Raw genomic sequence first — 113,909 nt, 5'->3', positions numbered from 1 at the left:
TGTAGACTCCAAGCCCTATTTGCTGAGTACGACCTGCAACAACATGGGCGCCCGCACCCATGTGACCTACCGCAGCTCAGCCCAGGAATGGCTGGATGAAAAGCAGGAGAAACAGAGCGATGCCCTGTCCGCGCCGGTCGCCCACCTGCCGCTGACCCTCAATCTGGTTAAGCACATCGCACTGATCGACGAAATCAGCGGCACCCGCCTGACACAAAGTTACGCTTACCGAGCTGGCCATTACGACAGCGTAGAGCGCGAGTTTCGTGGCTTTGGCCTGTTGTTGCAAACCGATACCGAAGCGACGCCATCACAGCGTGTTCAAGCAGGCTTCAGCGCGCCGCTGCTGAGCAAGACCTGGTTCCACACGGGCATCGAGATAGACCCGCCCTGCGACGGCAGTAGCGTCCATGACCCGCAGGCCGTGCCCCTCAACCCAACGCTGGTGTGCACCGGCCATCCCGACGACAAAGCCACGCGATTACCCTGGGCACCGGACGAGCAGATGGCCCGCGAAATCGCGCGCAGCTTGAGTGGCCGGGTATTACGCAGCGAGCTGTTCAACGCTGACGACCCGCGCGCGCCCTATGCAGTCATTGAACACCGTGCGTGTGTTGGCATACTTCGGCCCAAGGGCCCGCACCAACCGTATGCGGTCGTCCAGCCCGATAATCTGGAAACCATCAGTTACCAATATGAACCACACATCCCCGATGATCCGCTCTGCCAGCACCTGCTCAATCTTGCGTGGGACGAATACGGCAACGTCACACATGCCGTCACCGTGTACTACGCCCGGCGCAAGACCGCCAACGACGAGCCGCCCTTCAGCGACGAACATCAACAGCAATGGTGGCGTGACGCTCATGATGACGCACAGCAAAAGTGGTACCTGACCCAGGAGAAGGCTCAGTACATTCACCACTTGGGCGAGGCGCAAGCCAACCTCCAGGCCTGGCGCCTGAACCTGCCTTACCTGGCGCGCAGCAACGCGCTGGTGCTGGAAAAATCGACCCTGAGTGCAGCCGACATCAACCATGAGAACCTGCGGGTCCGAACTTTGGACAACAGCGAATGGGCCAGGCAAGCGGTACTCACCAGCATGTCCCGTCAGTTCTACATGGACACGCTCAGCAACCAGCCGTTGGCCGAGGGCAAGGCTTCGTTTCAGGCCCTGGTCGCCCACCGTGAAAGCGCAGAACTGGACGCCAACGCTTTGGGGGCTTATGACCGACTGCTCGAAGAACGCGCCAACCCGCCGTTCAACCTCAAACAGCTACTGGAATCACCGCAAGTCGGTTACCACATCATGCAACCTTGCCTTCCCACTGTGCCGAACCGGCCCTTTCAGCACAGCGACAATGCGAAGGATTATTTGTGGTGCATCCATCAGGGGTTCCCCGAGTACGAGGGGCCAAGCGGCTTCCATGCCCTGCGCAGCTACCGTCAAACCCGCAGCCATGGCGTCACCACGTTGACCCGTGACCGTTACAACTGCTTGATCACTGCCGTACAGCTGCCTGATGGCTGTACCACGCGTATCCTCGACATCGACTACCGGACGTTGCTGCCCGGCACCCTCGAAGATGCCAATCGCAACCTTCAACAAGCACGCTATACCGGTTTTGGTGAACCGTTCGTCACCACGGTCCACGGCACTGAAAAGGGCGTACCCAGCGGGTTTCATCCCTTGGACAGCGATACCCTGACAGGCGATCGTGACCCGCGTGTCGCACTCGAAAACAAGCAGAGCGCCTTGGGTAAATTCGCCAGCGCCGGTTTCTGGGACCTGTTCAGTTGGATGGGATGTATAGACCGTGCGGTGTTGCCTTTGCCCGCATGGATGAACTGGGCCACGCAAGAAGGTTTTATCTTGCCCAGCGGACACTTTTATGACCGTGCCCGGCGCCATCTGGGCACCCTGAAAAACCCCGATGCTAATGAACGACTTCTCAAAGAACTGATTGACGCGGCGCCCCGTGAGCCGGTGTACAGGGTCACGCTGATAGCCGACCAGTTTGCGGATCAAGCAGCACCTGTGCAGATACGCGCGAGCATTACCTGCCTGGACGGCTTTGGCCGAACCTTGCAAACCAAGCAGGAAGTCGAGCCCGGCATGGCCTGGTGCGTCGGTGACGACGGCGCACTGTTGCTCAACCCCGATGGCAGCCCGAAGGAAGCGCTGGCAGCCCGGCGCTGGCGGATCAGCCAACCGGTCGAATACAACAACAAGGGGCTGGCGGTGCGTGAGTACCGTCCCTATTTCGCGGATAAATGGCGCTACATCAATGACCGCTCAATGCGCCAACACGCCCTGCATGACCAGCAGTTTTACGATGGCCTTGGTCGCCCGACCCACACGGTGCTGGCCAGAACAATGCTCCAGGGCGACCCGGCCCAGGAACAGCCATTGCGCCGCGAGACCTGGTACTGGCTGTGGAACACAGTAGCGTTCGACGAAAATGACTTGTTTGTTCCACCTGCCGCCGCGCGACGGCATCAAGTGCCTTGAGAGCATGACACCATGAACCTCTGCACACCCACCCTCAACGTGATCGACAACCGCAGCCTCAATGTCAGGCAAGTACACTATTGTCAGTTGCCCAATGCCGCTCAAGCCCAGACGCGCGTGCACCGTCGACACTACGACGCCGCCGGACACCTCTTGAGCGAACACGACCCGCGCCTGAGCGCCGCAACCCCTAATCAGACCCACCTGCACAGCCTGAGCGGCGCGCGCCTGCTCAGCCAGAATGTCGACGCTGGCTGGCGCATTGAACTGCGTGGGCAAGCCGCACAAGTGGTACGCCAATGGGACCAACGCGGCGGTCAATGGCAGACCGACTACGACCCACTGCTTCGCCCCATCGCTCGGCACGAATGGTCTGGCCAGCTACCTCGTCGCACCTTGGAGCACTTGGTCTATGGCGATAATTCGCAAACGTCAGCCCAGCACAATCAGTGCGGTCGACTGATTCAGCATTTTGATACTGCCGGCTCAGTGGCCATGCCCGACTACGGGTTGTTATCGGCGCCCCTGACTCAAGTGCGTTGCTTTGTGCAAGGCCTGGAACCGGTGGACTGGCCGCTCAGCCAACTGGAACCGAACGACCACACCACGCATTGGCAGTACAACGCGCTCAATGAAGTGCTAATGCAAACCGACGCTAAAGGTCATCGCCAGCTATACGCCCTGGATATTGCAGGCCAACTCAAGAGCGCGTCTTTGCAGCTCAGGCATGCAGCCGTGGCGCAGACTGTCATCGACACCTTGCATTACAACGCGGCAGGCCAACCACTGGGGCACAGGGCTGGAAACGGGGTGTCGAGTCATCTGGCGTTCAACCCCAGCGATGGACGGCTGGTGCATATCAAGGCGGTGAAAAGCGCTCAGGTGTTCCAGGACATGAGCTATGAATACGACAGCGTCGGCAACATCGTCTCCTTGAACGACCATGTTCAGCCCACACGATACTTTTCCAATCAGCGTGTCGACGGTTCGCGGCAGTTCACCTACGACAGCCTCAATCAGTTGATCACGGCCACCGGTGCTGAAACTGTCGGCGCCACAACCGGGCCACAATTGCCCGACCTGATCACCCCAATCGATCTCACCCGACGCAGCCGCTACACCCAGCACTACACCTATGACGACGGCGGCAACCTGACCAAGCGGGAGCACATCAGCCCGATTCCCGGCCAGAGCCACACCTGTGTGATGGACATTGCTCCCCAAAGCAATCGCGCAGTGAGCTGGGCACGCAGCGACTCGACAGCCCTTACGATGGATTACGACGTCAATGGCAATCTGCAAGCATTGCAACCCGGCGCACAACCCTTGCAGTGGAACCTGCTGGACCAATTGCAACGCGTGACGATGTTGCACCGAGAAGAAGCCGAAGACGATTTTGAACACTATCTCTACGCCAGTGACGGTCAGCGTATGTACAAATGGCGAAGCACTCGCGCCGCTTCGGTCACCCATATTCACAAGCAGTACTACCTGCCGGGGCTTGAAGTTCGCACTCAAGACGGACGCGAATCGCTGCATGTCATCAATCTGCAGGCGGGCATTGGCCAGGTGTGCTGCCTGCACTGGCCTGAAGGGGCACCCGACGGTATTGAGCAAGACGCCCTGCGTTACAGCCTGAGGGATCATCAGGACTCCAGCCTGATCGAGCTGGACGGTGAAGCTCAATTGATCAGCCAGGAAGCGTATTACCCCTTTGGCGGCACAGCGTGGTGGGCCGCTCGTTCACAAGTGCATGCCAGCTATAAGACACTGCGCTACAGCGGCAAGGAGCGTGACAGCAGTGGCCTCTATTACTATGGCGCGCGTTATTACGCCCCCTGGTTATCACGCTGGATCAATGCAGACCCCAGCGGAACCGCAGATGGTCTGAACCTGTACTGCATGGCTCATAACAACCCGATCAACAAGGTCGACGGCCGGGGGGAAAACGCCGAAATTGCCTACCTGATCGCAGGCACTGCCACCCTGGTCGCGATTGGCGCGGCGGCCCTGCTTAGCAAAAAAGCGTCACCGTCGCTGGGTGCTGAAACGGTGCTGCCACCGCTTGATTTTGAACTGCATCCGACCGAGCGGGAAAACCTGCAGGCGTTCAGTAAACAATCTCCCACTGGCCAGTCCGTAGAGGTCAGAAAGCTGGGGGATGGATCTGTATGGGCCTATAGACCCAAGAACCTCACCCACGCCACAAACCTGTCGAATGCCAGTGACATCAACTTACAAAAGCAAATCAGCAAGCCGGGTTACCCCGCCATCAAACTGCGGGAGGCCCCACCACCACCGGCGAAGAAGGCCGCTGCACCCACCCCCTACACAGCATTTGAAGTCGCTACGACAACCAAAGCCAGTTCAAAAAAAGCCGAACGCATAGCGGCTGTCGAAGAGGTTGTGCAAGCCAGCGTGCAGTCGACTTCCACCGGGCCGGTTGGCGCCGAGGTCGACGAAACTCAATTTAGACTCAGCCGCCACTTTCAAAAATGGTCCCCAGAGCAACAAGCAAAAATAACAGGTGTGCTGGACGAAATCAGAATCTCTAGGTTTGCAGCCAACAATCACAGATACAGCCACGACAGAGAAGTGGATCAAAACATCCCAGCCGAGATGGGCAAGCCAAAGGTCATGCGCGATATCCACACCGTGGACGTCACCTTCTTTGATGGCGCGGCAGGCGGGCGAGGCGATTGGCGATTGGTCATGTACCTGATCGATGGGGTGTACTACCCGCAACGCATGGCTAGCCATAGGGATATCGTCAACCGGGCCAGGAGATAGACATGCCTTGAGTGACCAAACCTGCTGCAGGCCACTGCTCACATGCTATGGTGCGATCCCCGTTTCCATCGTTAGCCATAGCATGATGCTGACTTCCCGCCCGTTGCGCTTGACGCTGTACACTTTGCTGATCATCGCTGGCGCCATTGGCGCAGCCACACTGGCCATCCGCCATGCCGAACGCCAGGCGCTGGTGGATGATGCTGCCCGCGCCAATCAGCAATTGGCCTTGTATGCCAATTCCTTGCACACCCTGATCGAACGCTACCGCGCCCTGCCCGCCGTGCTGGCCCTGGACTCGGAAATGATCCGCGCCCTGAAAAGCCCGCTGGATCCGGCGACCCAGGAGGTGCTCAACCACAAACTGGAGCGCATCAACGGTGCCGCGCAGTCTTCCACCCTGGAACTGATGGACCGTACCGGCCTGGCCGTGGCTGCCAGTAACTGGCGCTTGCCCAGCAGTTATGTCGGCCACAACTATGCGTTTCGTCCCTACTTCAGCCAGACCCGCAGCCAGGGCACCGGGCGTTTTTATGCGGTGGGGGTGACCACCGGGATTCCGGGGTATTTCCTCTCCAGCGCCGTGGTGGATGAGCAGGAACAATTCCTCGGTGCCATGGTGGTCAAGCTGGAATTTCCGGAGCTGGAGCGCGAATGGGCCCAGGGCGACGACCTGCTGCTGGTCAGCGATGCCCGGGGCATCGTGTTTATCGCCAATAAACCCGGATGGCGTTATCGCAACCTGCGCCCGCTGTCGGCCAACGATCTGGCCGAACTCCAAGCCACGCGCCAGTACGACAAGAAGCAACTGCAGCCCCTGGACACCCAGACCTTGCAGCGCTTCGACGAAAACAGTCACCTGGTCCGCGTGGCCGGCCCTGAAGGCAACGCCAACTACATCTGGGAATCCTTGCCGCTCAAAGCCGAAGGCTGGACCCTGCACCTGCTGCGCAAACCCCAGGTGGCCTTTGAAGATCACCGTAACGCCGGCCTCGCCGCGGCCGGCCTGTGGTTGGCGCTGGTGTTCCTGCTGTTGTTCCTGACCCAGCGTTGGCGCCTGGCCCGCTTGCGCCAGCGCAGCCGCGAAGAACTGGAGCGCCTGGTGCAAGAGCGTACCCAGGCCCTGCGCACCGCCCAGGATGGCCTGGTGCAATCGGCCAAGCTGGCGGCGCTGGGGCAGATGTCTGCGGCCCTGGCCCATGAAATCAACCAGCCGCTGACCACCCAGCGCATGCAACTGGCGACCTTGCGCCTGCTGCTTGATCACGGGCGCATCGACGACGCGTACCAGGCGCTGACGCCATTGGACGACATGCTCACCCGCATGGCCGCCCTGACCGGCCATCTGAAAACCTTCGCCCGCAAAAGCCCCAGCGGCCTGCGCGAACGCCTGGACCTGGCGACCGTGGTCGACCAGTCCCTGCACTTGCTCGACGCGCGCCTGCGCGACGAAGCCATCGGCACTGTGCTTGACCTGACCCGCCCGGCCTGGGTACGCGGCGACGCCATTCGCCTGGAACAGGTGCTGATCAACCTGCTGCGCAATGCCCTGGACGCCATGGCCAACAAACCGCGCAAGCGCCTGGAAATCCGCCTGCACGCCGATCAACAACTGTGGCACCTGAGCGTCAGCGACAGCGGCGGCGGCATTGCCGAGGAGCACCTGAACAACGTGTTCGACCCGTTCTTCACCACCAAGCCGGTGGGTGACGGGCTCGGTCTCGGGTTGGCGGTGTCCTACGCTATCGTGCATGAACTGGGGGGGCGCCTGAGTGTTGCCAATCAGGGCGACGGCGCCGTATTCACCCTGACCCTGCCCATCGCACTGGAGGCGCCAGACCTATGCTGAACGCGGTGATCGTGGTTGATGACGAAGCCAGCATCCGCACGGCCGTGGAACAGTGGCTGAACCTCTCCGGGTTCGAGGTGCAGCTGTTCAGCCGCGCCGAGGACTGCCTGGCGCAACTGCCCAGGGATTTCCCCGGGGTGATTCTCAGCGACGTGCGCATGCCAGGCCTCAGCGGCCTGGAGCTGCTGGCCGAGGTGCAACGACGCGATGCCGACTTGCCGGTGATCCTGCTGACGGGCCACGGTGACGTGCCAATGGCCGTCGAGGCGATGCGCGATGGCGCCTACGACTTCCTGGAAAAACCCTTCAGCCCCGATGCCCTGCTCGCCAGCCTGCGCCGGGCCCTGGACAAGCGCGGGCTGATCCTGGAAAACCGTCGCCTGCACCAGCAGGCCGATCATCGGGCCAAGCTGGAGTCGAGCCTGCTGGGGGTGTCCCGCAGCCTGCAGACATTGCGTCGCCAGGTCCTGGATTTGGCAGCCTTGCCGGTCAACGTGCTGATCCGTGGCGAGACCGGCAGCGGCAAGGAACTGGTCGCCCGCTGCCTGCACGACTTCGGGCCCCGGGCGAAGAAGCCGTTTGTCGCGCTCAACTGTGCGGCAATTCCCGAGCAACTGTTTGAAGCCGAACTGTTCGGCCATGAAAGCGGCGCCTTCACTGGCGCCCAGGGCAAGCGTATCGGCAAGCTGGAGTACGCCGACGGCGGCACGTTGTTTCTCGACGAGATCGAAAGCATGCCCCTGGCCCAGCAGGTGAAACTGCTGCGGGTGCTGCAAGAGCAGAAGCTTGAGCGCCTGGGCTCCAACCAGAGCATCAAGATCGACCTGCGCATCATTGCCGCGACCAAGCCCGACTTGCTGGACGAAGCCCGCGCCGGGCGGTTCCGTGAGGACCTGGCCTACCGCCTGACCGTCGCACAATTGCGCCTGCCGCCGCTGCGCGAACGCCGCGAAGATATTCCGCTGCTGTTCGAACACTTTGCCCAGAGCGCCGCCGAGCGCCTGGGCCGCGCGGCCGCCCCCCTCAGCGGGCCGCAGCTGGGGCGACTGCTCAGCCATGACTGGCCCGGCAACGTGCGCGAGTTGGCCAACGCTGCCGAACGCCAGGTACTGGGCCTCGGTGAGCCGGAGCCGGAGGGTATCGAGGCCGGGCAGTCCCTGGCAGCGCAGCAGGAAGCGTTCGAGGCGCACTGCTTGAAAGCCGCGCTGACCCGGCACAAGGGCGATATCAAGGCGGTGCTGGCCGAGCTGCAACTGCCACGGCGTACGTTCAATGAAAAGATGCAGCGCCATGGGCTGACCCGGGAAATGTTTCTGTCGATGGACTGAGGGGGGCTGCTGGAGGCCTCATCGCCGGCAAGCCAGCTCCTACCGAATGTATTCGCAAATCAAAATGTAGGAGCTGGCTTGCCAGCGATAAGCGCAGCCGCAATAAGCGGATTTCCGCTCATCACCCAGAAATCATCAGCGACTTTCCGCTCAAAAAATCCCCCCAACCCTTCTAAACCGGGCCTTCACCTGCTTGGCACAGCTCCTGCTATAGCTTGCGCCAGGCTGCGCTGACGCGCGCTCCACAAAAACAATGACATGAAGGATCCTTCAATGGATAACTCCAACTCCCTGCCTCTGGGGTCGGCCGCCGTGCCGGCAAAAGAACGCACTACCTCCAGCCGGATCAAGTCGATCTTCAGCGGATCGGTCGGCAACATGGTCGAGTGGTACGACTGGTACGTCTACGCCGCCTTCTCGCTGTACTTCGCAAAAACCTTCTTCCCGAAAGGCGACACCACTGCCCAACTGCTCAATACCGCCGCGATCTTCGCCGTAGGCTTCCTGATGCGCCCGATCGGCGGCTGGTTGATGGGGCTGTACGCTGACAAAGTCGGGCGTAAGAAGGCCCTGATGGCCTCGGTCTACCTGATGTGCTTCGGCTCATTGCTGATTGCCCTGAGCCCGGGCTATGAAATCATCGGTATCGGCGCGCCGATCCTGCTGGTATTTGCCCGTTTGCTGCAGGGCCTGTCGGTGGGCGGTGAATACGGCACCTCCGCCACTTACCTCAGCGAGATGGCGACCAAGGAACGTCGCGGTTTCTACTCCAGCTTCCAATACGTGACCCTGATCTCTGGCCAGCTCATCGCATTGGCGGTGCTGATCGTGCTGCAACAGCTCCTCACCACCGAAGAACTGTATGCCTGGGGCTGGCGTATCCCATTCGCCATTGGTGCCCTGTGCGCGGTGGTGGCCCTGTACCTGCGACGCGGCATGGAAGAAACCGAATCGTTCACCAAGAAGGAAAAAGCCAAGGAAAGCGCCATGCGCACCTTGATGCGCCACCCCAAGGAACTGATGACCGTGGTCGGCCTGACCATGGGCGGCACCCTGGCCTTCTACACCTACACCACCTACATGCAGAAGTACCTGGTGAACACCGTCGGCATGAGCATCTCCGACTCCACCACCATTTCTGCGGCCACGCTATTCCTGTTCATGTGCTTGCAACCGATTGTCGGCGGCCTGTCGGACAAGGTCGGTCGCCGACCGATCCTGATTGCCTTCGGCATCCTCGGGACGCTGTTCACCGTGCCGATCCTCACCACCCTGCACACCGTCCAGACCTGGTGGGGTGCGTTCTTCCTGATCATGGCGGCGCTGATCATCGTCAGCGGCTACACCTCGATCAATGCGGTGGTGAAGGCCGAGCTGTTCCCTACCGAAATCCGTGCACTGGGTGTAGGCCTGCCTTACGCACTGACCGTGTCGATCTTCGGCGGCACCGCCGAATACATCGCGCTGTGGTTCAAGAGCATCGGCATGGAAACCGGCTACTACTGGTACGTGACCGCGTGTATTGCCGTGTCGTTGCTGGTCTACATCACCATGAAAGACACCCGCAAGCATTCGCGGATTACCACCGACTGACCAGCAATATGCAGTAAACCCTGTGGGAGCGGGCTTGCCCGCGATAGCGGTGAATCAGTCAACGGATGTATCGACTGACACTCAGTTATCGCGGGCAAGCCCGCTCCCACATTGGGTTTCGCAGTTCACACAATTGCGTGCACTATCGTGTCCTTTCCGGAACCACCAGCAGGAACCCTGTCTATGCCCGACGATATCCATTTCTACGAACCCGCCAACGGCCACGGCCTGCCCCATGACCCGTTCAACGCCATCGTCGGCCCGCGGCCAATTGGCTGGATTTCCTCCCAGGACAACGAAGGCCGCCTGAACCTGGCGCCCTACAGTTTTTTCAACGCGTTCAACTACATTCCGCCGATCATTGGTTTTTCCAGCGTCGGGCGCAAAGACAGCCTGAACAACATCGAGCAGACCGGCGAATTTGTCTGGAACCTGGCCACGCGCCCACTGGCCGAGCAGATGAACCAGAGCTGCGCCGCCGTGTCACCCGAGGTCAACGAGTTTGAACTGGCCGGGCTGACGCCGGTGGCGTCCAAGGTGATTGCCGTGCCCCGAGTGGGCGAAAGCCCGGTGTCGTTCGAGTGCAAGGTGACGCAGATCATTCAGCTGCAGCGGGCTGACAAGGAACTGGTGCCCAGTTGGCTGGTACTTGGCGAAGTGGTCGCGGTGCATATCGCCAAATGGCTGCTCAAGGATGGGGTATACGACACGGCGGCCGCCGAGCCGATTCTGCGAGGTGGTGGGCCGGCGGATTACTTCCAACTGGGCCCGGAAGCGCTGTTCAAGATGTACCGCCCGGGTGCCGGCAAACCCTGATTGGATCGAATGCAATTAAAAATGTGGGAGCGGGCTTGTGTGGGAGCGGGCTTGCCCGCGATAGCGGTGTATCAGTCAACTCATGTATCGACTGACACTCAGTCATCGCGGGCAAGCCCGCTCCCACACAAAACCCGCTCTCACATTTGGAGCAGTGGCGCTCTTTAGTTTGCTGCGATCGCCCAGGCCAACTGACCCTCTTCATCGATATCGATCAAGCGCTCCAATTGCTGGGCCGCTGCATCGTCAGCGTCATCAGCAGTCTTGAACAATTGGCCATCGAGGATCTTGTGAAAGCGCGGGGCGCTCATGCCATCCAGTGCCTTGACGGCGATGGCGGCGCTATAGCCCCCCTGGTCTTCACGCACTAGGGCGGAAACAGCTTCGTGGTGGGCAAACTCTTTACGTGCCATGTTGCAGGTCCTGGCCAATGGAAAGTCGGCCATTCTAAACCCTAACCGGCCAATTGCAGGTACTCGCCGTAGGCATTGGCCGCGGATGCGTCGGTGAAGGTCTGGAAGTCCATGCTGCGCACGACCATGTCGTTCAACAGCTCGGTAAACAGCATCAAGGCCGGCGAGTTGAAGTAGGCACTCATCGCCTGTTCACTGCTCCAGAAACCTGAGACCAACCATACATCGGGGTCAACCTGAGAGTGCTGCAACGAGAACTGCAGGCAACCCTGAGCCTGGCGGCCCGGTTCGATCAAACTGCTCAAGCGCGCACCCAGTTCGGTGCTGCACCCGCTGCGGGCGCGGATAAAGGCCATATGGCTCGCGGGAATGGGGGTGGACATGTTCGACTCTCCCGTTGAGAAGTGATGCTCGGCAAGCACTGTGGGGGCGTGCTGCCACAGGATCAAAGATACGGGCGCCTGCCCCTGGCCGGTTAGTCGATTCCTGCCGGCTTATTGCACAATCCTGCCAGAAGCCTGGAAAGACGGTTTGGCGCCCGCCTTTATTCCACGCATAGGCGCCTTGTTTCAGGGAGATGACAGGCCATGGGCTTGCCTGATTCAAGACGCGCCGCAGGATCAGGCAAGGATTGTGCAGAATCGACCTAACACGACTGGAACAGGCACCGCTAAGCTGTGCCCATCAAAGAAGCATGCAGAGGACGCCCCATGTCGTCGCCCGAACAGCAGTCCATTCCCCTCGATGCCGAGATGGAAAAACAGCGCGCCGAACTGGCCGGTATCGTGCACAGGCATACCTGGGAGGACGGTTCCTACGGCACGGCGATCACTTCGTTGTACCTGAACCGCCACAACACGCCGCGCGACTTCATGCCGGTGCTGGTGGAACCCGCCCTGTGCATCCTCGCCAACGGCAGCAAGGAGGTGCGCCTGGCCGACGAAATCTTTGCCTACGACCCGCTCAACTACCTGGTGTTCTCGGTCGCAATGCCGGTGGCCGGGCGGGTCATCGACGCCACGCCCGAAGACCCCAACCTGTCGGTGCGGATCAATATCGACCCGGCGCAACTGACCGCCTTGATTGCCGAAGCCGGCCCGATGGGCGTGCCTACACGCCCGACATCGCGCGGGATGTATGTCGACCGGATCGACACCCAGTTGCTTGATGCCGTACTGCGCCTGGCACGCCTGCTGGATACGCCCAAAGACATCGCGATGTTGGCGCCGTTGATCAATCGCGAAATTCTCTACCGCCTGCTGCGTGGGCCACAGGGCTATCGCCTGTACGAAATTGCCGTGGCCAATAGCCAAAGCCATCGGGTCAGCCGTGCGATCACCTGGTTGAACGGTAACTACGAACAACCGCTGCGCATCGACGACCTGGCCAAGGAAGTGAATCTGAGCGTGTCGACCCTGCACCATCGCTTCAAGGCCATCACCGCCATGAGCCCGCTGCAGTATCAGAAACAGCTACGCCTGCAGGAAGCACGACGGCTGATGATCGCCGAAGGCCTGGAGGCCTCGGCGGCGGGGTATCGGGTGGGGTATGAAAGCCCGTCGCAGTTCAGCCGGGAATACAGCCGTTTGTTTGGCGCGCCGCCGTTGCGCGACTTGGCCAGGCTACGCCAGAGCATCTGACCCAGCGCTCCTACAGGGTGACGCGGTGTTGTTTAGTCCAGGGTCCGGGGCAGTTGCAAGGTCACCCGTAGGCCACCTTCGCGCAAATTCTGCAGGCTGACTTCGCCGCCATGGCTGTGGGCGATATTGCGTGCAATCCCCAACCCCAAGCCATAGCCCTGCTGCTGTCCGGCCAGGCGAAAGTGCGGTTCGAAGACCTGTTCCAAACGCTGTTCCGGCACACCCGGCCCCTCGTCATCCACATGCAGGATGAACTGCGCACCATCGTCCTCGATACGCAGGTGAGCGTTCTGCCCGTACTTCAAAGCATTGTCGATCAGGTTGCCAATGCAGCGCTTGAGCGCCAGCGGCTTGCCCGGGTAGGCCGTCAGCGCCCGACCGTGCTGCGTCACCCGCCCATTGCCATGGGGCGCCAGGTACGGCTCCACCAGACAGTCGAGCACATGATTGAGGTCCACCGGCTCGATGTTCTCGTGGATATCGGTGTCCTTGACGCACTGCAACGCGCCCTTGACCAGCAGTTCCAGCTCATCCAGGTCACGGCCGAACTTGGCTTGCAGCTTTTCATCTTCCAGCAGCTCCACGCGCAGCCGCAGGCGTGTGATCGGCGTGCGCAGGTCGTGGGAAATCGCGCTGAACAACTGGCTGCGTTCGGTCAGGTAGCGGCTGATTCGCTCGCGCATGGCATTGAACGCACGCCCCACTTCCACCACTTCGCTACCGCCACCTTCGGCCACCGGTTCCACGTCGGCGCCCAGGGACAGGTCCCGCGCCGCCCGCGCCAGGCGCTTGAGCGGCCGGCTCTGCCAATGCACCAGCAAACCGATAAACAGCAGCAGGAAGCCACTGGTCAGCACGATAAACCACACCTGTTGGGAGGGCAGGCCCTGTTCTTCGAGGCTGGTGTAGGGTTCGGGCAGCAACGAGGCGATATACAGCCACTCGCCGGCACCCAACTCGATCTGCGTCACCAGCACCGGCGGGTTGACCGGTTCCAGGGTCAATGCGTAATGCGCCCAGGAACGTGGCAACTCATCGAGCTTGAGCCCGGCATTGAAAATGCGCAGGTCTTCGGCACTGACAAACTCCACCGAAAAATGCACGTCACTGCCCAGGGTCTGGCGCAGTACTTCATCCACGGCACCGAGCACCGCCTGTTTGCGCGGGGTTTGCGGCAGTATCTGCATATCCAGGGGCTTGTCGTTGAGCGTTACGACAAAGCGCGTACCGCCCATGCTGCGCAACTGGTCAAGCACCAGCGGCCGATAAGCCACCGGCAGTGAGCGGAAATAGCTGACGCTGGCAGTCATCGAGTGGGCCAGGCTGCGGGCGCTGGTGACCAGGCCTTCAAGCTGGGTAGCGCGCAATTGCGACACCCAGATCACACTGGATAAAGCCTGGGCAAACAGCACTGCCAACAGGGTCAGCAGCAGCATGCGCCCCAGCAATGAGCGCGGCACCGGAATACGCCGGCGCTCAGTGGGCATTGCTGGCAACCACACTGGCCGCCAGTTGGTAACCGCTGCCACGCACGGTGCGGATCAGCCGGGGAGGTTTCTCGGTATCGCGTAGGCGTTGTCGCAGGCGGCTGACCGCCATATCCACAATCCGATCAAGGGGCATCAGGTCGCGACCGCGGGTGGCGTTGCCAATGGTGTCGCGATCAAGGATTTGCTGCGGATGATCAAGGAACAGTTTGAGCAGGGCAAAGTCGGCGCCGGACAGGATGACTTCCTCACCATCGAGGTGAAACAGCCGATGGCTGATCATATCCAGCCGCCACTCATCGAACACCAGCACATCGCCGCCGGTACGTTCCTGGCCAAACTGGCAGCGGCGCAGCAGGGCCTTGATGCGGGCCTGCAACTCTCGCGGGCTGAAAGGTTTGCCGATGTAATCGTCGGCGCCCAGTTCCAGGCCGATGACCCGGTCGGCTTCGTCGGAACTGGCGGTGAGCATGATGATCGGCACCTGGGCCTGGCGCGGGTGCTGGCGTACCCAGCGGCAGAGGCTGAAGCCGTCTTCGTCGGGCAGCATCACGTCGAGGATCACCAAGTCGCACGGAGCCTCGTCCATGGCCTGGCGAAACCCCGCACCATTGGGCACGCCCCGCACCTGGAAGCCGGCGCGGCTGAGGTAGGTTTGCAGCAACTCGCGGATTTCCTCGTCGTCATCGACGAGGAGAATGGATTTACTGATTACGCTCACGGGGGCCTCCTTGTTGTTATGGGCCAAGCCTTGAAGCATGGGTTGTTCTCAGGGGCCTCATCGCGGGCAAGCCCGCTCCCACCTTTGGAATGCATTGCCCGCGATGAGGCCATCACTGCCTACGCAAATGCCTGTTCGAGCGCCACACCCGCGCCGGTCAACCCCGAATACGGCGCCGTCACCAACCACACCGGGATCCCCTTGAAGTAGTCACTCATGCAGCCTTTGTCAGCAAAGCTCTTGGCAAAGCCACTGTTGATAAAAAACTCGGCAAACCGCGGGATCACCCCACCCACGATATACACACCGCCCCGGGCACCCGTGGTCAGCACGTTATTGCCGGCGACGCGGCCCAGCCAGATGCTGAACTGGTCGAGGACCTCCAGCGCAACCGGATCGCCAGCCAGCCCCGCCGCTGTAATCGCCTCTGGGGTTTCCAATACCGCCGGATGACCGTCCACCGCACAGATCGCCCGGTACAAACGTGGCAATCCGCCGCCGCTCAGGGCCGTTTCGGCGCTGACATGCCCGATCTCGTTGTAGATGTGCTGCCACAACTGGGTTTCCCGGGGGCTGCTCAAGGGCAGGTCGACATGCCCGCCCTCCCCCGGCAACGCTGCCCAACGGCCGGCGCCCAGGTCGAGCAAGGTGCCCACGCCCAAGCCCGTTCCAGGGCCAATCACCACCGCCGGGCGCCATGGTTCCGGGGTGCCGGCGCACACCACGCGGTATTCGTCGGGTTGCAGGCGGGTCATGCCCAGAGCCATGGCCGAGAAGTCATTGACCAGCAGTAGCTCGTCCACTTGCAGGGCCTTGCAGAACGCGGTCTTGCTCAGGCGCCAGTGGTTGTTGGTGAACTTGAACTCATCACCGCTTACCGGCCCGGCGACCGACAGGCACACCGCGCCTATGGAGCCCGGCTCCAAGCCTTCCTCGGCGAGGTAGACCTTGATCGCTTCCTCGGGGCTGGCGTGATCCGCCGTGGCCAACACTCGGATCGAATGCAGTGCCTGGTCCCGCCACAACGCGAACCGGGCGTTGGTACCGCCAATATCACCTACCAGCGCAAGCTTCACTTAAGTGTCTCCAGGGCAGAGGTAAAGGCGCTGGCGCCCTGCTCTGCGGAGCTTGCGGCCAGACGCATAAATGCAAACAGCTCGCGACCGGCCCCCACGTTATTGCCCAACAGGCCCGTGGCAGGCGCGCGCGCTGCAAATTCTTCGGCGTCCACCTTAAGCTCCAGGGTGCCTTTGACGCCATCGACGCGAATGATATCGCCATCCCTGACCCGCGCCAGCGCCCCACCGCGCTGCGCTTCGGGGCTGACGTGAATCGCGGCGGGAATCTTACCCGAGGCGCCGGACATGCGCCCGTCTGTCACCAGTGCCACCTTGAAGCCACGGTCCTGGAGCACGCCGAGGAACGGCGTCATCTTGTGCAATTCCGGCATGCCATTGGAGCGCGGGCCCTGGAAGCGCATCACGGCGACGAAATCCTTCTCCAACTGGCCGGCCTTGAACGCATCGGCCAGGTCCTGCTGGTCCTGGAACACCACGGCCGGCGCTTCGACGATTTGATGTTCGAGGGCCACCGCCGAGACTTTCATTACCCCACGGCCGAGGTTGCCTTGCATCACACGCAAGCCGCCCTCCGGGGAGAAGGCACGGGCGACGGGGCGCAGGATGGTTTCGTCGAGGCTTTCGATCGGGCCTTCGCGCCAGATCAGTTCGCCGTCCACCAGGAAGGGTTCGCGGGTGTAGCGGCTCAGGCCATGGCCGGCGACAGTGTTGACGTCTTCGTGGAGCAGCCCGGCTTCCAGCAGCTCGCGGATCAGGAACGACATGCCGCCCGCCGCCTGGAAGTGGTTGATGTCAGCCTTGCCGTTCGGATAGACGTGGGACAGGGTCGGCACCACTTCCGAGAGGTCGGCCATGTCCTGCCAGGTGAGGATGATCCCCGCCGCCATGGCGATCGCCGGCATATGCAGGGTGTGGTTGGTCGAGCCGCCGGTGGCGTTGAGGGCGACGATGGAGTTGACCAGGGATTTTTCATCGACGATCTCGCCAATCGGCGTGAAGTTGCCATTGGCCTTGGTCAAGCGCGTGACCTGGTGCGCGGCTTCACGGGTCAGCGCATCACGCAGCGGCGTGTACGGGTTGACGAACGAGGCGCCTGGCAGGTGCAGGCCCATGACTTCCATCAGCAACTGGTTGGTGTTGGCGGTGCCGTAGAAGGTGCAGGTGCCGGGGCTGTGGTAGGACTTCATCTCCGACTCCAGCAGCTCTTCACGGCTGGCCTTGCCTTCGGCGTAGCGCTGGCGCACGTCGGCCTTCTGCTTGTTGGAGATCCCCGACGGCATCGGCCCGCCGGGCACAAAGATCATCGGCAGGTGGCCATAACGCAGGGCACCCATCATCAGGCCCGGGACGATCTTGTCGCAGATCCCCAGCATCAGCGCGGCGTCGAACATGTTGTGGGACAGCGCTACCGCCGTGGACATGGCAATCACTTCGCGGCTCAGCAGGCTCAGCTCCATACCGGGCTCGCCCTGGGTCACGCCGTCGCACATGGCCGGGGTGCCACCGGCGAACTGGCCGACCGAGCCAACCTCGCGCAGGGCTTTCTTGATCTGTTCCGGGAAATGTTCGTAGGGCTGGTGCGCCGAGAGCATGTCGTTATATGACGAAACAATTGCCACGTTGGCAGCGTTCATCATTCGCAGGCTGTTTTTGTCTTCGGTGCCGCATCCGGCCACGCCGTGGGCAAAGTTGGCGCATTGCAGCTTGCCGCGCATCGGCCCGTCGCTGGCCGCGCCGCGAATCAGCGCAAGGTACGCCTCACGGGTTGCCCGGCTGCGGGCGATAAGGCGTTCGGTGACCTCAAGTACGCGGGGATGCATGTGTAGAACTCCAGGCTAACGGATGTGGCGACCTGAGTGTCTATGCTGGTCAAAAGCCCGCCGCGAAGAGGTTGGCAGGGAGTTACTTGACCAATCGGACCAGTTGATTCAGGTCACTCGTTGTAGATTGAACAAAATATTGCCACTAAAAAGGCTTGTTTTCTATTTTTATGCGAATAATCTTGTAATTCTTACAACAAATCGACGACAGGCGCTTTCAAATGACTCTTCGAATTGCAATCAATGGTTTTGGCCGCATTGGCCGCAACGTCCTGCGCGCACTTTATACCCAAGGCTACCGCCAGGATTTGCAGATCGTCGCCATCAACGATCTGGGCGACAGTTCGATCAATGCCCATCTGCTCAAATACGACACCGTCCATGGCACTTTCGATGCAGAGGTCGCTCACGATCAGGAAAGCCTGACCGTCAATGGCGACCGGATTGCCGTCAGTGCCATTCGCAACCCCGCCGACCTGCCGTGGGCTGCACACAAGATCGACGTGGTGTTCGAATGCACCGGCCTGTTCACCGATCGTGACAAGGCTGCCGCCCATATTAGCGCCGGTGCGCGCAAGGTGATCATCTCTGCCCCGGCCAAGGGCGCGGATGCGACCGTGGTCTACGGGGTGAACCATGACATTTTGCGTCAATCGCACCAGATCATCTCCAATGCGTCCTGCACCACCAACTGCCTGGCGCCTGTCGCCCAGGTGCTGCACCGCGAGCTGGGCATTGAAAGCGGCCTGATGACCACCATCCACGCCTACACCAATGACCAGAACCTGACCGACGTCTACCACACCGACCCGTACCGCGCCCGTTCGGCCACGCAGAACATGATCCCAAGCAAGACCGGCGCCGCCGAAGCGGTGGGCCTGGTACTCCCGGAACTGGCAGGCAAGCTGACCGGCATGGCGGTGCGGGTGCCGGTGATCAACGTGTCGCTGGTGGACCTGACCGTGCAATTGAAAAAAGAAGCCACGGCCGATGAGGTCAACGCGCTGCTCAAGGAAGCCAGCCAACACTCGAAAATCCTCGGTTACAACACCTTGCCGCTGGTTTCCAGTGACTTCAACCATAACCCGCTGTCGTCGATCTTCGACGCCAACCACACCAAGTCCAGCGGCAAGCTGCTCAAGGTATTGGCCTGGTACGACAACGAATGGGGCTTCTCCAACCGCATGCTGGATAACTGCCTGGCGCTGTGTAACGCCGAATAACCCAATGAACACCTGATCGACCCGATCACTGTAGGAGCGAGCTTGCTCGCGAGAAACGCAAAAGCGCCACGCTCATTCAGGATGCCAGCGTTATCGTTGACGATCTTCGCGAGCAAGCTCGCTCCTACAGGGTTGAGCAGATTGCAGCAAAGTGATACTTGCCATTTGCGTTGATGATAAGCATTATCATTAACTGCCTATCGGTCTGGTACCCCCGTGAGCCTATCTCGCTTCAATCAAGTCTTCCTCAGCCAACGGCTGGTGCTGCTGCGAACCCTGCAGCGGATGGTGAACAACCCCAGCACCGCCGAGGACCTGTTGCAGGAAACCTACCTGCGCGTGACGCGGGCCCTCAGCGAACGACCGATTGATCACCTCGAACCTTTCGTGTTCCAGACCGCGCGCAACCTGGCTCTGGATCATCTGCGCTCGCGCAGGATCCAGTCCCGCACCTTGCAGGAAGATGTCCCGATGGACGTTCTGCAAAGCGTCGCCTCCCCAGTCACCACCCCTGAAGATGCCGCCCACGCCGAGCAATTGCTGGAGCACCTGAGCGTCAGCCTCGGGCAGTTGAGCGCCCGTCAGCAGCAGATCTTTATCCTCAGCCGCCTGCACGGCTGCAGCTATCAAGAGATCGCCGACCAGTTGCAAGTGTCCTTGAGCACCGTGCAAAAGGAACTGAAGTTGATCATGGCCATCTGCATAGGTGTGGCCGAACGACTCGATCACCCTTAAGCTTTGTCGGGACAAGCCGACAGAAATGTCGCAAAAATACGCAAGACACTGAATAAAACGTGGCGAAGACCCGAGGAACACCGTGACGGACCCGAACAAACTGCATCCCCATGAGCTGGCTCATGAGGTGTTGCAACATGCGGCTATGGACCAAGCCCTCGACTGGCTGATCGCGTTGCAGTGCCCGCAGCCTGGGCAGCAAGCCGAGTTCCAGGCCTGGCTGGATGCCGACCCGAGTCACGCCCAAGCCTTCGCCAAGGCCCAGGCCGCCTGGGGCGGTGCGCCCGTGCACAGCGCCGCCGTGGCCCTCAATGCACCACGCAAGCCCAGCGCCTGGCGGCGGATCAGGCCGCACTGGAAGCCCCTGGCCACGGCGGCGGTGTTGCTGCTCGGGCTGTTCAGCTTCAGCAACCTGCCGGTACGCCTGCAAGCCGACCATTTGACCGTGGTCGGCGAGCGCCAGCGCTTGCAACTGGATGACGGCTCCAAGGTACTGCTCAATACCAATTCGGCGTTTTCCAGCACCATCGACGAGCATCAGCGCATTGCCCGCCTGTATCAGGGCGAGGCGTTTTTCGAAGTCGCCGCCAACCGCGGCCTGCCCCTGCAAATCGACGCCGGCCCGGTGCGCGCCAGCGTCAGCGATACGGCATTTGCCGTGCGCTACCTCAACGGTGAGGCGCAGGTCCAGGTGCAACGCGGGGATGTCGACCTGAGTACCACCTTCGGCAATAACCGGGTGCGCCTGAGTGCCGGCGAGAGCATCCGCGTCGGCCCCAAGGGCTTCGGCCAGCCAGCCAAGCTCGATGCCACCAAGGAACTGGCGTGGGTCCAGGGCCGGCTGATCTTTGAAAACTGCCCGATGAGCGAAGTGCTGGCAGAGCTACGGCGCTATTACCCCGGCTGGATCGTCAATACCAATGAGCAACTGGCCAGCGTCGCCGTGACCGGCAATTACCGCCTGGACCAGCCGCTGGACGTGGTGCGCTCCCTGGCCCACATCACCTCCGCCAAGCTCTCGGAATTCCCGGCGCTAGTCATTCTCAACTGAGAATAATTATTTTTACTCGATAGCCCCTGCTGGTACGTCTCGTCTTAGCCAATGCAACTGATTCCTATTTGATTCAGGCTCGCAACTATAAGACTCGTCCCTCGGAGCGCTCTCGATGTCCTCTCGTTTCAACCGCCGGTCCTCTTCGCCCACGCTGTGCCTGCTGACCGCCGCGATCCTGCTGGCCGGCAGCCCGGTGCTCACGGCCAATGCGGCCGAACCCGCTGCGCGCAGCCACGCCAATTACACTTTCAGCATCGAGCAGCAACCCCTGGTATCGGCACTCAACGCCTTTACCGCCGTCACCGGCTGGCAGATCGGCCTGCCCGCCGAACTGGGCCAAGGGGTTTCCTCCCCCGGCGCGCGCGGTTCGCTGACCCCGGAAAAGGCCCTGGACCGGCTGTTGGTGGGGACCAATCTGAACTACCGCAAACTGGGCAATAACAACATCGTCCTGGAAAAGCGCACGGCGGGGAGTGCCATCACCCTGCAACAAATGACCATCAGCGCCACCCGTACAGAACAGGCGGTCGATAGCGTGCCCAGCACCGTCAGCTTGCATGAGCGCGAGGAACTGGACCGCCAGAACGTCAACACCATCCGCGAACTGGTGCGCTACGAGCCCGGTGTCTCGGTGGGCGGTGCCGGCACCCGCTCCGGTAATTCGGGCTACAACATCCGTGGTATCGACGGTGACCGCATCCTCACCCAGGTGGACGGCGTAGAAGTCCCGGACAACTTCTTCAACGGCCCGTACGCCAAGACCCGTCGCAACTATGTCGACCCGGAAATCATCAAGCGCGTGGAAATCATCCGCGGCCCGGCCTCGGCCCTGTACGGCAGCAGCGCCATCGGCGGCGCCGTCAGCTACTTCACCCTCGACCCGGACGACATCATCAAGCCCGGCCAGGACGTTGGCGCACGACTGAAGACCGGCTACAGCTCAGCCGACGAAAGCTGGCTGACCTCCGGCACCGTCGCCGGGCGCGTGCAGGACTTCGATGGTTTGCTGCACCTGAGCCAGCGTAATGGCCATGAGATGGAATCCTACAACGGCAACAACGCCACCGGCCTGGCCCGTACCGGCGCCAACCCGGAAGACGTACGCACCACCAACGTGCTGGCCAAGCTGGGCTGGAACTATGGCGAAGACAACCGCCTGGGCCTGACCTACGAGAAGTACAAGGACGACCGCGACATCAACCAGAAAAGCGCGGTGGGTGGGCTTTTCCTTCAAGGTCAAGGCATGAACTTCTATCGTGACCGTCGCGGTAACGACACCATCACCCGCGAGCGTTTTGGCCTGGAAAACAAGTTTGCACTCGACGCCCCGTTTGCCGATCACATCAAGACCAGCCTCAACTACCAGATCGCCAAGACCGACCAGTCCACCGCCGAGATCTATCAGGTGGGCCGTCGCGTGCTGCGTACCCGCGACACTCTCTACGAAGAAAAACAGTGGGTGTTCGACGCCCAACTGGACAAAGCCTTCGCCATCGGCGACACCGGTCATGTCGTGACCTATGGCACCACGATCAAGCAACAGAAAGTCACCGGTTCGCGCGAAGGCGCGGCGACCTGCCTGGCTGTCGGTGCCGGCTGTACGGCCATCGGTGCCCCAAGCCCATCGCCCAGCGACAGCGTGAAAAAAGCCAGCGACTTCCCTGACCCGACCATCAACAGCTACGCGCTGTTCGCCCAGGATCAGATCAGCTGGAATGACTGGACCTTCCTGCCCAGCCTGCGCTACGACTACATCCAGCTCAAACCCAAGCTGACTGAAGAGTTCCTCAACACCACCGACCCGGACCGCAAGTACCCCCACGACGACGCGAACAAAACCTGGCACCGCTTCTCGCCGAAACTCGGCGTGACCTACGCGTTGACCGAGCAATACACCTGGTTCGGCCAGTACGCCGAAGGTTTCCGCACACCATCGGCCAAAGCGTTGTACGGCCGCTTTGAAAACCTGGGTGAAGGCTATGTCGTCGAGCCCAACTCGAGCCTCAAGCCGGAAACCAGCAAAAGCTACGAAACAGGGATCCGTGGCAATTTCGATGAGGGCAATTTCGACGTCGCGGTGTTCTACAACAAGTACCGCGACTTCATCGACGAAGACAACGCCGCGCTGGGCCCGTCTGGCACCATCTTCCAGCCAGGCAACATCAAGCGCGCCACCATCAAGGGCATGGAAGTCAAAGGCCGCTTGAACCTGGACGCCTTCGGCGCACCGCAAGGCCTGTACACCAAAGGCGCGATTGCGTACGCCCACGGTCGCAATGACGAAACCGGCCAGCCGCTCAACAGCGTCAACCCGCTCAAGGGTGTGTTTGGCCTGGGCTACGACCAGGATAACTACGGTGCGCTGGTCAGTTGGACCCTGGTCAAGCAACAGAATCGAGTGGACAGCACCACCTTCTTTGCACCGGACGGCATCACCGCCAACGGCCCGTTCAAGACCCCGGGCTTTGGCATTGTCGACCTGACGGGTTTCTACAAAGTCACCAACGATCTGACCGTCAACGGCGGCCTGTACAACCTGACCGACAAGAAATACTGGAACTGGGATGACGTGCGCAGCTACGACGGTGTGGGTGAAGCCGGCGTGACCTCGCCGGCCAGCCTGGACCGGCTGACCCAGCCCGGTCGCAACTTCGCGATCAACCTGATCTGGGACATCTGATCCCTGCAACCCCACCCCGCCGGATTTATCGCCAGCGGGGTGAGGTTTTTTTACTGTGACGCGTCTTCTTGTTCGTCTAGTAATAACAGCCTGGCAATAAGGCGCTTTTCCTTCTCAAGGACATCCCATGACCGCTTCCACCACCGCAGAACGTGCAAGCCTGCGCTCCCAGCGCCTGAACCAGATCACCAACGAGCCACATACCAAGCTCGACGCACTGGTCAAGGCCCACGCCCCGTTCGAAACCCAGGCCAACTTCGCCCGTTTTGTCGTCGCCCAGTACCTGTTCCAGTCGGAACTGGTGGCGCTGTACAACGATCCCGAGCTGATCAAGCTGTTCCCGGACCTGGCCGAGCGCTGCCGCGCCGAAGCCGCCAAACTGGACCTGGCCGACCTGGAAACCGAAGTACCCGCCCCTGTGGCCGGTGCCGTGCAGAACCCGAGCAAGGCCCAAGCCCTGGGCTGGCTGTTCGTGTCCGAAGGTTCCAAGCTTGGCGCTGCGTTCCTGATCAAGCGCGCCGTCGGCCTGGGCCTGAGCGAAACCTTCGGTGCCCGCCACCTGGGCGAACCAGCCGGTGGCCGTGCCGAAGGCTGGAAGAGCTTCACCCGTACCCTCGACGGCCTGGAACTGAGCGCCGAAGAAGAAGCGGCAGCGGAAAAAGGTGCGGTGGATGCATTCGTACGCTTCACCGTGTTGCTGGAACAGGCGTACGCTAGCGCCCCAGAACTGGCCTGATCCCCTGCTGGTGTAGGAGCTGGCTTGTGTAGGAGCCAGCTCCCACACAGGCCAGTTCCTACATATTGATCGCACTGCACTTTCAGATTTTTCGCACCCCATACAAATCGTACCTATGACCGGCACAACCCAATCCTCCTCCAAACTCGCCCGAATCCTGTTCGGCCTGCTGGCCTACGTCAGCCTGGGGATCGGCTTGATTGCGATTGTCGTGCCGGGCCTGCCCACCACCGAATTCATCCTGCTGGCTGCCTGGGCCGCCACCAAGAGTTCGCCACGCCTGAGCGCCTGGCTGGAAAACCACCGCCTGTTCGGGCCGATCCTGTTCAACTGGCGCAACGGCAAGATCATTGCGCGCCGGGCCAAGGTCAGCGCCACCGTGAGCATGCTGCTGTGTGCCGGCCTGATGCTGGTGATGCTCGATCACGGCTGGCCGATCTACCTGGCCATCGCCGGGATGAGTCTGGGCAACCTGTGGATCTGGTCACGCCCCGAACGTCTCGCGCAAACCGCGACCTGAGCGCTACCGCTGATCGCCTGCCCCTCATGAATTACCCGCCGGTGCCGATGTTGCGGGCATAGCGCCGAATGGACTTGGCCGTTGCCCTGCTTGCACACCAACAAGTCCAATCGCGAGTAAGCCCATGTTCGACACCCTCTCCATCCGCTTGAAAATCGTGCTGCTGTCTGGCCTCTGCCTGTTGGGGGTGATTGCATTGATCGTCAGCCTGAACATCTACCAGACCAACCAGAACGACCAACTGGTCAGCGCCTCCAGCTCGCGCATGCTCACCACCAGCGTGGAGAACCTGCTCCAGTCCAAGGCCGCCGAGCAAGCCGTGCAGTTACAGAAAGCCTTCGGCGAAAGCCTGTTGGTGGTCACCGCCCTCGCCGACCAGGTCAAGGACTTGCGCAACATGGCCGCCAAGCGCTCGCTGGAAGCTGGGGCCGTGCGCGAGGAGCTCAACCAGCGGATCAAGACCGCCTTCGAGCGCAATACCAAGGTGCTGGGGATCTGGTTGTCGTTTGAACCCAACGGCCTGGATGGCAGGGACAGCGAATTTGTCGACGACAAACTGCGCGCTTCCAACGAAGTCGGGCGTTTTTCCAGCTACTGGAGCCGCGCCGGCGGTGAAGGCCTGAACACGGTGATGGTGGAAGCGGACCTGACCAAGACCACCCTCAACCTCAGCGGTACGCCCTACAACATCTGGTACACCTGCCCACGGGATACCCGCAACGTTTGCCTGCTGGACCCGTACGCCGACGAAGTCGCCGGCAAGGCGATGCTGATGACCACTATCTCGCTGCCGCTGCTGGCAGATGGCAAGGTGATTGGTGTGATCGGCGTCGATATTGCGCTGGACGCCCTGCAAGCGGCGGCCAATACCGCGCAAAAAGAGCTGTTCGACGGCGCCGGCGTCATGGAAGTCCTCTCCAGCAGCGGCCTGATCGCCAGTTACAGCGGTGAGCCGGTCAAGGTCGGCAAAAGCATCGTTGATGTGCTGGGTGGCGAAGGCAAAGAGATCGTGCAACTGCTGGCCAGTGACACGCGCAAGGTGCGCGAGCAAGACGACACGATCCGCGCGGTGTACCCAGTCAAGCCGATTGCCGAGGCCAAGCCCTGGGGCGTGGTGATCAAGCTGCCCAAGGACGTGCTGCTGGCCGATTCGGTCAAGTTGCAAGGCGTGCTCGACGACGCCCAGGCCCGAGGCACACTGCAAGCGCTGCTGGTGGGCGCTGCGGCCGGCCTGCTGGGGCTGTTGCTGATATGGCTGACGGCCACAGGCGTGACTCGCCCGATCAACAGCGTGGCAGCGATGCTCAAGGACATTGCCAGCGGCGACGGCGACCTGACCCAACGCCTGGCCTACACGAAAAAAGATGAACTGGGGGAGCTGGTCAGTTGGTTCAACCGCTTCCTCGACAAACTGCAACCGACCATTGCCCAGATTAAACAGAGCATCACCGAAGCCCGAGGCACTGCCGATCAGTCCTCGGAAATCGCGCGCCAGACCAGTGAAGGCATGCAGGTGCAGTTCCGCGAGATCGACCAGGTGGCAACCGCCTCCAACGAGATGAGCGCCACCGCCCATGATGTGGCCAACAGCGCCTCTAACGCTGCCAGTGCAGCTCGCGGTGCCGATCAGTCAGCCCGCGAGGGCCTGGCGATCATCGAACGCAGCACCCGGGATATCACCACCCTTGCCGAGGAAGTCAGCAAGGCCGTGACCGAAGTTGAAGCCCTGGCGGTCAACAGCGAGCAGATCGGCTCGGTCCTGGAAGTGATCCGCAGCATTGCCGAGCAGACCAACCTGCTGGCCCTCAATGCCGCGATTGAAGCCGCACGCGCCGGGGAAAGCGGGCGGGGTTTTGCGGTGGTCGCAGACGAAGTGCGCAACCTGGCGCGACGCACCCAGGATTCGGTGGAGGAAATCCGCCTGGTGATCGAACGCATCCAGAGCGCGACCCGTGGGGTGGTGACCACCATGCATTCGAGCCAGAGCCAGGCGCAGAGCAATGCCGGGCAGATCCAACAAGCCGTACAGGCCCTGGGCAAGATCAGTGATGCGGTGACGGTGATCAGCGACATGAACCTGCAAATCGCCAGCGCCGCCGAAGAACAAAGCGCCGTAGCCGAAGAGGTCAACCGCAACGTCTCGGCGATCCGTACCGTGACCGAGACCCTGACCGGCCAGGCGACAGAATCAGCGGCGATCAGCAGCCAGTTGAATGCATTGGCCAACCAGCAGATGAAACTGATGGATCAGTTCCGGGTGTAGACCCAAATACCCATGTGGGAGCTGGCTTATGTGGGAGCTGGCTTGCCTGCGATAGCATCACCTCTGTTTCACTGAAGCACCGAGGCATCTGTATCGCAGGCAAGCCAGCTCCCACACAGTGTGAGGTCAGAGACCGGTCCAGGCACTGACAAACGCGGTGAGGTCTTCCTTTGCCGCCGTACGCGGTGGGTTCTGCGCGGTACCCAGATACAGGAAGCCAATCACCTCCTCACCCGCGCCCAGCCCCAACCCCTTGGCCACATGCGCCGAATACGACAACTCCCCAGTGCGCCACACTGCGCCAATCCCCTGGGCATAGGCCGCCAGCAGAATACCGTGGGCCGCACAGGCCGCCGCCAGCAGTTGCTCGGACTTGGGCACCTTGAAGTGTTCTTGCAGACGGGCAATCACCACCACTACCAACGGTGCACGCAACGGGCCGTTCTGTGCCTTGTCGATCACCGCTTGCGGTGCTGCGGGGTCTTGCAGGCGGGCCGCTTCGGCCAGCAGGGTGCCCATCTGCTCGCGGACCGGGCCTTCCACGGTGAGAAAACGCCAAGGCCGCAACTGGCCATGATCCGGCGCACGCATGGCTGCCGCGAACAGCACTTCGCGCTGTTCGGCAGTAGGCGCCGGCTCCAGCAGGCGCGGCACGGAAACACGGTTGAGCAAAGCGTCGAGAGCCTGCATTGGCCACCTCCAGGAAAAATGTGCGGCCATTCTAGCGGGAATGCATCAGATTGGAGCAAACGATAATTGCTCTTATTCAATCCGCCCCGCCCTGTTAGACTTTGCCCCCTGAATTTCATCCACCGTCGCCCGTCTTCCAGGATTATCGATGCCCCGTTTGCTTCTTCGCCTGTCTGCACTCTTGGTGGCCGTGAGCCTGAGTGCCTGCGATGACGCCGCGCCGCCGACGTTTACCCAGGCCGAGCCGGGTGAGGCGCGTTCGGGAGGCAGCACGACGGTAAGGAAGACAGACCAGAATGCCTTTTCGCTGCCTTCAGCGAACCTGGCGCCGACCCGTCGCCTGGACTTCAGCGTCGGCAACAGCTTTTTCCGCAATCCGTGGGTGATCGCCCCGGCCACTACCACCGCCCGCGATGGGCTGGGGCCGCTGTTCAACACCAATGCCTGCCAGAACTGCCACATCAAGGACGGGCGCGGCCATCCGCCCTTGCCCGAGGCCAGCAATGCGGTGTCGATGTTGGTGCGTCTGTCGATCCCGGATTCGCCGCCCTATGCCAAGGTCATCGAGCAACTGGGTATCGTCCCCGAGCCGGTGTACGGCGGGCAGTTGCAGGACATGGCCGTGCCCGGCGTAGTCCCGGAAGGCAAGGTGCGGGTCGACTACACGCCGGTCAACGTCACATTCAAGGACGGCACAGTGGTCGAGTTGCGCAAGCCGAGCCTGCAGATTACCCAGCTCGGCTACGGGGCGATGCACCCCGATACGCGGTTTTCCGCCCGCGTGGCTCCGCCGATGATCGGCCTGGGTTTGCTCGAAGCCATCAGCGACGCAGACATCCTGCAAAACGCCAGCAAACGCCCGGACAAAAACGGCGTGTTCGGCCGCCCGAACTGGGTCTGGGATGATGCCCGACAAAAAACCGTGCTCGGCCGTTTCGGCTGGAAAGCCGGGCAACCGAACCTCAATCAACAAAATGTTCACGCGTTTTCGGGTGACATGGGCCTGACGACCAGCCTGCGCCCCTTCGATGACTGCACCGACGCACAGGTTGCCTGTAAGCAGGCGCCCAACGGCAACGGCGAAAATGGCGAGCAGGAAGTCAGCGATAACATCCTGCGCCTGGTGCTGTTCTATACCCGCAACCTGGCCGTACCGGCGCGCCGTGATGTCAACGAACAACAAGTGCTGGCCGGCAAGAACCTGTTCTTCCAGGCTGGCTGCCAGTCGTGCCATACGCCGAAATTCACCACCGCAGCCAACGCCGCTGAACCTGAGCTGGCCAACCAGGTGATTCGCCCCTACACCGACCTGTTGCTGCACGATATGGGCGAGGGCCTGGCCGATAACCGTACCGAATTCAAGGCCGGTGGCCGCGACTGGCGCACGCCGCCGTTGTGGGGCATCGGCCTGACGCAAAACGTCAGTGGCCACACCCAGTTCCTGCATGACGGCCGCGCCCGCAACCTGCTTGAAGCCGTGCTGTGGCACGGCGGTGAAGCCCAGGCGGCGCAGCAGCATGTGTTGTCATTTAGCGCCGAGCAGCGCGCCGCGTTGCTCGCGTTCCTGAATTCTCTATAAGCTTTGCCCCAATTAATGAAGGGAGCTCGACATGTTCCGTCCCAAGTTGTTGTTCACCAGCCTTGCCGCCCTCGCCCTGGGCGCTTGCTCGCCACAGGATCCGCAAGCGGTTACTTCGGCCGCCATCGCCAAGCAAGTGATCCTGCCGACCTACAGCCGTTGGGTCGAAGCTGACCGGCAATTGGCCGTCAGCGCCCTGGCGTATTGCCAAGGCAAGGAATCCCTGGAGACCGCCCGCGCCGACTTCCTCCACGCGCAAAAAGCCTGGGCCGAGTTGCAACCGCTGCTGATCGGCCCACTGGCCGAGGGCAATCGTGCCTGGCAGGTGCAGTTCTGGCCCGACAAGAAAAACCTCGTCGGCCGCCAGGTCGAGCAACTGGCCACCGCCCAGCCGCAGATCGATGCCGCCGCCCTGGCCAAGTCCAGCGTCGTGGTGCAAGGCCTGTCGGCCTACGAATACATCCTGTATGACGCCAAGACCGACATCGCCAACGACGCCCAGAAAGCCCGCTACTGCCCGCTGCTGATCGCCATCGGCGAGCGTCAGAAACAACTCGCCGAGGAAATCCTCGCCAGTTGGAACAGCACCGACGGCATGCTCGCGCAGATGACCAAGTTCCCCAACCAGCGCTACGCCGATTCCCACGAAGCCATCGCCGAACTGCTGCGCGTGCAGGTCACGGCCCTCGACACCCTGAAGAAAAAGCTCGGCACGCCCATGGGTCGCCTGTCCAAGGGCATCCCCCAGCCGTTCCAGGCCGATGCGTGGCGCAGCCAGTCGTCCCTGCAAGGCTTGCGAGCCAGCCTCGCGGCGGCCCAGACCGTATGGGTCGGGGTCGACAACAAAGGCCTGCGCGGTCTGCTGCCCGCCGACCAGAAGCCGTTGGCCGAGAAGGTCGATGCGGCCTACGCTGCTTCCCTGAAACTGTTCGACAGCAACCAGCGCTCGCTCAACGACCTGCTGGCCGACGACGCCGGGCGCCAGCAACTCAACGATATCTACGACAGCCTCAACGTCGTCCACCGCCTGCACGAAGGCGAATTGGCCAAGGCGCTGGGCATCCAACTGGGCTTCAACGCCAACGACGGTGACTGATGATGCTCAGGCGACAGGCTTTGGCCATCGGTAGCGTGCTGCTCAGTGCAATTACTCTGGGCGGCTGGACGCTGTTCAAGCGCAAGGGCGACAGCCCACTGCTGCTGTCGGCCCGGGATGATGGCGACGGCAAGCACTACGCCGTGGGCTATCGCCTGGATGGCACCCAGGTGTTCGCCACCCAGGTCGGCCAGCGCTGCCACGACATCATCAACCACCCGACCCTGCCCATCGCCCTGTTCGTGGCCCGCCGCCCAGGCACCGAGAGCTACCTGGTGGACCTGCGCGACGGCACGCTCCTGCAAACCGTGACGTCCCAGGCCAACCGGCACTTCTATGGCCATGCGGTGATCCACAAGAGCGGCGACTGGCTGTACGCCACGGAAAACGACACCACTGACCCGGGTCGCGGCCTGTTGGGCGTGTACAAGTTCGAAGGTGAGCGCCTGGTGCACACGGGTGAGATTTCAACCCACGGCATCGGCCCGCACCAGGTGTCGTGGATGCCCGACGGTGAAACCCTGATCGTGGCCAATGGCGGTATTCGCACCGAGGCCGAGAGCCGGGTCGAGATGAACCTCGACGCCATGGAGCCCAGCCTGGTGCTGATGCAGCGCGACGGTACGCTGTTGAGCAAGGAAACCCTCGGTCAGCAGATGAACAGCGTGCGCCATATGGGGATCGCCAGCGATGGCACGATCCTCACCGGGCAACAGTTCATGGGGCCTTCGCATGAGCGTTCCGAGCTGTTGGCGATCAAGCGTCCGGGCCAGCCGTTCGTGGCGTTCCCGGTGGCCGACGAGCAATTGCAGGCCATGGGGCACTACACCGCCAGCGTCGCCGTGCACAGTGAGTTGCGCCTGGTGGCACTGACCGCACCACGGGGCAATCGCCTTTTTATCTGGGACATGGACAGCGGCGAACTGCGCCTGGACGGGCCGTTGCCCGACTGCGCCGGCGTGGGTGCAGTGGCGGATGGGTTTGTCGTGACTTCAGGCCAGGGCCGCTGCCGCTTCTACGATTGCCGGCAGCCACAACTGGTGGCCAAGCCCCTGGAATTGCCGGCAGGGCTCTGGGACAACCATCTGCATCTGATCTGATCGCAGGCGCCGGCTTGCCGGCGCCTGCAGGGGGGCTGACGGCAAAAAATGCCAGTTGGAATCCCCCAGGCACTCGGAGTAATGTGCCAAATCGTTCGTCTTCGTCTGCCTCAGTTTTTTCCAAGGAACCGGAATATGCTGCGTCGTCGCATGCTGATCATGTTGGCCGTTGCCCTGCTAATCGTCCTGCTGTTGGCGGGCTATAAGGCCTTTTCCATCTATCAGCAGATCCAGGTCTTTTCCGCGCCCAAACCACCGATCAGCGTGGCGGTGGCCACGGCGGTCGAACAGCCCTGGCAACAGCGCCTGCCGGCGGTGGGTACACTCAAGGCGTTACAAGGGGTGAACCTCGCCCTGGAGATTGCCGGTACCGTCAAGAACGTGCAGTTCGAGTCCGGGCAAAAGGTCAAGGCCGGGCAACCGCTGGTGCAACTGGACAGCGCAGTGGAAGACGCCCTGCTACAAACCGCCCAGGCCGACCTCGGTTTGGCCCAGCTCGACTACGGGCGCGGCAGCCAACTGGTGGGCAGCCAGGCGATCTCCAAGGGCGAGTTCGACCGACTCTCGGCGCAACTGCAAAAAAACAAGGCCACGGTCAACCAGCTCAAGGCGTCCCTGGCCAAGAAACACATCGTCGCGCCATTCAGCGGCACCATCGGCATTCGCCAGGTGGATGTCGGCGACTATCTGGCCAGCGGCACGGTGATCGCCACCTTGCAGGACCTGAGCAGCCTCTACGTGGACTTCTATGTGCCCGAGCAATCGGTGCCCAAGCTGGCGGTCGGCCAGGAAGTACAGGTGCATGTCTCGGCCTACCCGACACTGACCTTCCCCGGCACCCTCAGCGCCATCAACCCCAAAGTCGAAAGCAGCACCCGTAACGTACTGGTGCGGGCAACCCTGGCCAACCCGGATAACAAACTGCTGCCGGGCATGTTCAGCAGCCTGCAAGTGCTGTTGCCCGATCCGCAGGCACAGGTGGTGATACCGGAAAGTGCGATCACCTACACCCTCTACGGCAACTCGGCCTATGTGGTGGCGCAGAAGAAGAGCGAAGACGGCAGCCTCGAAAAGGATGCCAACGGTCAACCGATATTGATCGCCGAACGGCGCTTTATCGAGACCGGCGAACGACGCGATGGCCTGGTGCTGGTGACCAAGGGCCTGAGCAGCGGCGAGCAAGTGGTCAGCGCCGGCCAACTCAAGCTCGACACCGGCGCGCATATTGCTATCACCGCAGACAAAAACCTGCCGGCCACTCCTGGCCAACCTCCGCGCAACGACGGTTCAAGGAACTGAGCCATGGCGTTTACCGACACGTTTATCCGCCGTCCGGTGCTGGCCATGGTGGTCAGCCTGCTGATCGTGCTGTTGGGTTTCCAGGCCTACAGCAAACTACCGTTGCGCCAATACCCGTCCATGGAAAATGCGCTGATCACGGTGACCACCGCTTACCCGGGGGCCAATGCCGAGACCATCCAGGGCTACATCACACAGCCGTTGCAGCAAAGCCTGGCGAGCGCCGAAGGCATCGACTACATGACCTCGGTCAGTCGCCAGAACTTCTCGGTGATTTCCATCTATGCGCGGATCGGCGCCAACAGCGACCGCCTGTTCACCGAACTGTTGGCCAAGGCCAACGAGGTGAAGAACAAGCTGCCGCAAGACGCTGAAGATCCGGTATTGAGCAAAGAGGCCGCAGATGCGTCGGCCCTGATGTACATCAGCTTCTCCAGCCAACAACTGAGCAACCCGCAGATCACCGACTACCTGTCGCGGGTGATCCAGCCCAAGTTGGCGACCCTGCCTGGCATGGCCGAAGCCGAGATCCTCGGCAATCAGGTATTTGCCATGCGCCTGTGGCTGGACCCGGTCAAGCTCGCGGGGTTCGGCCTGAGCGCCGGCGACGTCACCAATGCCGTGCGCAACTACAACTTTCTCTCTGCCGCCGGTGAAGTGAAAGGCGAGTATGTGGTCACCAGCATCAATGCCAACACCGACCTCAAGACCGCCGAAGCCTTCGCTGCCATCACCGTGAAGACCGATGGCGACAGCCGGGTGCTGCTCGGCGACGTGGCCCGGGTGGAAATGGGCGCGGAAAACTACAACGCCATCAGCTCCTTTGGCGGCACACCCTCGGTGTATATCGGCATCAAGGCCACGCCCAGCGCCAACCCGCTGGATGTGATCAAAGAGGTGCGCAAGATCATGCCGGAGCTGGAATCCCAACTGCCGCCCAACCTCAAGGCAGAAATTGCCTACGACGCCACGCTGTTTATCCAGGCGTCCATCAACGAGGTGGTCAAGACCCTGTTTGAAGCGGTGCTGATCGTGATCGTCGTGGTGTTCCTGTTTCTCGGGGCGCTGCGCTCGGTGGTGATCCCGGTGGTTACCATTCCGCTGTCGATGATTGGCGTGCTGTTTTTCATGCAACTGATGGGCTACTCCATCAACCTGCTGACGCTGCTGGCTATGGTCCTGGCCATCGGCCTGGTGGTGGACGATGCGATTGTGGTGGTGGAGAACATCCACCGCCATATCGAAGACGGCAAGAAACCACTGGACGCCGCGCTGGAAGGCGCGCGGGAGATTGCGGTGCCGGTGGTGTCGATGACCATCACCCTGGCGGCGGTGTATGCGCCCATCGGCTTCCTGGAGGGGCTGACCGGGGCCCTGTTCAAGGAGTTCGCCCTGACCCTGGCCGGGGCGGTGGTGATTTCCGGTATCGTCGCCCTGACCCTGTCGCCGATGATGTGCGCCCTGCTGTTGCGCCACGACGAAAACCCCAGCGGCCTGGCCCATCGCCTGGACCGGATCTTCGAGGGCCTCAAGCGCCGCTACCAGAGCCTGTTGCACGGCACCTTGAACACCCGGCCGGTGGTGATCGTGTTTGCCCTGATCGTGCTGTGCCTGATCCCGGTGTTCCTCAAGTTCACCCAGTCGCAACTGGCCCCGGACGAAGACCAGGGCATTATCTTCATGATGGCCAGCGCACCGCAGCCGACCAACCTGGACTACCTGAACACCTACACCGACGAGTTCATCGCGATCTTCAAGGACTTCCCGGAGTATTACTCCTCGTTCCAGATCAATGGCTTCAATGGCGTGCAATCGGGTATCGGCGGCTTCCTGCTCAAGCCGTGGAACGAGCGCGAGCGCACCCAGATGCAAATCCTGCCGGAGGTGCAAAAGCGCCTGGAGCAGATTCCGGGCTTGCAGGTATTTGGCTTCAACCTGCCATCGCTGCCGGGCACTGGCGAGGGCCTGCCCTTTGGTTTTGTGATCAACACGCCCAATGACTATGAGTCATTGCTGCAAGTGGCCGATCGTGTGAAAAAACGCGCCATGGAGTCGGGCAAGTTCGCCTTCGTGGACATCGACCTGGCGTTCGACAAACCCGAGGTGGTGGTGGATATCGACCGAGCCAAGGCGGCGCAGATGGGCGTCTCGATGCAGGACCTGGGCAGCACCCTGGCGACTTTGCTGGCGGAAGCGGAAATCAACCGGTTCACCATTGATGGCCGCAGCTACAAGGTCATCGCCCAGGTCGAGCGGGCCTACCGGGACAACCCCGAATGGCTGAACAATTACTACGTGAAAAACACCCAGGGCGAACTGCTGCCGCTGTCGACCCTGATCAGCGTCAGCGACCGCGCACGGCCGCGCCAACTGAACCAGTTCCAGCAACTCAACTCGGCGCTGATCTCGGGTTTCCCGATTGTCAGCATGGGCGAAGCTATCGACACCGTGCGCCAGATCGCCCTCGAGGAAACCCCGGCCGGCTACGCCTTCGACTACAGCGGCGCCTCGCGCCAGTTCATCCAGGAAGGCAGCGCACTGTGGGTCACCTTTGGCCTGGCACTGGCGATCATCTTCCTGGTGCTGGCGGCGCAGTTCGAGAGCTTCCGTGACCCGCTGGTGATACTGGTGACAGTGCCGCTATCGATCTGTGGGGCGTTGATCCCGTTGTTCCTTGGTTGGTCGAGCATGAACATCTACACCCAGGTGGGGTTGGTGACGTTGATCGGGCTGATCAGCAAGCACGGGATTCTGATCGTCGAGTTTGCCAACCAGTTGCGCAAGGACAAGGGGCTGACAGCCCGCGAAGCAGTGGAAGAAGCGGCAGCGATTCGCCTGCGCCCGGTATTGATGACCACGGCAGCGATGGTGTTTGGCATGGTGCCGTTGATCTTTGCCACCGGGGCCGGGGCGGTCAGCCGGTTTGATATCGGGATGGTGATTGCCACGGGGATGTCGGTGGGCACCTTGTTTACTTTGTTTGTATTGCCGTGTGTGTATACGTTGCTGGCCAAGCGTGATCCCTTGACGGATTGAGTACCTATTCATTTGTGCGGCAACGGCACTGACTTGTGGGGAGGGGGCTAGTCCCTCCCCACAAGTACGCACAAAACAAAAGGCCTCGCTATGCGAGGCCTTTTATCGGGGGGTCAATCTCTTCAACTCGCAGGCCTCATCCCTTGGGACATCCCGAACATAAACAGCAAAAGCTGATGATCAGGCTGCGTAACCCCCGTGGTTTTGGCGATCCGTGGTAGCGGGCATTGCCCGCCACTGTGCACCGCGCTGAGGACTTCTGTGCGGGGCTGCTCCCAGGCAGCCAGGGCCAGGGAGGCGATGCCCAAGGCCCCCAACAGAAACAAACCTCGTGCTATTTCTAGCTTCATTAGGTTAAACCCTTGATAGCGCTGCCAAACGCCGCTTCGTAAAAGTAGCTGAGTTTTTGCCAGTCAGCGGCATTCCACGACGAATGGCGACGCAATTGCTGCATGTCATGGGCTGCGGCCCGTCGGGCGGTCAAACGCTGGCGGCACTTTTCCAGGTCCAGCAGCGCCACTTCGACCGTCGCGCCCTCTCCCGCACCGCTGACCCGCACAAAGATATGCTTGCTGTACAAGCAGCCATGCTGCCATCGCCCTTTGTGCATGCGCGCCAGGGTTTGCGCCAGTTCATCAAGCAGCCGCTCATGCACCAGTTCCCCGCATTGCTTGCGGCCACCGGCGGCGTACCAGTTGTCGATTTCCTCGAAACCATCCAATGACGCCGTCACCAACAAGGCCTTCCATTGATGTTCAGGGTCACGTCGGGCGCCACAGAACACCAGCTCCGGAACGCCGACATCGAGCAAACGCAGGCCCCTGAGCGCATCACGCTCACGCAGCACCGTAGGCCGCCCGAAGGGGTGCAGCCAGCTGCGATAGGTATGGCCGGTCTGACGCTTGCTGTAGAGCAGCCGCCCATTGGTCCCGATTACCCGCTGCACGCCGCTTTCGCCACCTCGACGACGATTGGGTGCCTCGACCCACTCGCCCTGCTGCCGCCAGAAATATTCGAACCGCTCTTCGGGAGCTACGTGACTGCCTGCTACGTACTCAACCACCATCCTGCTACCTCTTGCGCAATACATACACTCGCCACATGGCATACAGCGGTATGAAGTCCAAATACTCCTGGACGCGGAAACCAGCTTGCTCAAACTCAGCCTCAACAGTAGCAGCCGGTAACACAAATCGATTTCGGTAACTCTCCTGCTCACTTTTGTTGCGGCGCTGCACTTCCAGGCGCTTGCGTTTCCAGGCCTTGAAGTTGCCATCCACCCACAATGAAATGATCACGCTGTCGCGGGTAACTCGTTGAAATTCCTTCAATATCGCCATTCGGTGGGCCGGCTCGCCGATGTGGTGCAACAGGCGCATGCAAAAAATGCTGTCCACGGCGCTGTCTGGCAAATCGATATCAAAGGCAGATGTCTGCAAGGGTCGTACCTGCTTGACCACATCCGCCGGTTGCGCCCCCATGGCGATGTTCAGCATGGACTCGGAATTGTCCGCACCGATAACGATCCGGTTGGGCTTTTCTGTCAGCAACGGCCAGAAACGCCCGGCGCCGCACGGCAAGTCCAATACCAGGCCAGGCTCACCGGCCATCGCCAGCGCACCACGGGCCAATTGTTCGTCGCGTTTGTGGGACAGCCGGCGCGCCAACGTGTCCTGGTGTTTGAGCAAATATTGCTGAGCGTGCCGGTCGTCGTACTTTGCGGAAAATTCAAGCTTGATCGGAGTAGCCATCAACGAGTCTCCTGGACTGATGCCTACGACTTTAAGCAGCCGCACGTCATCCACAGGTCAACCCTTTGTGAAAAAAACGTCCCGTCTAACCCTAAAGAATTACAAAGTTTTACAGGGAAAAAAGCATGGCAGGAAGCCATCTTCGTCGAACAGCAGGGAATCTGCCCCAACGCAAGGGATCAGGGTTTGACGTGGCTCAATTCAACATGGAAACGGCAGCCGCTAGGCTCCATGGTGCTGAGGCTGACCACCCAGCCCTGGTTATCGCAGATCCGCTGCACCAGCGACAAACCCAGGCCCAGGCCATCGCCGCGTTTTTCATTGCCGCGCACAAAGGGCTCGAACATCGCTTCGCGCTTGTCCTCGGGGATGCCCACGCCGGTGTCTTCCACCACAAACCCCGTGGGTTCCAGGGTCAGGCGGATAAAGCCCTGCTCCGTGTAATGCAGGGCGTTGCGCAACAGGTTCCCCATCACCGCATGCAAAAAGGTGGCGTTGTAGCGGATATCGAGGGGGTTGCCCGGCTGGTAGAACAGCTCGATGCCCTTGCGCTCGATGGGGTCACGCCAGATCCCCAGCAAGTCCTCGGCGACCTGGGCCAGGGTGACTTGGGGTGACATGGTGGTGTCGTCATGCTGGGCGCGGGCGAGCATCAGGAAGGTCTGCACCAGTTCGCGCATTTCCTCGCAGGCCCGGGCGATGCGCTCGACCTGTTTGCGCCCCCGCGAATCGATGGCCGGGTTTTCCAGCAGCAGTTCGCAGGAGCTGGCCAGCACCATCAGCGGCGTCCGCAGTTCATGGCTGACATCACTGGTAAACAGGCGCTCACGGGTCAGTGCCTGGCGCAGGCGGCCCAGGGTGGCGTCGAAGGCCACTGCCAGCTCGCCCACTTCGTCGGCGGCATAGTCCGGGGCCAACGGCGGGGCCAGGCCCAGCAGTTGGTCACGATGACGCACCTGGCGCGCCAGGCGTACCACTGGGGCCATTACCTTGCGGGCCAGCACCCAGCCGAGGAATACCGCCAGCGCCAGGCTGAGGACAAACCCCACCAGCACCACCGCAAACAGCACACGCTCACGCTCTTCGAAATCGCTCTGGTCTTGCAGTAGGACATAACGCCGGCCGTCGACGATCTCAACCATGGCATGGTAGGACAGCGCTTCGCGAAACACTTCGTGAAAGCCCGCATCCAGATGCCGCAAGTCCTTGGGCAGCTCAAAATCGCCGCGCCCGCCGCTGAAGTAGAACAACTGGTCCGGCTCGGGCCGGTGGCGCCAGTCTTCGACACTGTCCATCAGCAGCAAGCGTTGCAAGTCGCCGCCCAGGCCCGCCGAAATCAGTTTTTCTTCCACCAAGTGCACCGTGGCGACGATGCCCATGGCAAAGGCCCCCGCCACCAGCGCGCTCATCAGCGCAAAGGCGATGATGATCCGCTGGGCAAGGCTTTGCTTAAACTCCATCACGGCCCTCGGCCAAGCGATAACCCACGCCATGCACGGTTTGCAGCAATGGTTTGGCAAATGGCTTGTCGATCACCTGGCGCAGTTGGTGGACATGGCTGCGCAGGCTGTCGCTGTCCGGGCAGTCATCGCCCCACAGGGCTTCTTCCAACACTTCGCGACGCAGGACGTGAGGGCTTTTCTGCATCAGCACGGCGAGCAATTTCAGGCCGACCGGGTTGAGCTTGAGCAAACGCCCTTCGCGGGTCACTTCCAGGGTATCGAGGTCGTAGGACAGATCGCCGACTTGCAGCTCACGCCGCCCACCGCCCTGGGCCCGGCGCAGCACCGCCTCGATGCGTGCGGCCAACTCCGATAGGGCAAACGGCTTGAGCAGATAGTCGTCGGCACCCGACTTGAAACCTTGCAGGCGGTCGTCCAATTGATCGCGGGCGGTGAGCATGATCACCGGCGTATCGCGGCGCGCATCTTCACGCAGGCGTTTGCACAAGGTGTAGCCATCAATGCCGGGCAGCATGATATCGAGCACGATCAGGTCGTAATGCTCGGTGGCGGCCAGATGCAGGCCCGACAAACCGTCCTGCGCACAGTCCACGGTATAACCCTTGAGCCCCAGGTAATCCGCCAGGTTGGCCAGAATATCGCGGTTGTCTTCAACCAATAAAATTCGCATGGGCAGTGTCTCCGTACGCGGTAACGGCCGTGTTGGCTCGCGCAGCTTAAGGCCAAGTGTGCCCCACGACTAGGGCGCCGTAGCGAGTCTATAAGTTTTTTCAACCTATTGATGGGCTTCACGAGTTTTTCACTATCACTTCACCCGCCGCGCACAGAAAGACCATCACACTGATGCAGGGTTACTACACCCAGGCAAAAACCAGGCATTAAAAAACCCCGCCTGCATCGCTGCAGGCGGGGTTTCAGTACAGGGGTAAGGCTGGCTTACATCATGCCGCCCATGCCGCCCATACCACCCATGCCGCCCATGTCTGGCATGCCGCCGCTACCTTCAGCCTTCGGCTTTTCAGCAATGCCAACTTCGGTAGTCAGCAGCAGACCAGCGATCGAAGCTGCAGCTTGCAGAGCCGAACGGGTGACTTTGGTTGGGTCCAGGATACCCATTTCAACCATGTCGCCGTATTCGCTGGTTGCAGCGTTGTAACCGTAGTTACCTTTACCGTTCTTCACTTCGTTGACCACAACACTTGGCTCGTCGCCGCTGTTGGAAGCGATCTGGCGCAGTGGGGATTCAACGGCGCGACGCAGAACAGCGATACCGACGTTCTGGTCAGCGTTATCGCCTTTGAGGTCAACCAAGGCTTCCAGAGCACGGATCAGCGCAACGCCACCGCCAGGTACCACGCCTTCTTCAACGGCTGCACGGGTCGCGTGCAGGGCGTCTTCAACGCGGGCTTTCTTCTCTTTCATTTCAACTTCGGAACCAGCGCCAACCTTGATCACTGCAACGCCGCCGGACAGCTTGGCCAGACGCTCTTGCAGTTTTTCACGGTCGTAGTCCGAGGAGGTTTCAGCAACCTGGGCACGGATCTGGGTGATACGCGCCTGGATGTCCTGCTCAACGCCAGCACCGTCAACGATGATGGTGTTTTCCTTGGAGATGGTCACGCGCTTGGCGCTACCCAGGTTTTCCAGGGTGGCGCTTTCCAGGCTCAGGCCGATCTCTTCGGAGATTACGGTACCGCCAGTCAGGACTGCGATGTCCTGCAGCATGGCCTTGCGACGGTCGCCGAAGCCTGGAGCCTTGACGGCTGCGACTTTAACGATGCCACGCATGTTGTTCACAACCAGAGTCGCCAGGGCTTCGCCTTCAACGTCTTCGGAAACGATCAGCAGTGGGCGGCCGGCTTTGGCAACGGCTTCCAGCACTGGCAGCATTTCGCGGATGTTGGAGATCTTTTTGTCGACCAGCAGGATCAGCGGGCTTTCCAGCTCGGCAACCATGGTTTCTGGCTTGTTGACGAAGTACGGGGACAGGTAGCCACGGTCGAACTGCATGCCTTCTACAACCGACAGTTCGTTTTCCAGGCCAGTGCCTTCTTCAACGGTGATCACGCCTTCTTTACCGACTTTTTCCATGGCTTCGGCAATGATGTCGCCGATGGAGCTGTCGGAGTTGGCGGAGATGGTGCCTACCTGAGCGATAGCCTTGGTGTCAGCGCATGGCTTGGACAGGTTTTTCAGCTCGGCAACAACGGCGATGGTCGCCTTGTCGATACCGCGCTTGAGGTCCATCGGGTTCATGCCGGCAGCGACGGCTTTCAGGCCTTCGTTGACGATCGACTGAGCCAGAACGGTGGCGGTGGTAGTACCGTCGCCTGCGTCATCGTTGGCACGGGAGGCAACGTCTTTGACCAGCTGCGCGCCCATGTTTTCGAAACGGTCTTCCAGTTCGATTTCTTTTGCTACGGAAACGCCGTCCTTGGTGATGGTCGGAGCGCCGAAGCTCTTCTCGATGATCACGTTACGGCCTTTCGGGCCCAGGGTCGCTTTTACTGCGTCAGCCAGGATGTTGACACCGGTGAGCATTTTCTTACGGGCGGAATCGCCGAATTTAACTTCTTTAGCAGCCATGATCGATATTCCTTAAATACTTTGTAGTAACGGGAAAATGAGCGGGGAATCAGTCTTCCAGAACAGCGAGAATCTCGTTCTCAGCCATAACCAGCAGGTCTTCGCCGTCGACTTTCACAGTGTTGCTGCCGGAGTAAGGACCGAATACAACCTTGTCACCGACTTTAACGGCCAGCGCACGCACGTCACCATTTTCCAGAGTCTTGCCTGGGCCTGCAGCGACGATCACACCGTGGTTGGCTTTTTCAGCAGCCGAACCTGGCAGAACGATACCGCCAGCGGTTTTCTTTTCTTCTTCGCTGCGACGGATAACGACGCGGTCGTGCAGAGGACGAAGCTTGCTCATTGTCGATCTCTCCTAATTGTAAGTTTCATCGGCCGGTATCAGTACCGGCTGGTGGTATTCCGGCGGGGCCGGTCGCGGTTCGCCAGGCGAAACGCGGAAGTCTGTCTGGTGTCGCCACCAGAAACCTTGCGGTGACCGTTACATAAGGGCGTATATGCTTATTACAAGGGCCACAGGTGAAAATTTTTGTGTCAGCAGGGCACCCGAAGGCACCCTACCTGGCATGGCGTTACTTGGAGTCGCGGTGCTCGAACTCACCTTCGATCACATCACCTTCACGCCCCAGCGGCTGGCGAGGTGCCGGGCCGCCACGTGGCTGCAGGTCGTCGGCAAAGGCGCGCTGGCGCACCGCCGCTTCTTCGGCACGCTGGCGCAACTTGCCTGCCAGCAACCGTCGAGTGAATGGCAGCAGCAGAATCAAGCCCAGCACATCGCTGACAAAACCCGGCACGATCAGCAGGCCACCGGCCAAGGCCATCATCAGGCCTTCAAGCATGGTTTGGGCCGGCAGTTCGCCGCGATTCAGGCTTTCACGGGCACGCAGTGCGGTGGCCAGGCCGGCGATGCGCAGCACGAACACGCCGAGCATCGAGCCGAGAATGATCAGCAGCAGCGCCGGGAAAAACCCGATAGCCCCGCTGACCTTGACGAATACGAACAGCTCCAGCACCGGAAACAGCAGAAAGAGCAATAAAAAAGGGCGCATCAAATGGTTCCTCAACGCAAGAATGCCTTGCTACTAGACCTTAGATGACGTCGCCCTTTCGTGAATTCAAGCTTGGGTGGTGGATTTTTTCGGCCATTGCTCGGCGTGAGCCAGGAAAACCAAGGCTTCGCGCACTTGTGTCGGCGTATTGCAAGTCGCCGCAAACGGCAACCAGTGCAAGCCCTGGCCGATGCGCAGGTGCATGCCTTCACTATCGATACCCGCCAGCTGCGCGGGCTCGGAGGTCGGCAGGCCGGCCAACTCGACATAGTGGGCAATGGCTTTGGTGTGATCGCTGTTCATGTGCTCGATCATGCTCAACTCGGCCTTGCCGGCAAACGGGTTGGCCAGGGTCAGTTGGTCGACCCAATGGATCGCGCCGAAACCGCCGATATAGCGATGACGCACCGGCTTGAGCACCCAGAAATCAAAGTCATGGGCTTTATGGTAGTTAGCCGAGTCGGGGAAATACCGGTAGTAACGCTCGGCGGCGGCGGCGATGGCCACCTCGTCCTCGAGTTTTTCGGCTTCAGCCAGGTAAGTCAGGCGGCCCACGGCCTGCACATCATCAGCCTCACGCTCGCCTACCAGCAACGAGCATTTCGGATCTTTTTGCAGGTTATGGGTGTGCTGGGCGATACGGCTGATCAGGATCAACGGCCGGCCCTCTGCGTCCAGGCAATAAGGCACTACCGAACCAAAGGGAAAACCGGGCATGGCCTTGGAGTGCGTGGCGAGCGCCCCACGGTATTCCTTGAGCAGTAGTTCTCGGGCATTCTTGGCAACGTGGACGCTCAACTTATGACTCCTTCGATAAGATCCGTCACAAAACGGACTTGGACAACCGCTTAAATCTGCTCACAGGACATGCGAATGCATCTCAACGACAAAGTAATCATTATCACCGGCGGTTGCCAGGGTTTGGGCCGCTCCATGGCCGAGTATTTTGCAAGCAAAGGTGCCCACCTGGCGCTGGTGGACCTCAATCAGGAAAAGCTCGATGCCGCAGTGGCTGCATGCCAGTCCCATGGCGTCACCGCACGCAGCTATCTATGCAACGTGGCGGATGAAGAACAGGTGACCCATACCGTGGCACGGATCGCCGATGACTTTGGCGCGATCCATGGTTTGATCAACAACGCTGGGATCCTGCGCGATGGCTTGCTGCTCAAGGTCAAGGACGGCGAGATGACCAAGATGAGCCTGGCCCAGTGGCAGGCGGTGATCGACGTCAATCTGACCGGCGTGTTCCTCTGCACCCGTGAAGTGGCGGCGAAGATGGTGGAGCTGAAAAACCAGGGCGCCATTATCAACATCTCGTCCATCTCCCGCGCGGGGAATGTGGGCCAGACCAACTATTCGGCGGCCAAGGCCGGCGTGGCCGCAGCGACGGTGACCTGGGCCAGGGAGCTGGCGCGTTATGGCATACGTGTGGCGGGGATTGCGCCGGGCTTTATCGAGACCGAAATGACCCTGGGCATGAAGCCCGAAGCATTGGAGAAGATGACGTCGGGGATTCCGCTCAAGCGCATGGGCCGGCCGCAAGAGATCGCCCACTCGGCGGCCTATATCTTCGAGAACGACTACTACACCGGGCGCATCCTGGAGCTGGATGGCGGGTTGCGCCTGTAACACCACTGAAAAACAAATCAGGGGGGGCGCTACGCGCCCCAACGCGGGCGATGCGGCGTTCCGACAAGCCCGCTCGCCACAAAAGCACTGGCAGGCTTACCAGGTCACGCCAAACCCTGCGGTGTAGCGGGTCTTGCTCAAGTCGCTGTCCGAACCGCCGCTGATGATGTCGCGCTCGGCCTTGAGGTTGAGCGAGGCCCATTCGGTAACTTTGTAGCGCAGGCCCATTTCGGCATCGAGCGCGTAGTCGGCGGGGCCGGCCAGGGGCTTGCCCACTTCACCGTTGGTGAAGAACTCCACGGTCTTGCCGATCAGATAGCGGTTGTAGTCCCACTTCATCGCCAGGGAATAGAAGTTGTCCTTGCCGCCATCCTGGTACTCGTAGTCAGTACGGTTGAGCAATGACCCCAGGGAGAACGCCCCCAGTTCATCATCCCAGAACTGATAACCCGGACCGGTACCGACGGTGCGCTGGCGACGCAGGTCTTCGACCTTGTCGTGCTTGTAGGTCAGGCGCCCCTGCCAGAACCACTGGTCGGTGATAAAGCGGTCCAGCGCGTACTCGGCGCTCCAGTTATCGGTGGTGACCACATCGTTCTGGAATTCGCGGTTGTATTCGCCTTCTGCTATATGGCGCCACTTGCCGTGACGGGCAGTGGTCTTGAAGTCGATGTCATAGTCGTCGGTGTCTTTTTCCGCACGCTTGTAGTCCAGCGCCACGTCGACATTGCCCTTCCACACCAGGTCCTCGATCACAGGCTTGGGCTTGATGATCTGCTGGATACTGGCCAACTCCACCGTCTTCGGTGTTTCGCCGTTGGCCAGGACCACCTTGCCGTCCTCGGCCGGATGCAGGGACTTGGCCTTCTCGCCGATATAGGCATCCTGCTTGACCAGCAACTCCTGGTCGCTTTCCAGGGTTTTCACCTGTTTCCAGTCCACCGGGATCGCGCCCGCGTATTCGGTCTGGATCAGCAGCTTGCCGCCGTCGAAAACCTTGATCTTGCCGGTCAGGCGATCACCGTTTTTCAACCAGACCGTATCGGCCAGCACAGGGGTAGAAGCAGTAAAGACAGCGAGGCACAGCAGGGTTCTGGACAACATAAGCGGTTACGGGGCTCAAGTTTGGCGAAAAAGGAGGCATTATCGGCGTAGCTGAAGTCTTAGCAAGGACTGACTCAAGGTTTTGTATTGAGTTCAATTCTCAACGGCATCTTTACAGACGTTTCTTACATATCCACGACTATTTTCAACTGAGCCGCCAGAACAGTGAACGAGCCCGCCGACACCCCGCAAAACCCGGCCGAAATGCGCCGTACCGCGCTGTACCTGACCTTGGCCCAAGTGCCCGAAGGCTGCGTGGTCAGCTACGGCGAACTGGCGCACCTGGCCGGCCTGGGGCGGGCCGCACGCTTCGTGGGCCGTACGTTGAGCCAACTTCCCGAGGGTTCGAAGTTGCCCTGGCACCGGGTGGTCGCCGCCGGCGGTCGGATAAGTCTGCCGGTGGGCAGCGTCTCGGGCGATGAACAACGTGCGCGTTTACGCAGTGAAGGTGTCAGTATCCTGAACAATCGCGTTGATATTCAGCGTCATGGCTGGCGCCCGGTAGAGCACAGCGGTTAGAGTGCGCGCTTTGTTTCCGTAAATCTGAGGCAGACTCCAGCCCATGCCCCGTAAAACCTGGCGCGCCGCGCTCGCTGCCTATGCCAGCCCCTCGACATTAGTGCTGTTACTGCTCGGCTTTGCCGCCGGCCTGCCTTACATGTTGGTGTTCTCGACGCTCTCGGTCTGGTTGCGCGAAGCCGGTGTGGCACGCGAGACCATCGGCTATGCGAGCCTGATCGGCCTGGCGTATGCGTTCAAGTGGGTCTGGTCACCGCTGCTGGACCAATGGCGCCTGCCGCTGTTGGGTAAGCTGGGACGTCGTCGTTCCTGGCTGGTGCTGTCCCAATCCCTGGTGATTCTCGGCTTGATCGGCATGGGCTTCTGCGACCCGCAGAAACACCTGTCCTGGCTGATCGCCATTGCCGTTATCGTCGCATTTGCCTCCGCAACCCAAGACATCGCGGTGGACGCCTATCGCCTGGAAATCGCCGACGACAGCCGCCAGGCCGCCCTGGCCGCCAGCTATATGTCCGGCTATCGCATCGCCGCCCTGCTGGCCACGGCGGGCGCGCTGTTCTTTGCCGAAGGCTTTGGCTCCACGGGGTTCAACTACAAGCATTCGGCGTGGACCGGCACCTACGTGCTGTTCGGCGTGCTGATGATCCCGGCCCTGCTCACCAGCTTTTTCATGCGTGAACCCGATGTGCCCCTGCGCACCCAGTTGCAGGCCGGGCGCTATACGTTTGCCCACCAACTGATGTCGGTATTTGTGCTGATCATCTTGTTGGTGTCGGTACCGGCGATGTTCACCCAGTTGTACAACACCGACTTCGCCAGCGTGCTGTTCGAAGGCGTGAGCCTGCTCGACCTGTTGCTGGAAGACCGCGCCTTCCTGCGCGCCATCCTCTATATCACCCTCACCGCCCTGTGCCTCTCGGCCATGGGCCGCCGGGGTCTGGCGCCTGTGCTGACGCCGGTCAACGACTTTATCCTGCGCTACCGCTGGCAGGCCTTGCTGCTGTTGGGGCTGATCGCTACCTACCGGATGTCGGACACGGTGATGGGCGTGATGGCCAACGTGTTCTATATCGACCAGGGGTTCACCAAGGACCAGATCGCCAGCGTCAGCAAGATCTTCGGCCTGATCATGACCCTGGTCGGCGCCGGCATGGGCGGCCTGTTGATCGTGCGGTTCGGCATCCTGCCGATCCTGTTTATCGGCGGCATCACCTCGGCCGGCACCAACCTGCTGTTCCTGATGCTCGCCGACATGGGCGCCGACCTGCAGATGCTGATCTTCACCATCTCCCTGGACAACTTCAGCTCAGGCCTGGCGACCTCGGCATTCGTCGCCTATCTGTCGAGCCTGACCAACCTGAAGTTCTCCGCCACCCAGTACGCCCTGCTCAGCTCGATCATGTTGCTGTTGCCACGGCTGATCGGCGGCTACTCGGGGGTCATGGTGGAAAAGTTCGGCTATCACAACTTCTTCCTGATCACCGCACTGCTCGGCGTGCCAACGCTGCTGCTGATTGCCTTGCACTGGTACCAGGAAAGCCGGCGGATCCGCTTGAATCCCCCCGAAGAAGGCTGACACCTGCAGGGCCGGGCTTGTGTGGGAGCGGGCTTGCCCGCGATAGCATCACTGCGGTTTGCCTGACACACCGAGGCGCCTGCATCGCGGGCAAGCCCGCTCCCACATTGAAGCCGGCGCCCCACAGAAATCCCGTCACCACCTGATGCCTGTACTCTGGCGGCGACCGCCCGTACAATCCCAGGTCACTTCAAGTCCAAGCAACCGACAACGGCCTACCATGCGCACCAGTCAATATTTGCTCGCCACACAGAAAGAAACGCCTTCCGACGCGGTCGTGATCAGCCACCAGCTGATGCTGCGCGCCGGCATGATCCGCAAACTGGCCTCCGGCCTGTACACCTGGCTGCCCATGGGCTTGAAGGTGATGCGCAAGGTCGAAGCGATCGTTCGCGAAGAAATGAACGCCGCCGGCTCTCTGGAAGTATTGATGCCGAGCACTCAGCCGGCTGAACTGTGGCAGGAATCCGGGCGCTGGGAAGAGTACGGTCCGGAATTGCTGCGCTTCAAGGATCGTCATGGCCGCGACTTCTGCGCAGGCCCGACCCATGAAGAAGTGATCACCGACCTGATGCGCAACGAGTTGAGCAGCTACAAACAGCTGCCCCTCAACCTGTATCAGATCCAGACCAAGTTCCGTGACGAAATCCGCCCACGCTTCGGCTTGATGCGTGGCCGCGAATTCATCATGAAGGACGCCTATTCGTTCCACGCCGACCAGCCTTCGCTGCAAGTCACCTATGACCGCATGCACCAGGCCTATTGCAACGTGTTCACCCGCCTGGGCCTGAAGTTCCGCCCAGTGGAGGCAGATAACGGCTCCATCGGCGGCGCGGGCTCCCACGAGTTCCACGTACTGGCAGAATCGGGCGAAGACGACATCGTCTTCAGCGACGGCTCCGACTACGCAGCCAACATCGAGAAAGCCGAAGCCGTGCCACGGGAAACTTCCCGTCCGGCGCCGGCTGAAGAGCTGCGCCTGGTCGATACCCCAGACACCAAGACCATCGCGGCCCTGGTCGAGAAATTCAATCTGCCGATTGAAAAGACCATCAAGACCCTGATCGTGCATGCCGAAGAAGAAGGCAAGCTGATCGCCCTGGTTATCCGTGGCGACCACGAACTCAACGAAATCAAGGCGGCCCAGCAACCTGGCGTGGCCAGCCCGCTGGTCATGGCCTCGGACGCCGAACTGCGTGACGCCATTGGCGCCGGCGCTGGTTCCCTGGGCCCGCTGAACCTGCCACTGCCGATCATCATCGACCGTTCGGTCGAGCTGATGAGCGACTTCGGCATCGGTGCCAATATCGACGACAAGCACTACTTTGGCGTCAACTGGGAACGTGACCTGCCGGTGCCTACCGTGGCCGACCTGCGCAACGTGGTTGCCGGTGATCCAAGCCCGGATGGCAAGGGCACCCTGGAAATCAAGCGCGGTATCGAAGTGGGGCACATCTTCCAGCTGGGCAACAAGTACAGCAAGGCGATGAAGTGCGAAGTACTGGGCGAAAACGGCAAGCCGGTAACCCTGGAAATGGGTTGCTACGGCATTGGTGTTTCCCGCGTGGTGGCGGCTGCCATCGAGCAGAGCCACGACGACAAAGGCATCATCTGGAGCGACACTTTGGCGCCGTTCCAGATCGCCCTGGTACCCCTGCGCTACGAAACCGAGCAAGTTCGCGAAGCCACCGACAAGCTGTATGCCGAACTGACGGCCGCTGGCTTCGAAGTACTGCTGGACGATCGCGACAAGAAGACCAGCCCGGGCATCAAGTTTGCCGACATGGAACTGATTGGCATCCCTCACCGGATCGTGGTCAGTGACCGCGGCCTGGCCGATGGCAATCTGGAATACAAGAGCCGGACCGAAGCCCAAGCCCAACCGTTGCCGGTGGCTGACGTGCTGCCCTTCCTTCAGGCGCGTATTCGTCGCTGAAAACCAGATCAAGAGAAGTCATGTTCAAGCGAAACACCAAAGCCCTGGGGGGCGCCGCCTTGTGCGGCGCCCTGCTGGTCAGCGGCTGTGCCAATCAGATGTCGCAGCGTAGCGAGCACGAGGAACGGATCGAGCGCAAATTGCTCGACCACAGCCTGCAGATTGATGTGGGCGAACCCAAAGTACTCGAGTTGCCGCAACGCCGCGTGCGCATTCATGAGCAGCGGACTTTCGAAGTCACTGAATTTGAAGTCACGCGTCACTATGATCGCTACACGCCCTACCAGCCCTGGCGCGAACTCTACGAGATCCCGCTGGGTGCCGTGGCAGTCGTGGCGGGCGCCGGGGCCAATGTGGCGAACATCTTTGCCCTGGGCAACCTGCCAGACAGCATGACCCATGACTGGATCAGCTACGGCGTGGCCGGGCTCAACCCGTTCATGAACGTGCAGTCCCATGGCCGGGCGCAACAGAACCTGGCGGGCATCGATGAAGTCCAGCGTGACCGACGCCTGGAATACACCAGCCTGCCGTGGAGCGAGCGACCGGTGCAGGTAAAAGCCGGCAAGCAGACCCACGAGATGACCACCGACCGCAACGGCGTCCTGCGCCTGAACCTGTTGGACAGCCCGTTTGCCGAGCAGGACCTGAGCAAGGTCCGCACCTTGCGGATCAGCATTGAAGATGCTCAGGACGATGTGCATTCGGACTCATCCCTGGCCATCAGCACCACCCTGCGTGGCAAGCTGCTGGAAGCACACGCCTTGATCTACGACGACCTGGAGGATGACGAAGTCAACCAATGGGTCCATCGGGTCAAGCGCTTGTCGGAACTGGGCCTGGAAGAAGAAGCCAGCGAACTGGAACAGAGCCTGATTGAACTGACACGCAATGATCCTGAATTGCAGCAGGAATTTCTCAAGGCCCTGACCAAGGACGGCGGCCGACTGGTGGCCGACCCCGGCACCCGCTGACCCCCTGTAGGAGCCGGCTTGCCGGCTCCTACAGGGACAGCTCTAGCTGTTCATTTCCTACGCTCAAATCGAGCAGCCGCACACCAATCCCCAGCAAGCGCACCGGTTTTGCGCCGCGATTGAACGCCTGGGTCAGTAACTGCCGATAGCTCTCCAGATCCCGCCCCGCCCCCGCCTGCTCCAGGGTGGTTTGGGTAAAGTCATGGAACTTCACTTTGACAAAGGGTTTGCCCGGCCGATAACTGCTGTCGATACGCTGTATGCGCCCGGCCAGGGTTTCCATCAGTTCCGGTAGCTTTTCCAGGCAACTGGGCAGGTCCGGCAGGTCGACATCGTAAGTGTTCTCCACGCTGATCGATTGCCGGCGACTGTCGTTATGCACCGCGCGATCATCAATCCCACGCGCCAAACTCCATAACCGCTCACCAAAGCTGCCGAATTCGCGCACCAGCGCCAGCTTGTTCCACTCGCGCAATTGCAGGCAATCCTCGATCCCCAGGCGTGCCAGCTTGTCGGCGGTGACCTTGCCGACGCCATGCAACTTGCTCACCGGCAGCTGCGATACGAAGTCTTCCACCTGGTCCGGGGTGATCACAAACAGCCCATTGGGCTTTTTCCAGTCGCTGGCGATCTTGGCCAGAAACTTGTTGGGGGCCACTCCCGCAGAAACCGTGATGTGCAACTGATTGGAAACGCGCCGACGGATATCCTGGGCGATGCGCGTGGCGCTGCCGCCAAAGTGCGCGCAATCGGAAACATCCAGGTAAGCCTCGTCCAGGGACAACGGCTCGATCATGTCGGTGTAGTCACGGAAAATCGTGTGGATTTCCTTGGACGCTTCTTTATAGGCATCCATGCGCGGCTTGACGATGGTCAGGTCAGGGCAGAGCTTCAACGCATGGCGCGACGACATCGCCGAACGCACGCCGTAGGCCCGGGCCTCGTAGTTGCAGGTAGCGATCACCCCGCGCCGATCAGCCGAGCCCCCTACCGCCAGCGGCTTTTGCGCCAGGCTCGGGTTATCCCGCATTTCGATGGCAGCGTAGAAACAATCACAGTCGACATGGATGATTTTGCGCTGCGTCATATAAAGGGAGGCGTGATCGGGACATAAAGTAGACGGATCGCCAGTATCGCATTCACACCTGTATATAGCACCAGTACTTTGAATCATCTGACAAAGCAGTCGGAAAAAACCTTGATGAATTCATTTTCTCAATCGAAAGGCTCCCCTCAATAGAGCTGGAAGCCACGGCCAGACTGGCCCCAAACCCTTCCAGCGGCCCTCTTGGAGAGCTAAGCGATTGAAGCACAAGCGCTTTTCTTTAAATCAGCGGTTGACACACCGTCATTCCTCTGTAGAATGCCGACACACAGACGCGGGATGGAGCAGTCTGGTAGCTCGTCGGGCTCATAACCCGAAGGTCGTCGGTTCAAATCCGGCTCCCGCAACCAAACATCAAAAAAGGCTACTCGAAAGAGTGGCCTTTTTTGTGCGCGTCTATTTCCTCCCCCCTGTAGGAGCGAGCTTGCTCGCGAAGGTCGTCAACGATAACGCGCACATCCAGCATCAACCCGCCGCCCTCGATCTTTTCGCGAGCAAGCTCCCCCTACAGTGAAAACTCGTTTTCAATCGAGCACTTAGGCTGATTGGCAGTTATTTTGCCCTTTATGTCATTAACGGTTGACACCTCGTCGCTGCGCTGTAGAATGCCGCCCACAGACGCGGGATGGAGCAGTCTGGTAGCTCGTCGGGCTCATAACCCGAAGGTCGTCGGTTCAAATCCGGCTCCCGCAACCAAACATCAAAAAAGGCTACTCGAAAGAGTGGCCTTTTTTGTATCCGTAGAAAAAGTTCTTTTGAAACAATGGCATGGCATCTTTCATGAAACCGCGCGCGGGTTTCGGAGTCCTTCCATTTGCAGGCTATGCTCAAGTCTCGAGCACATCCTTGCGCGACTAATGGACGCTGTCGCCGGCCCCGGTGATCCGCGTTACTATTTGTAATTATTTTGTCCATAGGGATTGGTAACTTGGCTGGATACCCCCATCCTGTCGCGCACAATCCAAGAGGTGATTGATGCGCGCCAATTCGTCTGAACCACAAGACAACATCACAGCTACACAACCGATCGCGCCCACCCGCCTGCGCTGGCTGGATCTGTTGAGCAAGTATCGGCAACCCATTGGGTTGGCGGTCACGTTGCTGCTATTTGCAATCGCTTTGATCGCCTGCCGCCACTTGTTGCTAGAGCTGGATCTGTACGCCCTCCACGATTCGATCCTGGAAGTACCGAAGCCGTCCCTGTTGGGCGCCCTCGCCGCTGCGATCGCCGGGTTCATCATTCTATTGGGCTACGAATTTTCCGGGGCGCGCTATGCCGGAGTAAAACTTCCTGCCAGAACCCTGGCCTACGGCGGCTTTACTGCTTTCGCCATCGGCAATGCGATTGGCCTGTCGATGCTGTCTGGCGGCTCAGTGCGCTACCGTTTATATGCACGGCATGGCATTGGGGCTTCGGAAGTGGCCCATATGACGGTATTTGCCAGCCTGGCCCTGGGCTGCGCCCTGCCGCCGCTCGCCGCACTGGCGACCTTGAGCAACCTGCCCGCCGCGTCCAGTGCCTTGCATTTGCCTGCAGCACTGCTCGGCGCAATCGCAGGCGCGGTACTGCTGCTCTCTGCCGTGCTGTGTATCGGGATCTATCGCCGCCGCTTGCCAGAACAACCCTACCCCGACAACCTGCTGGTCAAGGCCGGCCGCCGCACCTTGCGCCTGCCTGGGCGCCGCCTGACCTTCCTGCAATTGATCATCACCGCCCTGGATGTCGCTGCCGCCGCGACCGTTCTCTATCTGTTGCTACCAGAAGCCCCGCCGTTCGGCCCGTTCCTGCTGGTGTACCTGCTGGCGCTGGCGGCGGGTGTCCTCAGCCATGTACCGGGCGGCGTCGGCGTGTTCGAAGCGATTTTGCTGGCCGCGTTTGCCGACAAGCTCGGCGCCGCGCCGCTGGCCGCCGCCCTGCTGTTGTATCGCATGATCTACGTTGTGCTGCCGTTACTGATCGCGTGCATCTTCCTGCTGATCAACGAGGCCCAACGGCTGTTCCAGACCCAGCAGAGCCTGCGGGTCGCCTCAGGCCTCGCGGCCCCGGTACTGGCCGTGCTGGTTTTTTTGTCCGGGGTGGTGCTGCTGTTCTCCGGCGCCACCCCGGAAATCGACTCACGCCTGGAAAACATCGGCTTCCTGATTCCCCACCGCCTGATTGACGCCTCGCACTTTGGTGCCAGCCTGATCGGCGTGCTGTGCCTGCTACTGGCCCAAGGCCTGCGTCGACGCCTGTCGGCAGCCTGGATGCTGACCATGGTGCTGTTGCTGGTGGGCGCCCTGCTCTCGCTGCTTAAAGGCTTCGACTGGGAAGAAGCCAGCCTGATGACCACCACCGCAGTGCTGCTGGCGATCTTCCGGCGCTCGTTCTACCGTGCCAGTCGCCTGACCGAGCTGCCCTTTTCGCCGCTGTACCTGGTGGCCAGCGTCTGCGTGCTGGGTGCTTCGATCTGGCTGCTGCTGTTTGCTTACCAGGATGTGCCTTATAGCCATCAACTGTGGTGGCAGTTCACCCTCGACGCCAACGCCCCGCGCGGCCTGCGCTCGCTGCTGGGCGCCGCCATCTTGCTGGTGATTGTGTCCCTGACCTGGCTGTTGCGCACCGCCCGCCCTGTGATCCACCTGCCAACCGCCGATGAGCTGGAGCGCGCCACCAAGATCCTGATGGCCTCGTCGCAACCCGACGGCGGCCTGGCACTGACCGGCGACAAGGCCCTGCTATTTCACCCCAACGACGAAGCGTTCCTGATGTACGCCCGGCGCGGCCGCAGCCTGGTGGCGCTGTACGACCCGATCGGCCCGACCCAGCCCCGGGCCGAGATGATCTGGCAGTTCCGCGACCTCTGCGACATTCACCACGCCCGCCCGGTGTTCTACCAGGTGCGCGCGGAGAACCTGCCCTTCTATATGGACATTGGCCTGACTGCGATCAAGCTGGGCGAAGAGGCCCGGGTCGATCTCAAGCGCTTTGACCTGGAAGCCAAGGGCAAGGAGATGAAGGATTTGCGCTACACCTGGAACCGCGGGACCCGGGACGGCCTGTCCCTGGAAGTCTTCGAGGCGGGCCAGGCGCCGATGGACGCACTGAAAGTCATCTCCGATGCCTGGTTGACCGGTAAGAACGTGCGCGAAAAAGGCTTCTCCCTGGGCCGTTTCAGCGACGAATACCTCAAGCACTTTCGCATTGCGGTGATTCGCTTCGAAGGCCAGCCGGTGGCGTTCGCCAACCTGCTGGAGACCTACAGCCATGACCTGGCCAGCCTCGACCTGATGCGCGCGCATCCCGAGGCGCCAAAGCTGACCATGGAGTTCATGATGATCGGCTTGATCCTGCACTATAAGAGCCACAACTATGCACGCTTCAGCCTCGGCATGGTGCCGTTGTCAGGCCTGCAGCCGCGCCGTGGCGCACCGCTGACCCAGCGCCTGGGCTCGATGGTGTTCCGCCGTGGCGAGCAACTGTATAACTTCCAAGGTTTGCGCCGCTTCAAAGACAAGTTCCAGCCTGACTGGGAACCTCGTTACATGGCCGTGCCCGCAGGACTTGATCCGCTGGTGGCACTGGCCGATACCGCCGCCCTGATCGCGGGCGGCTTGACTGGATTGGTGAAACGCTGATGATTCGACGCTCCTGGCGGTATGTATTGGCAAGCCTGGTGGTGCTGGCCCTGATCCTCGGTGGCGGCTACTGGTACTGGAATCGCCCCGCCCCTCAACCGACCCTGGAACAACTGCCCCAGGCCGACGGCTCGACCATGACCCGTGTGACCCCTGGCACCAGCGCCAAGGCCCGTGTAGCGGTAGCCGTGATGGCCGACGCCAGCCTGACCGACAGCCAGCTGATTGCCCTGAGCCAGGGCGGCAGCGCGCAGATCGTGCAAGTGATCCTGCCCAAGGACGACTGCAAGCTGCAAGAACAAGCCCTGCAAGCGGCCCTCGGCCAGCTCAAGGGCCCGGCCACCCTGGTCAGCGGCATCGGCCCTGGCGCCGCGCTGGCCTGGCGCTGGCTGGCAACGCAGAACGACGACAAGGCCAACGCCATCTCCGTAGGCTTCGCCCTGGTCCAGGAAAGTTGCAAGGACCCACTGCCCAAGACTGCCGCCCACGGCAACTGGCTGGTGGCCTGGAACGATAACCCTGACGACGAAAGCGCCAGCTTCGTACGCGACACGCCGCGTGCCACCACCAGCATCAGCGACTACGACATCAACTACCCGCAGGTATTGAACAACGAGCTGCGCAAGCAACTGGTGGGTTCGGACAATGGCGGCCTGGCGATCCCGGTGGTTGAAGTGCCGGCCGGCCAGGCCAAGGACACCGTGACCCTGTTCCTTTCCGGCGACGGCGGCTGGCGCGACCTGGACCGCGACGTGGCCGGCGAGATGGCGAAGATCGGTTACCCGGTGGTCGGCATCGACACCCTGCGCTACTACTGGCAGCACAAAAGCCCGGAGCAGAGCGCCAAGGACCTGACCGAGCTGATGCAACACTACCGGCAAAAATGGGGCACCAAGCGTTTTGTGCTGACCGGCTATTCGTTCGGCGCCGATGTGCTGCCAGCCATCTACAACCGCCTGCCGGAAGCCGAGCAGCAACGGGTAGACGCTATTATCCTGCTGGCCTTCGCCCGCACCGGTAGCTTTGAGATCGAAGTGGAAGGCTGGCTGGGCAATGCCGGCAAAGAGGCAGCCACCGGCCCGGAAATGGCCAAGCTGCCAGCAGCCAAGGTGGTGTGCATCTACGGCGAAGAAGAAGTCGACGAGAGTGGCTGCACCGACAAGACCGCCGTGGGTGAAGCCATGAAGCTACCGGGCGGCCATCACTTCGACGAGAACTACCCGGCACTGGCCAAGCGCCTGGTGGATATCATCGAGAAGCGCCAGGCCAAGGCCGAGTAATCCTGTAGGAGCCAGTTTCCTCAGGCACTAAAAAGCCCCCGCTGCCGCACGGCAACGGGGGCTTTTTGTTGGGTTACATTTCTACCTGGGTGCCCAGCTCAATCACCCGGTTCACCGGCAGCTTGAAGAAGCGCAGGTTGCCGTTGGCGTTCTTCAGCATGAAGGCGAACAACCCTTCCCGCCAGCGCGCCATGCCCTCAAGCTTGGAGGCGATGACCGTCTCGCGGCTGAGGAAGTACGTGGTGCGCATGGGGCTGAAGTCCAGGTCATCCAAGTGGCACAGCTTCAGGGCCTCGGGCACGTCCGGCTCATCGGTAAAGCCGAAGTGCAGGATCACCCGGAAGAAGCCGTCACCGTAGGAGTCCACCTCGAAGCGGCGCTGGGCCGGGACGCGCGGGATGTCTTCATAGACCACCGTCAACAGCACCACTTGCTCGTGCAGCACCTGGTTGTGCAGCAGGTTATGCAGCAGGGCGTGGGGCACCGCGTCCGGGCGGGCGGTGAGGAACACCGCCGTGCCCTGTACGCGATGGGGCGGTTGCACGCGGATGCTGCTGATAAAGATCGGCAGCGGCAGCCCGCCCTCGTCCAGGCGCTCCACCAGCAATTGCTTACCGCGCTTCCAGGTGGTCATCAACACAAACAGCACGATCCCCGCCAGCACCGGGAACGCGCCGCCCTGGACGACTTTCGGCACGTTGGCCGCGAAGAACAGGCCATCCACCAGCAAAAAGCCCAGCAAAACAGGCACTGCCAATACCGGCGGCCACTTCCACAGCAGCAGCATCACGGCGGATACCAGGATGGTGGTCATCAGCATGGTCCCGGTCACGGCCACCCCGTAAGCCGAGGCCAGGGCGCCCGAGGACTCGAAGCCCAGCACCAGCAGGATTACACCGACCATCAGCGACCAGTTCACCGCGCCAATATAGATCTGGCCCTGTTCGGCGCTGGAGGTGTGCTGGATATGCATGCGCGGGATGTAACCCAACTGGATCGCCTGGCGCGTCAACGAGAACGCACCGGAAATCACCGCCTGGGAAGCAATCACCGTCGCCAGGGTGGACAACCCCACCAGCGGCAGCAATGCCCAGCTTGGCGCCAGCAGGTAGAACGGGTTGCGCGCGGCTTCGGGGTCGCCCAGCAACATCGCGCCCTGGCCAAAATAGTTGAGCACCAGCGCCGGCAGCACCAGGATGAACCAGGCGCGGGCAATGGGTTTGCGGCCGAAGTGGCCCATGTCGGCATACAGCGCCTCGGCACCGGTCAAGGCCAGCACCACCGCGCCAAGGATCGCCACGCCGATACCCGGATGCACCATGAAGAAACGCACGCCCCACATCGGGTTCATCGCGTTGAGCACTTCGGGGTGCTGGACAATGCCATAGATGCCCAGGCCGCCCAGCACCAGGAACCAGGTGACCATCACCGGCCCGAACAGCTTGCCGATGCGGTCTGTCCCGTGTTTCTGGATCAGGAACAACCCCACCAGCACCACCAGCGCCACGGGCACGACCCAGTGCTCCAGGCCATCGAACGCCAGTTCCAGGCCCTCGATGGCCGACAATACCGAAATCGCCGGGGTGATCATGCTGTCGCCATAGAACAGCGCCGCGCCGCACAGGCCGCACACCACCAGGAAACTGCGCAACCGCGGGTGATTGCCGGCCGCCCGTCGGGCCAGTGCGGTAAGGGCCATGATGCCGCCCTCACCCTGGTTGTCGGCGCGCAGTACGAACAACATGTACTTGATCGACACCACCCAGATCAGCGACCAGAAGATCAGGGCCAGGATCCCCAGCACCCCATCATGATTGACCTGGACCCCATAACCACCGGAAAACACCTCTTTAAGGGTGTAGAGCGGGCTGGTACCGATATCGCCGTAGACCACCCCGACAGCTGCCACCAACATGCCAATTGGCTTTGCGCTGGAATGCCCGGCACCTGCCGCCTGACTATTTGCCTGACCCATCAACCACTCCTGCCCTTTTGACCTGAGGTCTTTTATAAACAGCACAGCTGTACAGCTAAGCCTAAGCTGTCCACAGCACGCGCTGTTTTACTTCTAGTAACAGATGATTTGTTGACCATCGGCTTTACACAAGTGCAACGGCGCGAAGCATAGCGCAGCACTCGTCGTATTTCCCTGCATAAAGCTGGTCAAGCGCGTTTCCCGCCGCTAGAATTGCGCACTTTTTGATCAGAGGCACATCAAGTGCCCGTCCGCTGCCCTGTCGTGCCCGACTGGCGGCGTCATTCAATACCGAGGTTAGACATGTCCACCACCATCGCAAAAGCCAACCCCAAGGTTGGCTTTGTTTCCCTGGGTTGCCCGAAGGCGCTCGTCGACTCCGAGCGCATCCTCACCCAACTGCGCATGGAAGGTTACGATGTCGTGTCCACCTACCAGGACGCCGATGTGGTGGTGGTCAACACCTGTGGCTTCATTGACTCGGCCAAGGCAGAGTCTTTGGAAGTGATCGGCGAAGCCATCAAGGAAAACGGCAAGGTGATCGTCACCGGCTGCATGGGTGTGGAAGAAGGCAACATCCGCAACGTGCACCCAAGCGTGCTGGCCGTGACCGGCCCGCAGCAGTACGAGCAGGTGGTCAACGCTGTGCATGAGGTGGTGCCGCCGCGCCAGGATCACAACCCGTTGATCGACCTGGTGCCGCCGCAAGGCATCAAGCTGACGCCACGTCATTACGCTTACCTGAAGATTTCCGAAGGCTGCAACCACAGCTGCAGCTTCTGCATCATCCCGTCGATGCGCGGCAAGCTGGTCAGCCGCCCGGTGGGTGATGTGCTGGACGAAGCCCAGCGCCTGGTCAAGTCTGGCGTCAAAGAGCTGCTGGTGATCTCCCAGGACACCAGCGCCTACGGCGTCGACGTGAAGTACCGCACCGGCTTCTGGAATGGCGCGCCGGTGAAAACCCGCATGACCGAACTCTGCGAAGCCTTGAGCAGCCTGGGTGTGTGGGTACGCCTGCACTACGTGTACCCGTACCCACACGTCGACGAATTGATCCCGCTGATGGCCGCCGGCAAGATCCTACCGTACCTGGACATCCCGTTCCAACACGCCAGCCCGAAAGTGCTCAAGGCCATGAAACGCCCGGCGTTTGAAGACAAGACCCTGGCGCGGATCAAGAACTGGCGCCAGATCTGCCCTGAGCTGATCATCCGTTCGACCTTTATCGTCGGCTTCCCCGGCGAAACCGAAGAAGACTTCCAGTACCTGCTGGATTGGCTGACCGAAGCCCAGCTCGATCGCGTCGGCTGCTTCCAGTACTCGCCAGTGGAAGGTGCGCCAGCCAACCTGCTGGACCTGGCCGTGGTGCCGGATGACGTCAAGCAGGACCGTTGGGAGCGTTTCATGGCCCATCAGCAGGCCATCAGCTCGGCACGCCTGCAACTGCGTATCGGCAAGGAAATCGAAGTACTGATCGACGAAGTGGACGAGCAAGGCGCGGTAGGCCGTTGCTTTTTCGACGCTCCGGAAATCGACGGTAACGTATTCATCGACGATGCCAGCGGTCTCAAGCCAGGCGACAAGGTGTGGTGCACAGTCACCGACGCCGACGAGTACGACCTCTGGGCGCAAAAACGCGACTAAGCTGTAAAAAATTGAAAAAGCCCTGCTTCTGGACAAGATGCGGGGCTTTTTTAGGTCTATCGTTTGCCCCATCACCGCCAACAAGCAGCAAGGAGCAGCGGGCATGGGCCAGCACTCGGTTATTCACACGCCTAAACCCAGCGACTATCAGGAGCTGACCCGGATCTGGGAGGCATCGGTGTGGGCCACCCATGACTTCCTGCCGCAAAGCTACATCGAGCGCCTGCGACACCTGGTGCTGACGCGTTACCTCGATGCGGTGATGCTGATCTGTACCAAGGACGCGCGCCAACGGATCACCGGGTTTGCCGGCGTCGCCGCAGGCAAGGTCGAGATGCTGTTCATCGACCCGCAGTACCGGGGCCAGGGCCTGGGGCGGCAATTGCTGCACTATGCCGTTGCGTCGATGAATGCCGATGAACTGGACGTCAACGAACAGAACCCACAGGCCCTGGGCTTCTATATCAAGCAAGGTTTTGAAGTAATCGGGCGCACCGAGCATGACGGCATGGGCCAGCCCTATCCCTTGCTGCACATGCGTTTGCGCCAGGCCCAGCAAACACGTAGCGGCTGACACAACCCAAATCAAATGTAGGAGCTGGCTTGCCTGCGATGCGGTCAACTCGGTGCATCAGGTATGCCGAGGTGATGCCATCGCAGGCAAGCCAGCTCCCACAAAAAGCGCGAGCACTGAAATGGGGCCGGGATTAACCGGCGCCAGGCAGGTACAATAGCGACCCCCTTTTGTTACGGCCCTTGTCATGACTGACCCCATACGCCTCTCCAAACGCCTTATCGAACTGGTCGGTTGCTCCCGTCGGGAGGCCGAGCTGTTCATCGAAGGCGGCTGGGTCTCGGTGGATGGCGAAGTGATCGACGAGCCGCAGTTCAAGGTCACGACACAAAAAGTCGAACTTGATCCCGAGGCCAAGGCCACGGCTCCGGAGCCGGTGACTATCCTGTTTCATGCCCCGGCCGGCGTGGACGTCGACAGCGCGATGCAATCTCTGAGCGCCGAGACGCTGTCGGAAGAACACCGCTTCAGCAAGCGCCCGCTCAAAGGCCACTTCCTGCGTCTGACCGCCAGCGCCGATCTGCAAGCCAAGGCCAGCGGCCTGCTGGTGTTTACCCAGGACTGGAAGATCCTGCGCAAGCTGACGGCCGACGCCGCCAAGATCGAACAGGAGTATGTGGTCGAGGTCGCAGGCGACGTGGCAGAGCACGGCCTGAACCGCCTCGCCCACGGCCTGATGTACAAAGGCAAGGAATTGCCGGCGGTCAAAGCCAGCTGGCAGAACGAAAACCGCCTGCGCTTTGCCCTGAAAAATCCGCAGCCCGGCATCATCGCCCTGTTCTGCGAAGCCATTGGCCTGAAGGTTGTGGCCATTCGCCGCATCCGCATTGGCGGGGTGTCCATCGGCAAGGTGCCGGTCGGCCAGTGGCGCTACATGTCCGGCAAAGAAAAGTTCTAAGCCACCCTATCTATCGACATCGCCCGCCCGGGCGGTGTCTACAGTCGAATACCAGGATTGCCCACCATGATTCACAATGACGTACTGCGCAGCGTGCGCTACATGCTCGACATCAGCGACAACAAGATGGTCGAGATCATCAAGATCGGCGGCATGGAAGTGTCCAAGGAAGACCTGCTGACCTACCTCAAGAAAGACGAGGAAGAAGGCTTCGTGTTCTGCCCCGACGAGGTCATGGCGCATTTCCTCGATGGCCTGGTGATCTTCAAGCGCGGCAAGGACGAAAGCCGTCCACCACAGCCGATCGAAACCCCGGTGACCAACAACATCATCCTCAAGAAGCTGCGCGTGGCCTTCGAACTCAAGGAAGACGACATGCACGCCATCCTCAAGGCTGCCGAGTTCCCGGTGTCCAAGCCAGAGCTGAGCGCGCTGTTCCGCAAGTTCGGCCACACCAACTATCGTCCGTGTGGCGACCAGTTGCTGCGTAACTTCCTCAAGGGCCTGACCCTGCGGGTTCGCGCGTAAGCCATGAGTTACAACGTCTCGCCCGTGGGCTTCGTGCGCTCCTGCTTCAAGGAGAAGTTCGCCATCCCGCGCCAGCCACAACTGGCGCCCGCCGCACGGGGCGTGTTGGAGTTGGTGGCGCCGTTCGACCAGGGTGAGGCGGTGCAAGGCCTGGAGCAGGTCAGCCATGTGTGGCTGCTGTTCCTGTTTCATCAGGCCCTGGAAGACAAGCCGCGCTTGAAAGTGCGCCCACCGCGCCTGGGCGGCAACACATCCATGGGTGTATTTGCCACCCGCGCAACCCATCGCCCCAATGGGATCGGCCAGTCGGTGGTGAAACTGGACAAGGTGGAGCCGGGCCGGCTGTGGGTTTCCGGGATCGATCTGCTCGATGGCACGCCGGTATTGGATATCAAGCCGTATGTGCCGTATGCCGACATCATCGACACGGCCACCAACAGCATTGCCAGTGCCGCACCGGCGCTGATCCCCGTGCAATGGCTGAAGACCGCCCTGCAACAGGCTCACACCCACGCTCAGCGCCTTGGCGAGCCGTTGGTGGAGCTGATTGAACAATGCCTGGCGCAGGATCCACGCCCGGCCTATCAGACGCCCGGGCCAGAGCGCGAATACGGCGTGCGGTTCTGGGATGTGGATGTGCGTTGGCACTATCCCGAGGCGGGGATGATTTGTGTGCTTGAAGTGGTTGCCGCGCAGTAAATCGCAGCAATGAAAAAGCCCGCACTGCCTTCACAGGCAATGCGGGCTTTTCTTTGCAAACGCCTTCACCTGTAGGAGCGAGCTTGCTCGCGAAGAACCCAAGGGCAGCGCGTCAACTCGACCGCGTTAACGTTGACGACTTTCGCGAGCAAGCTCGCTCCTAAAGGTGTGCCGGGGTCACTTCTCGACGAAGGCGCGTTCGATCAGGTAGTCACCCGGCTCACGCATCCGTGGCGAAACCTTCAGGCCGAAGCTGTTCAGCACTTCGCTGGTCTCATCCAACATGCTTGGGCTGCCGCACAGCATGGCGCGGTCGTCTTCAGGGTTGATCGGCGGCAGGCCGATATCGCTGAACAGCTTGCCGCTGCGCATCAGGTCGGTCAGGCGGCCTTCGTTTTCGAAGGGTTCGCGGGTCACGGTTGGGTAGTAGATCAACTTTTCACGCAGCGCCTCGCCGAAGAATTCGTTCTGCGGCAGGTGTTCGGTGATGAATTCGCGATAGGCGACTTCGTTGACGTAACGCACACCGTGGCACAGGATCACTTTTTCAAAGCGCTCGTAGGTTTCCGGGTCCTGGATCACGCTCATGAAGGGGGCGAGACCAGTACCGGTGCTGAGCAGGTACAGGTGCTTGCCCGGCTTCAAATCGTCCAGCACCAGGGTGCCAGTCGGTTTTTTGCTGATGATGATCTCGTCGCCTTCCTTCAAATGCTGCAATTGGGAAGTCAGCGGGCCATCCGGAACCTTGATGCTGAAGAACTCCAGATGCTCTTCCCAGTTCGGGCTGGCGATGGAGTAAGCGCGCATGAGCGGGCGGCCGTTAGGCTGTTGCAGGCCGATCATCACGAACTGACCGTTCTCGAAGCGCAAGCCCGGGTCGCGGGTGCACTTGAAGCTGAACAGAGTGTCGTTCCAGTGATGAACACTGAGGACACGCTCGTGGTTCATGTTGCTCATGTACGGGGAACTCCTGGAAATGGGTCTGCGCCAAAATGATAGGTGCGCAATTGCACAGTATTCTAATGGCGGCGACAATATCTGTTAACTGGATTATTAAGATAAGGGTTATCGGTTATATCGATATGCGATTTACTCTCCGTCAACTGCAAGTCTTCGTCGCCGTCGCCCAGCAGGAAAGTGTGTCACGCGCTGCTGGCCTTCTGGCCTTATCTCAATCCGCCGCCAGCACCTCGATCACCGAGCTGGAGCGCCAATCCAGCTGTCAATTATTCGACCGCGCCGGTAAACGCCTGAGCCTCAACGCCCTCGGCCATCAACTGCTACCCCAGGCGGTGGCGCTGCTGGACCAGGCCAAGGAGATCGAAGACCTGCTCAACGGCAAGTCTGGCTTCGGTTCCCTGGCGGTCGGCGCCACCCTGACCATCGGCAATTACCTGGCCACCCTGCTGATCGGCAGTTTCATGCAGCAGCATCCCGAGAGCCAGGTGAAGCTGCATGTACAGAACACTGCGCATATCGTGCATCAGGTTGCGCATTACGAAATTGATCTGGGTCTAATCGAAGGCGACTGCAGCCACCCGGACATCGAGGTGCAAACCTGGGTCGAGGATGAGCTGGTGGTGTTCTGCGCGCCGCAGCATCCCCTGGCCCAGCGCGGTCAGGCGACCATGGAGCAACTGACCCATGAAGCCTGGATCCTGCGGGAACAGGGCTCCGGCACACGCCTGACCTTTGATCAAGCCATGCGCCATCATCGCAGCGCGCTGAACATCCGCCTGGAGCTGGAGCACACCGAGGCGATCAAGCGGGCCGTGGAGTCAGGATTGGGGATTGGCTGCATTTCACGCCTGGCGTTACGGGATGCGTTCCGCCGTGGCAGCCTGGTGCCAGTGGAGACGCCGGACCTGGACCTGGCCCGGCAGTTCTACTTTATCTGGCATAAACAGAAGTACCAGACCTCGGCCATGCGCGAGTTCCTCGAACTGTGCCGCGCCTTCACCGCTGGGGTGCAGCGCAGCGACGAGATCGTACTGCCGAATATCGCCTAGATCAGGATTACGGCCCACACCACGGTGATCATGGTCAGCGCCACGAATTGCGCGGCGCTGCCCATGTCCTTGGCGTTTTTCGACAGGGGGTGGCGATCCAGGGAAATCCGGTCGATTGCCGCTTCCACGGCCGAGTTGAGCAACTCGACAATCAACGCCAGCAGGCACACGGCGATCAGCAGTGCGCGCTCTACGCGGCTGACCGTGAGGAAGAAGCTCAACGGAATCAGGATGACATTGAGCAAGACCAACTGGCGAAAGGCCGCCTCGCCGGTGAAAGCCGCACGCAGGCCATCGAGGGAGTAACCCCCGGCGTTGAAGATACGTTTGATACCGGTTTGACCCTTGAAAGGCGACATAGGTAGGCAACTGAGCAAAAAAGATGGGAGGAAGCTAGAGCACGCCTGGTCAAAAAAGCGTGAATCGGGCCACCCTACGAGTGGGAAATTGACTCAAGTTGTTGCAACAGCAGCGCCGCCTGGGTCCGGGTGCGCACACCCAGCTTGCGGAAAATCGCGGTAACGTGCGCCTTGATGGTCGCTTCGGACACGCTCAATTCATAGGCGATCTGCTTGTTCAGCAAGCCTTCGCAGACCATGGTCAACACACGGAACTGTTGCGGCGTAAGGCTGGCGAGCCCTTCCTGGGCAGCCTTGGCTTCGGCGGACACGTTGATTTCTTCGAAGGCCTGGGGCGGCCACGAGACGTCACCGTCCAACACCGTACGCACCGCTGTTTGAATCTGCTCCATGGAACTGGATTTGGGGATAAAACCACTGGCCCCGAACTCCCGGGAACGCACTACGATATCGGCCTCTTCCTGGGCCGACACCATCACCACCGGAATCTGCGGATATTGCCCGCGTAACAGCACCAAGCCGGAAAACCCGTAGGCGCCGGGCATATTCAGGTCCAGCAGCACCAGATCCCAATCGGTCTTGTCAGTCAGGCGGGCTTCCAGTTCCGCGATGCTGCCCACTTCCACCAGGCGTACATCCGGGCCCAGGCCCAGTGTGACCGCCTGGTGCAGCGCGCTGCGGAAAAGTGGGTGGTCATCGGCAATCAGGATTTCGTATGTGGCCATTTATTAAATGATCCTGTTTTTTATGGGAGCACCGATGGGTTCGGTGCTCACCAACGTACGAGGTGCCAGCCAGCGGCTGTCACGAACAGTTACGCTTGATGGCATTTTAGCCGGCTCAGGCGTTGCAGTGCCATCATGCAAAGGTCATCTGGCCCCAATGCCTACAGATAAGGGGCAAGACGCGTGTGGACGCTGTCCGTCGGGTCCAGGGCCAACTGGAACTTGGCCGCCAGGTAATGGGTACTGAACACATCCAGGTAGGCATCCAGCACTTCACTGGCCTGCTGGTCCTGGGCCAGTTCCAGGCACAAGGCAGCCACTTCGGCCGTGCAGAAATGGTCATCGCGCTTGGAACGGCGCAATTTGTAGCGCGATAGCTGCTCCGGCTCCAGGCTTAGTACCGGCAGGTGTTCCAGATACGGGCTTTTGCGAAACATCTTGCGCGCTTCGCTCCAGGTACCGTCCAGCAGGATAAACAGCGGGCGCTTGCCATCCGCCACCTTGACCTGGTTGACCACCCGCTGCGGCGCCACAAACTCGCCGGGAAAGACGATGTAGGGCTGCCATTGCGGGTCGGCCAGCAGCGCCAGCAGTTCAGGTTCGACGGCCGTGCGCGCCCAGGGGAAGGCGCTGGTGTCGTCGATGACATCAGCGATCAGCCAACCGGTATTGCTGGGTTTCATCGGTTCCACGTCGTGCATCAACAGGCACATGGCCGACTTGGCCGCGACCTTGGGGCGCCAGGCGCACAGGCAGTATTCGGGGATGACCCGGCACCTGGGGCAACGTTCGGCACGCGAGCCACGGGCAACAAAGGGGCTCACGGCACGGGCCAGGCGCTGGGTACGCAGACGGAACACTGCGTGGCTCATAGCGGGTGCCGTTGTGAAGCGATGAAAATCAACACGGACAAAACTCGGGGCAGGCAAAAGTGCCGGCAGTTTACCAGAGCCGCCCAGCCAATACGCCTGGCCGTCGCGGCTGCCGGTCACCTATAATCCCGCGCCACTGAACGCACAGCGCAGTGACGGGTCTATGGACCAGTAACCGAATCAGGAGAGTTTCATGCTGCGTCTTATGTTGCGTCTTGCCGCCCCCACCGTCGCCCTGGCGCTGGTATTGCCCTTGGGCGCCCAGGCAGCCTCCCTGGTGGAGCTGCAAATGAACAAGAAACTGCAAAGCGTCGCGGCAGAAAGCAACAAAGACCTGCCCAGGGAAATTGATGAACAAACCCTGGAAGTGGCCTACACCGTTGAAGGCATGCATCTGATTGACCACCTGAGCGTGCTGCCAGAACGGGCCGAACAAATGCGCGCCAACCCCAAAGCTGTGTATTTCCAGCTGGGGCAAAGCGTTTGCCTGAACAAAGGCTATCGCGAGTTGATGGCCAAGGGCGCCGTGATGCGCTACGAAATCACCGAGAACAAGACCAATCGCCCGGTGGCGTCGGTCAAGTTCGTTGAAGCTGATTGCCCGGCCCCAGCCAAGAAGAAAAAGTAAGTACCTTCCCCAAGAGCCATGTGGCGAGGGGGCCTGTCCTCTCACCACAACTCCTCCTGCAAAACCTTCGTCAATCCCCATTAAGTTATTGCCAGACAAGACTTTAGGGGCTCATGATCGAGTGATCCGGTAACATTTCCAGGGTAAAAAAGGTTGCCCTCGCGTGACTTGCAGTGCCAAGGTTTTTAATCACAAGGAACATACAGAGCCTGTTTCGTCGCCGTCAGCAGCCTGCAATAAGACGCCTGGGCTCTGTAACGAAGGAGAAGCTGAATGCCTGATCAACCGAATGACCTCCTGACCCGTCATTTTCCAGAGAACGGGGCCGACCTCACGCAGCAGGTCGAAGCGCAACTCAACCTGATTGCCCCCAGCAGCCCGAATATTCCGCTTTATCGCGACATGATCCTCACCGTGCTACGCATGGCCCAGGACGACCGTGACCGTTGGAACGCAAAGATCACCTTGAAAGCCATTAATGAACTGGACCATGCATTTCGCGTGCTCGAACAGTTCAAGGGCCGCCGCAAGGTCACTGTCTTCGGTTCGGCCCGTACCCCGGTTGAAAGCCCGCTCTATGCCCTGGCCCGGGAAGTGGGCGCAGCCCTGGCCCGCTCAGACCTGATGGTCATTACCGGTGGTGGTGGCGGCATCATGGCCGCGGCCCACGAAGGCGCTGGCCTGGCCCACAGCCTGGGGTTCAATATCACCCTGCCCTTTGAACAGCATGCCAACCCGACCATTGATGGCACGGAGAACCTGCTGTCGTTCCATTTCTTCTTTACCCGCAAACTGTTTTTCGTCAAGGAAGCCGACGGCTTGGTGCTGTGCCCGGGGGGCTTCGGCACCCTGGATGAAGCGCTGGAAGTACTGACGCTGATCCAGACGGGCAAGAGCCCACTGGTTCCCGTGGTGCTGCTAGACGAGCCAGGCGGTGGATTCTGGAAAGGCGCCCTGGATTTTATTCGCAGCCAGTTGGAGGCCAACCGCTACATCCTGCCTACGGATCTAAAGCTGGTGCGCCTGGTACACAGCGCGGAAGAGGCAGTGAATGAAATCAACCAGTTCTACGCCAACTTCCACTCCACCCGCTGGCTCAAGCGCCAGTTTGTGGTACGCATGAACCACCCGCTCAGCGAGCGCGCATTGGCGCATATGCAGACCGAATTCGCTGACCTGCGGTTGAGTGATGACTTCCAGCAACTGGCCTATGGGGGTGAAGAACACGATGAAGCACGCTTCAGCCACCTGACGCGGCTGGTGTTCAATTTCACCGGCCGCAACCAGGGGCGGTTGCGGGAGTTGGTGGATTACATCAACTTGCCGGAAAACTGGGCGCAGGCCCAGGGTAAAACACAGCAACGGCTGACGCCGGAGCCAGCGTGATGCCGTAAAACGCAAAAAAGGCCCGCTATTTTCATAGCGGGCCTTTTTGTATAAACGCAAAATCTTTGTAGGAGTTGGCTTGCCAGCGATAGCGGTCTATCTGTCATTGTACTGATACCTGGCCCACCGCTATCGCCGGCAAGCCGGCTGCTACAAAGGGCTCACGCTTCAGTCGTCCAGATCACGACCGCTCAACAAGCGGCTGATCATCTCCATCGAAAATCCGCGATAGCTCAAAAAACGCCCTTGCTTGGCACGCTCACGGGCATCAATCGGCAGATGGCCGGCAAACTTGCGGCGCCAGGTGTCTTCCAGTTGTGCTTGCCAACTGATGCCACACTCACGCAGCGCCAGATCGATATCGGCGCGTTGCAAGCCTCGCTGGCTCAGCTCTTCGCGAATCCGCGCAGGCCCGTAGCCCGAGCGTGCCCGGTAGGAAACAAAACTTTCGAGATAACGGGCTTCCGAAAGCAGCCCCTCTTCCGTCAAGCGGTCGAGGGCTGTTTCGATCATTTCGGGAGGGGCGCCACGCTGACGCAGTTTACGCGTCAGCTCGACACGACCATGCTCGCGACGTGCGAGCAGGTCCATTGCCGTACGCCGTACCGCAACCAGCGTATCGAGTACAACGGTCATCGTTGGGCTCAGATATCAGCGTCGGCTTCTGCCATGTCGTCAACAGGTTCGCGGTTGGCGGCGGCCTTGACGTCTGGCGCTGGGGTCAGCAGCTTGTCGCGGATCTGCTTCTCAAGGGTCGCCGCAATATCGGGGTTGTCCTGCAGGAACTTGGCCGAGTTGGCCTTGCCCTGACCGATCTTGCTGCCGTTGTAGGCATACCAGGCACCGGACTTCTCGACAAAACCGTGCAGCACGCCCAGGTCGATCATCTCGCCGTTCAGGTAAATACCCTTACCGTAGAGAATCTGGAACTCAGCCTGACGGAATGGCGGAGCCACCTTGTTCTTCACAACCTTGACGCGGGTTTCGCTACCGACAACCTCGTCACCTTCCTTCACCGCGCCGGTACGACGGATGTCCAGGCGGACCGAAGCGTAGAACTTCAGCGCGTTACCACCGGTAGTGGTTTCCGGGCTGCCGAACATCACGCCGATTTTCATCCGGATCTGGTTGATGAAGATCACCAGGCAGTTGGCGTTCTTGATGTTACCGGTGATTTTACGCAGGGCCTGGGACATCAGACGGGCTTGCAGGCCGACGTGCATGTCGCCCATTTCGCCTTCGATCTCGGCCTTCGGCACCAGGGCCGCCACGGAGTCGACCACGATCACGTCGATGGCGTTGGAGCGCACCAGCATGTCGGTGATTTCCAGCGCTTGCTCGCCGGTGTCCGGCTGCGAAACCAGCAGGTCGTCAACATTGACGCCCAGCTTGCCAGCGTATTCAGGATCCAGGGCGTGCTCGGCATCGACGAACGCACAGGTGGCGCCCATTTTTTGTGCCTGGGCAATCACCGACAGGGTCAGGGTGGTTTTACCAGAAGACTCCGGACCGTAGATTTCAACGATACGGCCTTTTGGCAAGCCGCCAATGCCGAGCGCGATGTCCAGACCCAGAGAGCCAGTGGAAATAGCCGGGATCGCCTGACGGTCGTGATCGCCCATACGCATTACGGCACCCTTGCCGAATTGACGTTCGATCTGACCCAGGGCCGCAGCCAAGGCTTTCTTCTTGTTGTCGTCCATTAAAGTCCTCACGTAATCAATAAGGCCTGACGGCCAACACCTGTATAAGTAGACAGTATTGTTCCATAAAGATCGGGGATCGCCTACCCCTGATTTTCTATTTCTGCTGCAGCTCGTCGCAACAGCCCCTCTAATGCGGCCTTTACCGTTTGTCGGCGGACCTCGTCGCGGTTGCCAGGGAAGTGCTGGCACTCGGCCGTAACCTCGTCACCCACACCCCAGGCCAGCCAGACGGTGCCTACCGGTTTGTCCGGCGAGCCGCCATCGGGGCCCGCCACACCGCTGACCGCCACGGCAAACCGCGCCAGGCTTTTTTCCTGGGCGCCACGGGCCATGGCCTCGACCACTTCACGGCTCACCGCGCCGACCTTGGGGAACAACCCTTGCGGCACATTCAACTGGCGGGTCTTCTGCCGATTGGAGTAGGTCACGTAGCCGGCCTCGAACCAGGCCGAACTTCCGGGGATCCGCGTGATGGCTTCAGCGATACCGCCACCGGTACAGGATTCAGCAGTGGTGACGTGGGCATTGAGCACCTGCAAACGCCGGCCAAGTTCGGCGGCGAGTTGGGTTATTTCCTTCACGGTCGTCTCCAGGAAAGTGCGGGGGTTTGCCTACCCTACAGGAGCCCATCGGCCACGCAAGCTGCAGACAGCGTCAACAGATTACCGGGCGATAGCCTGCACATAGGCCTGGCAGGCCCGCAGCGCGATCAATCCGTTATCACCGGCATCGGTGATGCCGATAATTCGTTGAGCATGCGCCGGGTCAAGTCGGCCTCGCGGGGTTCCATGAACCACGCCGCGGGTGGCGGCGGTGGCTCGCATAGCGGGGCCGTTGGCGGGGTCGCTGGCGTCGAGAAGGACTGACAGGCGCACATCAGCAGTGGCCAACCGATCACGCAGATAAACCTGGTTACGCTGTGCATCGCTCAACTCCCGTGTGTGCTGTTGGTCGCTGGCGCGCAGTTGTTGCTCCAGAGCCTGGCGCTTGTGTTGTTCGGCCTGGTGCTGAACCAGTGCCGCCTGGCTTTGCTGGCTGAGCACCTGTGAATGCCGCGCGGCCTGGCGTTCAAAGGCCAGGCCATGGCGCCAGGCCTGGACCTGCCAACTGGCCGCCGCCGGGATGAGCATCAGCAGAGCAATAACCAGCATGCGCCCGCTCAGTTGCATAGCACCGCCCTCGCCTTCGCCCACAGTTGCTGGCGATGCTCCAACCCATTGAGCCCGCCATTGATCCGGCGGGTGATGGTGGTGAATTGGTCCTGGTCAGCCAGTTCATTCAAGCCATGGCTGTGCCAGAACCAAGCGGCGGATTCGGCCGCCCATTGCGGTTGCTCCAGCAACTCAGGAAAGTGCAGCAGGCGCTCATCGCCAAACAGCGCCCGGCTACAGGCCAGGTAATTGCTTCGCCCGGTAATCTGGATCAGCCCACGGCCGCGGTACTTCTGGCCGTCACCGTCGGCTTCGGGGCTATTACCCAAGCGTGCGGCCAAGGTGCCAGTGTCGTATTTGCTCAGGTAGCGCTCGCCACCCAGTTCACGCACGTAGCGCAACTCACCGGACTCATGGCTGACCTGGGCGATAAAGGCTGCCATGCGTTGGGGGGCAGTGATGTCGCGGTGAAGCATGGCGGCGTTCAGCGCCGAAATAAAAACGCCCGCTTGGGCGCGGGCATTGGGCAGGATCTGTTGCAATTGCGTCAGTGTCATCATCCTTGATCTCCACGGCCTAAGAGGCCAATCCACGGGCCATGATCGAACTGCGATAGCCCGTCGCCGTGTCACCTGCATGGGTCACCTTGTCAATCGACCAGCGCCCCTGCATATACCCCGGCCAGGTCTCATCCAGCAGCAACAGCCCTTCGGCGGACAGCAACGGGTTGCCAGGGCAATCGATGGCGATGGTCAGCCCTTCGCGACCCACCCGGCGCAACTCGCCCTCGGCCACGGAGCGCGCCTCGGTTTCGCTCTGGCAACGTTGGCGCAAGGTCTTGAACGGCGCGATCCCCACCTCGACCACACGCTGGCGAGAAGCCGCGGCATCCCACCAATTGACACGGCAGCCCTGGTATTTGGCCCGGGCACTTTCATCCACCCGCGCGCTGATAAATGCCTGCTCGCCAGGACGGTTGTCATGGGTCACCGACAGCCGCACATCCGGCAACTGCTGGCCCGACAGCGACTTGACCTGACCGCTTTCGGCCAGCACATACAACTCGTTGATCGGTTTGGTCACTGCGTTGTAGCGCCTGGCCAGCCGGGTGATGAAGCCCATGTCAGTCTCATTCGACTGATCGATATGGTCGATCACAACCCCGTCCAATGCAGGCGCCACCCGGGGTGAAAACCCGTGCCGCGTGGCCAGTTGGCGAAACAACGCGCCCAGGGTCGTGGGACCATGGCTGGCGGAGCGGCGCTGACGGTAACCGCTTGGGTCCATCACGCTGAACGGCGCCGCCGTGGCCACGATCGCCAAGCGCATGGGAAACAGGTAGGGAGTGCGCTGGGTGATCACAAACTCGCCTTTTTCCACCAGCCCCGACTCGCGGTACCCCACGCGCAAGCCGATCTTGGCGCCCAGGCTCGGCAGGCCCTCCAGGCCCTCGATATTGATGGTCAGCTCCAGGCGGTCGGATTCGATGCCCGCCGCGTCGGTGTGTTTCCACTGCATCAGCCGTGGGTTGATCAACGCCGCGTTGGCGCCGTAGATCTCCACGACCGGGGTAAATACCATAGCCATGCCGCCTCCTTAATCCCAGGCTGAAACGGGTATTGCGACACCCGGTTGCGCATCCATCTCGGGCACAATCACCCATACGCCCGCCGGCAACACCGGACCCTGCTCGGCCAGGCCGGGGTTCAAGCGCCAGAGGGTTTCTTCGGCTGCGTCATCGCAACGCCCCAGCTCGCGGTAAAGCAGCAGGTTGACCGAATCACCGGCAATACTTCGCACTCTACGCATTGACGAACTCCTCCAGCACCAGCGACCAGGTGACCACCATGGCCGTGCCGTCATCGATCACATTGGACTGGTTTTCCGTGAGCGCGGTTATGCGCCACAGCCCCCAGTTGCGGCCGATACCATCGACCAGCGGCAGCGGCGCCCGGGCATCCTGCAAGGCACGCAATTGATCGAGGCGCTGCATGCCAACGGCCGCCATGGCGGTACCGGCGAAGGTCAGTTTTTCCAGCTTCTGGCCGTTCTGTCGCGACTGGGGCTTGCTGGCAATAATCTCCAGGTCGCCCCAGCCGCCATCACTGCTGCGCTGGAGCGTGGAATAGGCGAACCCTCGGGACAGCCCGAAAATAAAGTCGCCCAGCACCATCTGCTGTCGCATTAATCACCTCCATCGGTCAGTGCCGCATTGCGCCGAACCGCCAAAGAGTCGGTGAGCATCGGCACGCATTGGTTTTGCAGGGATTGCAGAACCCGGTCGACCACCTGCTGAGCGTCTGCGGGGTTGACGCCGGTGATCTGGATGCTCGGTGCCAGGGTGACCTGGACGTTGTCCGAGCGGGCGCTGTTGAGGTTTTTGCTCAAGGCCTCGGGTGATGGCAGGCGGTCACTGGGGCCGAACAATTTTTCACCGAGCCAACTACCGCCCTCGCCGCCCAAAAGGCCACCGATAACGCCGCCCACCGCAGTGCCCACGCCAGGGAAGACCAGGGTGCCAAGGGCCGCTCCGGCAGAAGCGCCGGCCCATGCGGCACCGGCGGTACCGAGGCCGCTGCCAACGGCTCGCATGTTGCCGCTGCGCACGCCCCGGACGACGTTGATGGCGGCATCGGCGGAGCGCAATGGCGTCAACCTGCGCACGCCGATGGACCCCAGCCGGCTCAGGGTTGGGACCAGGCGGGAGGCTGGGGCCTTGCGCAGGCCGAGGGCTGATGCACTCTTTAATAGCAACGCCTTGCCTGCGCTCAACCCACGGGTAGAAACCCTTCGCCGGCTGACGCTTACCGCAGTCACCCGCGCCAGGAACCCCGTTTTCAGGCCGTCAAACATCTTGCCTGCGCGCTCGCCCAGGCTCCTCATAATTGCCATGGGCCCAGTGGCGCTCCTGCCGGTCCCTGAGGTTTTTCTCGGCATCGGTGGGCTGGTGCGGCCAGTGCCGTTTTGCCTCACCGTTTTTCGTGACCCTTTGGGCCCGTAACGAGCCCGCCCGGTCAAGGGTTCACTGGCGCCTGGGCAGCAGCAGTCCTTGCTATCGTCCCGGAACAATTTCCCGACGTAGGGCAACTTGCCCAGCGTTGCATCGACTACCTTGCCCGATACCCGGCTCTTGACCGTATCAAGCAAGCTTTCACCCACCCATTTGGAACTCTTGCTCAACCAGGACTCAGTCGCCGAGGCCTTGTCTTCGTGCGCAGCTTGCGGCGCACTGGTCATGGCTTCAGCGACCGTGCTGCCCAGCGGTCCACCCGTGATAAACAGGGTGCCATTGAGGGTTTCCAGGCTCTCGCGCAGGCGCACCTGTTCCTCGGTCAACGCGTGGATATGCAGGCTGGCGTTGGCCAGGGCCAGGCTCAGCTCAGACGGCGGCTCGGTTGCGCCGCCCACACTGGAGGCGCCAACCAGAGTTTCGTCCTGTGCCTCAAGCAAGCCCGGCAGTTGCAAGGCTCCACTTTCGGCCAGCCCGGGAAAGGTCATCCAGCGTTTGTCTTCGTCGGCGAGCTTGAGCGTATATCGAGGGTCTTGCATCTCGCTCTACTCCTATTTGACGCCAAGGCGATTAATCGCGATGTCGTAGCGGCGCAATGCTTTGGCGGCATTCCATTCGAGAATTTCCGCTTCGTTTACCGAATAAACCAGCGGGACGACGTCGAGGATTACTTCGATGTCGCGCTGCGAAAGAAGTCCGCCGGTTTGTTTAAAAAATCGTCGATGCGCTCCTGCAGTTGTGTCCAGTCGGGCACGGCCAGGCCGTCCAGGTCGGGGATCATCAGGCCGGTGCAGTGCGAGGTAATGAACTCGGCGCGCTCTTTGTTGGTGGCGAGTTTTTTCATCACCTTGGTGGCACGCAGGGCGGGCATTTCCAGGGTGACGCTGGTCAACACGCGGCCGGCCACTTCCAGCGGCAGCAGCAGTTGCACCTGCTCGCCAGGCTCGGTGGAGTCGCCCAGAAAGAACGAGGTCGGGCGCGTCGACATGTCGTGTACGTGCTGGGCAATGCTCACGTAGTCCGGGCGCTTGAGTTGGTCGAGTTCCTTTTCCGAGAGGCCGGTGGCCAGTTTGGCCAGTTCGAAGAACTGGTCGTCCTCGTCCTCGCCGGCGCGGGCCAGCGCTTGTTTTTGCGCGGCGTAGAACAAGGGTTTGAGTTGGATCTGCTCGATGCTCGCACCGCTGTCGGCGGTGATCGGCGCCAGCAGGATATGCAGGGGTGGCTTCCAGGCCATGGGCGAAATTCCTTGAGTAAAAATGTTGGACCCGTCGTGAGCACGGTCAATGTAGGAGCTGGCTTGCCTGCGATACAGGCAGCGCGGTCTTTCAGTTGAACAGAGGTGACGCAATCGCAGGCAAGCCAGCTCCTACACTGACCGTGACTATTTCAGATGGGTGAAAAGGCTTACGGCATCAGCACCGCGCGCCGGGCATCACCGAGGATGTCGACGCCGTTGAGCACGAACTTCTGGGTGCGCACGTCGATGTCGATCACCGGCACGCCGTTGTCCAGGCGATGGTAGGTGCGGCAGGACAGATCCAGGGTGATGGTGGCCTTGTCGCCCATCTTCAGCTTGGCCTCCTCCAGGGATTTGAGCTTGCCGCCGACGGTGTGGTAGGTGAAATAGGTCTTGCCGTCCTGGTCCTGGCCCGCTTCACGCACGTTGAGCAGGATGTCATCACCCAAGCGCACACCCAGGGCCAGCATGATTTCGGGACCGGCGCCTTGCAGCACCAATTTGGCGTTCAGCACCTTGGCGCTCTTGGCCATTTCTTCGGCGATAAAGCGCCCGCCGGACATGAGCTCCATTTCGAATTCGATCTTCGGCGGGGTGAACTCTTCGACGGTCGCCGACAGCGGCAGGCCCTGGAGGGTGGCCGCAATGGCCTGTCTGACTCGGTTGGTAAACATTAGAGAACGTCCTCCAGGAATTGCTCGATGATTTCATCGCGGGCATTGAGTTGATAAACCATGTGTTCGTTCGGCGCGTAGCGGCCGTAGTCGATCACGATGAACCAGGTGCCGTTCTTGTACTTCTCGACACTGTTGAGTTCCGGGTGCAGGTACACGCTGCCGCCCGGGATGGTCTCGTCGGCCACCAGGGTTTGCAGCCAGTCGTTGATACGCTTGACCTCCTGGTCCATGAACGATTTGGTCAGGTTGTGCGCCATGGCTTTCTGCCCGGCCTTGACCAGCTTGCGACTGATGGCGTCTTCCAGGCCGACATAGCTGATGAACTTGCCGGTGATGGAGCGGTTACCCAGCAGCGAGAAGCCGCCGAGGATGGTGCGCGCGTAATAGCTCACGCCGTAGCGGTTGAGCAGGTCGCCCTCGGTGGAGGTGTCGAGGATGTTGTACTCGACCACCCGCGACACGTCTTCGGCGAAGGTCACCTGGTTGCCTGGGCTCTCCCACTGCTTGACCTTGGCCAAGGCGGCGATGGCCAGGGACGACGGCGCGAGGAACACGTTTTTCTTCGCCGCCTTGGAGTACACCGACGGCATGTTGTGTACCAGCAGGCAGCGGTCGAAACCCAGGTCGGCGCCACCCAGCTCGCCGCTGTAGGTCACTTGGTCGGCGACGCTGGCGTCTTTGCCGTCCAGCACCACGCGGGCCTTGATGCGCTTGCCGAAAGCGGCAAACTCACCGGCCACGGCCTTGGTCCCGGTAAAGCCTGGCGCGCCAATGATCGTCAGGTCTTCCGGGACGCTGCCAAGCGCCGCGAGGCCCAGTTTGCGACCGGTCACCGGCTCATTGCCGCCGATCACGTTATTGAGCGTATCGGCGGGCGTGCTGCCCTCTTCGACGATCACCACATAGACCGGCACCTTGACCACTTTGAGGATCTGATACACCGCATGAAACAGCGTGCCCGACTCGGCGCCGGTAGGGTCCAGCAGTGCCTGGGCGGTGAAGCTGTTGATGCGAAACGGGGCGTTTTTCGGGATCGACAGGTGCGCATTGGGCGCGGTACCGACCAGGCCGATCACGTTGTCACCCAGGCCACCCATGGCCTCGGGGGATTCGCTGGCATTGACGGTGATGCCGTTATGCTCGAAGTTCAAAACCTCAGCCATGATTATTCAGCCTTCTTGGTGACGGCCTTCTTGGCCGGTGGGGTGTCTTGGGCGGCAGCCAGCACGCTGGTCAGTTCCAGGCGGCCGGCAGTGCGCAGAGCGGATGCTTCGACGTCCAGCAGGTCCAATTCCTGGCCGACGGTGGACCAGTGGCCACCTCCGGTGGGGAATGGGATGAGGACGGTGTAGGTTTGGCGGTTGGCCATGGGGGGAATTCTCCGGGTGCAAAAAGCGCAAAGCCCCTGCGGGAGGGGCTTTGGGCGGGCGAAAAAAACCGCTTTCGCGGTGGGATGTATTACTTCAGGAAGGCTGGTTTTTCGGGCCAGATCACGGCGTCCGGATCGGCGCCCTGGTCGGGGATATCGCGCAGGGCCTTGCGGTAGGCGACGAACACCGGGCGGTCCTTTTCCATCATGGGGTAATCGGGCATCGCGGCATAGTCGCTGGCAGCGAGATCGGCATCGCGAGAGGCACGGATTTCCGTCCATTTAATCAAAGGATGCAGTTCAGCAAGTGCAAATACAGGTTTCATTAACGCTCTCCTTAATCCAAAGCCAACATGCATGACCAGTCAGCGGGATGAGTGACTACACCCGAGCAGGCCCCAGCAAGCATCACCTCAACTACCCCATTTGCTGTGAAGCACATTGGATGGATAACCCAGTAATGGCCAAACATACGAGTTGGTTGCATGACCACTGAACACCAACGCCATTTACCTTTCTCAGCCCCTGTACTCCATGCGCCACTGATCTCCCCGTCAATTAGCCGAACAAAAGCACCTATTGTCACAGTCGAGTTCATAAGCAACGGGCGACCACCGCTTAACTTTCCGTCATCGACAGACTTTGGATAAGCGAGCCAGGCACTTACAGTATTATCCGTCCATTTCATTTGCCAGACGTGAATACCATTTCTCCAATGTTCAGTGGCCCTAATATCAAAATCAGGATATTTCTCCCGAACATCAGCTTGAACTTGCCGCATAAAATCAACATCAGCCGAAGGTCGCCCAACTTTTTGAGAGGCACTGATAACCGTCCGCAATTTCGTTGTCGTTACCTGTTGATGAATATCCCATCCTTCAATCAATTTGCCTGTGATGTCGGGGGCCATGCTGAAGTTTTGCGTGAGCGCCAGCCGAGGCAGACGCTGATCCAAACTTGCAAGCCGTTCAAGGTAGTTTCGCTGGGCAGCTTCCAAGGCTTTATCAATCTCGCCGATCTTGCCCGTCACAACACCCGTCAGATTATTTGCCGCGCTGACAACCGCGGCCAATTGCTGTTCAGTACTCAATGTTTAAACTCCTTTTAGTGCATTGATCTTGTCTCAAGACTTCGCTTCAAGCGCCATCAATCGAAATAAAACGCCAACCCCTCGCGCCATGTTGTCGACGCTGGCCGCCGAGAGCGAAGCCAATTCATCCACCATCAGGATGTTGAGGTTTTCCGACCCCACGATCACGGTGACGCTATCCACCGGCAACGGCGAAATATCCAACGTAAACTTCTGCAACACCCGCGCAGCCGCTGCCTTATACGTCAGTAACTTCCCCGCCACCGAGTACACGGCCAACAGCGTGCCACTGGCGAGATAAAACCCAAACTCGCCAATCTCATACTCGCCATCGCCATCAAACAGCGCGGCCATGCGCAGTTGGCGCTGGCCCAGGTCTTCGTAATCCACAATCGCCACGCGCTGGCGCTCGTTGCGCAGGGCGGTTTCGTTGCCGGTGGGGTTGTAGCGGCCGGTGCCGGCGGCGATGTGGGTGATTTCGCCTTTCAAGCCTTGGTTCTTTGCCTGCAGCACTTCATCCAAACCCTTGGAGGTGAAGCGCACCAGGCGCGTAGTGTCATCGGTCATGGCTGCGCCCTGAGGTCGTAGTCGTTAATGGTGTAGTGCTGGGCGATGCCCGCACTGTTAAGCCTTGAACTCAATACAAGTTCCGGCAGCGCGCCGCACAACGACAACTCGCCGTCGTTCAGCGCCCGGTGGGCGGCGCCGGTGATCGGCAGCCCACCGAACACTTCATGCACCAGGGTGATGGTGGCCAGGTCGCGCTCGCTCTTGGCCGCGTTGATGCGGCGGATCAGGCGGTTGTGGTCGCCACTGGACCAACTGCGGCCGATGATCGCTTGCACGTCGAAGGTGTAGGGCTGGGCCAGCGGACGCTGTTGGTACCAGGCCAGGATGTTGGGGGTAAACCCCAGGGATTCGACCGCGTGGCTCAACGCCTTGGGTGTGCCGGCCTGGCGCTGGATCTGCCAGGACAGGGCGACCGTGAGGCGCTTTTCGGTTTCGTCGGCTGCGGCGTTCCATTCACTCACGCCACGGTCGGCGGCCAGGTAAGGCAGGAACGCCTGCGGCGTTTGCAGCGGATTCATCAGCGTCGGGAACGGCGGCTCGACCCGTTCGAGCAGCTTGCCGAAGCCCAGGTCCAACGCCTTCTCCAGCGGTGAACTGTTGGCCGGCAATAAACTGGATGTGTGCTCACTCATAGCGTCAGCACCTGCACCTCGACACCCGTGCAATACGGAGCCTGGAAGGCTGTGGTGACGATCGGTGCCAACGGTTCGAGAATCTCCAGTTGCGCAGCCCCGGCGGTGTGAATGGTGTAGTCGATCCAACTCGGGTCCACGCGCCCTTCAAGGCGGTGGCAGGATTCGGCATAACGTTGCAGTAACTGCTGGGCCGCCACTTGCGTCAGCCCCGAGTCCGGGCCAGCGTTGATCCGGGCGACCACGCGGATCTTGTAGGGCACGATCTGCGCGCCCTGCACCGTCACCCAATCGGTTTCCGGGCGCACATCGGGCCGGGCGAAATGGCGGCGCACACCTTCAAGCAAGTCTGTCGATGGCGTGCCATTACCCGAGCGGGAAAGCACTGTGACCATTACCTCGCCAGGTGCCGTGCGCCGGGCGTTGCCATCCTTGACCTGGGCGGCATAACCATCCGGGTCGAAGGTATAACTGACCGTCACCACGCCTGCAGCGGCACTCTGTACTTTCACCACCGGCCGCTCGCCAAGGGTGAAGACCTCACGGCGATACTGCATGCGCGAACCCGCAGCCGGCGCGTGGGGCGCCAGGTAGTAGCGCAGCCGCGCATCGTCATCGCTTTCCAGGGTTGGCGGCACCGGCGGGAACGCCGCCGGGTCGCCCGGGTCGAGCACCTGGCGTTCCAGGCCCATATCGGCCAGGCGCGCATCCAGGTTGCTGCCGGTGGCCCACCACGCCAGCATCTGCTGGATGCGGGCGTTGTACTTGCGCTCATGGGTTTGCAGGCGCACGCAAAAGGCTTCCAGGGCCAGGGTCAACAACTCGCTTTCGTTGTCCAGGCTGACCTTGAGCTTGGCCGCGCTTTGCGGGGCGCGGGCGGCCACATAGTCGACGACAAACGCCTTGAACTGCGCCAGCAACGGTTCGAATTCATCCACGGCGATGAGGTCGGGCGGCGCCAGTTGGTTCTGCCCAGGGATCAACATGCTCATGTCACCACCTCGAAGGATTGCTTGCGGTTTTTCCAGGTGCCGGCAAACCGCAACAGCAGGCCTGCGCCCTGGCGATTGGCGACGATGACTTGCGGCACAAAATCGCCGATGCCGTTCTGCGGGTTGTAAAAGGCCTGGGCGGCATGGCTTTGGGCGAGGATCAGCAGATCGTCGCCCAGGTTCTGCCCCAGCAGCTGCGGGATCAGCGAACCGTAAAGCGGGCGTTTCTGCCGTGTGCCCAAAGGCGTGGTCAGGGCCCGGGTGGCGCGCTGGACGAATTGCGGCCAGTCGTCCACCACGGCCCCGGTGTTTCTCTCAATTCCGATCATGGCAAATCCTTATGCCGTGCTGATAACTCGGCCCTGGTGATCCACCACCGGGCCACTCAAGTGCACGCCGGATGCATCCAGCAGCATGCCGACGTCTCCGACCTGCAGACTGATGGTTGCGGCGGTCATGACTAAACGGGCGGCGCCCAAACTCATTTCCACTTGCTCGCGAGAGCCGCTGAATGCCGCTGGTCCATTGTTCCAAGCCAATACATGTGCTGCGGCGTCGTAGGCGCTTTGCGTGCCGTCCTCATAACGCCGGCTCGTCAGGCTGGCCACACTGGACAGCGGCGGAAAGCGGTCACTGTTCAGGCCAAACAACGCCACCGACTGGCCCCCGCCCTCGCCGCCGCCGTAGTTGAGCAGCAGGCATTGCTCACCCACCGTGGGGATTCGCGTTTCCGTCTGCGCCCCGGCGCTGGGGTTGAAAAAGCGAATCGCCGGGGTCAGCAATTCACCATGGCTGACCTTGCAGGTATTGCTGGTCGCGTCGACCTCCTGGCACACGCCGATCCGGCAAAAGCTCTCGGCCCGCCGATAGAGGTCTTCAAGCTGGGTTTCCATCTGCGCCAGCCGCTCGACAATGGGCGCCAGTTGCAGGCGTAACAGTGCATCGAACATGGGCTACTCCTGCAATGGCCGGTATTGATCGGGGTCGTCGATATTCGACACCTCCCAGGTACAGGCAAACAGCGGCTTGCCGATGGGGTCGTCGAGCAGCGGCGGGCCGAGGTACAGGGTTTGGTTGAAGGACACGGTCCAACTGTCGTAATGGGTCTCGCCCCCCGCCACGGTCGCCGGCAGCGCGACGATATTCATGGGCACATCGCATTGGGCCGCCGGCAATTGCCAACGGTTATCCAGCACCAGGTCCATCAACTGGCTCGCCAGGTCACAGGCCTCAAAGGCCTGCGCGCCCTGGGCGACCATGATATTGAGTGAAATCGACAGCACATGGGCCTTGCGCCCTTCAAGGGAGCGTACGCCCGGGCCATTACGCTCGAGCGTGATCGCCACACCGGTTTCATCCGCCGCCAGAACGCCCGGCGGGCTGCCTACCTGTAGCTTGGGGAACGCCGCACGCAGCGCCTGGCCGATGGCAATCGGCAGCTGTGAAGGTTTTTCAATGAGGGTCATGGCGTGGCTTCCTTGCAACAATCATTTTGAATCCGGGGGCTGGTTGATCCCGATGCGCTTGGCGGCCCAGCGCTCATAAAGGCCGATGGCGACATCGGCACCGGCCATGGCGGTCAAGCATCCCAGAGCACCGGCCGTCCAGATCGACATGCCAGCGGCGTACAGCAACATCAACGCTGAAACCCCGCACACCATGCATGCCCCGGAACGCAGGGCCAGGCGGCGGACCAGCGACCAACCGCGGGCGCCCTCCTTGTCGGCGCGCCACATCTCCCCGGATACGCCGCCGATCAGGGCCAGAATAATCACCAGCCAGATAGGCATTTCTGCCAACGCTTGCTGCTCGTTTGTCATGTCACGCCTCCTGGAATGCGTAAAACCGGCAGATGGCCGGTACGTTGATAAATAGATGGATGGGTTTGTCGGTAGGCATTCCAAAAAGCCCGGTGGCCCGGGCTTTTCAGTAATACGGTCCGTGCGATCTTTCGGCGCTACTGGCGCGGTACGGATCTTTCCTCGATGTTTGTCCGACCACGATCCCTGTCTGCCGGATAACTGCTTCTGGTGCTTTACGCTGCACACCCGGGTCAGTTGCCAACCCTCTGAACCGTCAAGGCCGGTTCATCGCTGCCTGTTGTAAAACTGTGAAACTAAAGAGCGTCGGCATCCTTGCCGGTGTTGCCTGGCGTCCTTGCCATCACTCGATGGCGTCCATGCCAGTGTTGCGTGCCTTCCTTGTCTTCCTTGGCAGCATCCTTGCCGCCTCCACCAGGCCTTGTTGGCTGGCTTGAGATGGAGAATATGCATGTATGCATATACAGTCAATGCATAAATGCATTTTATTTTGCAAATGAAATGCACAAACGCATTAACTCCTTAAGCAGCGGCACTTGGAGGTTTTCCACAGGCAAAAAAAAGCCCGCTCTCAGGCGGGCTGTTTCTTACAGATAAGGTTTAGCGGGCGTACATGCCCCACCAGAAAACGTGGCCGAGAATGCTGATCTGCTCCTCCTGGATATCCTGGAAGCTGTAGTCCTCATCCGGATGCTCATCGCGATTGAAACTGCGCAGGCGGATCCCCGAAGGTAGACGATAGAGCTGTTTGACCCGCAATTGGCCGTTGTGGTTGATGGCATACAAATCGCCATCCACGATATCGCCAATCCCGCTCTTGCCGGCGTTCACCCCCACCGTCGCCCCATCGCGCAACACCGGCAGCATGCTGTTGCCGCGCACCGTCACACACTTGGCCTGGTCGAACTGCACACCGTTATGCCGCAGGCTGCGCTTGCCGAACCGCAAGCTGGCCTTCTCGCTTTCCTCGATGACGAATCTTCCTGATCCAGCAGCCAATTCAACCTCGCGCAAAAAGGGGATCGACACCTCGTCATCATTAACGGGCGTGTCGTCGTCCCACAGGCTTATGTCCTTGAGCTCCGAATGCATCGGGTCACGCTCTTCCTGCCACGCCGATCCTGCGCGCCCGCGCAACTGGTCAGTGCTTACCCGAAAATAATCGGCGATACGCGAGATGTGCTTGTCCGACGGATCAACGATCTTGCCGCTGAGAATCCGGGACAGAGTGGATTGAGGCACGCCAGTACGCCGGTGAAGCTCCGTGGGGGAGATCCCGTCGCGATCGAGCAGCTCTCTTAAGACGATTGAAACGTTGCGTTTTTGCATAAACGGGATAGTGACGGGAGTTTTGGGGGTTGGCAAATGCTAATTTGCATATTTTGTGCATGAAGCATGCGGTTGTACCTAGATGTTTGTGAACTGCGAAGCACTGACCTCGCATGTTAACCTTGCCGCCATCGCAAAAAATGCAGAGCTTGTTTGATGGAAAACGGTGCAGATCCAAGTGATCAACTGATGACGCCGAACGAGAGAAAAACCTCAGACGACGCCTTGAGCTTTGCTCGTTCAAACAAGAAATCCATCGCCAAACGCCTGACCGATAAGAGTATTTATCTACCAGAGGAAGCTCCGGTCTCCGTCTATATGGCGGGCTCACCTGGTGCCGGAAAAACCGAGGCTTCAATTGCCTTGGTAAATCTGTTTGCCGACAGCAAGATCCTGCGAATTGATCCTGATGAACTGCGTGGCGAATTCGCCGCCTATACAGGAGGAAACTCATGGTTATTTCAACGCGGCGTTTCGATTCTAGTTGAAAAAATCGTGGATCTTGCGATGGAGCAACGGCAGTCATTTCTGCTCGACGGCACATTCTCAAATATTGAGGTAGCCAGAAGAAACGTAGAACGCTCCTTGAGAAAGGAAGATTCGTCCAGATATTGTATGTCTACCAAGATCCAATGCTTGCGTGGGGCTTCGTCAAAGCCGGCGAGGCAGCTGAAGGAAGAAAAATTCGCAAAGAGCACTTCATCGAGCAGTACTTCGCTGCACGTGACGTGGTCAACGCACTTAAGCTAGAGTACGGAAGCGATATTCATGTGGATTTGCTGCTCAAGCATATCGACAACTCGGGACGGCTCTACAAAGCCGGCGTCGAAAAAATTGACTACCATATTCCCGAACGACACTCGCGGGCTGATCTGAAAGCCAGGCTCGAACTACCACCATCGGGGGCGCAATGATTATTTCGATCAAGCTGGGCTTGTCCAAAGGAGCGAAAAACCCCTTTGCTGACTTTATTCGTAACGCAAAATCGGATCAAAAAAAGCGCGTCTACAGCCAGGTGCTAATCGAAGCCACCAAGCAACAGAATCTTGTCATGATGCAGGCAGAAGCAAAGCGGACCTGACGTCTATCCCGCCTATGGACAAAAGCCCGACCTAATGTCGGGCTTTTTATTGGCCACCCTTTAAGTAAATGCGTCACCTCGTTTTACGTTTTACCTAGCCGCTTGCAACCTGCGAACGGCCGAGCTCGCATGTTAACCTTGCCGCCATCGCAAAAAATGCTGGGCCAAGCGCCCCCTTTGCCCCATCACTTTCAACGAATTTGCCTACTATCCAATGAGTAAAAACACGTCCGATCTGTCCTCCCACACGCCGATGATGCAGCAGTACTGGCGCCTGAAAAACCAGCACCCTGATCAGTTGATGTTCTATCGCATGGGCGACTTCTACGAGATCTTCTATGAAGATGCGAAGAAGGCCGCCAAGTTGCTGGACATCACCCTGACCGCGCGCGGGCAGTCGGCTGGGCAGGCGATTCCGATGTGTGGGATTCCCTATCACTCGTTGGAAGGTTACTTGGCCAAGCTGGTCAAGCTCGGTGAGTCGGTGGTGATCTGCGAGCAGATCGGCGACCCGGCCACCAGCAAGGGGCCGGTGGAGCGTCAGGTGGTGCGCATCATTACACCGGGGACGGTGAGTGATGAGGCCCTGCTGGATGAGCGGCGTGACAACCTGATCGCGGCGGTGCTGGGGGATGAGCGGCTGTTCGGCCTGGCGGTGCTGGATATCACCAGTGGCAATTTCACGGTCCTGGAAATCAAGGGCTGGGAAAACCTGCTGGCGGAACTGGAGCGGATCAATCCGGTGGAATTGATGATCCCGGATGACTGGCCCAAGGATTTGCCGGCAGAAAAACGCCGTGGGGCCAAGCGTCGTGCGCCGTGGGATTTTGAGCGCGATTCGGCGCTGAAAAGTCTGTGCCAGCAATTTTCCGTACAGGACCTAAAGGGTTTTGGTTGCGAGACCCTGACCCTGGCCATCGGCGCCGCCGGTTGCCTGCTCAATTACGCCAAGGAAACCCAGCGCACCGCCCTGCCCCATTTGCGCAGCCTGCGCCATGAGCGCCTGGACGACACGGTAGTGCTCGATGGGGCCAGCCGACGCAATCTGGAGTTGGACACCAACCTGGCCGGTGGGCGCGACAACACCCTGCAGTCGGTGGTGGACCGTTGCCAGACCGCCATGGGCAGCCGCTTGCTGACCCGTTGGCTGAACCGCCCGCTGCGCGACCTGACCGTGCTGCAGGCACGCCAGTCCTCTATTACCTGCCTGCTGGACGGCTACCGCTTTGAAAAGCTGCAACCGCAGCTCAAGGAAATCGGCGATATCGAGCGGATTCTCGCGCGCATCGGCCTGCGCAATGCCCGCCCGCGCGACCTGGCGCGCTTGCGTGACGCGCTGGGCGTCTTGCCTGAATTGCAACAGGCGATGACCGAGCTGGAAGCTCCGCACCTGCAGCAACTTGCCGTCACGGCCAGCACCTACCCGGAACTGGCTGCGCTGCTGGAAAAAGCCATTATCGACAACCCACCGGCGATCATCCGCGACGGCGGCGTGCTCAAGACCGGCTACGACAGCGAGCTGGACGAGCTGCAAGCCTTGAGCGAGAACGCCGGGCAGTTCCTGATCGACCTGGAAACCCGCGAAAAGGCGCGTACCGGCCTGGCTAACCTGAAAGTCGGCTATAACCGCGTGCACGGCTACTTTATTGAGTTGCCGAGCAAGCAGGCCGAACAGGCGCCTATCGATTACCAGCGCCGCCAGACACTCAAGGGTGCCGAACGCTTCATTACCCCCGAGCTGAAGGAGTTCGAAGACAAGGCGCTGTCGGCCAAGAGCCGCGCCCTGGCCCGGGAGAAGATGCTCTATGAGGCCTTGCTCGAAGACCTGATCGGCAAGCTGGCCCCCTTGCAGGACACCGCCGCAGCCCTGGCCGAGCTGGATGTGTTGAGCAACCTTGCCGAACGCGCCTTGAACCTTGACCTGAACTGCCCGCGGTTTGTCAGCGAGCCGTGCATGCGCATTGTCCAGGGTCGCCACCCGGTAGTGGAACAAGTGCTGACCACCCCGTTCGTGGCCAACGACCTGTCTCTGGATGACGATACGCGCATGCTGGTGATCACCGGTCCGAACATGGGCGGTAAATCCACCTACATGCGCCAGACAGCATTGATCGTGTTGCTGGCCCATATCGGTAGCTTCGTGCCGGCGGCCAGTTGCGAGTTGTCCCTGGTGGACCGCATCTTTACCCGGATCGGCTCCAGCGATGACCTGGCCGGTGGCCGATCGACCTTTATGGTGGAAATGAGCGAGACCGCCAATATCCTGCACAACGCCAGCGACCGTAGCCTGGTGCTGATGGACGAAGTGGGACGCGGCACCAGTACCTTCGACGGCCTGTCCCTGGCCTGGGCTGCCGCCGAGCGCCTGGCGCATCTGCGGGCCTATACGCTGTTTGCCACCCACTACTTCGAACTGACCGTGCTGCCGGAAAGCGAGCCACTGGTGGCCAACGTGCATCTCAATGCCACCGAGCACAACGAACGCATCGTGTTCCTGCACCATGTGCTGCCAGGGCCGGCCAGCCAGAGCTACGGCCTGGCCGTGGCCCAGTTGGCCGGTGTACCGAACGACGTGATTTTGCGCGCCCGCGAGCACCTCAGCCGCCTGGAAACCACGGCCCTGCCCCATGAGAATGTGGTCGTCAGCCCAGCCAAGGCCGCCAGCAAACCGGCGGCACCGCACCAGAGCGATATGTTCGCCAGCCTGCCCCATCCGGTGCTGGATGAGTTAGCAAAGCTTGACCTGGATGACTTGACACCGCGTAAAGCGCTCGAAATGTTATATGCACTGAAGACTCGGATATAACGCAGACGCTTGCAAGCTGGTAGACTCTCGCGCGGTTTGGGATGCTGCGGGCTTTTAGCCTGGCCTGCAGACTATCGCTCCCGAACCTCGCGAGCCCTGCCACAAGGGGTTTCGCTGCCGCCGCCTGAGGAGAGAATTAGAAATGACCTTCGTCGTCACCGACAACTGCATCAAGTGCAAGTACACCGACTGCGTAGAAGTGTGTCCGGTGGACTGCTTTTACGAAGGCCCGAACTTCTTGGTAATCCACCCGGACGAGTGCATTGACTGCGCCCTGTGTGAGCCAGAATGCCCGGCCGTTGCGATTTTCTCCGAGGATGAAGTCCCGGAAGAGATGCAGGAATTTATTCAGTTGAACGTTGAGCTGGCGGAAATCTGGCCAAACATCACTGAGAAGAAAGACTCGCTGCCAGACGCAGCCGAGTGGGATGGCGTAAAAGGCAAGATCAAAGACCTCGAACGCTAACAGCGTCGCGCCCCTCCAAAAGGCCCCTTGCGGGCCTTTTTGCGTTTCTGCGTGCCGGCCTTTCACTTTTCTGCGGGCAAAAAAAAGGGGCGGTTTGACCCGCCCACATTTTTTCCCTAGTCCCTGTGTTCCTTTTCATCGTCCTGATGAATCGCATCCTGCGAGGTTCCTTGAGTCATCGTTCCTTGATGACCGTGTCAATCCGTGGACACAGGGCTGATATTAGAGACTTCCCGAACAAGTTCAACGGGATCCATTCTCAAGCACAACACGCAACCGCCGTCCTCATCAGAAAAATAAATGTTATTTTTCAATGAGATATAAATGTATCCGGGTAATTTGAGACGTCCCGGCACGGTTAAAAAACCAAACACTTACGAAAAAGTAAGCGAATGCTTACACGGGCCATTAGGGAAATGCGTACCTAGCCTCCCAAAAGGTTTACGCCAGACATTAAAAAGCCCCGACAAGGTCGAGGCTTTTTTACCCTGAGGTCGATCAGTCGTCGCTGACAGTGATGGTCGGCATTGCCTGGGAACCGGCTTCCTGCAAGACGATCCGCGCGCCCACGTGACGGGCAAGCTCCTGGTAGACCATGGCGATCTGCCCGTCGGGCTCGGCGACCACCGTCGGTTTGCCACCATCGGCCTGCTCACGAATGCCCATCGACAGCGGCAACGACGCCAGCAGCTCAACGCCATATTGGGTGGCGAGTTTCTCGCCGCCGCCTTCGCCGAACAGATGCTCGGCATGACCGCAGTTGGAGCAGATGTGCACCGCCATGTTTTCCACTACACCCAGCACCGGGATGTTGACCTTGCGGAACATTTCCACGCCTTTACGCGCGTCGAGCAGCGCCAGGTCCTGGGGCGTGGTCACGATCACTGAACCGGCCACCGGCACCTTTTGCGCCAGGGTCAGTTGGATATCACCGGTGCCTGGCGGCATGTCGATCACCAGGTAGTCGAGGTTGCCCCAATCGGTCTGCATCACCAACTGCATCAAGGCCCCGGAGACCATCGGCCCACGCCAGACCATGGGCGTGTTGTCATCGGTGAGGAACGCCATCGACATCACTTCCACGCCATGGGCCTGGATCGGCACGAACCACTTCTGGTCCTTGATCTTCGGCCGCGAACCTTCGGCAATGCCGAACATCACGCCTTGGCTGGGGCCATAGATATCGGCGTCGAGAATCCCCACCCTGGCCCCTTCACGGGCCAGGGCCAGGGCCAGGTTGGCCGCGGTGGTCGACTTGCCCACGCCGCCCTTGCCGGATGCCACGGCCACCACGTTCTTGACGTTGGCCAGGCCAGGGATCTGGGCCTGGGCCTTGTGCGCGGCGATCACGCACTGGATGTCGACCTTGGCCGAACGCACACCGTCCAGGCCTTCAATGGCCATTTGCAGCATCTGTGCCCAGCCACTCTTGAACAAACCTGCGGCGTAGCCCAGTTCAAGCTGGACCGTGACCTGATCGCCCTGCACATCAATGGCCCGGACACAGCCGGCGCTGACCGGGTCCTGGTTCAGATAGGGATCGGTGTACTGGCGAAGAACGGCTTCCACCGCTGCGCGATTGACGGCGCTCATGGGCTACTCCCGGAAAAGACAGACTAAAACAGGCGGCTATCCTAACCGTTCCCGCGCTTGAGGGGCATGCTTTCGCGACATTGGAAAACCCTGAAACAGCCTCACGGGGTGAAATAAATTTCCCGGCGCTTTATAGTGGCCGACCTCCGTTTCATCAAGTAGCCGAGCCCCATGTCCGAGCCACGCAAGATCCTCGTCACCAGCGCCCTGCCCTATGCCAATGGTTCCATCCATCTTGGCCATATGCTTGAGTACATCCAGACCGATATGTGGGTGCGCTTCCAGAAGCATCGCGGCAATCAATGCATTTATGTCTGCGCGGACGACGCCCACGGTTCGGCCATCATGTTGCGCGCCGAAAAGGAAGGCATCACCCCGGAACAACTGATCGCCAACGTCCAGGCTGAACATAGCGCCGACTTTGCCGAGTTCCTGGTGGATTTCGACAACTTCCACTCGACCCACGCCGAAGAAAACCGCGAGCTGTCGAGCCAGATCTACCTGAAGCTGCGTGATGCCGGGCACATTGCCACGCGCTCGATCACCCAGTATTTCGACCCGGAAAAGAAAATGTTCCTGGCCGACCGCTTCATCAAGGGCACCTGCCCCAAGTGCGGCACTGAAGATCAGTACGGCGACAACTGCGAAAAATGCGGTGCCACCTACGCACCGACCGACCTGAAGGATCCGAAGTCGGCGATCTCGGGCGCCACCCCGGTGCTCAAGGATTCCCAGCACTTCTTCTTCAAGCTCCCGGACTTCCAGGAAATGCTGCAGACCTGGACCCGCAGCGGCACCCTGCAGGACGCGGTGGCGAACAAGATCGCCGAATGGCTGGATGCCGGCCTGCAACAGTGGGACATCTCCCGCGATGCGCCGTACTTCGGCTTCGAGATCCCCGATGAGCCGGGCAAATACTTTTATGTATGGCTGGATGCGCCGATCGGCTACATGGCCAGCTTCAAGAACCTCTGCGACCGCACGCCTGAGCTGGACTTCGACGCGTTCTGGGGCAAGGACTCCACCGCCGAGCTGTACCATTTCATCGGCAAGGATATCGTCAACTTCCACGCCCTGTTCTGGCCAGCAATGCTCGAAGGTTCGGGCTACCGCAAGCCAACCGGCATCGCCGTACACGGTTACCTGACGGTCAATGGCCAGAAGATGTCCAAGTCCCGTGGCACCTTTATCAAGGCGCGCACCTATCTGGACCACCTGTCGCCGGAATACCTGCGCTACTACTACGCCTCCAAGCTGGGCCGTGGCGTCGACGACCTGGACCTGAACCTGGAAGACTTCGTGCAGAAGGTCAATTCGGACCTGGTGGGCAAGGTGGTCAACATCGCCAGCCGTTGCGCCGGTTTTATCCACAAGGGCAATGCTGCCGTGATGGTGCCGGTCAACGCCGCGCCGGAGCTGACCGACGCCTTCCTGGCCGCCGCGCCAAGCATCGCCGATGCCTATGAAGCCCGCGACTTTGCCCGTGCCATGCGCGAGATCATGGGCCTGGCCGACCGTGCCAACGCCTGGATCGCCGACAAGGCGCCGTGGTCATTGAACAAGCAGGAAGGCAAGCAGGATGAAGTCCAGGCCATCTGCGCCACCGGCATCAACCTGTTCCGCCAGTTGGTGATCTTCCTCAAGCCCGTGCTGCCGTTGCTGGCCGCTGACGCCGAGGCGTTCCTCAACGTTGCACCGTTGACCTGGAATGACCACACCAGCCTGCTCAACAACCATCAGCTCAACGAATTCAAGCCGCTGATGACCCGTATCGACCCGGTCAAGGTACAGGCCATGACGGACGCCTCCAAGGAAGACCTGACTGCCAGCCAGACTGATACCGGCCAGGCAGCCCCAACGGGCAATGGCGAGCTGGCCAAGGATCCGCTGTCGCCGGAAATCGACTTCGACGCGTTTGCCGCGGTGGACCTGCGGGTTGCACTGATCATCAAGGCCGAAGCCGTGGAAGGCGCCGACAAGCTGTTGCGCCTGACTCTGGATATCGGTGATGAGCAGCGCAATGTGTTCTCCGGGATCAAGAGTGCCTATCCGGATCCGTCCAAGCTCGATGGTCGGCTGACCATGATGATTGCCAACCTCAAGCCACGGAAAATGAAATTCGGTATTTCCGAAGGCATGGTGATGGCGGCAGGTCCCGGCGGCGAGGAAATCTACCTGCTCAGCCCGGACAGCGGCGCCAAGCCTGGCCAGCGCATCAAGTAACCCGAAGTGCCCTGTCGCGGTATTGGCCGCGACAGGGCGGTTTGCGCTAGTACCCTCTTCCTGCTTGCCGGATAATCAGGCCCTGTTTGCTTAACCGGCTCGACCATGACCGAACTGCTTGTCGCCCTTCTCAGCGCCGCCCTGATCAGCCATTACCTGCTGCGTCTGACGCTGCCCGGTGATCCACAGCTGGAGCGGCGGCGGGTGCATGCCCTGGGGTTGGCGACCACGTTGTTGGTCGCATTCAGCGGCCTATCGGCCTGCCTTCTGGATAAATTTGTATTACAACCCTTGGCGCTGGGCGCGTTATGGCTGTTTGCTTATGTACCCGTGGTGATTCTATTGAGTCAGCCGTTGCTGAATGCGCTTGCCCGCCGCGTGCCCGCACTGCCCTTCGATGGGTTATGGGTGCCGCTGCTGGCTAGCACCGGCGTGCTCAGCGTGGCCCTCCTGGGCCCGGGCAACGCAGGCGAGCTGATCTATAGCCTGGGCATCGGCCCCGCGTTCTGGCTGGTCCTCAGCCTGTTCAACGACCTGCGCCAGCGAATAGACGAAAACGATATCCCCAGGCCCTTCAAAGGCCTGCCCGTGGACCTGCTGAGTGCCGGGCTGCTGGCGGTGGCGTTCCTGGGCTTAAACGCAATGATCAAACCATGAGCCTGATTGAACGTATCGATGCCCTGCTGCCCCAGACCCAATGCGGCAAATGCGGGCACCCGGGTTGCAGACCCTACGCCGAGGGTATCGCCCAGGGCGAAGCCATCAACAAGTGCCCCCCGGGCGGCACCGAGACCATTGCCGAGCTGGCCCAGTTGCTGAGCTTGCCCCCCTTGGATCTGGACAGCGCCCGTGGCGAAGCCCCCGCGCAGGTTGCCTTCATCCGCGAGGCCGAGTGCATCGGCTGCACCAAGTGCATCCAGGCCTGCCCGGTGGATGCGATTGTCGGCGCGGCCAAGCTGATGCACACCGTTATCGTGGATGAATGCACCGGCTGTGACCTGTGTGTCGCGCCTTGCCCGGTGGATTGCATCGACATGCTGCCACTGCCCCAGGCCACGGTACTGCCGATTGTCGCGGGCTATGCCACTACGGCCGAGGAGCGCCAGGCGCGGGCGACCAAGCGTGATCGCGCCCGGCGTCGCTTCGAGCAGCGCAATGCACGGCTGCAACGCGAGGACGCGCACAAGCTGGCCGAACGCCTGGCCCGCAACCAACGCCCGGCCCCCAGCGAAGCGATCAATAGCAATCCGCTACAGGCCGCCATCGAACGCGTGCGTGCGCAAAAAGCCGCAGACATCGACGCAGCGCTTAAAAAAGCCAAGATCAACCTGGCCATGAGCCGGGCCCAACTGCACAAATCCTTGAAAGCCTTTGGCCATCCGCCGACCTTTGAGCAGCAGTCGCAATTGATCATCCTGCAGCAGCAATTTGAGTACGCCGAGCAGGCATTGATCGCGCTTCAAGCAAACGCCCCAGCGGTGGCGCCTCCCAAGGCCAGCAAAGATCCTGGGCTCAAGCAGGCAAAAATCCAGCTGGCCATGCGCCGCGCCGCGCTGAAAAAAGCCCAGGACACCCTTGCCGATGCCGAGCAACTGGCCACGCTGGCTGCAGCCCTGACCGCCGCCGAACAGGCCTTGCATGCCGCCGAAGAAACCTCCGAGCAGCCCCGGCCTGACCTGCAACGTGTCGAGAAGCGGCCCATCGACAGCCAGCTTCGCCAGTTGAAGACGGCGCTGGCCTATGCCCGCGCCGACCTGAGCAAACTCGAGCGCCAACCTGCCAGCAGTACAACCGAGTTGACGAACGCCAGGCAGCGCCTGGATGACGCCCAGCGCTTGGTGGATGAACATGTCGGCGCCTGACGTTATCGAGCGCCAGCAACAGGCCATGCAGCGCCTGTTAATGGCGGCAACGCCTGGCTTGCTGGTGCTGTTCTGGCTATATGGCTGGGGCGTGTCGATCAATCTGTTGCTGGCCGGCACCTGCGCATGGGCAGTCGAAGCCGGGGTGCGCCGGTTGCGCGGTCAGGGTCCCAACGACCTGAGCGGCCTGGTCAGCGCGACGCTGCTGGCCCTCGCGCTGCCCCCTTATTGCCCGTGGTGGTTATGCCTGGGCGCCGTCAGCAGTGGATTGCTGTTGGGCAAACACCTGTATGGCGGCAAACAGAACCCCTTCAACCCGGCCATGCTCGGTTATGCGCTGATGCTGCTGGCTTTCCCCCAACCGATGACCCATTGGCCGGCGTCCCATGGCTTCGACCTGCTGGCCGGCCTGCAACAGGTGTTCGGCCTGCACGGCGAGACCGCCGATGCCTGGGCCCGAGCCACGGCGCTGGACGCTTTGCGCATCAACAACAGCCTGACCATCGATGAGCTGTTTGCCCGCCACCCGGCCTTCGGCCAAATCGCCGGTAAAGGCAGCGAGTGGGTGAACCTGGCGTTTCTCGCGGGCGGCCTCTTTTTGCTGCAGCAACGGGTCTTCAGTTGGCATGCGCCGGTGGGCATGCTTGCCAGCCTGTTTGTTATCAGCTTGCTGTGCTGGAACGGCTCCGGGTCCGACTCCCACGGCTCGCCGCTGTTTCATCTGTTGACCGGGGCCACCATGCTCGGGGCCTTCTTTATCATCACCGAGCCCGTGTCGGGTGCGAAAAGTGCGCGGGCGCGCCTGCTGTTTGGCGTGGGCGTGGGAGTGCTGACCTATCTGATCCGCACCTGGGGCAGTTACCCGGATGGCCTGGCGTTTGCGGTGCTGATGATGAACCTGGCGGTGCCGGCACTTGAGCGCTGGACGCGGCCGCAGGCGGTGAAGGCATGAAGCGCACGTCTCAAGCCCTGATCGTGCTGCTGATCACCATCGGCGTGGCGGGCCTGACGATAGGCCTGCAACAGCTGACCGCCAAGCCGATTGCCGCGCAGCTGCGTGAAATGCACAGTCGGGCGCTGTTGGATGTGCTGCCCGTCAGCAGCTATGACAATCAACCGCTGGAGCAGCCTTTAGGCATCACCTCGGGAATGCTGGACAACAGTCAACTGCTGGGTGGTTACCGCGCGACCTTGGCCGGCACCCCCAGTGCGGTGGTGCTGCGCTCGCAGGTCGATGGATACGGTGGGCGCATCGATTTGCTGATTGCCATCGACCACAACGCCAAGCTGCTCGGGGTAAAGACCCTGGAGCACAGAGAAACGCCGAGCCTGGGCGGGCACATTGGCGAGCCTGGTAATGCGTGGCTGGCCTCATTCAAGGGCCTGTCGCGGGAAAACCCACAGGTTTGGGCGCTGAAGAAAGACAGCGGCCAGTTTGACCAGATGGCCGGTGCGACTATTACCTCCCGCGCGGTGATCAACGCAATCCATGATGCCTTGCGTTACTTTGACGAGCATCGTCAGGCGCTGCTGGAGACCACCAGCCATGACTAAGCCATTCGCCCTCGGCAGCCTGTTGCTGCTGCCTGCGCTGCTGGGTGTCAGCGCTACGCTGGCGAGCGCTGTGGCCTTCTGGGCTCTGTGGGTAACGATCTTGACGTTGCATGGCTGCAGCTGCGGCTGGGTACGCAACCACCTCAGTGGCAACTGGCGGCTGGCTGCCAATGTGTTGCTGGCCACCACCTGGGTCAGTTGCGCGCATTTAGTGGCGCAAGCCCTGGCCTTAGGCCCGTCTACCCCCGTGGGGGCATACCTGGCGCTGATCGGTATGCAATGCGTACTGCTTGAGCATGAGGGTTTGTTCGCCACCGACCGGCGCAGGGCGCGGCTCCAACTGTTCGCCGTAGCCGCCGGGTTGCTGCTCGCTCTCGCCCTATTGCGTTTTTTACTCGGCAACAGCATCGCCATCCTTGCCCCTACAGGGTTTATCCTGCTCGGGTTACTGCTTGCCGGGTGGCAAGCCTGGACCCAACGCCGCACACCTCTTTGAAGGAACAGCTCGCCCCATGAATGCCGCAAAACGCCTGGAGATCTTTCGCCGGTTTCACGAGGACAACCCGGAGCCCAAGACCGAACTGGCCTACTCGTCGCCGTTCGAGTTGCTGATTGCCGTGATCCTGTCTGCGCAATCGACGGACGTGGGCGTTAACAAGGCCACGGCCAAGCTGTTCCCGGTCGCCAACACCCCGGCCGCGATCCACGCCCTGGGGGTTGAAGGGTTGTCGCAGTACATCAAGACCATTGGCCTTTACAACAGCAAGGCGAAAAACGTCATTGAAACCTGCCGGTTGCTGGTCGAGTTGCATGGTGGAGAAGTGCCAGAAACCCGAGAAGCACTCGAGGCACTGCCCGGCGTAGGCCGCAAGACCGCCAATGTGGTGCTCAATACTGCATTTCGCCAATTGACCATGGCGGTGGACACCCACATTTTCCGCGTCAGCAACCGCACCGGAATCGCTCCGGGCAAGAATGTGGTGGAAGTGGAGAAGCAACTGATGAAGTTTGTACCCAAACCTTACCTGCTCGACTCACACCATTGGTTGATCCTGCACGGTCGTTATGTGTGCCAGGCCCGCAAGCCGCGCTGTGGCAGCTGTCGCATCGAAGATTTGTGTGAATACAAGGAAAAGACGTCGGACGATTGAGCAATCATTGCTTTTATTGATCAGTCGATTGAAAAAATCTTTTTTACCCGGTGCAAGATTGTCGATATAAGGAGCCCCAACGGCAGTCTTAGCCTGGAGTTAACCTTATGAGCACTGGCAAAGAACAACTGGATGTAGAAGATGACTTTGTGGCCACCGACGCCGACGAGGCAGCCGAGGCACCTGTAGAAGTTGCCAAGACCAATTTGAGCAAACGCCGCACCATCGACAACCTTCTGGAAGAGCGACGCTTGCAAAAACAGTTGGCCGAATACGATTTCGATCTCTAGCCAAGCGATCACACAGAAGCCTCCGCCATGGAGGCTTTTCCTGCCTGTTGCTCCCTGCTTCTTAAACCAGGCCGTTACGCTGAGCGAGCTCGATCAGGTCCACCAGGGACCGGGCGTTGAGCTTGAGCAGCAAGCGAGTCTTGTACGTGCTCACCGTCTTGTTGCTGAGGAACATCCCATCAGCGATCTCCTTGTTGGTCTTTCCCTGGGCCAATTGCTGCAACACCATCATCTCCCGGCCTGAGAGCCGCTCGACCATATCGGCTTCACTGGTGTTGCCCTGTGTGGAGCGCACCGAGTTGAGTGCCTGGTTGGGGAAGTAGCTGTAGCCAGACAGCACCGCCTTGATCGCGCTCAGCAACTCGGTGAGGTCCTGCTGCTTGCACACGTAGCCCGCTGCGCCGGCCTGCATGCAGCGCATGGAAAAGTGGCCGGGCGCCTGTGACGTCAGCACCAGTACCTTGAACGGTTGCACCTGTTTTGTGGAAGACAGGCGACAAATAACTTCCAGGCCGTCAAGTTTGGGGATTCCAATATCCAGGATGACAATATCCGGCATATGCTCCCGTGCTAGTTGCAACGCGTCGACTCCGTTATCGGTCTCTGCAACGACCTCATAACCATGACGTTCCATTAGCATGCGTACAGCAAGACGAATGACGGGATGATCATCCACGATCAGCACTTTATTCATGGGCAAGTCCAATTTCGCTGTTCGAATTATTCAGAACCAGCACAATAGCCTAGTCGTTTCGTCCTTGGCATAGCACTCCCCCCCAAGTAACGACAAGCAGAGACCCAACCCACAAAGTTATGAGAATAGGACTACAAAAAAACGCCTATATGGATGTGTCGGTTTTTGTTCAGCCTTTCAGAACTTTCCGCGGCCAAACATATCTTGAGCAAAAAAAGCCCCCGGCGCCCCGGAAAAGTAAACGGGACGCACGCCAATCACAGCAAATACCTATTGCACGGCCCGCTTGTGCGGGCGCCGCAGCCGCCTAAGGCATTTCAAAAAAGTTCCCTTGTGCAATAGCTACTGACAATACCTGGAATTATCTGACAGATATTTCCACAAACTAAATAAAACACCCCGTCCGCCCTACTAAACAACCGAATGGATTTAAACACAATTAACACCACGCACCGGGCGGACCAACTTTCAGATACAAAATCCAAGCGCAAAAATACTAAGAAACACCGCAAGCCTCACTCTCGAGTGACAACATTAAACATCAATAAACACTCACCCTAATTCGAGGCAAAAAAAAATGGCCCCTCTTACCGAGGGACCATTTTTATGAGGCTTCAGATACTTCAGAACAACTTGCGGCCTTTGTTCGCCGCAATGCGCATGCGCAGTGCATTGAGCTTGATGAAACCCGCAGCGTCAGCCTGATTGTAAGCACCGCCATCTTCTTCAAACGTGGCGATATTGGCATCGAACAGCGACTCATCGGACTTGCGACCGGTAACGATCACATTGCCCTTGTACAGTTTCAGGCGCACAACACCGTTCACATGGACCTGGGAAGCGTCGATCATCTGTTGCAGCATCAGGCGCTCAGGGCTCCACCAGTAACCGGTGTAGATCAGGCTGGCGTACTTGGGCATCAGCTCATCTTTGAGGTGTGCCACTTCGCGGTCCAGGGTGATGGACTCGATGGCGCGGTGAGCGCGCAGCATGATGGTGCCACCTGGGGTTTCGTAGCAGCCACGGGACTTCATGCCCACATAACGGTTCTCTACGATATCCAGACGACCAATACCGTGCTCGCCACCGATACGGTTCAGGGTCGCCAGTACGGTGGCCGGGGTCATTTCGACGCCGTCCAGCGCGACGATATCGCCGTTGCGATAGGTCAGTTCAAGGTACTGCGGCTTATCGGGAGCGTTCTCCGGGGAGACGGTCCACTTCCACATGTCTTCTTCGTGCTCGGTCCAGGTGTCTTCCAGCACGCCGCCTTCATAAGAGATATGCAGCAGGTTGGCGTCCATCGAGTACGGGGACTTCTTCTTACCGTGGCGCTCGATCGGGATGGCGTGCTTTTCAGCGTAATCCATCAGTTTTTCGCGGGACAGCAGGTCCCACTCACGCCAAGGGGCAATCACTTTTACGCCGGGTTTCAAGGCATAGGCGCCCAGTTCGAAACGCACCTGGTCGTTGCCCTTGCCGGTGGCGCCATGGGAAATGGCGTCAGCGCCAGTTTCGTTGGCGATTTCGATCAGGCGCTTGGCGATCAGCGGACGTGCGATGGAAGTACCCAGCAGGTACTCGCCTTCGTAGACGGTGTTGGCGCGAAACATCGGGAAAACGAAATCGCGGACGAATTCTTCGCGCAGGTCGTCAATGTAGATCTCTTTGACGCCCATGGCTTGCGCCTTGGCTCGTGCAGGTTCGACCTCTTCGCCCTGACCCAGGTCAGCGGTAAAGGTCACCACTTCACAGTTATAAGTATCCTGCAGCCACTTGAGGATCACCGAAGTGTCCAGGCCGCCGGAATACGCGAGAACGACCTTGTTTACGTCGGCCATGCCATCACTCCACGGGGTTTTACGGAAAGGCGTCGATTCTACCGATCAAAACCGTGAAATTACAGGGGCGCGACAGCAAATGAAGATAAAGCGACAGATTATGTCGGGCGAGCGACGAATGGCCGCACCTCAAAACGCCTTAGCCGTGGGCATCAGATGCCCAGCGTCATCGCTGACGGCCAACGCTGGCAGCCAGCTCCCACAGAGGAATATCAGGAGGTCGCTGCCGCATTCGCCGGGGCCGTGGCCTGGGGGGCCGGTTTTTCGGGGGCCGGTACGCGATCGAGGTGGATATTGACCCGCCGGTTCTTCGCCCGGTTGGCCGGATTGGTATTGGGTACCAACGGATAACGTTCACCATGGAAGCGCAGGACAATCTGCGACTCGGGGATGCCGTTGGCCTTGAAGAAGTCCATCACCGCCAAGCCCCGGCGCCGGGACAGGTCGCGATTGGTCAGGCGGTTGCCGCTGTTGTCCGAGTGGCCGTCCAGTTCGATATGGTTGACCGTAGGGTCGGCCTTGATGAATTCGAGCATCACCATCAGCTTGGCCTTGGCTGCCGGGTCCAGATCGATACCCCCGCCCGGAAAACCTACTTCCGCCTGCTTGACCTGCTCGAAGTTCATCGGCAGCAACTTCGCGGTACACAACTGGTAGTCGCTATAGGCCTTATTGAATCGCACCGGCAGCAGGCGGATTTCCGAATAACCGCCGTCCCGGGAATAGTGGCGCACGGTGGGGCTGCGGCCATCCAGCAAGCCGTTGAACAGGCGTCCGGCCTGGGCCTGGGAGCTGTTGAACAGCACATCGCCGCTGCCCGCACGCACGGCACCGAGGTTGATATCACCGCGCCCCGGCTGCCACGGCGCGGCCGCCGCCAATAGCGTCGCAGAACCAACGCCCAGCGCGCCGTTATAGGCTTTCAGACGAAATGTCGCCTGCTCGCCGGCCCTGCGCACGAACTCCCCCGAACCAAAATCGGCGATCGGCTGGCTCAAGCGGCACTCGAACTTGTCGCCTTCCACCTTCCACTCGATATTCTCCAGGCGCGTCTGGAATGTCAGGGCCATCGCGGGCAGGCTGGCGAACACGCTGAGCAGGGCTAGATATTGCTGGCGCACGGGCGGCTCCACTGGTTTCTACAACACATCAAGGCGTCATACATCGTTAAGGCATACCCAGGGATATCGGTCGCACCCTGCAAAACTTGATAGCGAGTGCCTGCAAGAGTCTTTTCCGGTAGCATTCCCACCAGATTGACCCGCCTGGAATCCCCAATGTCCGACCGCCTGACCCTGCTGCGTCCCGACGACTGGCATATTCATCTTCGCGATGGTGCTGCGTTGCCCCAAACCGTGGCCGATGTTGCGCGCACGTTTGGCCGCGCCATCATCATGCCTAACCTGGTACCTCCGGTGCGTAATGCCGCTGAAGCCGACGCCTATCGCCAGCGCATCCTCGCTGCACGACCGGCCGGTAGCCGCTTCGAACCGTTGATGGTGCTTTACCTTACCGACCGCACCCAGCCCGCCGAAATCCGCGAGGCCAAGGCCAGCGGTTTCGTGCACGCCGCCAAGCTGTACCCGGCCGGCGCAACGACCAACTCCGACTCCGGCGTAACCAGTATCGACAAGATCCTGCCCGCCATCGAAGCCATGGCCGAAGTGGGCATGCCGCTGCTGATCCACGGTGAAGTCACCCGTGGCGATGTGGATGTCTTCGATCGCGAGAAGATCTTCATCGACGAGCACATGCGCCGCGTGGTCGAGCTGTTCCCGACCCTCAAGGTCGTGTTCGAGCACATCACCACCGCAGACGCCGTGCAGTTCGTCACCGAGGCTTCGGCCAACGTCGGCGCAACCATCACCGCGCACCACCTGCTGTACAACCGCAACCACATGCTGGTGGGCGGGATTCGGCCGCACTTCTATTGCCTGCCGATCCTCAAGCGCAACACCCATCAGGTGGCATTGCTCGATGCGGCTACCAGCGGCAGCGCGAAGTTCTTCCTCGGCACCGACTCGGCACCCCACGCCCAGCACGCCAAGGAAGCCGCCTGCGGTTGCGCCGGTTGCTACACCGCCTACGCGGCGATCGAGCTGTACGCCGAGGCCTTCGAATCGCGCAATGCCCTGGACAAACTCGAGGCCTTCGCCAGCCTCAATGGCCCGCGTTTCTATGGCCTGCCGGCGAATACCGACCGTATTACCCTGGTCCGTGAAGACTGGACCGCCCCCACCAGCCTGCCATTTGGCGAGCTGACCGTTATCCCGCTGCGCGCCGGTGAAACACTGCGCTGGCGCCTGCTGGAGGAACACCCGTGAGTGAAGACCATTACGACGACGAACAGGAACACGGTGGCGGCGGTTCGCGTCACCCGATGGCCGAGCGTTTTCGCGGCTATCTGCCGGTCGTTATCGACGTAGAAACCGGCGGTTTCAATTGCGCCACCGATGCACTGCTGGAAATTGCGGCAACCACCATCGGCATGGACGAACAGGGCTTTGTGTATCCAGAACACACCCATTTCTTCCGCGTCGAGCCGTTTGAAGGCGCCAATATCGAAGCAGCAGCCCTGGAGTTCACCGGGATCAAGCTCGACCATCCGTTGCGCATGGCCGTCAGCGAAGAGGCGGCATTGACCGACATCTTCCGTGGCGTGCGCAAGGCCTTGAAGGCCAACGGCTGCAAACGCGCGATCCTGGTCGGCCACAACAGCAGTTTCGACCTGGGCTTCCTCAACGCCGCCGTGGCGCGCCTGGACATGAAACGCAACCCGTTTCACCCGTTCTCCAGCTTTGACACCGCCACCCTGGCTGGCCTGGCTTATGGCCAGACCGTATTGGCCAAGGCATGCCAGGCAGCCGGCATCGACTTCGACGGACGTGAAGCCCACTCGGCTCGCTACGACACCGAGAAGACCGCCGACCTGTTCTGCGGCATCGTCAACCGCTGGAAACAGATGGGCGGCTGGGAAGACTTCAGCGACTGATTGCGTCGCCAAATCCCACTCATAAAAAAACCGGCCTTCTCAGGCCGGTTTTTTTTACCGCAACCCTGGCTTACAGCTTGCCAGCGTTCTCGGTCAGGTAAGCGGCAACGCCTTCTGGCGAAGCGTTCATGCCCTTGTCGCCTTTTTTCCAGTTGGCTGGGCAGACTTCGCCGTGCTCTTCGTGGAATTGCAGAGCGTCGACCAGGCGGATCAGCTCTTCCATGTTACGGCCCAGCGGCAGGTCGTTGATGATCTGCGAGCGCACAACGCCCTTGTCGTCGATCAGGAACGCGCCGCGGAAAGCCACGCCGCCTTCGGACTCAACGTCGTAGGCCTTGGCGATGTCGTGCTTCATGTCGGCAGCCATGGTGTATTTGACTTTGCCGATACCGCCATCATTGATGGCGGTGTTGCGCCAGGCGTTGTGGGTGAAATGGGAGTCGATGGAAACGGCAACCACTTCAACGTTACGCGCCTTGAAATCGTCCATGCGGTGATCCAGGGCGATCAGCTCGGACGGGCAGACGAAGGTGAAGTCCAGCGGGTAGAAGAACACCAGGCCGTATTTGCCTTTGATGGCTTCAGACAGCTTGAAGCTGTCAACGATTTCGCCATTGCCGAGGACGGCTGGTACGTCGAAATCCGGGGCTTGTTTGCCGACGAGTACGCTCATTGGTTATCTCCTGATGGTAATTGAAGTAAATGGACCGCCCTTGAGTCTGCCGCAAATTGACGACAGGCCTGTGACGCGATCACGCTTCGTAAAGACCGACCATCATACCTGAAAAAAGCCGTTCGTCAGTGAGGGCCCCACGGGGGGCAACGGTTTGAGAAAGCACTTTGACAATCATTCTCGTTAACATTAAGATCCATCGCACTTAAGCCTTAAACCGCGATGGTTCTCCCTTATGTATGTCTGCCTCTGCACTGGCGTCACCGACGGACAAATCCGCGAAGCGATCTATGAAGGTTGCTGCAGCTACAAGGAAGTGCGTGAAACCACCGGCGTTGCCAGTCAATGCGGCAAATGTGCCTGCCTTGCCAAGCAAGTGGTACGGGAAACCCTGACAAAACTGCAGGTAGCCCAGGCCGCGATCCCCTACTCGGCAGAATTTACACACGCCTGAAACAGCCTATTTTAAAGAACCGGACTTAGTGTCCGGTTTTTTTATGCCTGTAATTCAAATAGTTAGGCCCAAGACGCGGAACACAAACATTCTTATTCCGATTAATTTTCATTTATTATTCAATAACTTAGGTTTGACACTAGTAATCGTGCAGCTCAAACTCCGCCCTATATACAGCGAACACAGGGCAGGACCCCAATCATGAAAGGCGACATCTCAGTCATCCAGCAACTCAACAAAATCCTTGCCAATGAACTGGTCGCGATCAATCAGTACTTCCTGCATGCACGCATGTATGACGACTGGGGCCTGGAAAAACTCGGCAAGCGTGAGTACAAGGAATCGATCAAGGCCATGAAGGACGCAGACGCGCTGATCAAGCGCATCCTGTTCCTCGAAGGCCTGCCGAACGTACAGGACCTGGGCAAGCTGAACATCGGCGAGCACACCCTGGAAATGCTCAACAGCGACCTGGGTTTCGAGCGCAAGAGCCATGCCGACCTCAAGGCCGCCATCGCCCACTGCGAGACCAAGGGCGACTTCGGCAGCCGTGAGCTGCTGGAAGATATCCTGGAAGACCAGGAAGAACATATCGACTGGCTGGAAACCCAAGTTGGCCTGATCGACAAAGTGACCCTGGAGAACTACCTGCAATCGCAGATGGGTGAGTAATCTCTAATTATTGTAGGAGCGAGCTTGCTCGCGAAAAGCGTGAAGGCGCCGCGTTCATTCAGAATGCTCGCGCTATCGTTAACGTCCTTCGCGAGCAAGCTCGCTCCTACAGGTACAAAAAAGCCCCGCTCTCGAATGAGAAGCGGGGCTTTTTATTGTGCGCCAATTACGCTTCGGTCTTGGCAGCCGCTTTTTCAGCAGCCTCCTTGATCAGCGCCTGCAACGAACCATCAGCCGCCATTTCGGTGATGATATCGCTACCGCCGACCAGCTCACCGGCCACCCACAGTTGTGGGAACGTTGGCCAATTGGCGTACTTCGGCAGGTTGGCGCGGATTTCCGGGTTTTGCAGGATATCCACGTAAGCGAACTTTTCACCACACTGCATGACAGCCTGGGAAGCCTTCGCGGAGAAGCCACACTGCGGGGCATTCGGGGCGCCCTTCATGTAAAGCAGAATGGTGTTGTTGGCAATCTGCTCTTTAATCGTTTCGATGATATCCATGGAACACCTCGGCTGGAACTTTGCGACTCACAGGTCGGCACGGTGGCGCATTGTAACGCAAAATCCCAGCGTGGTGCTCGGGCTCCCCGACAGACTCACTGCGTCACGCCGCCGCGACCTGCACCGGCACGCCATTCAATGCCGCATTGCCCGACAACTCATCCAACTGCCGTTCATCCGTCAGGTCATTGGCACTCGCCCCAGGCTGGGCACTGGCGATGTTCATATGTACACCCGGGCGGTCATGGCCCCAACCGTGGGGCAGGCTGACCACGCCGGGCATCATTTCCAGGCTGGCCAACACCTGTACTTCGATCATGCCGATCCGCGAACTGACCCGCACCCGCTGCCCGTCACTCAGTTGGCGACGGGCAAGGTCATCGGGGTGCATCAGCAATTGATGGCGGGGTTTGCCCTTCACCAGCCGGTGATAATTATGCATCCACGAATTATTGCTGCGTACATGCCGGCGGCCGATCAACAGTAACTCGTCGACCTTGGGCAGCGGCAACGCCGCAAACCGCGCCAGGTCCGCCAGGATCACCGGCGGCGCCGCCTGGACCCGGCCATTGGCAGTTTTCAAGCGCCCCGCCAGATTGGCCTTCAGGGGCCCCAGGTCCAGACCATGGGGATGATCGGCCAGCATGGCCACCGACAGCTTGTGCGGGGAGGCGTCACCATAGGCGCCCGCCCGCAAGCCAAAATCAATCATCTGCGCCGGCGCCATCGTGGGCTTGAGCGGGCTGCCGGTACGGGCCGCAAACGCCTGGGCCAAGCCGACGAAAATCTCCCAATCGTGCAACGCCCCCTCGGGCTTGGGCAGAATCGCCCGGTTGAAGCGGGTGACGTTACGCACCGCAAACATATTGAACGTGGTGTCGTAATGATCGTTTTCCAGGGCCGAAGTCGATGGCAGGATCAGGTCGGCATAACGGGTGGTTTCATTGATATACAGGTCGACGCTGACCATAAACTCCAGACCATCCAGCGCCTGCTCCAGTTGCCGACCGTTCGGCGTGGACAACACCGGATTGCCAGCCACTGTGACCAGCGCGCGGATCTGCCCTTCGCCCGCGGTAAGCATTTCTTCAGCCAGGGCCGACACGGGCAACTCGCCGCTGTATTCGGGACGCCCGGACACCCGACTCTGCCACCGATTGAAGTGCCCGCCGGATGTGGCCGCCACCAGGTCCACCGCAGGCTCGGTGCACAAGGCGCCACCTACCCGATCCAGATTGCCCGTGACCAGGTTGATCAACTGCACCAGCCAGTGGCACAAGGTGCCAAATGCCTGGGTCGATACCCCCATACGCCCGTAGCAGACGGCCTTGTCTGCGGCCGCAAAATCCCGCGCCAACTGGCGAATCTGCTCGGCCGGCACCGCGCATTGAGCGCTCATGGCTTCGGCGGTAAAGCCCGCGATGGCGCGGCGCACCTCGTCCAGTCCGTCCACCGGCAAGTGGCTGTCACGGGTCAGGTGTTCGGCGAACAATGTGTTGAGCAGCCCGAACAGCAACGCCGCGTCCCCACCGGGGCGCACAAACAGATGCTGGTCGGCCATGGCCGCCGTCTCACTGCGCCGGGGATCGACCACCACCACTTTGCCGCCCCGCGCCTGAATCGCCTTCAGGCGCTTTTCCACGTCCGGCACAGTCATGATGCTGCCATTGGAAGCCAGTGGGTTGCCGCCCAGGATCAGCATGAAGTCGGTCTGGTCGATATCCGGGATGGGCAGCAACAGCCCGTGCCCATACATCAAGTGGCTTGTGAGGTGATGGGGCAGTTGGTCCACCGAGGTCGCGGAAAAGCGATTGCGCGTCTTCAACTGCCCGAGGAAATAGTTGCTGTGGGTCATCAAGCCATAGTTGTGCACGCTGGGATTGCCCTGGTACACCGCCACCGCATTCTGCCCATGCCGCGCCTGGATGCCCGCCAGCCGCTCGGCCACCAGGGCGAAAGCCTCGTCCCAGGGGATCGGCTGCCATTGGCTGCCCACCCGCAGCATCGGCTGGTGCAGGCGATCGGGATCGTTCTGGATATCTTGCAGGGCCACGGCCTTGGGGCAGATATGGCCACGACTGAAGGTGTCCTGGGCGTCACCCTTGATCGAGGTGATGGCAATACTGCCTGCGTCCGAGGTGGTGGTTTCCAGGGTCAGGCCGCAGATCGCTTCGCACAGGTGGCAGGCACGGTGATGGAGAGTCTTGGTCATGGCCAGTCTCTTTATTAGGGCTTTGGCCCGACTATGGGCCGCACCCTCCAGCGACGCCAGCAACGTTCGCCCTGTGAATCAACGGGCATCAGGCCAGGCCATGGGTAAGCATGAGTAAATGTTTCAAAAACCTCCCGCACCGCCCGGGAAACCGTCGCGACCTGGCCCGAGGCCGCCATCACACATTGCAAAAGGTCGCGGCGCCAGTGTACAAATGACCCGCTGCTGTCCGTAAACAGGCCTCAAAAGTGCAATTCCCGCCCCTTTGACCCCCTCTAAAAAACCGTAGCCTATTGGTAAGACGCGACATTTAGTGTCAATATCGCGCCTCCCCCTATTTCGTCGCCCAGTGCGGCTTTCGCCGCAGGTCTCGCCCGTTGTCACAATAAACAAGGCTTTGAGTATCTGCGGTCTGTTGCAAAAAGGTAGTTAATGATGAGCGCAAGGCACTTTCTCTCCCTGATGGATTGCACGCCCGAAGAGCTGGTCAGCGTGATCCGTCGAGGCATTGAGCTTAAAGACCTGCGTAATCGCGGCGTACTGTTCGAGCCTTTGAAAAACCGCGTACTCGGGATGATTTTCGAGAAATCGTCCACCCGTACCCGCCTGTCCTTCGAAGCCGGCATGATCCAGCTCGGCGGCCAAGCCATTTTCCTGTCGCCCCGGGACACCCAACTGGGCCGGGGCGAGCCGATCAGCGATTGCGCCATTGTCATGTCGCGCATGCTCGATGCGGTGATGATCCGTACCTTCGCCCATAGCACCCTCACCGAATTTGCCGCCAACTCGCGGGTGCCGGTGATCAACGGGCTGTCCGATGACCTGCATCCGTGCCAGTTGCTGGCCGATATGCAGACGTTCCTCGAACATCGTGGCTCGATCCAGGGCAAGACCGTGGCCTGGGTCGGCGATGGCAACAATATGTGCAACAGCTATATAGAAGCGGCGATCCAGTTCGACTTCCATCTGCGCATTGCCTGCCCTGAAGGCTACGAGCCCAGCGCCGAATTCCTGGCCAAGGCCGACGCCCGCGTTCAAATCGTGCGCGACCCGAAAGACGCGGTGGTCGGCGCGCACCTGGTGAGCACCGACGTCTGGACCTCCATGGGCCAGGAAGACGAGACCGCCAAGCGCCTGGCCTTGTTCGCACCTTATCAAGTCACCCGTGAATTGCTCGACCTTGCCGCGCCGGATGTGTTGTTCATGCACTGCCTGCCGGCCCATCGCGGCGAAGAAATCAGCCTCGACCTGTTAGACGACCAGCGCTCCGTCGCCTGGGACCAGGCAGAAAACCGCCTGCACGCCCAGAAGGCCCTGCTGGAGTTCCTGGTGCCACCGGCGTATCACCACGCATGAGCCAGCCACTTCTGCTGAACCTGCGCAATCTGGCATGCGGCTATCAGGACCAACGGGTGGTGCAGAACCTCAATCTGCACCTCAATGCCGGGGATATCGGTTGCCTGCTGGGCTCTTCCGGCTGCGGCAAGACCACCACCCTGCGCGCGATTGCCGGGTTTGAGCCGGTGCACGAAGGCGAAATAAACCTGGCCGGCCAAGTGATCTCCAGCGCCGGTTTTACCCTGGCACCGGAGAAACGCCGCATTGGCATGGTGTTCCAGGACTACGCACTGTTTCCACACCTCTGCGTGGCCGACAACATCGGCTTCGGCATTCGCAAACACCCGCAAAAAGACCGCGTGGTGGCTGAATTGCTGGAGTTGGTCAACCTGAAGAACCTGGGCAAGCGCTTCCCCCACGAACTTTCCGGCGGCCAGCAACAGCGTGTGGCCCTGGCCCGTGCGCTGGCACCCGAGCCGCAGTTGCTGCTGCTGGACGAGCCCTTCTCCAACCTTGATGGTGAGCTGCGGCGCAAGCTCAGCCATGAAGTACGGGACATCCTCAAGGCCCGTGGTACCAGTGCGATCCTGGTCACCCATGACCAGGAAGAAGCCTTTGCCGTGAGCGACCACGTGGGTGTGTTCAAGGAAGGCCGGCTGGAACAATGGGATACGCCCTACAACCTCTATCACGAACCGCTGACGCCTTATGTCGCAAGTTTTATTGGCCAGGGTTACTTCATCCGCGGGCAATTGAGTTCACCGGAATCGGTCAGCACCGAACTGGGCGAATTGCGCGGCAATCGTGCCTATACCTGGCCAACTGGCAGTGCGGTGGATGTGTTACTGCGCCCGGATGACGTCGTTTATGCACCCGACAGCACGCTGAAAGCGCAGATCGTCGGCAAGACGTTCCTCGGTGCCTCGACCCTCTACCGCTTGCAGTTGCCGACCGGGGCCCAGTTGGAATCGATTTTCCCCAGCCATGCCGACCATCAGGTGGGTGCGCAGGTGGGAGTCCGCGTGGCGGCCGAGCATCTGGTGCTGTTCCAGGCCTCGGGGAGCACGGCGGCGCAGATTGCGCAGGTGGAGTCAGGTGTGCGGCGCTACAGCACTACCAGTTGAAGAAACCCGATCCAAAATGTGACAGCGCGCTTGTGTGGGCGCCGGGCTTGCTCGCGATGCGGGCGCCTGGGTCTGTCAGTTGCATCAAGGTGATGCTATCGCAGGCAAGCCAGCGCCCACCGAGGCTGGCTCGCACATTCGATCCCGCTGTTCTTGACGTTACGCCCGGCCAATCGGCGCAAATGTCGCCTGGGTGTGCTCTGCCAACACCGCCGCCGCCAACTCCACCTCAAGTCCTCTCCTGCCTGCGCTGACAAATATTGTCGCAAAAGGCTGCGCGCTCACATCGATGAACGTGCGCAAGCGCTTCTTCTGCCCCAACGGGCTGATCCCCCCCAACAAATAACCGGTAGAGCGCTGCGCCGCTGCCGGGTCGGCCATCTCGACTTTCTTCACGCCCGCAGCATGCGCCAGGGCCTTCAAATCCAGACTTCCGACGACCGGCACCACCGCCACCAATAACTCAGCTTTTTCGCTGCTGGCGAGCAAGGTCTTGAACACCCGCGCAGGATCCAGGCTCAATTTTTCCGCGGCCTCCAGGCCATAAGAGGCGGCCTTGGGGTCATGTTCGTAACTGTGGATGCGATGTTCGGCGCGAACTTTTTTCAACAAGTCCAATGCGGGTGTCATTGGGGGCTCCAGGCTTGTGGGAAACGTGGAAAAGCAGACCGCCGATTCTAGGACAAACCCAGGCAAAACGCTCTAGTGCAGGGCACCGTGCGACCAATCCGCGCAGCGCCTGGGCACGCTTGCCGCCCGTTGCGCCAACGTAGTAGCGCGATCATTCATCACACTAATAGTTTGAAAATGACCGACCGTTCACTTTCGACCTTTGACAGCGGTGTTTCTTGTCTATATTTTTTCGTTTCCGAATACTGTAGGAATACACCCACAGTATCCGAGCAGTAAGCCGTGGCCGGGATGGGGATTTTGGTGACGGTGAAAATCGCGCGAGGCCCGTTGAGGCACAGCGCCAGACAAGAAAAAAAACGAGGTTTTCAATGACAACTGCTCTTCAACAGCCTTCACTTTCAAGCCAATGCATGGCCGAGTTCCTCGGCACCGCGCTGCTGATCTTTTTCGGCACCGGCTGCGTCGCTGCGCTCAAGGTCGCGGGTGCCAGCTTCGGCTTGTGGGAGATCAGCATCATCTGGGGGATCGGCGTGAGCATGGCGATCTACCTGAGTGCCGGCATTTCCGGGGCTCATCTCAATCCAGCCGTCAGCATCGCGCTGTGCATCTTTGCCGATTTCGACAAGCGCAAACTGCCCTTCTATATCATCGCCCAGGTTGCCGGCGCCTTCTGTTCGGCTGCATTGGTCTACACGCTCTACAGCAACCTGTTTTTCGATTACGAACAAACTCACCACATGGTTCGTGGCTCGGCGGCCAGCCTGGAACTGGCTTCGGTCTTCTCCACCTACCCTCACGCCCTGCTCAATACCGCCCAGGCGTTCCTGGTGGAGATGGTTATCACCGCCATCCTGATGGGCGTGATCATGGCCCTGACCGACGACAATAACGGCTTGCCCCGCGGCCCCCTGGCGCCACTGCTGATCGGCTTGCTGATCGCGGTGATCGGCAGTGCCATGGGCCCGCTGACCGGGTTTGCGATGAACCCGGCCCGGGATTTCGGCCCCAAGCTGATGACGTTTTTCGCCGGTTGGGGTGAAATGGCCTTCACCGGCGGGCGCGATATTCCTTATTTCCTGATTCCGATCCTTGCACCGATTGTCGGTGCCTGCCTCGGCGCTGCGGCCTATCGCGGGTTGATTGCCCGCCATCTGCCCAACGCTGCACCTGCTACAACTGATGCAGCCGACACCGCCGCGAGCGGCAACACCCGAACTTCCTGAAAGCGGTAGCCTGAGCCCTTCTGCCCTTTGCGGCCCAGGCTACTTACCCACTCCCTTTTTCCGTCCAAGGCAATCGACATGACCGACACACAGAATAAGAACTACATCATTGCCCTCGATCAGGGCACCACCAGTTCCCGGGCGATCATCTTTGATCGTGACGCCAACGTGGTGTGCACCGCCCAACGTGAATTCGTCCAGCATTACCCGCAAGCCGGTTGGGTCGAACATGACCCGATGGAAATCTTCGCCACCCAAAGCGCCGTGATGGTCGAGGCCCTGGCACAGGCCGGCCTGCACCACGATCAGGTGGCCGCCATCGGCATCACCAACCAGCGTGAAACCACGGTGGTCTGGGACAAGATCACCGGCCGCCCGATCTACAACGCCATCGTCTGGCAATGCCGCCGCAGCACCGAGATCTGTCAGCAACTCAAGCGTGACGGCCATGAGCAATACATCAGCGACACCACCGGCCTGGTCACCGACCCGTACTTCTCTGGCACCAAGCTCAAGTGGATCCTCGATAACGTCGAAGGCAGCCGCGAACGCGCGCGCAATGGCGAACTGCTGTTCGGCACCATCGACAGCTGGCTGATCTGGAAGTTTACCGGCGGCAAGACCCACGTCACCGACTACACCAACGCCTCGCGCACCATGCTCTTCAATATCCACACCCTGGAGTGGGACGCGAAGATGCTCGAGGTGCTGGACATCCCGCGCGAGATGCTGCCGGAGGTTAAATCCTCTTCGGAAATCTACGGCCGCACCAAAAGCGGGATTGCCATTGGCGGGATTGCCGGCGACCAGCAAGCGGCGCTGTTCGGCCAGATGTGCGTCGAGCCCGGCCAGGCGAAAAACACCTACGGCACCGGCTGCTTCCTGCTGATGAACACCGGCGACAAGGCGGTCAAATCCAAGCACGGCATGCTCACCACCATCGCTTGCGGCCCACGTGGCGAAGTGGCCTACGCCCTCGAAGGCGCAGTGTTCAACGGCGGCTCCACCGTGCAATGGCTGCGCGACGAGCTGAAGATCATCAACGATGCCCACGACACCGAGTACTTCGCCAACAAGGTCAAGGACAGCAACGGCGTGTACCTGGTGCCAGCGTTCACCGGCCTCGGCGCGCCGTACTGGGACCCCTATGCCCGTGGCGCGCTGTTCGGCCTGACCCGTGGCGTACGTGTCGATCACATCATTCGTGCGGCCCTGGAGTCGATTGCCTACCAGACCCGCGATGTGCTCGACGCCATGCAGCAGGACTCTGGTGAACGCCTCAAATCCCTGCGAGTGGACGGCGGCGCCGTGGCCAACAACTTCTTGATGCAGTTCCAGGCCGACATCCTCGGCACCCAGGTCGAGCGCCCGCAAATGCGCGAGACCACCGCATTGGGCGCGGCCTACCTGGCCGGCCTGGCCTGTGGCTTTTGGGGCAGCCTGGATGAGCTGCGTGGCAAGGCGGTGATCGAGCGCGAATTCGAACCGCAACTGGACGAGCCGGCCAAAGAAAAACTCTACGCCGGCTGGAAAAAAGCCGTCAGCCGCACCCGCGACTGGGAACCCCACGAAGGCGCTGAATAAGCCACGCGCCGGACCCACTTAGGGTTGTAACTGGCAGGGAGCAGATTCCTGCGTCATCATGGGCCACTTTTTTGTACGGCAGCCCAAAGGACGCCCCATGAATCTGCCTCCCCGTCAGCAGCAAATCCTCGAACTGGTCCGCGAACGCGGCTATGTCAGCATCGAGGAAATGGCGCAGCTGTTCGTTGTTACCCCGCAAACCATCCGCCGCGACATCAATCAACTGGCCGAAGCCAACCTGCTGCGCCGCTACCATGGCGGCGCCGCCTATGACTCCAGCGTCGAAAACACCGAGTACGCCATGCGTGCCGACCAGATGCGCGATGAAAAACAGCGTATCGGCGAAGCCATTGCCGCACAGATCCCTGATCACGCCTCGCTATTCATCAACATCGGCACCACC

At 60.4% G+C, this 113,909-nt stretch carries 108 protein-coding genes, 2 tRNA genes and 2 pseudogenes (2 of these 112 only partly in view); 58 read left to right on the top strand and 54 right to left on the bottom strand.

The window, feature by feature from the left end; translation table 11 throughout:
- From HKK57_RS16110 to HKK57_RS16085, 6 genes are all read left to right on the top strand, one after another.
- A protein-coding gene (locus HKK57_RS16110) for a SpvB/TcaC N-terminal domain-containing protein (protein WP_169390412.1) crosses the window boundary here: on the top strand, positions 1–2,512 show its 3' portion. Its footprint begins 2,093 nt before the window's first position; 2,512 of the gene's 4,605 nt are visible here — the last part of the coding sequence; the start codon falls outside the window, past its left edge; its stop codon occupies positions 2,510–2,512.
- A 39-nt stretch (positions 2,513–2,551) separates the two neighbouring features.
- Positions 2,552–5,302, top strand: a complete 2,751-nt coding sequence (locus tag HKK57_RS16105; protein WP_169390411.1) for an RHS repeat-associated core domain-containing protein — start codon at positions 2,552–2,554, stop codon at positions 5,300–5,302.
- A gap of 82 nt (positions 5,303–5,384) precedes the next feature.
- Positions 5,385–7,151, top strand: coding sequence for an ATP-binding protein (locus tag HKK57_RS16100; protein WP_169390410.1), 1,767 nt, complete (start codon positions 5,385–5,387; stop codon positions 7,149–7,151).
- Positions 7,145–8,479: a sigma-54-dependent transcriptional regulator gene (locus HKK57_RS16095; protein WP_029295434.1), complete on the top strand. Its 1,335-nt coding sequence runs from the start codon at positions 7,145–7,147 to the stop codon at positions 8,477–8,479. Before HKK57_RS16100 ends, HKK57_RS16095 begins: the two co-directional genes overlap by 7 nt.
- A 273-nt stretch (positions 8,480–8,752) precedes the next feature.
- The gene (locus tag HKK57_RS16090; RefSeq protein ID WP_029295432.1) at positions 8,753–10,072 is read left to right on the top strand and encodes an MFS transporter; all 1,320 of its coding nucleotides are present in this window, start codon (positions 8,753–8,755) and stop codon (positions 10,070–10,072) included.
- A 183-nt stretch (positions 10,073–10,255) separates the two neighbouring features.
- Entirely contained in the window at positions 10,256–10,888 is a 633-nt protein-coding gene (locus HKK57_RS16085) for a flavin reductase family protein (protein WP_029295430.1), read from the top strand.
- 164 nt (positions 10,889–11,052) lie between these two features.
- On the opposite strand, the gene HKK57_RS16080 is transcribed toward HKK57_RS16085, so the two are convergent.
- Both HKK57_RS16080 and HKK57_RS16075 read right to left on the bottom strand, forming a co-directional pair.
- Positions 11,053–11,334: a hypothetical protein gene (locus tag HKK57_RS16080; RefSeq protein ID WP_104910802.1), complete on the bottom strand. Its 282-nt coding sequence runs from the start codon at positions 11,332–11,334 to the stop codon at positions 11,053–11,055.
- An 8-nt stretch (positions 11,335–11,342) separates the two neighbouring features.
- Complete coding sequence (locus HKK57_RS16075; protein WP_029295426.1) at positions 11,343–11,684, bottom strand: antibiotic biosynthesis monooxygenase family protein; 342 nt, start codon at positions 11,682–11,684, stop codon at positions 11,343–11,345.
- Positions 11,685–12,011: 327 nt separating this feature from the next.
- Here HKK57_RS16075 and HKK57_RS16070 point away from each other — a divergent pair, with 327 nt between their 5' ends.
- Positions 12,012–12,941: an AraC family transcriptional regulator gene (locus HKK57_RS16070; protein ID WP_029295424.1), complete on the top strand. Its 930-nt coding sequence runs from the start codon at positions 12,012–12,014 to the stop codon at positions 12,939–12,941.
- Between the two features lie 32 nt (positions 12,942–12,973).
- On the opposite strand, the gene HKK57_RS16065 is transcribed toward HKK57_RS16070, so the two are convergent.
- The 4 genes from HKK57_RS16065 to edd form a co-directional block, all read right to left on the bottom strand.
- Positions 12,974–14,401 (bottom strand): ATP-binding protein, encoded by a 1,428-nt coding sequence (locus HKK57_RS16065; protein WP_166647890.1) that lies wholly within the window; start codon positions 14,399–14,401, stop codon positions 12,974–12,976.
- Between the two features lie 16 nt (positions 14,402–14,417).
- A complete protein-coding gene (locus tag HKK57_RS16060; protein WP_186350717.1) occupies positions 14,418–15,188 on the bottom strand; it encodes a response regulator in 771 nt (256 codons plus the stop codon).
- Between the two features lie 80 nt (positions 15,189–15,268).
- On the bottom strand, positions 15,269–16,225 hold the full coding sequence (locus HKK57_RS16055) for a glucokinase (RefSeq protein ID WP_029295418.1): 957 nt from the start codon (positions 16,223–16,225) through the stop codon (positions 15,269–15,271).
- On the bottom strand, positions 16,222–18,048 hold the full coding sequence (edd, locus tag HKK57_RS16050) for a phosphogluconate dehydratase (protein ID WP_029295417.1): 1,827 nt from the start codon (positions 18,046–18,048) through the stop codon (positions 16,222–16,224). Before edd ends, HKK57_RS16055 begins: the two co-directional genes overlap by 4 nt.
- A 221-nt stretch (positions 18,049–18,269) precedes the next feature.
- Here edd and gap point away from each other — a divergent pair, with 221 nt between their 5' ends.
- The 8 genes and pseudogenes from gap (at position 18,270) to HKK57_RS27345 (ending at position 27,259) form a co-directional block, all read left to right on the top strand.
- Complete coding sequence (gap, locus tag HKK57_RS16045; protein WP_029295415.1) at positions 18,270–19,271, top strand: type I glyceraldehyde-3-phosphate dehydrogenase; 1,002 nt, start codon at positions 18,270–18,272, stop codon at positions 19,269–19,271.
- 216 nt (positions 19,272–19,487) lie between these two features.
- Positions 19,488–20,006 carry an RNA polymerase sigma factor gene (locus tag HKK57_RS16040; RefSeq protein ID WP_029295413.1) on the top strand — a complete coding sequence of 173 codons (519 nt, stop codon included), beginning with the start codon at positions 19,488–19,490 and terminating at the stop codon, positions 20,004–20,006.
- Positions 20,007–20,088: 82 nt separating this feature from the next.
- A complete protein-coding gene (locus HKK57_RS16035) occupies positions 20,089–21,057 on the top strand; it encodes a FecR family protein (protein WP_029295411.1) in 969 nt (322 codons plus the stop codon).
- A 115-nt stretch (positions 21,058–21,172) separates the two neighbouring features.
- Positions 21,173–23,740 (top strand): TonB-dependent receptor, encoded by a 2,568-nt coding sequence (locus HKK57_RS16030; protein ID WP_169390409.1) that lies wholly within the window; start codon positions 21,173–21,175, stop codon positions 23,738–23,740.
- A 127-nt stretch (positions 23,741–23,867) separates the two neighbouring features.
- Positions 23,868–24,476 carry a biliverdin-producing heme oxygenase gene (locus HKK57_RS16025; RefSeq protein ID WP_104910805.1) on the top strand — a complete coding sequence of 203 codons (609 nt, stop codon included), beginning with the start codon at positions 23,868–23,870 and terminating at the stop codon, positions 24,474–24,476.
- A 115-nt stretch (positions 24,477–24,591) separates the two neighbouring features.
- Complete coding sequence (locus HKK57_RS16020) at positions 24,592–24,996, top strand: YbaN family protein (protein WP_070994457.1); 405 nt, start codon at positions 24,592–24,594, stop codon at positions 24,994–24,996.
- 124 nt (positions 24,997–25,120) lie between these two features.
- Positions 25,121–26,401, top strand: a pseudogene (locus HKK57_RS27350) (PDC sensor domain-containing protein); the annotation flags it as partial.
- Between the two features lie 102 nt (positions 26,402–26,503).
- Positions 26,504–27,259, top strand: a complete 756-nt coding sequence (locus tag HKK57_RS27345) for a methyl-accepting chemotaxis protein (RefSeq protein WP_371128906.1) — start codon at positions 26,504–26,506, stop codon at positions 27,257–27,259.
- A gap of 126 nt (positions 27,260–27,385) precedes the next feature.
- On the opposite strand, the gene HKK57_RS16010 is transcribed toward HKK57_RS27345, so the two are convergent.
- A complete protein-coding gene (locus HKK57_RS16010) occupies positions 27,386–27,949 on the bottom strand; it encodes a nitroreductase family protein (RefSeq protein WP_169390408.1) in 564 nt (187 codons plus the stop codon).
- Between the two features lie 148 nt (positions 27,950–28,097).
- Between HKK57_RS16010 and HKK57_RS16005 the strand changes: the two genes are divergently transcribed.
- From HKK57_RS16005 to HKK57_RS15985, 5 genes are all read left to right on the top strand, one after another.
- Entirely contained in the window at positions 28,098–29,528 is a 1,431-nt protein-coding gene (locus tag HKK57_RS16005; RefSeq protein WP_070994459.1) for a di-heme oxidoreductase family protein, read from the top strand.
- 31 nt (positions 29,529–29,559) lie between these two features.
- Positions 29,560–30,624: an imelysin family protein gene (locus HKK57_RS16000; protein WP_029295394.1), complete on the top strand. Its 1,065-nt coding sequence runs from the start codon at positions 29,560–29,562 to the stop codon at positions 30,622–30,624.
- A gap of 2 nt (positions 30,625–30,626) precedes the next feature.
- Entirely contained in the window at positions 30,627–31,724 is a 1,098-nt protein-coding gene (locus HKK57_RS15995; protein ID WP_169391200.1) for a DUF1513 domain-containing protein, read from the top strand.
- 135 nt (positions 31,725–31,859) lie between these two features.
- Complete coding sequence (locus HKK57_RS15990) at positions 31,860–33,023, top strand: efflux RND transporter periplasmic adaptor subunit (RefSeq protein ID WP_070994461.1); 1,164 nt, start codon at positions 31,860–31,862, stop codon at positions 33,021–33,023.
- A 3-nt stretch (positions 33,024–33,026) separates the two neighbouring features.
- Entirely contained in the window at positions 33,027–36,059 is a 3,033-nt protein-coding gene (locus HKK57_RS15985; protein WP_169390407.1) for a multidrug efflux RND transporter permease subunit, read from the top strand.
- 122 nt (positions 36,060–36,181) lie between these two features.
- Here HKK57_RS15985 and HKK57_RS26990 read toward each other — a convergent pair whose 3' ends face one another.
- From HKK57_RS26990 to HKK57_RS15940, 9 genes are all read right to left on the bottom strand, one after another.
- Positions 36,182–36,409, bottom strand: a complete 228-nt coding sequence (locus HKK57_RS26990) for a hypothetical protein (RefSeq protein ID WP_029295386.1) — start codon at positions 36,407–36,409, stop codon at positions 36,182–36,184.
- Positions 36,409–37,125, bottom strand: a complete 717-nt coding sequence (locus HKK57_RS15975) for a lipopolysaccharide kinase InaA family protein (protein ID WP_070994462.1) — start codon at positions 37,123–37,125, stop codon at positions 36,409–36,411. Before HKK57_RS15975 ends, HKK57_RS26990 begins: the two co-directional genes overlap by 1 nt.
- Before the next feature lie 4 nt (positions 37,126–37,129).
- Positions 37,130–37,810, bottom strand: coding sequence for a class I SAM-dependent methyltransferase (locus tag HKK57_RS15970; RefSeq protein ID WP_029295381.1), 681 nt, complete (start codon positions 37,808–37,810; stop codon positions 37,130–37,132).
- 179 nt (positions 37,811–37,989) lie between these two features.
- On the bottom strand, positions 37,990–39,270 hold the full coding sequence (locus tag HKK57_RS15965; RefSeq protein WP_169390406.1) for a sensor histidine kinase: 1,281 nt from the start codon (positions 39,268–39,270) through the stop codon (positions 37,990–37,992).
- On the bottom strand, positions 39,260–39,943 hold the full coding sequence (gene colR, locus HKK57_RS15960; RefSeq protein WP_029295378.1) for a two-component system response regulator ColR: 684 nt from the start codon (positions 39,941–39,943) through the stop codon (positions 39,260–39,262). The genes HKK57_RS15965 and colR overlap by 11 nt, the downstream gene beginning before the upstream one ends.
- Positions 39,944–40,209: 266 nt before the next feature.
- Positions 40,210–41,859, bottom strand: coding sequence for a chaperonin GroEL (gene groL / locus HKK57_RS15955; RefSeq protein WP_070994464.1), 1,650 nt, complete (start codon positions 41,857–41,859; stop codon positions 40,210–40,212).
- 49 nt (positions 41,860–41,908) lie between these two features.
- Positions 41,909–42,205, bottom strand: a complete 297-nt coding sequence (locus HKK57_RS15950) for a co-chaperone GroES (RefSeq protein WP_003175874.1) — start codon at positions 42,203–42,205, stop codon at positions 41,909–41,911.
- A 229-nt stretch (positions 42,206–42,434) separates the two neighbouring features.
- The gene (locus HKK57_RS15945) at positions 42,435–42,911 is read right to left on the bottom strand and encodes an FxsA family protein (protein WP_029295363.1); all 477 of its coding nucleotides are present in this window, start codon (positions 42,909–42,911) and stop codon (positions 42,435–42,437) included.
- 66 nt (positions 42,912–42,977) lie between these two features.
- Positions 42,978–43,709 carry a HugZ family pyridoxamine 5'-phosphate oxidase gene (locus HKK57_RS15940; RefSeq protein WP_169390405.1) on the bottom strand — a complete coding sequence of 244 codons (732 nt, stop codon included), beginning with the start codon at positions 43,707–43,709 and terminating at the stop codon, positions 42,978–42,980.
- 75 nt (positions 43,710–43,784) lie between these two features.
- Here HKK57_RS15940 and HKK57_RS15935 point away from each other — a divergent pair, with 75 nt between their 5' ends.
- Positions 43,785–44,543 carry an SDR family oxidoreductase gene (locus tag HKK57_RS15935; RefSeq protein ID WP_029295359.1) on the top strand — a complete coding sequence of 253 codons (759 nt, stop codon included), beginning with the start codon at positions 43,785–43,787 and terminating at the stop codon, positions 44,541–44,543.
- Positions 44,544–44,639: 96 nt separating this feature from the next.
- Here HKK57_RS15935 and HKK57_RS15930 read toward each other — a convergent pair whose 3' ends face one another.
- A complete protein-coding gene (locus HKK57_RS15930) occupies positions 44,640–45,647 on the bottom strand; it encodes a DUF481 domain-containing protein (RefSeq protein WP_029295357.1) in 1,008 nt (335 codons plus the stop codon).
- Positions 45,648–45,812: 165 nt separating this feature from the next.
- Between HKK57_RS15930 and HKK57_RS15925 the strand changes: the two genes are divergently transcribed.
- The 4 genes from HKK57_RS15925 to HKK57_RS15910 all read left to right on the top strand — a co-directional run bounded on the left by HKK57_RS15925 (position 45,813) and on the right by HKK57_RS15910 (position 50,652).
- Entirely contained in the window at positions 45,813–46,166 is a 354-nt protein-coding gene (locus HKK57_RS15925; RefSeq protein ID WP_029295355.1) for an MGMT family protein, read from the top strand.
- Between the two features lie 43 nt (positions 46,167–46,209).
- A complete protein-coding gene (locus HKK57_RS15920) occupies positions 46,210–47,742 on the top strand; it encodes an AmpG family muropeptide MFS transporter (protein ID WP_029295353.1) in 1,533 nt (510 codons plus the stop codon).
- A 220-nt stretch (positions 47,743–47,962) separates the two neighbouring features.
- Positions 47,963–49,678: a proline--tRNA ligase gene (locus HKK57_RS15915; protein WP_169390404.1), complete on the top strand. Its 1,716-nt coding sequence runs from the start codon at positions 47,963–47,965 to the stop codon at positions 49,676–49,678.
- Between the two features lie 20 nt (positions 49,679–49,698).
- Positions 49,699–50,652, top strand: a complete 954-nt coding sequence (locus HKK57_RS15910) for a hypothetical protein (RefSeq protein ID WP_029295348.1) — start codon at positions 49,699–49,701, stop codon at positions 50,650–50,652.
- 28 nt (positions 50,653–50,680) lie between these two features.
- On the opposite strand, the gene dinB is transcribed toward HKK57_RS15910, so the two are convergent.
- Positions 50,681–51,739, bottom strand: coding sequence for a DNA polymerase IV (gene dinB, locus HKK57_RS15905; protein WP_070994467.1), 1,059 nt, complete (start codon positions 51,737–51,739; stop codon positions 50,681–50,683).
- A 291-nt stretch (positions 51,740–52,030) separates the two neighbouring features.
- Here dinB and HKK57_RS15900 point away from each other — a divergent pair.
- The 4 genes from HKK57_RS15900 (at position 52,031) to HKK57_RS15885 (ending at position 56,655) form a co-directional block, all read left to right on the top strand.
- Positions 52,031–52,107 (top strand) — tRNA-Met (locus tag HKK57_RS15900).
- 269 nt (positions 52,108–52,376) lie between these two features.
- Positions 52,377–52,453 (top strand) — tRNA-Met (locus HKK57_RS15895).
- 279 nt (positions 52,454–52,732) lie between these two features.
- Entirely contained in the window at positions 52,733–55,375 is a 2,643-nt protein-coding gene (gene mprF, locus HKK57_RS15890) for a bifunctional lysylphosphatidylglycerol flippase/synthetase MprF (protein ID WP_169390403.1), read from the top strand.
- Positions 55,375–56,655, top strand: coding sequence for a virulence factor family protein (locus tag HKK57_RS15885; protein ID WP_169390402.1), 1,281 nt, complete (start codon positions 55,375–55,377; stop codon positions 56,653–56,655). Before mprF ends, HKK57_RS15885 begins: the two co-directional genes overlap by 1 nt.
- Positions 56,656–56,728: 73 nt before the next feature.
- Here the strand turns inward: HKK57_RS15885 and HKK57_RS15880 are convergent, their stop codons facing one another.
- Entirely contained in the window at positions 56,729–58,630 is a 1,902-nt protein-coding gene (locus tag HKK57_RS15880) for a potassium transporter Kup (protein ID WP_029295342.1), read from the bottom strand.
- A gap of 303 nt (positions 58,631–58,933) precedes the next feature.
- On the opposite strand from HKK57_RS15880, the gene rimO reads away from it, so the two are divergent.
- The 5 genes from rimO (at position 58,934) to tsaA (ending at position 62,973) form a co-directional block, all read left to right on the top strand.
- The gene (rimO, locus tag HKK57_RS15875; RefSeq protein WP_029295337.1) at positions 58,934–60,274 is read left to right on the top strand and encodes a 30S ribosomal protein S12 methylthiotransferase RimO; all 1,341 of its coding nucleotides are present in this window, start codon (positions 58,934–58,936) and stop codon (positions 60,272–60,274) included.
- A 103-nt stretch (positions 60,275–60,377) separates the two neighbouring features.
- Positions 60,378–60,848, top strand: coding sequence for a GNAT family N-acetyltransferase (locus tag HKK57_RS15870; RefSeq protein WP_169390401.1), 471 nt, complete (start codon positions 60,378–60,380; stop codon positions 60,846–60,848).
- Between the two features lie 187 nt (positions 60,849–61,035).
- Entirely contained in the window at positions 61,036–61,746 is a 711-nt protein-coding gene (locus HKK57_RS15865) for an rRNA pseudouridine synthase (RefSeq protein WP_029295333.1), read from the top strand.
- A 66-nt stretch (positions 61,747–61,812) separates the two neighbouring features.
- Positions 61,813–62,274 carry a DUF1456 family protein gene (locus HKK57_RS15860; RefSeq protein ID WP_029295331.1) on the top strand — a complete coding sequence of 154 codons (462 nt, stop codon included), beginning with the start codon at positions 61,813–61,815 and terminating at the stop codon, positions 62,272–62,274.
- A gap of 3 nt (positions 62,275–62,277) precedes the next feature.
- Positions 62,278–62,973, top strand: coding sequence for a tRNA (N6-threonylcarbamoyladenosine(37)-N6)-methyltransferase TrmO (gene tsaA, locus HKK57_RS15855; protein ID WP_092237912.1), 696 nt, complete (start codon positions 62,278–62,280; stop codon positions 62,971–62,973).
- A 177-nt stretch (positions 62,974–63,150) separates the two neighbouring features.
- Here the strand turns inward: tsaA and fpr are convergent, their stop codons facing one another.
- Positions 63,151–63,930: a ferredoxin-NADP reductase gene (gene fpr, locus HKK57_RS15850; protein WP_003172178.1), complete on the bottom strand. Its 780-nt coding sequence runs from the start codon at positions 63,928–63,930 to the stop codon at positions 63,151–63,153.
- 125 nt (positions 63,931–64,055) lie between these two features.
- On the opposite strand from fpr, the gene HKK57_RS15845 reads away from it, so the two are divergent.
- The gene (locus HKK57_RS15845; protein WP_029295328.1) at positions 64,056–64,982 is read left to right on the top strand and encodes a LysR family transcriptional regulator; all 927 of its coding nucleotides are present in this window, start codon (positions 64,056–64,058) and stop codon (positions 64,980–64,982) included.
- On the opposite strand, the gene HKK57_RS15840 is transcribed toward HKK57_RS15845, so the two are convergent.
- The 3 genes from HKK57_RS15840 to HKK57_RS15830 form a co-directional block, all read right to left on the bottom strand.
- Positions 64,979–65,341 (bottom strand): diacylglycerol kinase, encoded by a 363-nt coding sequence (locus HKK57_RS15840; protein ID WP_029295326.1) that lies wholly within the window; start codon positions 65,339–65,341, stop codon positions 64,979–64,981. The two genes, HKK57_RS15845 and HKK57_RS15840, sit on opposite strands and share 4 nt — an antisense overlap.
- Before the next feature lie 74 nt (positions 65,342–65,415).
- Complete coding sequence (erdR, locus tag HKK57_RS15835) at positions 65,416–66,066, bottom strand: response regulator transcription factor ErdR (RefSeq protein ID WP_029295324.1); 651 nt, start codon at positions 66,064–66,066, stop codon at positions 65,416–65,418.
- 161 nt (positions 66,067–66,227) lie between these two features.
- Positions 66,228–66,938 (bottom strand): tRNA-uridine aminocarboxypropyltransferase, encoded by a 711-nt coding sequence (locus tag HKK57_RS15830; protein ID WP_070994808.1) that lies wholly within the window; start codon positions 66,936–66,938, stop codon positions 66,228–66,230.
- 193 nt (positions 66,939–67,131) lie between these two features.
- Between HKK57_RS15830 and HKK57_RS15825 the strand changes: the two genes are divergently transcribed.
- Entirely contained in the window at positions 67,132–67,566 is a 435-nt protein-coding gene (locus HKK57_RS15825; RefSeq protein ID WP_070994807.1) for a PA3611 family quorum-sensing-regulated virulence factor, read from the top strand.
- 273 nt (positions 67,567–67,839) lie between these two features.
- Entirely contained in the window at positions 67,840–68,952 is a 1,113-nt protein-coding gene (locus tag HKK57_RS15820; protein WP_029295318.1) for a TIGR00730 family Rossman fold protein, read from the top strand.
- A gap of 168 nt (positions 68,953–69,120) precedes the next feature.
- Here HKK57_RS15820 and recX read toward each other — a convergent pair whose 3' ends face one another.
- The 23 genes from recX to HKK57_RS15705 all read right to left on the bottom strand — a co-directional run bounded on the left by recX (position 69,121) and on the right by HKK57_RS15705 (position 84,535).
- Positions 69,121–69,588, bottom strand: coding sequence for a recombination regulator RecX (recX, locus tag HKK57_RS15815; RefSeq protein ID WP_092237924.1), 468 nt, complete (start codon positions 69,586–69,588; stop codon positions 69,121–69,123).
- 8 nt (positions 69,589–69,596) lie between these two features.
- A complete protein-coding gene (recA, locus tag HKK57_RS15810; protein WP_029295312.1) occupies positions 69,597–70,655 on the bottom strand; it encodes a recombinase RecA in 1,059 nt (352 codons plus the stop codon).
- A gap of 83 nt (positions 70,656–70,738) precedes the next feature.
- Entirely contained in the window at positions 70,739–71,239 is a 501-nt protein-coding gene (locus tag HKK57_RS15805; protein ID WP_029295310.1) for a CinA family protein, read from the bottom strand.
- A gap of 81 nt (positions 71,240–71,320) precedes the next feature.
- Positions 71,321–71,809, bottom strand: coding sequence for a lysis system i-spanin subunit Rz (locus HKK57_RS15800; RefSeq protein WP_237150385.1), 489 nt, complete (start codon positions 71,807–71,809; stop codon positions 71,321–71,323).
- Between the two features lie 8 nt (positions 71,810–71,817).
- Positions 71,818–72,366 (bottom strand): glycoside hydrolase family 19 protein, encoded by a 549-nt coding sequence (locus tag HKK57_RS15795; protein WP_169391199.1) that lies wholly within the window; start codon positions 72,364–72,366, stop codon positions 71,818–71,820.
- A gap of 19 nt (positions 72,367–72,385) precedes the next feature.
- Complete coding sequence (locus HKK57_RS15790) at positions 72,386–73,396, bottom strand: contractile injection system protein, VgrG/Pvc8 family (protein WP_169390399.1); 1,011 nt, start codon at positions 73,394–73,396, stop codon at positions 72,386–72,388.
- Positions 73,397–73,405: 9 nt separating this feature from the next.
- A complete protein-coding gene (locus HKK57_RS15785) occupies positions 73,406–73,618 on the bottom strand; it encodes a tail protein X (protein WP_169390398.1) in 213 nt (70 codons plus the stop codon).
- Entirely contained in the window at positions 73,611–73,994 is a 384-nt protein-coding gene (locus tag HKK57_RS15780; protein WP_029295297.1) for a phage tail protein, read from the bottom strand. Before HKK57_RS15780 ends, HKK57_RS15785 begins: the two co-directional genes overlap by 8 nt.
- Complete coding sequence (locus HKK57_RS26985; protein ID WP_237150386.1) at positions 73,994–75,358, bottom strand: tail tape measure protein; 1,365 nt, start codon at positions 75,356–75,358, stop codon at positions 73,994–73,996. The genes HKK57_RS15780 and HKK57_RS26985 overlap by 1 nt, the downstream gene beginning before the upstream one ends.
- A gap of 128 nt (positions 75,359–75,486) precedes the next feature.
- Entirely contained in the window at positions 75,487–76,053 is a 567-nt protein-coding gene (locus HKK57_RS15770) for a phage tail assembly protein (RefSeq protein WP_029295295.1), read from the bottom strand.
- Positions 76,054–76,223: 170 nt separating this feature from the next.
- Entirely contained in the window at positions 76,224–76,730 is a 507-nt protein-coding gene (locus HKK57_RS15765) for a phage major tail tube protein (protein ID WP_029295294.1), read from the bottom strand.
- Positions 76,730–77,896 carry a tail protein gene (locus HKK57_RS15760; RefSeq protein ID WP_029295293.1) on the bottom strand — a complete coding sequence of 389 codons (1,167 nt, stop codon included), beginning with the start codon at positions 77,894–77,896 and terminating at the stop codon, positions 76,730–76,732. The genes HKK57_RS15765 and HKK57_RS15760 overlap by 1 nt, the downstream gene beginning before the upstream one ends.
- Before the next feature lie 2 nt (positions 77,897–77,898).
- Complete coding sequence (locus HKK57_RS15755) at positions 77,899–78,102, bottom strand: hypothetical protein (protein WP_029295291.1); 204 nt, start codon at positions 78,100–78,102, stop codon at positions 77,899–77,901.
- Between the two features lie 89 nt (positions 78,103–78,191).
- Positions 78,192–78,428 (bottom strand): tail fiber assembly protein, encoded by a 237-nt coding sequence (locus HKK57_RS15750; protein ID WP_029295289.1) that lies wholly within the window; start codon positions 78,426–78,428, stop codon positions 78,192–78,194.
- Positions 78,429–78,439: 11 nt separating this feature from the next.
- Positions 78,440–79,192 carry a hypothetical protein gene (locus tag HKK57_RS15745; protein ID WP_029295287.1) on the bottom strand — a complete coding sequence of 251 codons (753 nt, stop codon included), beginning with the start codon at positions 79,190–79,192 and terminating at the stop codon, positions 78,440–78,442.
- Positions 79,193–79,225: 33 nt separating this feature from the next.
- On the bottom strand, positions 79,226–79,759 hold the full coding sequence (locus HKK57_RS15740) for a phage tail-collar fiber domain-containing protein (protein ID WP_029295285.1): 534 nt from the start codon (positions 79,757–79,759) through the stop codon (positions 79,226–79,228).
- Positions 79,756–80,394: a phage tail protein I gene (locus HKK57_RS15735; protein WP_029295284.1), complete on the bottom strand. Its 639-nt coding sequence runs from the start codon at positions 80,392–80,394 to the stop codon at positions 79,756–79,758. The genes HKK57_RS15740 and HKK57_RS15735 overlap by 4 nt, the downstream gene beginning before the upstream one ends.
- Positions 80,391–81,386 (bottom strand): baseplate J/gp47 family protein, encoded by a 996-nt coding sequence (locus HKK57_RS15730; protein WP_029295282.1) that lies wholly within the window; start codon positions 81,384–81,386, stop codon positions 80,391–80,393. Before HKK57_RS15730 ends, HKK57_RS15735 begins: the two co-directional genes overlap by 4 nt.
- A complete protein-coding gene (locus tag HKK57_RS15725; protein WP_029295280.1) occupies positions 81,383–81,715 on the bottom strand; it encodes a phage baseplate protein in 333 nt (110 codons plus the stop codon). Before HKK57_RS15725 ends, HKK57_RS15730 begins: the two co-directional genes overlap by 4 nt.
- A 9-nt stretch (positions 81,716–81,724) precedes the next feature.
- Positions 81,725–82,336 carry a phage baseplate assembly protein V gene (locus HKK57_RS15720; RefSeq protein WP_169390397.1) on the bottom strand — a complete coding sequence of 204 codons (612 nt, stop codon included), beginning with the start codon at positions 82,334–82,336 and terminating at the stop codon, positions 81,725–81,727.
- A gap of 3 nt (positions 82,337–82,339) precedes the next feature.
- Positions 82,340–82,852 carry a hypothetical protein gene (locus HKK57_RS15715; RefSeq protein WP_169390396.1) on the bottom strand — a complete coding sequence of 171 codons (513 nt, stop codon included), beginning with the start codon at positions 82,850–82,852 and terminating at the stop codon, positions 82,340–82,342.
- A 21-nt stretch (positions 82,853–82,873) separates the two neighbouring features.
- A complete protein-coding gene (locus tag HKK57_RS15710; protein ID WP_029295276.1) occupies positions 82,874–83,206 on the bottom strand; it encodes a phage holin family protein in 333 nt (110 codons plus the stop codon).
- A 600-nt stretch (positions 83,207–83,806) separates the two neighbouring features.
- A complete protein-coding gene (locus HKK57_RS15705) occupies positions 83,807–84,535 on the bottom strand; it encodes a LexA family transcriptional regulator (RefSeq protein ID WP_071610020.1) in 729 nt (242 codons plus the stop codon).
- Positions 84,536–84,724: 189 nt separating this feature from the next.
- Here HKK57_RS15705 and HKK57_RS15700 point away from each other — a divergent pair.
- The 4 genes and pseudogenes from HKK57_RS15700 (at position 84,725) to fdxA (ending at position 88,888) form a co-directional block, all read left to right on the top strand.
- Positions 84,725–85,449 (top strand): annotated as a pseudogene (locus HKK57_RS15700) (zeta toxin family protein).
- Positions 85,446–85,616, top strand: a complete 171-nt coding sequence (locus HKK57_RS15695) for a hypothetical protein (protein ID WP_169390395.1) — start codon at positions 85,446–85,448, stop codon at positions 85,614–85,616. The pseudogene HKK57_RS15700 and the gene HKK57_RS15695 overlap by 4 nt, the downstream one beginning before the upstream one ends.
- A gap of 214 nt (positions 85,617–85,830) precedes the next feature.
- Positions 85,831–88,422, top strand: a complete 2,592-nt coding sequence (gene mutS / locus HKK57_RS15690) for a DNA mismatch repair protein MutS (RefSeq protein ID WP_169390394.1) — start codon at positions 85,831–85,833, stop codon at positions 88,420–88,422.
- Between the two features lie 142 nt (positions 88,423–88,564).
- Positions 88,565–88,888 (top strand): ferredoxin FdxA, encoded by a 324-nt coding sequence (gene fdxA, locus HKK57_RS15685; protein ID WP_029295271.1) that lies wholly within the window; start codon positions 88,565–88,567, stop codon positions 88,886–88,888.
- A gap of 498 nt (positions 88,889–89,386) precedes the next feature.
- On the opposite strand, the gene apbC is transcribed toward fdxA, so the two are convergent.
- Complete coding sequence (gene apbC, locus HKK57_RS15680) at positions 89,387–90,481, bottom strand: iron-sulfur cluster carrier protein ApbC (RefSeq protein ID WP_169390393.1); 1,095 nt, start codon at positions 90,479–90,481, stop codon at positions 89,387–89,389.
- A gap of 171 nt (positions 90,482–90,652) precedes the next feature.
- Here apbC and metG point away from each other — a divergent pair, with 171 nt between their 5' ends.
- The 8 genes from metG to HKK57_RS15640 all read left to right on the top strand — a co-directional run bounded on the left by metG (position 90,653) and on the right by HKK57_RS15640 (position 97,561).
- Positions 90,653–92,704, top strand: a complete 2,052-nt coding sequence (gene metG / locus HKK57_RS15675; protein ID WP_169390392.1) for a methionine--tRNA ligase — start codon at positions 90,653–90,655, stop codon at positions 92,702–92,704.
- A 105-nt stretch (positions 92,705–92,809) separates the two neighbouring features.
- Complete coding sequence (locus HKK57_RS15670) at positions 92,810–93,361, top strand: Rnf-Nqr domain containing protein (protein ID WP_070994789.1); 552 nt, start codon at positions 92,810–92,812, stop codon at positions 93,359–93,361.
- Complete coding sequence (gene rsxB / locus HKK57_RS15665) at positions 93,358–94,566, top strand: electron transport complex subunit RsxB (protein ID WP_169390391.1); 1,209 nt, start codon at positions 93,358–93,360, stop codon at positions 94,564–94,566. The genes HKK57_RS15670 and rsxB overlap by 4 nt, the downstream gene beginning before the upstream one ends.
- Positions 94,553–95,518: an RnfABCDGE type electron transport complex subunit D gene (locus tag HKK57_RS15660; RefSeq protein WP_169390390.1), complete on the top strand. Its 966-nt coding sequence runs from the start codon at positions 94,553–94,555 to the stop codon at positions 95,516–95,518. Before rsxB ends, HKK57_RS15660 begins: the two co-directional genes overlap by 14 nt.
- A complete protein-coding gene (locus HKK57_RS15655; RefSeq protein ID WP_169390389.1) occupies positions 95,515–96,120 on the top strand; it encodes an RnfABCDGE type electron transport complex subunit G in 606 nt (201 codons plus the stop codon). The genes HKK57_RS15660 and HKK57_RS15655 overlap by 4 nt, the downstream gene beginning before the upstream one ends.
- Positions 96,113–96,616 carry an Rnf-Nqr domain containing protein gene (locus HKK57_RS15650; protein ID WP_070994785.1) on the top strand — a complete coding sequence of 168 codons (504 nt, stop codon included), beginning with the start codon at positions 96,113–96,115 and terminating at the stop codon, positions 96,614–96,616. Before HKK57_RS15655 ends, HKK57_RS15650 begins: the two co-directional genes overlap by 8 nt.
- Before the next feature lie 16 nt (positions 96,617–96,632).
- On the top strand, positions 96,633–97,271 hold the full coding sequence (gene nth, locus HKK57_RS15645; protein ID WP_029295251.1) for an endonuclease III: 639 nt from the start codon (positions 96,633–96,635) through the stop codon (positions 97,269–97,271).
- 107 nt (positions 97,272–97,378) lie between these two features.
- Positions 97,379–97,561, top strand: a complete 183-nt coding sequence (locus tag HKK57_RS15640) for a PA3496 family putative envelope integrity protein (RefSeq protein ID WP_029295249.1) — start codon at positions 97,379–97,381, stop codon at positions 97,559–97,561.
- A 61-nt stretch (positions 97,562–97,622) separates the two neighbouring features.
- On the opposite strand, the gene HKK57_RS15635 is transcribed toward HKK57_RS15640, so the two are convergent.
- The 3 genes from HKK57_RS15635 to HKK57_RS15625 all read right to left on the bottom strand — a co-directional run bounded on the left by HKK57_RS15635 (position 97,623) and on the right by HKK57_RS15625 (position 101,217).
- Entirely contained in the window at positions 97,623–98,255 is a 633-nt protein-coding gene (locus HKK57_RS15635; RefSeq protein ID WP_029295246.1) for a response regulator transcription factor, read from the bottom strand.
- A 623-nt stretch (positions 98,256–98,878) separates the two neighbouring features.
- Positions 98,879–100,096, bottom strand: a complete 1,218-nt coding sequence (locus tag HKK57_RS15630; protein ID WP_029295244.1) for an argininosuccinate synthase — start codon at positions 100,094–100,096, stop codon at positions 98,879–98,881.
- Between the two features lie 212 nt (positions 100,097–100,308).
- A complete protein-coding gene (locus HKK57_RS15625; RefSeq protein ID WP_070994784.1) occupies positions 100,309–101,217 on the bottom strand; it encodes a flagellar protein MotY in 909 nt (302 codons plus the stop codon).
- A gap of 156 nt (positions 101,218–101,373) precedes the next feature.
- On the opposite strand from HKK57_RS15625, the gene pyrC reads away from it, so the two are divergent.
- Together pyrC and rnt are read left to right on the top strand one after the other, a co-directional pair.
- On the top strand, positions 101,374–102,420 hold the full coding sequence (gene pyrC, locus HKK57_RS15620) for a dihydroorotase (protein WP_070994783.1): 1,047 nt from the start codon (positions 101,374–101,376) through the stop codon (positions 102,418–102,420).
- Complete coding sequence (gene rnt / locus HKK57_RS15615) at positions 102,417–103,088, top strand: ribonuclease T (protein ID WP_029295237.1); 672 nt, start codon at positions 102,417–102,419, stop codon at positions 103,086–103,088. Before pyrC ends, rnt begins: the two co-directional genes overlap by 4 nt.
- A gap of 70 nt (positions 103,089–103,158) precedes the next feature.
- On the opposite strand, the gene HKK57_RS15610 is transcribed toward rnt, so the two are convergent.
- Positions 103,159–103,761 carry a peroxiredoxin gene (locus HKK57_RS15610; RefSeq protein ID WP_003172097.1) on the bottom strand — a complete coding sequence of 201 codons (603 nt, stop codon included), beginning with the start codon at positions 103,759–103,761 and terminating at the stop codon, positions 103,159–103,161.
- 235 nt (positions 103,762–103,996) lie between these two features.
- Here HKK57_RS15610 and HKK57_RS15605 point away from each other — a divergent pair, with 235 nt between their 5' ends.
- Both HKK57_RS15605 and bfr read left to right on the top strand, forming a co-directional pair.
- Entirely contained in the window at positions 103,997–104,215 is a 219-nt protein-coding gene (locus tag HKK57_RS15605) for a bacterioferritin-associated ferredoxin (RefSeq protein WP_038442994.1), read from the top strand.
- A 201-nt stretch (positions 104,216–104,416) separates the two neighbouring features.
- Positions 104,417–104,887, top strand: a complete 471-nt coding sequence (gene bfr / locus HKK57_RS15600) for a bacterioferritin (protein WP_038442996.1) — start codon at positions 104,417–104,419, stop codon at positions 104,885–104,887.
- A gap of 166 nt (positions 104,888–105,053) precedes the next feature.
- Here bfr and grxD read toward each other — a convergent pair whose 3' ends face one another.
- A complete protein-coding gene (grxD, locus tag HKK57_RS15595) occupies positions 105,054–105,392 on the bottom strand; it encodes a Grx4 family monothiol glutaredoxin (protein ID WP_029295186.1) in 339 nt (112 codons plus the stop codon).
- Positions 105,393–105,495: 103 nt separating this feature from the next.
- Entirely contained in the window at positions 105,496–107,604 is a 2,109-nt protein-coding gene (locus tag HKK57_RS15590) for a molybdopterin oxidoreductase family protein (RefSeq protein WP_169390388.1), read from the bottom strand.
- 435 nt (positions 107,605–108,039) lie between these two features.
- On the opposite strand from HKK57_RS15590, the gene argF reads away from it, so the two are divergent.
- On the top strand, positions 108,040–108,960 hold the full coding sequence (argF, locus tag HKK57_RS15585) for an ornithine carbamoyltransferase (RefSeq protein WP_029295181.1): 921 nt from the start codon (positions 108,040–108,042) through the stop codon (positions 108,958–108,960).
- Entirely contained in the window at positions 108,957–110,066 is a 1,110-nt protein-coding gene (locus tag HKK57_RS15580) for an ABC transporter ATP-binding protein (protein WP_029295179.1), read from the top strand. The genes argF and HKK57_RS15580 overlap by 4 nt, the downstream gene beginning before the upstream one ends.
- A gap of 159 nt (positions 110,067–110,225) precedes the next feature.
- On the opposite strand, the gene ybaK is transcribed toward HKK57_RS15580, so the two are convergent.
- Positions 110,226–110,696 (bottom strand): Cys-tRNA(Pro) deacylase, encoded by a 471-nt coding sequence (gene ybaK / locus HKK57_RS15575; RefSeq protein WP_029295178.1) that lies wholly within the window; start codon positions 110,694–110,696, stop codon positions 110,226–110,228.
- A 371-nt stretch (positions 110,697–111,067) separates the two neighbouring features.
- On the opposite strand from ybaK, the gene HKK57_RS15570 reads away from it, so the two are divergent.
- The 3 genes from HKK57_RS15570 to HKK57_RS15560 all read left to right on the top strand — a co-directional run.
- Positions 111,068–111,922 carry an MIP/aquaporin family protein gene (locus HKK57_RS15570; RefSeq protein ID WP_029295174.1) on the top strand — a complete coding sequence of 285 codons (855 nt, stop codon included), beginning with the start codon at positions 111,068–111,070 and terminating at the stop codon, positions 111,920–111,922.
- Positions 111,923–112,000: 78 nt separating this feature from the next.
- Positions 112,001–113,506, top strand: coding sequence for a glycerol kinase GlpK (gene glpK / locus HKK57_RS15565; protein ID WP_070994780.1), 1,506 nt, complete (start codon positions 112,001–112,003; stop codon positions 113,504–113,506).
- Between the two features lie 97 nt (positions 113,507–113,603).
- On the top strand, positions 113,604–113,909 hold the start of the coding sequence (locus tag HKK57_RS15560) for a DeoR/GlpR family transcriptional regulator (RefSeq protein WP_029295172.1). 450 nt of this gene lie beyond the right edge of the window; 306 of the gene's 756 nt are visible here — the first part of the coding sequence; its start codon is at positions 113,604–113,606; its stop codon lies off the right edge, out of view.

The organism is Pseudomonas sp. ADAK21, from assembly GCF_012935735.1.
In the GTDB taxonomy this organism is placed as follows: Bacteria; Pseudomonadota; Gammaproteobacteria; order Pseudomonadales; family Pseudomonadaceae; genus Aquipseudomonas; species Aquipseudomonas proteolytica.
The sequence above is the reverse complement of the archived record's forward strand: the minus strand, read 5'-3'. Positions and strand labels throughout refer to the sequence as shown.

What these genes read in the sequence shown, in the direction of transcription:
- HKK57_RS16085 (WP_029295430.1), top strand. Translation starts at nt 10,256, where the DNA reads ATGCCCGACGATATCCATTTCTACGAACCCGCCAACGGCCACGGCCTG.
- bfr (WP_038442996.1), top strand. Translation starts at nt 104,417, where the DNA reads ATGAAAGGCGACATCTCAGTCATCCAGCAACTCAACAAAATCCTTGCC.
- HKK57_RS15705 (WP_071610020.1), bottom strand. Translation starts at nt 84,535, where the DNA reads ATGCAAAAACGCAACGTTTCAATCGTCTTAAGAGAGCTGCTCGATCGC.
- edd (WP_029295417.1), bottom strand. Translation starts at nt 18,048, where the DNA reads ATGCATCCCCGCGTACTTGAGGTCACCGAACGCCTTATCGCCCGCAGC.
- metG (WP_169390392.1), top strand. Translation starts at nt 90,653, where the DNA reads ATGTCCGAGCCACGCAAGATCCTCGTCACCAGCGCCCTGCCCTATGCC.
- HKK57_RS15785 (WP_169390398.1), bottom strand. Translation starts at nt 73,618, where the DNA reads ATGCGTAGAGTGCGAAGTATTGCCGGTGATTCGGTCAACCTGCTGCTT.
- HKK57_RS15655 (WP_169390389.1), top strand. Translation starts at nt 95,515, where the DNA reads ATGAAGCGCACGTCTCAAGCCCTGATCGTGCTGCTGATCACCATCGGC.
- tsaA (WP_092237912.1), top strand. Translation starts at nt 62,278, where the DNA reads ATGAGTTACAACGTCTCGCCCGTGGGCTTCGTGCGCTCCTGCTTCAAG.
- recX (WP_092237924.1), bottom strand. Translation starts at nt 69,588, where the DNA reads ATGACCGTTGTACTCGATACGCTGGTTGCGGTACGGCGTACGGCAATG.
- HKK57_RS15755 (WP_029295291.1), bottom strand. Translation starts at nt 78,102, where the DNA reads ATGGCCAACCGCCAAACCTACACCGTCCTCATCCCATTCCCCACCGGA.
- HKK57_RS15730 (WP_029295282.1), bottom strand. Translation starts at nt 81,386, where the DNA reads ATGAGCATGTTGATCCCTGGGCAGAACCAACTGGCGCCGCCCGACCTC.
- HKK57_RS15760 (WP_029295293.1), bottom strand. Translation starts at nt 77,896, where the DNA reads ATGGCTGAGGTTTTGAACTTCGAGCATAACGGCATCACCGTCAATGCC.
- HKK57_RS16020 (WP_070994457.1), top strand. Translation starts at nt 24,592, where the DNA reads ATGACCGGCACAACCCAATCCTCCTCCAAACTCGCCCGAATCCTGTTC.
- HKK57_RS16070 (WP_029295424.1), top strand. Translation starts at nt 12,012, where the DNA reads ATGTCGTCGCCCGAACAGCAGTCCATTCCCCTCGATGCCGAGATGGAA.
- recA (WP_029295312.1), bottom strand. Translation starts at nt 70,655, where the DNA reads ATGGACGACAACAAGAAGAAAGCCTTGGCTGCGGCCCTGGGTCAGATC.
- HKK57_RS15770 (WP_029295295.1), bottom strand. Translation starts at nt 76,053, where the DNA reads ATGGCCTGGAAGCCACCCCTGCATATCCTGCTGGCGCCGATCACCGCC.
- argF (WP_029295181.1), top strand. Translation starts at nt 108,040, where the DNA reads ATGAGCGCAAGGCACTTTCTCTCCCTGATGGATTGCACGCCCGAAGAG.
- HKK57_RS16005 (WP_070994459.1), top strand. Translation starts at nt 28,098, where the DNA reads ATGCCCCGTTTGCTTCTTCGCCTGTCTGCACTCTTGGTGGCCGTGAGC.
- fdxA (WP_029295271.1), top strand. Translation starts at nt 88,565, where the DNA reads ATGACCTTCGTCGTCACCGACAACTGCATCAAGTGCAAGTACACCGAC.
- apbC (WP_169390393.1), bottom strand. Translation starts at nt 90,481, where the DNA reads ATGAGCGCCGTCAATCGCGCAGCGGTGGAAGCCGTTCTTCGCCAGTAC.
- HKK57_RS15725 (WP_029295280.1), bottom strand. Translation starts at nt 81,715, where the DNA reads ATGATCGGAATTGAGAGAAACACCGGGGCCGTGGTGGACGACTGGCCG.
- HKK57_RS15995 (WP_169391200.1), top strand. Translation starts at nt 30,627, where the DNA reads ATGCTCAGGCGACAGGCTTTGGCCATCGGTAGCGTGCTGCTCAGTGCA.
- grxD (WP_029295186.1), bottom strand. Translation starts at nt 105,392, where the DNA reads ATGGATATCATCGAAACGATTAAAGAGCAGATTGCCAACAACACCATT.
- HKK57_RS15795 (WP_169391199.1), bottom strand. Translation starts at nt 72,366, where the DNA reads ATGACACTGACGCAATTGCAACAGATCCTGCCCAATGCCCGCGCCCAA.
- HKK57_RS15950 (WP_003175874.1), bottom strand. Translation starts at nt 42,205, where the DNA reads ATGAGCAAGCTTCGTCCTCTGCACGACCGCGTCGTTATCCGTCGCAGC.
- HKK57_RS15670 (WP_070994789.1), top strand. Translation starts at nt 92,810, where the DNA reads ATGACCGAACTGCTTGTCGCCCTTCTCAGCGCCGCCCTGATCAGCCAT.
- HKK57_RS16080 (WP_104910802.1), bottom strand. Translation starts at nt 11,334, where the DNA reads ATGGCCGACTTTCCATTGGCCAGGACCTGCAACATGGCACGTAAAGAG.
- rsxB (WP_169390391.1), top strand. Translation starts at nt 93,358, where the DNA reads ATGAGCCTGATTGAACGTATCGATGCCCTGCTGCCCCAGACCCAATGC.
- colR (WP_029295378.1), bottom strand. Translation starts at nt 39,943, where the DNA reads ATGCGAATTTTATTGGTTGAAGACAACCGCGATATTCTGGCCAACCTG.
- HKK57_RS16095 (WP_029295434.1), top strand. Translation starts at nt 7,145, where the DNA reads ATGCTGAACGCGGTGATCGTGGTTGATGACGAAGCCAGCATCCGCACG.
- HKK57_RS15750 (WP_029295289.1), bottom strand. Translation starts at nt 78,428, where the DNA reads ATGAAACCTGTATTTGCACTTGCTGAACTGCATCCTTTGATTAAATGG.
- glpK (WP_070994780.1), top strand. Translation starts at nt 112,001, where the DNA reads ATGACCGACACACAGAATAAGAACTACATCATTGCCCTCGATCAGGGC.
- pyrC (WP_070994783.1), top strand. Translation starts at nt 101,374, where the DNA reads ATGTCCGACCGCCTGACCCTGCTGCGTCCCGACGACTGGCATATTCAT.
- nth (WP_029295251.1), top strand. Translation starts at nt 96,633, where the DNA reads ATGAATGCCGCAAAACGCCTGGAGATCTTTCGCCGGTTTCACGAGGAC.
- HKK57_RS15660 (WP_169390390.1), top strand. Translation starts at nt 94,553, where the DNA reads ATGTCGGCGCCTGACGTTATCGAGCGCCAGCAACAGGCCATGCAGCGC.
- groL (WP_070994464.1), bottom strand. Translation starts at nt 41,859, where the DNA reads ATGGCTGCTAAAGAAGTTAAATTCGGCGATTCCGCCCGTAAGAAAATG.
- rimO (WP_029295337.1), top strand. Translation starts at nt 58,934, where the DNA reads ATGTCCACCACCATCGCAAAAGCCAACCCCAAGGTTGGCTTTGTTTCC.
- HKK57_RS15930 (WP_029295357.1), bottom strand. Translation starts at nt 45,647, where the DNA reads ATGTTGTCCAGAACCCTGCTGTGCCTCGCTGTCTTTACTGCTTCTACC.
- HKK57_RS15710 (WP_029295276.1), bottom strand. Translation starts at nt 83,206, where the DNA reads ATGACAAACGAGCAGCAAGCGTTGGCAGAAATGCCTATCTGGCTGGTG.
- HKK57_RS15800 (WP_237150385.1), bottom strand. Translation starts at nt 71,809, where the DNA reads ATGCTGGTTATTGCTCTGCTGATGCTCATCCCGGCGGCGGCCAGTTGG.
- HKK57_RS15860 (WP_029295331.1), top strand. Translation starts at nt 61,813, where the DNA reads ATGATTCACAATGACGTACTGCGCAGCGTGCGCTACATGCTCGACATC.
- HKK57_RS15635 (WP_029295246.1), bottom strand. Translation starts at nt 98,255, where the DNA reads ATGAATAAAGTGCTGATCGTGGATGATCATCCCGTCATTCGTCTTGCT.
- HKK57_RS15715 (WP_169390396.1), bottom strand. Translation starts at nt 82,852, where the DNA reads ATGACCCTCATTGAAAAACCTTCACAGCTGCCGATTGCCATCGGCCAG.
- HKK57_RS15885 (WP_169390402.1), top strand. Translation starts at nt 55,375, where the DNA reads ATGATTCGACGCTCCTGGCGGTATGTATTGGCAAGCCTGGTGGTGCTG.
- HKK57_RS15910 (WP_029295348.1), top strand. Translation starts at nt 49,699, where the DNA reads ATGTTCAAGCGAAACACCAAAGCCCTGGGGGGCGCCGCCTTGTGCGGC.
- HKK57_RS15965 (WP_169390406.1), bottom strand. Translation starts at nt 39,270, where the DNA reads ATGGAGTTTAAGCAAAGCCTTGCCCAGCGGATCATCATCGCCTTTGCG.
- dinB (WP_070994467.1), bottom strand. Translation starts at nt 51,739, where the DNA reads ATGACGCAGCGCAAAATCATCCATGTCGACTGTGATTGTTTCTACGCT.
- HKK57_RS15845 (WP_029295328.1), top strand. Translation starts at nt 64,056, where the DNA reads ATGCGATTTACTCTCCGTCAACTGCAAGTCTTCGTCGCCGTCGCCCAG.
- HKK57_RS26985 (WP_237150386.1), bottom strand. Translation starts at nt 75,358, where the DNA reads ATGCAAGACCCTCGATATACGCTCAAGCTCGCCGACGAAGACAAACGC.
- HKK57_RS15975 (WP_070994462.1), bottom strand. Translation starts at nt 37,125, where the DNA reads ATGGTGGTTGAGTACGTAGCAGGCAGTCACGTAGCTCCCGAAGAGCGG.
- HKK57_RS15935 (WP_029295359.1), top strand. Translation starts at nt 43,785, where the DNA reads ATGCATCTCAACGACAAAGTAATCATTATCACCGGCGGTTGCCAGGGT.
- HKK57_RS15985 (WP_169390407.1), top strand. Translation starts at nt 33,027, where the DNA reads ATGGCGTTTACCGACACGTTTATCCGCCGTCCGGTGCTGGCCATGGTG.
- HKK57_RS15610 (WP_003172097.1), bottom strand. Translation starts at nt 103,761, where the DNA reads ATGAGCGTACTCGTCGGCAAACAAGCCCCGGATTTCGACGTACCAGCC.
- HKK57_RS16090 (WP_029295432.1), top strand. Translation starts at nt 8,753, where the DNA reads ATGGATAACTCCAACTCCCTGCCTCTGGGGTCGGCCGCCGTGCCGGCA.
- HKK57_RS15945 (WP_029295363.1), bottom strand. Translation starts at nt 42,911, where the DNA reads ATGCGCCCTTTTTTATTGCTCTTTCTGCTGTTTCCGGTGCTGGAGCTG.
- HKK57_RS15720 (WP_169390397.1), bottom strand. Translation starts at nt 82,336, where the DNA reads ATGTTCGATGCACTGTTACGCCTGCAACTGGCGCCCATTGTCGAGCGG.
- HKK57_RS16060 (WP_186350717.1), bottom strand. Translation starts at nt 15,188, where the DNA reads ATGCTTCAAGGCTTGGCCCATAACAACAAGGAGGCCCCCGTGAGCGTA.
- HKK57_RS15780 (WP_029295297.1), bottom strand. Translation starts at nt 73,994, where the DNA reads ATGCGACAGCAGATGGTGCTGGGCGACTTTATTTTCGGGCTGTCCCGA.
- HKK57_RS15915 (WP_169390404.1), top strand. Translation starts at nt 47,963, where the DNA reads ATGCGCACCAGTCAATATTTGCTCGCCACACAGAAAGAAACGCCTTCC.
- HKK57_RS15830 (WP_070994808.1), bottom strand. Translation starts at nt 66,938, where the DNA reads ATGAGCCACGCAGTGTTCCGTCTGCGTACCCAGCGCCTGGCCCGTGCC.
- HKK57_RS15865 (WP_029295333.1), top strand. Translation starts at nt 61,036, where the DNA reads ATGACTGACCCCATACGCCTCTCCAAACGCCTTATCGAACTGGTCGGT.
- fpr (WP_003172178.1), bottom strand. Translation starts at nt 63,930, where the DNA reads ATGAGCAACATGAACCACGAGCGTGTCCTCAGTGTTCATCACTGGAAC.
- HKK57_RS15580 (WP_029295179.1), top strand. Translation starts at nt 108,957, where the DNA reads ATGAGCCAGCCACTTCTGCTGAACCTGCGCAATCTGGCATGCGGCTAT.
- HKK57_RS15735 (WP_029295284.1), bottom strand. Translation starts at nt 80,394, where the DNA reads ATGAGTGAGCACACATCCAGTTTATTGCCGGCCAACAGTTCACCGCTG.
- HKK57_RS16100 (WP_169390410.1), top strand. Translation starts at nt 5,385, where the DNA reads ATGATGCTGACTTCCCGCCCGTTGCGCTTGACGCTGTACACTTTGCTG.
- ybaK (WP_029295178.1), bottom strand. Translation starts at nt 110,696, where the DNA reads ATGACACCCGCATTGGACTTGTTGAAAAAAGTTCGCGCCGAACATCGC.
- mprF (WP_169390403.1), top strand. Translation starts at nt 52,733, where the DNA reads ATGCGCGCCAATTCGTCTGAACCACAAGACAACATCACAGCTACACAA.
- HKK57_RS16030 (WP_169390409.1), top strand. Translation starts at nt 21,173, where the DNA reads ATGTCCTCTCGTTTCAACCGCCGGTCCTCTTCGCCCACGCTGTGCCTG.
- HKK57_RS15590 (WP_169390388.1), bottom strand. Translation starts at nt 107,604, where the DNA reads ATGACCAAGACTCTCCATCACCGTGCCTGCCACCTGTGCGAAGCGATC.
- HKK57_RS15605 (WP_038442994.1), top strand. Translation starts at nt 103,997, where the DNA reads ATGTATGTCTGCCTCTGCACTGGCGTCACCGACGGACAAATCCGCGAA.
- HKK57_RS26990 (WP_029295386.1), bottom strand. Translation starts at nt 36,409, where the DNA reads ATGAAGCTAGAAATAGCACGAGGTTTGTTTCTGTTGGGGGCCTTGGGC.
- HKK57_RS15765 (WP_029295294.1), bottom strand. Translation starts at nt 76,730, where the DNA reads ATGTTTACCAACCGAGTCAGACAGGCCATTGCGGCCACCCTCCAGGGC.
- HKK57_RS15790 (WP_169390399.1), bottom strand. Translation starts at nt 73,396, where the DNA reads ATGGCTATGGTATTTACCCCGGTCGTGGAGATCTACGGCGCCAACGCG.
- HKK57_RS15970 (WP_029295381.1), bottom strand. Translation starts at nt 37,810, where the DNA reads ATGGCTACTCCGATCAAGCTTGAATTTTCCGCAAAGTACGACGACCGG.
- HKK57_RS15990 (WP_070994461.1), top strand. Translation starts at nt 31,860, where the DNA reads ATGCTGCGTCGTCGCATGCTGATCATGTTGGCCGTTGCCCTGCTAATC.
- HKK57_RS15920 (WP_029295353.1), top strand. Translation starts at nt 46,210, where the DNA reads ATGCCCCGTAAAACCTGGCGCGCCGCGCTCGCTGCCTATGCCAGCCCC.
- HKK57_RS15870 (WP_169390401.1), top strand. Translation starts at nt 60,378, where the DNA reads ATGGGCCAGCACTCGGTTATTCACACGCCTAAACCCAGCGACTATCAG.
- HKK57_RS15820 (WP_029295318.1), top strand. Translation starts at nt 67,840, where the DNA reads ATGCCTGATCAACCGAATGACCTCCTGACCCGTCATTTTCCAGAGAAC.
- HKK57_RS16010 (WP_169390408.1), bottom strand. Translation starts at nt 27,949, where the DNA reads ATGCAGGCTCTCGACGCTTTGCTCAACCGTGTTTCCGTGCCGCGCCTG.
- HKK57_RS15650 (WP_070994785.1), top strand. Translation starts at nt 96,113, where the DNA reads ATGACTAAGCCATTCGCCCTCGGCAGCCTGTTGCTGCTGCCTGCGCTG.
- HKK57_RS16025 (WP_104910805.1), top strand. Translation starts at nt 23,868, where the DNA reads ATGACCGCTTCCACCACCGCAGAACGTGCAAGCCTGCGCTCCCAGCGC.
- erdR (WP_029295324.1), bottom strand. Translation starts at nt 66,066, where the DNA reads ATGGCCACATACGAAATCCTGATTGCCGATGACCACCCACTTTTCCGC.
- HKK57_RS16000 (WP_029295394.1), top strand. Translation starts at nt 29,560, where the DNA reads ATGTTCCGTCCCAAGTTGTTGTTCACCAGCCTTGCCGCCCTCGCCCTG.
- HKK57_RS15570 (WP_029295174.1), top strand. Translation starts at nt 111,068, where the DNA reads ATGACAACTGCTCTTCAACAGCCTTCACTTTCAAGCCAATGCATGGCC.
- HKK57_RS27345 (WP_371128906.1), top strand. Translation starts at nt 26,504, where the DNA reads ATGCAGGTGCAGTTCCGCGAGATCGACCAGGTGGCAACCGCCTCCAAC.
- mutS (WP_169390394.1), top strand. Translation starts at nt 85,831, where the DNA reads ATGAGTAAAAACACGTCCGATCTGTCCTCCCACACGCCGATGATGCAG.
- HKK57_RS15880 (WP_029295342.1), bottom strand. Translation starts at nt 58,630, where the DNA reads ATGGGTCAGGCAAATAGTCAGGCGGCAGGTGCCGGGCATTCCAGCGCA.
- HKK57_RS16075 (WP_029295426.1), bottom strand. Translation starts at nt 11,684, where the DNA reads ATGTCCACCCCCATTCCCGCGAGCCATATGGCCTTTATCCGCGCCCGC.
- HKK57_RS15840 (WP_029295326.1), bottom strand. Translation starts at nt 65,341, where the DNA reads ATGTCGCCTTTCAAGGGTCAAACCGGTATCAAACGTATCTTCAACGCC.
- HKK57_RS15695 (WP_169390395.1), top strand. Translation starts at nt 85,446, where the DNA reads ATGATTATTTCGATCAAGCTGGGCTTGTCCAAAGGAGCGAAAAACCCC.
- HKK57_RS15640 (WP_029295249.1), top strand. Translation starts at nt 97,379, where the DNA reads ATGAGCACTGGCAAAGAACAACTGGATGTAGAAGATGACTTTGTGGCC.
- gap (WP_029295415.1), top strand. Translation starts at nt 18,270, where the DNA reads ATGACTCTTCGAATTGCAATCAATGGTTTTGGCCGCATTGGCCGCAAC.
- HKK57_RS15825 (WP_070994807.1), top strand. Translation starts at nt 67,132, where the DNA reads ATGCTGCGTCTTATGTTGCGTCTTGCCGCCCCCACCGTCGCCCTGGCG.
- HKK57_RS15630 (WP_029295244.1), bottom strand. Translation starts at nt 100,096, where the DNA reads ATGGCCGACGTAAACAAGGTCGTTCTCGCGTATTCCGGCGGCCTGGAC.
- HKK57_RS15740 (WP_029295285.1), bottom strand. Translation starts at nt 79,759, where the DNA reads ATGACCGATGACACTACGCGCCTGGTGCGCTTCACCTCCAAGGGTTTG.